The 81,401-nt window shown below is 60.6% G+C and carries 82 protein-coding genes and 1 pseudogene; 48 read left to right on the top strand and 35 right to left on the bottom strand.

Annotated elements, in window-relative coordinates; all coding sequences use genetic code 11:
• Positions 1-224 precede the first annotated feature (224 nt).
• Both HK439_RS21465 and HK439_RS21460 read right to left on the bottom strand, forming a co-directional pair.
• Positions 225-716 carry a hypothetical protein gene (locus HK439_RS21465; protein WP_190293527.1) on the bottom strand — a complete coding sequence of 164 codons (492 nt, stop codon included), beginning with the start codon at positions 714-716 and terminating at the stop codon, positions 225-227.
• A gap of 533 nt (positions 717-1,249) precedes the next feature.
• Positions 1,250-1,498, bottom strand: coding sequence for a hypothetical protein (locus HK439_RS21460; RefSeq protein ID WP_190293526.1), 249 nt, complete (start codon positions 1,496-1,498; stop codon positions 1,250-1,252).
• A gap of 411 nt (positions 1,499-1,909) precedes the next feature.
• Here HK439_RS21460 and HK439_RS21455 point away from each other — a divergent pair, with 411 nt between their 5' ends.
• On the top strand, positions 1,910-3,691 hold the full coding sequence (locus tag HK439_RS21455; RefSeq protein ID WP_190293525.1) for a bacterial transcriptional activator domain-containing protein: 1,782 nt from the start codon (positions 1,910-1,912) through the stop codon (positions 3,689-3,691).
• An 18-nt stretch (positions 3,692-3,709) separates the two neighbouring features.
• On the opposite strand, the gene HK439_RS21450 is transcribed toward HK439_RS21455, so the two are convergent.
• Complete coding sequence (locus HK439_RS21450; protein WP_190293524.1) at positions 3,710-4,006, bottom strand: hypothetical protein; 297 nt, start codon at positions 4,004-4,006, stop codon at positions 3,710-3,712.
• Between the two features lie 75 nt (positions 4,007-4,081).
• Complete coding sequence (locus HK439_RS21445; protein ID WP_190293523.1) at positions 4,082-4,372, bottom strand: hypothetical protein; 291 nt, start codon at positions 4,370-4,372, stop codon at positions 4,082-4,084.
• 245 nt (positions 4,373-4,617) lie between these two features.
• Between HK439_RS21445 and HK439_RS21440 the strand changes: the two genes are divergently transcribed.
• Positions 4,618-6,057, top strand: coding sequence for a YcaO-like family protein (locus HK439_RS21440; RefSeq protein WP_190293522.1), 1,440 nt, complete (start codon positions 4,618-4,620; stop codon positions 6,055-6,057).
• A gap of 187 nt (positions 6,058-6,244) precedes the next feature.
• Here the strand turns inward: HK439_RS21440 and HK439_RS21435 are convergent, their stop codons facing one another.
• The gene (locus HK439_RS21435) at positions 6,245-6,796 is read right to left on the bottom strand and encodes a CAP domain-containing protein (protein ID WP_209011977.1); all 552 of its coding nucleotides are present in this window, start codon (positions 6,794-6,796) and stop codon (positions 6,245-6,247) included.
• Positions 6,793-7,632, bottom strand: coding sequence for a phosphodiesterase (locus HK439_RS21430; protein ID WP_190293521.1), 840 nt, complete (start codon positions 7,630-7,632; stop codon positions 6,793-6,795). Before HK439_RS21430 ends, HK439_RS21435 begins: the two co-directional genes overlap by 4 nt.
• A gap of 210 nt (positions 7,633-7,842) precedes the next feature.
• On the opposite strand from HK439_RS21430, the gene HK439_RS21425 reads away from it, so the two are divergent.
• From HK439_RS21425 to HK439_RS21410, 4 genes are read left to right on the top strand one after another with little or no spacing between them, the layout of a single operon-like run.
• Positions 7,843-9,585 (top strand): ArnT family glycosyltransferase, encoded by a 1,743-nt coding sequence (locus HK439_RS21425; protein WP_190293520.1) that lies wholly within the window; start codon positions 7,843-7,845, stop codon positions 9,583-9,585.
• A 3-nt stretch (positions 9,586-9,588) separates the two neighbouring features.
• Positions 9,589-10,512, top strand: a complete 924-nt coding sequence (locus HK439_RS21420; RefSeq protein ID WP_190293519.1) for a phosphatase PAP2 family protein — start codon at positions 9,589-9,591, stop codon at positions 10,510-10,512.
• A complete protein-coding gene (locus tag HK439_RS21415; RefSeq protein ID WP_190293518.1) occupies positions 10,509-11,285 on the top strand; it encodes a glycosyltransferase family 2 protein in 777 nt (258 codons plus the stop codon). The genes HK439_RS21420 and HK439_RS21415 overlap by 4 nt, the downstream gene beginning before the upstream one ends.
• Before the next feature lie 18 nt (positions 11,286-11,303).
• Positions 11,304-11,618: a lipid-A-disaccharide synthase N-terminal domain-containing protein gene (locus HK439_RS21410; RefSeq protein ID WP_190293517.1), complete on the top strand. Its 315-nt coding sequence runs from the start codon at positions 11,304-11,306 to the stop codon at positions 11,616-11,618.
• 19 nt (positions 11,619-11,637) lie between these two features.
• On the opposite strand, the gene metC is transcribed toward HK439_RS21410, so the two are convergent.
• Positions 11,638-12,816 (bottom strand): cystathionine beta-lyase, encoded by a 1,179-nt coding sequence (gene metC / locus HK439_RS21405; protein WP_190293516.1) that lies wholly within the window; start codon positions 12,814-12,816, stop codon positions 11,638-11,640.
• A 253-nt stretch (positions 12,817-13,069) separates the two neighbouring features.
• On the opposite strand from metC, the gene HK439_RS21400 reads away from it, so the two are divergent.
• The 6 genes from HK439_RS21400 to HK439_RS21375 all read left to right on the top strand — a co-directional run bounded on the left by HK439_RS21400 (position 13,070) and on the right by HK439_RS21375 (position 18,860).
• On the top strand, positions 13,070-14,086 hold the full coding sequence (locus HK439_RS21400; RefSeq protein ID WP_190293515.1) for an amino acid ABC transporter substrate-binding protein: 1,017 nt from the start codon (positions 13,070-13,072) through the stop codon (positions 14,084-14,086).
• Between the two features lie 230 nt (positions 14,087-14,316).
• Positions 14,317-15,534 (top strand): amino acid ABC transporter permease, encoded by a 1,218-nt coding sequence (locus HK439_RS21395; protein WP_190293514.1) that lies wholly within the window; start codon positions 14,317-14,319, stop codon positions 15,532-15,534.
• Positions 15,535-15,543: 9 nt separating this feature from the next.
• A complete protein-coding gene (locus HK439_RS21390) occupies positions 15,544-16,698 on the top strand; it encodes an amino acid ABC transporter permease (protein WP_190293513.1) in 1,155 nt (384 codons plus the stop codon).
• Positions 16,699-16,768: 70 nt separating this feature from the next.
• Positions 16,769-17,572 carry an amino acid ABC transporter ATP-binding protein gene (locus HK439_RS21385; RefSeq protein ID WP_328804214.1) on the top strand — a complete coding sequence of 268 codons (804 nt, stop codon included), beginning with the start codon at positions 16,769-16,771 and terminating at the stop codon, positions 17,570-17,572.
• Between the two features lie 51 nt (positions 17,573-17,623).
• Positions 17,624-18,307, top strand: coding sequence for a TIGR02117 family protein (locus HK439_RS21380; RefSeq protein ID WP_209011976.1), 684 nt, complete (start codon positions 17,624-17,626; stop codon positions 18,305-18,307).
• A 112-nt stretch (positions 18,308-18,419) separates the two neighbouring features.
• Complete coding sequence (locus tag HK439_RS21375) at positions 18,420-18,860, top strand: META domain-containing protein (RefSeq protein ID WP_190293512.1); 441 nt, start codon at positions 18,420-18,422, stop codon at positions 18,858-18,860.
• Between the two features lie 20 nt (positions 18,861-18,880).
• Here HK439_RS21375 and sseA read toward each other — a convergent pair whose 3' ends face one another.
• The 6 genes from sseA to HK439_RS21345 all read right to left on the bottom strand — a co-directional run bounded on the left by sseA (position 18,881) and on the right by HK439_RS21345 (position 24,524).
• Complete coding sequence (sseA, locus tag HK439_RS21370) at positions 18,881-19,723, bottom strand: 3-mercaptopyruvate sulfurtransferase (RefSeq protein ID WP_190293511.1); 843 nt, start codon at positions 19,721-19,723, stop codon at positions 18,881-18,883.
• Positions 19,724-19,738: 15 nt separating this feature from the next.
• On the bottom strand, positions 19,739-20,215 hold the full coding sequence (locus HK439_RS21365; RefSeq protein WP_190293510.1) for a GFA family protein: 477 nt from the start codon (positions 20,213-20,215) through the stop codon (positions 19,739-19,741).
• A 35-nt stretch (positions 20,216-20,250) separates the two neighbouring features.
• A complete protein-coding gene (locus tag HK439_RS21360) occupies positions 20,251-20,967 on the bottom strand; it encodes an alanyl-tRNA editing protein (RefSeq protein ID WP_190293509.1) in 717 nt (238 codons plus the stop codon).
• 113 nt (positions 20,968-21,080) lie between these two features.
• On the bottom strand, positions 21,081-22,571 hold the full coding sequence (cls, locus tag HK439_RS21355) for a cardiolipin synthase (protein ID WP_190293508.1): 1,491 nt from the start codon (positions 22,569-22,571) through the stop codon (positions 21,081-21,083).
• Between the two features lie 22 nt (positions 22,572-22,593).
• Positions 22,594-23,628: a cysteine synthase A gene (locus HK439_RS21350; protein WP_190293507.1), complete on the bottom strand. Its 1,035-nt coding sequence runs from the start codon at positions 23,626-23,628 to the stop codon at positions 22,594-22,596.
• 302 nt (positions 23,629-23,930) lie between these two features.
• Positions 23,931-24,524, bottom strand: a complete 594-nt coding sequence (locus HK439_RS21345; protein ID WP_209011975.1) for a hypothetical protein — start codon at positions 24,522-24,524, stop codon at positions 23,931-23,933.
• Positions 24,525-25,847: 1,323 nt separating this feature from the next.
• Between HK439_RS21345 and HK439_RS21340 the strand changes: the two genes are divergently transcribed.
• From HK439_RS21340 to HK439_RS21330, 3 genes are read left to right on the top strand one after another with little or no spacing between them, the layout of a single operon-like run.
• Complete coding sequence (locus HK439_RS21340; RefSeq protein ID WP_190293506.1) at positions 25,848-27,584, top strand: FAD-dependent oxidoreductase; 1,737 nt, start codon at positions 25,848-25,850, stop codon at positions 27,582-27,584.
• Positions 27,585-27,594: 10 nt separating this feature from the next.
• The gene (locus tag HK439_RS21335; protein WP_190293505.1) at positions 27,595-29,385 is read left to right on the top strand and encodes a thiamine pyrophosphate-binding protein; all 1,791 of its coding nucleotides are present in this window, start codon (positions 27,595-27,597) and stop codon (positions 29,383-29,385) included.
• A 21-nt stretch (positions 29,386-29,406) separates the two neighbouring features.
• On the top strand, positions 29,407-29,775 hold the full coding sequence (locus HK439_RS21330; protein ID WP_190293504.1) for a cupin domain-containing protein: 369 nt from the start codon (positions 29,407-29,409) through the stop codon (positions 29,773-29,775).
• A gap of 71 nt (positions 29,776-29,846) precedes the next feature.
• On the opposite strand, the gene HK439_RS21325 is transcribed toward HK439_RS21330, so the two are convergent.
• Entirely contained in the window at positions 29,847-30,824 is a 978-nt protein-coding gene (locus tag HK439_RS21325) for a LysR substrate-binding domain-containing protein (RefSeq protein WP_190293503.1), read from the bottom strand.
• 187 nt (positions 30,825-31,011) lie between these two features.
• On the opposite strand from HK439_RS21325, the gene HK439_RS21320 reads away from it, so the two are divergent.
• The 5 genes from HK439_RS21320 (at position 31,012) to HK439_RS21300 (ending at position 38,149) form a co-directional block, all read left to right on the top strand.
• On the top strand, positions 31,012-32,277 hold the full coding sequence (locus tag HK439_RS21320) for an ABC transporter substrate-binding protein (RefSeq protein WP_190293502.1): 1,266 nt from the start codon (positions 31,012-31,014) through the stop codon (positions 32,275-32,277).
• Positions 32,278-32,476: 199 nt separating this feature from the next.
• Positions 32,477-33,352 carry a branched-chain amino acid ABC transporter permease gene (locus HK439_RS21315; RefSeq protein WP_190293501.1) on the top strand — a complete coding sequence of 292 codons (876 nt, stop codon included), beginning with the start codon at positions 32,477-32,479 and terminating at the stop codon, positions 33,350-33,352.
• A complete protein-coding gene (locus tag HK439_RS21310; RefSeq protein ID WP_190293500.1) occupies positions 33,352-35,886 on the top strand; it encodes a branched-chain amino acid ABC transporter ATP-binding protein/permease in 2,535 nt (844 codons plus the stop codon). Before HK439_RS21315 ends, HK439_RS21310 begins: the two co-directional genes overlap by 1 nt.
• Before the next feature lie 21 nt (positions 35,887-35,907).
• Positions 35,908-37,365 carry an aldehyde dehydrogenase family protein gene (locus tag HK439_RS21305; RefSeq protein ID WP_190293499.1) on the top strand — a complete coding sequence of 486 codons (1,458 nt, stop codon included), beginning with the start codon at positions 35,908-35,910 and terminating at the stop codon, positions 37,363-37,365.
• 61 nt (positions 37,366-37,426) lie between these two features.
• Positions 37,427-38,149 (top strand): SDR family oxidoreductase, encoded by a 723-nt coding sequence (locus HK439_RS21300; protein WP_190293498.1) that lies wholly within the window; start codon positions 37,427-37,429, stop codon positions 38,147-38,149.
• 71 nt (positions 38,150-38,220) lie between these two features.
• On the opposite strand, the gene HK439_RS21295 is transcribed toward HK439_RS21300, so the two are convergent.
• Both HK439_RS21295 and HK439_RS21290 read right to left on the bottom strand, forming a co-directional pair.
• Complete coding sequence (locus HK439_RS21295; RefSeq protein ID WP_190293497.1) at positions 38,221-39,036, bottom strand: sugar phosphate isomerase/epimerase family protein; 816 nt, start codon at positions 39,034-39,036, stop codon at positions 38,221-38,223.
• A gap of 29 nt (positions 39,037-39,065) precedes the next feature.
• Positions 39,066-39,374, bottom strand: a complete 309-nt coding sequence (locus tag HK439_RS21290; RefSeq protein ID WP_190293496.1) for an antibiotic biosynthesis monooxygenase family protein — start codon at positions 39,372-39,374, stop codon at positions 39,066-39,068.
• Positions 39,375-39,621: 247 nt separating this feature from the next.
• Here HK439_RS21290 and HK439_RS21285 point away from each other — a divergent pair, with 247 nt between their 5' ends.
• The 7 genes from HK439_RS21285 (at position 39,622) to HK439_RS21255 (ending at position 48,342) form a co-directional block, all read left to right on the top strand.
• Positions 39,622-40,314: a GntR family transcriptional regulator gene (locus HK439_RS21285; protein ID WP_190293495.1), complete on the top strand. Its 693-nt coding sequence runs from the start codon at positions 39,622-39,624 to the stop codon at positions 40,312-40,314.
• Positions 40,315-40,794: 480 nt separating this feature from the next.
• Positions 40,795-42,855: an alkyl/aryl-sulfatase gene (locus HK439_RS21280; RefSeq protein WP_209011974.1), complete on the top strand. Its 2,061-nt coding sequence runs from the start codon at positions 40,795-40,797 to the stop codon at positions 42,853-42,855.
• Positions 42,856-43,177: 322 nt separating this feature from the next.
• Entirely contained in the window at positions 43,178-44,452 is a 1,275-nt protein-coding gene (locus HK439_RS21275; protein ID WP_190293494.1) for an ABC transporter substrate-binding protein, read from the top strand.
• Positions 44,453-44,528: 76 nt separating this feature from the next.
• Complete coding sequence (locus HK439_RS21270; protein ID WP_190293493.1) at positions 44,529-45,704, top strand: ABC transporter ATP-binding protein; 1,176 nt, start codon at positions 44,529-44,531, stop codon at positions 45,702-45,704.
• Positions 45,701-46,600, top strand: coding sequence for a carbohydrate ABC transporter permease (locus HK439_RS21265; RefSeq protein ID WP_190293492.1), 900 nt, complete (start codon positions 45,701-45,703; stop codon positions 46,598-46,600). Before HK439_RS21270 ends, HK439_RS21265 begins: the two co-directional genes overlap by 4 nt.
• Positions 46,597-47,484 (top strand): carbohydrate ABC transporter permease, encoded by an 888-nt coding sequence (locus tag HK439_RS21260; RefSeq protein ID WP_190293491.1) that lies wholly within the window; start codon positions 46,597-46,599, stop codon positions 47,482-47,484. Before HK439_RS21265 ends, HK439_RS21260 begins: the two co-directional genes overlap by 4 nt.
• A gap of 45 nt (positions 47,485-47,529) precedes the next feature.
• Entirely contained in the window at positions 47,530-48,342 is an 813-nt protein-coding gene (locus HK439_RS21255; RefSeq protein WP_190293490.1) for a phosphodiesterase, read from the top strand.
• Here the strand turns inward: HK439_RS21255 and aliB are convergent.
• From aliB to HK439_RS21240, 3 genes are read right to left on the bottom strand one after another with little or no spacing between them, the layout of a single operon-like run.
• Complete coding sequence (gene aliB / locus HK439_RS21250) at positions 48,325-49,497, bottom strand: cyclohexanecarboxyl-CoA dehydrogenase (protein ID WP_190293489.1); 1,173 nt, start codon at positions 49,495-49,497, stop codon at positions 48,325-48,327. The genes HK439_RS21255 and aliB overlap by 18 nt on opposite strands.
• A 54-nt stretch (positions 49,498-49,551) precedes the next feature.
• A complete protein-coding gene (gene badI, locus HK439_RS21245) occupies positions 49,552-50,334 on the bottom strand; it encodes a 2-ketocyclohexanecarboxyl-CoA hydrolase (protein ID WP_190293488.1) in 783 nt (260 codons plus the stop codon).
• Between the two features lie 15 nt (positions 50,335-50,349).
• On the bottom strand, positions 50,350-51,117 hold the full coding sequence (locus HK439_RS21240) for an SDR family NAD(P)-dependent oxidoreductase (RefSeq protein ID WP_190293487.1): 768 nt from the start codon (positions 51,115-51,117) through the stop codon (positions 50,350-50,352).
• Between the two features lie 196 nt (positions 51,118-51,313).
• On the opposite strand from HK439_RS21240, the gene HK439_RS21235 reads away from it, so the two are divergent.
• From HK439_RS21235 to HK439_RS21185, 11 genes are all read left to right on the top strand, one after another.
• On the top strand, positions 51,314-51,832 hold the full coding sequence (locus tag HK439_RS21235; RefSeq protein ID WP_190293486.1) for a MarR family winged helix-turn-helix transcriptional regulator: 519 nt from the start codon (positions 51,314-51,316) through the stop codon (positions 51,830-51,832).
• A 142-nt stretch (positions 51,833-51,974) separates the two neighbouring features.
• A complete protein-coding gene (locus tag HK439_RS21230; protein WP_190293485.1) occupies positions 51,975-53,027 on the top strand; it encodes a zinc-binding dehydrogenase in 1,053 nt (350 codons plus the stop codon).
• Positions 53,028-53,242: 215 nt separating this feature from the next.
• The gene (locus HK439_RS21225) at positions 53,243-53,644 is read left to right on the top strand and encodes a hypothetical protein (RefSeq protein WP_190293484.1); all 402 of its coding nucleotides are present in this window, start codon (positions 53,243-53,245) and stop codon (positions 53,642-53,644) included.
• A 700-nt stretch (positions 53,645-54,344) separates the two neighbouring features.
• On the top strand, positions 54,345-55,040 hold the full coding sequence (locus HK439_RS21220) for a TVP38/TMEM64 family protein (protein ID WP_209011973.1): 696 nt from the start codon (positions 54,345-54,347) through the stop codon (positions 55,038-55,040).
• Positions 55,041-55,074: 34 nt separating this feature from the next.
• Positions 55,075-56,394 carry an APC family permease gene (locus HK439_RS21215; protein ID WP_190293483.1) on the top strand — a complete coding sequence of 440 codons (1,320 nt, stop codon included), beginning with the start codon at positions 55,075-55,077 and terminating at the stop codon, positions 56,392-56,394.
• Positions 56,395-56,576: 182 nt separating this feature from the next.
• Positions 56,577-56,957, top strand: a complete 381-nt coding sequence (locus HK439_RS21210; protein ID WP_190293482.1) for a hypothetical protein — start codon at positions 56,577-56,579, stop codon at positions 56,955-56,957.
• A 126-nt stretch (positions 56,958-57,083) separates the two neighbouring features.
• The gene (locus tag HK439_RS21205) at positions 57,084-57,593 is read left to right on the top strand and encodes a L,D-transpeptidase (RefSeq protein WP_190293481.1); all 510 of its coding nucleotides are present in this window, start codon (positions 57,084-57,086) and stop codon (positions 57,591-57,593) included.
• Positions 57,590-57,898: a DUF2933 domain-containing protein gene (locus HK439_RS21200; protein WP_190293480.1), complete on the top strand. Its 309-nt coding sequence runs from the start codon at positions 57,590-57,592 to the stop codon at positions 57,896-57,898. The genes HK439_RS21205 and HK439_RS21200 overlap by 4 nt, the downstream gene beginning before the upstream one ends.
• Positions 57,891-58,355, top strand: coding sequence for a DUF411 domain-containing protein (locus HK439_RS21195; RefSeq protein WP_190293479.1), 465 nt, complete (start codon positions 57,891-57,893; stop codon positions 58,353-58,355). Before HK439_RS21200 ends, HK439_RS21195 begins: the two co-directional genes overlap by 8 nt.
• A gap of 10 nt (positions 58,356-58,365) precedes the next feature.
• Positions 58,366-59,034: a L,D-transpeptidase gene (locus tag HK439_RS21190; RefSeq protein WP_190293478.1), complete on the top strand. Its 669-nt coding sequence runs from the start codon at positions 58,366-58,368 to the stop codon at positions 59,032-59,034.
• Entirely contained in the window at positions 59,031-59,519 is a 489-nt protein-coding gene (locus tag HK439_RS21185; RefSeq protein ID WP_190293477.1) for a c-type cytochrome, read from the top strand. Before HK439_RS21190 ends, HK439_RS21185 begins: the two co-directional genes overlap by 4 nt.
• Here HK439_RS21185 and HK439_RS21180 read toward each other — a convergent pair.
• The gene (locus tag HK439_RS21180; RefSeq protein WP_190293476.1) at positions 59,514-60,095 is read right to left on the bottom strand and encodes a hypothetical protein; all 582 of its coding nucleotides are present in this window, start codon (positions 60,093-60,095) and stop codon (positions 59,514-59,516) included. The two genes, HK439_RS21185 and HK439_RS21180, sit on opposite strands and share 6 nt — an antisense overlap.
• A gap of 232 nt (positions 60,096-60,327) precedes the next feature.
• Between HK439_RS21180 and HK439_RS21175 the strand changes: the two genes are divergently transcribed.
• From HK439_RS21175 to HK439_RS21165, 3 genes are read left to right on the top strand one after another with little or no spacing between them, the layout of a single operon-like run.
• Complete coding sequence (locus tag HK439_RS21175; protein WP_190293475.1) at positions 60,328-61,836, top strand: TolC family protein; 1,509 nt, start codon at positions 60,328-60,330, stop codon at positions 61,834-61,836.
• Positions 61,837-61,862: 26 nt separating this feature from the next.
• Positions 61,863-63,257 (top strand): multicopper oxidase family protein, encoded by a 1,395-nt coding sequence (locus HK439_RS21170; protein ID WP_190293530.1) that lies wholly within the window; start codon positions 61,863-61,865, stop codon positions 63,255-63,257.
• Positions 63,258-63,289: 32 nt separating this feature from the next.
• Positions 63,290-63,577, top strand: coding sequence for a copper-binding protein (locus tag HK439_RS21165; RefSeq protein ID WP_190293474.1), 288 nt, complete (start codon positions 63,290-63,292; stop codon positions 63,575-63,577).
• 196 nt (positions 63,578-63,773) lie between these two features.
• Here HK439_RS21165 and HK439_RS21160 read toward each other — a convergent pair whose 3' ends face one another.
• From HK439_RS21160 to HK439_RS21105, 12 genes are all read right to left on the bottom strand, one after another.
• Positions 63,774-64,421 (bottom strand): isoprenylcysteine carboxylmethyltransferase family protein, encoded by a 648-nt coding sequence (locus HK439_RS21160; protein ID WP_328804212.1) that lies wholly within the window; start codon positions 64,419-64,421, stop codon positions 63,774-63,776.
• A gap of 547 nt (positions 64,422-64,968) precedes the next feature.
• Entirely contained in the window at positions 64,969-65,481 is a 513-nt protein-coding gene (locus HK439_RS21155; RefSeq protein WP_190293473.1) for a c-type cytochrome, read from the bottom strand.
• A 90-nt stretch (positions 65,482-65,571) separates the two neighbouring features.
• Positions 65,572-66,063 (bottom strand): EF-hand domain-containing protein, encoded by a 492-nt coding sequence (locus tag HK439_RS21150; protein WP_190293528.1) that lies wholly within the window; start codon positions 66,061-66,063, stop codon positions 65,572-65,574.
• Between the two features lie 64 nt (positions 66,064-66,127).
• Positions 66,128-67,186, bottom strand: coding sequence for a beta-propeller fold lactonase family protein (locus HK439_RS21145; protein ID WP_190293472.1), 1,059 nt, complete (start codon positions 67,184-67,186; stop codon positions 66,128-66,130).
• A 289-nt stretch (positions 67,187-67,475) separates the two neighbouring features.
• Positions 67,476-67,919 (bottom strand): hypothetical protein, encoded by a 444-nt coding sequence (locus HK439_RS21140; RefSeq protein WP_190293471.1) that lies wholly within the window; start codon positions 67,917-67,919, stop codon positions 67,476-67,478.
• Positions 67,916-68,119, bottom strand: a complete 204-nt coding sequence (locus HK439_RS27395; RefSeq protein ID WP_190293470.1) for a hypothetical protein — start codon at positions 68,117-68,119, stop codon at positions 67,916-67,918. The genes HK439_RS21140 and HK439_RS27395 overlap by 4 nt, the downstream gene beginning before the upstream one ends.
• Before the next feature lie 539 nt (positions 68,120-68,658).
• Positions 68,659-69,219, bottom strand: coding sequence for a c-type cytochrome (locus HK439_RS26715; RefSeq protein WP_209011971.1), 561 nt, complete (start codon positions 69,217-69,219; stop codon positions 68,659-68,661).
• 4 nt (positions 69,220-69,223) lie between these two features.
• Positions 69,224-69,847, bottom strand: coding sequence for a c-type cytochrome (locus HK439_RS21125; protein WP_190293469.1), 624 nt, complete (start codon positions 69,845-69,847; stop codon positions 69,224-69,226).
• Positions 69,848-69,899: 52 nt separating this feature from the next.
• Positions 69,900-70,205: a hypothetical protein gene (locus tag HK439_RS21120; protein WP_190293468.1), complete on the bottom strand. Its 306-nt coding sequence runs from the start codon at positions 70,203-70,205 to the stop codon at positions 69,900-69,902.
• A gap of 401 nt (positions 70,206-70,606) precedes the next feature.
• Positions 70,607-71,299 carry a methyltransferase family protein gene (locus HK439_RS21115; RefSeq protein WP_190293467.1) on the bottom strand — a complete coding sequence of 231 codons (693 nt, stop codon included), beginning with the start codon at positions 71,297-71,299 and terminating at the stop codon, positions 70,607-70,609.
• 61 nt (positions 71,300-71,360) lie between these two features.
• Positions 71,361-73,730 (bottom strand): copper-transporting P-type ATPase, encoded by a 2,370-nt coding sequence (locus HK439_RS21110; protein ID WP_190293466.1) that lies wholly within the window; start codon positions 73,728-73,730, stop codon positions 71,361-71,363.
• A 246-nt stretch (positions 73,731-73,976) separates the two neighbouring features.
• The gene (locus tag HK439_RS21105) at positions 73,977-74,183 is read right to left on the bottom strand and encodes a heavy-metal-associated domain-containing protein (RefSeq protein WP_190293465.1); all 207 of its coding nucleotides are present in this window, start codon (positions 74,181-74,183) and stop codon (positions 73,977-73,979) included.
• A 154-nt stretch (positions 74,184-74,337) separates the two neighbouring features.
• On the opposite strand from HK439_RS21105, the gene HK439_RS21100 reads away from it, so the two are divergent.
• Positions 74,338-76,848 carry a heavy metal translocating P-type ATPase gene (locus tag HK439_RS21100; protein WP_190293464.1) on the top strand — a complete coding sequence of 837 codons (2,511 nt, stop codon included), beginning with the start codon at positions 74,338-74,340 and terminating at the stop codon, positions 76,846-76,848.
• 12 nt (positions 76,849-76,860) lie between these two features.
• On the top strand, positions 76,861-77,019 hold the full coding sequence (locus tag HK439_RS21095) for a MerR family DNA-binding transcriptional regulator (RefSeq protein ID WP_190293463.1): 159 nt from the start codon (positions 76,861-76,863) through the stop codon (positions 77,017-77,019).
• On the opposite strand, the pseudogene HK439_RS21090 reads toward HK439_RS21095, so the two are convergent.
• From HK439_RS21090 to HK439_RS21080, 3 genes and pseudogenes are all read right to left on the bottom strand, one after another.
• Positions 77,010-77,366: pseudogene (locus HK439_RS21090) on the bottom strand (DUF3141 domain-containing protein); the annotation flags it as partial. The gene HK439_RS21095 and the pseudogene HK439_RS21090 overlap by 10 nt on opposite strands.
• 438 nt (positions 77,367-77,804) lie before the next feature.
• Positions 77,805-78,008 carry a hypothetical protein gene (locus HK439_RS21085; RefSeq protein WP_190293462.1) on the bottom strand — a complete coding sequence of 68 codons (204 nt, stop codon included), beginning with the start codon at positions 78,006-78,008 and terminating at the stop codon, positions 77,805-77,807.
• A 98-nt stretch (positions 78,009-78,106) separates the two neighbouring features.
• The gene (locus HK439_RS21080; RefSeq protein ID WP_190293461.1) at positions 78,107-78,436 is read right to left on the bottom strand and encodes a hypothetical protein; all 330 of its coding nucleotides are present in this window, start codon (positions 78,434-78,436) and stop codon (positions 78,107-78,109) included.
• Positions 78,437-78,876: 440 nt separating this feature from the next.
• Between HK439_RS21080 and HK439_RS21075 the strand changes: the two genes are divergently transcribed.
• From HK439_RS21075 to HK439_RS21055, 5 genes are all read left to right on the top strand, one after another.
• Positions 78,877-79,161, top strand: a complete 285-nt coding sequence (locus tag HK439_RS21075; protein WP_190293460.1) for a hypothetical protein — start codon at positions 78,877-78,879, stop codon at positions 79,159-79,161.
• 229 nt (positions 79,162-79,390) lie between these two features.
• The gene (locus HK439_RS21070; RefSeq protein ID WP_190293459.1) at positions 79,391-79,555 is read left to right on the top strand and encodes a DUF1328 family protein; all 165 of its coding nucleotides are present in this window, start codon (positions 79,391-79,393) and stop codon (positions 79,553-79,555) included.
• A 2-nt stretch (positions 79,556-79,557) separates the two neighbouring features.
• Entirely contained in the window at positions 79,558-79,836 is a 279-nt protein-coding gene (locus tag HK439_RS21065; protein ID WP_190293537.1) for a hypothetical protein, read from the top strand.
• Between the two features lie 204 nt (positions 79,837-80,040).
• The gene (locus HK439_RS21060) at positions 80,041-80,271 is read left to right on the top strand and encodes a hypothetical protein (protein ID WP_190293458.1); all 231 of its coding nucleotides are present in this window, start codon (positions 80,041-80,043) and stop codon (positions 80,269-80,271) included.
• Positions 80,272-80,331: 60 nt separating this feature from the next.
• Positions 80,332-80,892, top strand: a complete 561-nt coding sequence (locus tag HK439_RS21055) for a type 1 glutamine amidotransferase domain-containing protein (RefSeq protein ID WP_190293457.1) — start codon at positions 80,332-80,334, stop codon at positions 80,890-80,892.
• The last annotated feature ends 509 nt before the right edge of the window (positions 80,893-81,401 follow it).

Here is an 81,401-nt window from a genome sequence, read left to right as displayed (position 1 = left end):
GGGCGACGAAGCGAAGACGTTCCTCCATAACGGACACCTCTTTCCACGGCATCGACACCTCCCGCAAAAACGAAAAGTGTTACCTATGTGTCCGGAACGTTTTGTCACCTATCTCTCAGGTCGGGCAACCGGGTCCGACCCGGAGACATAGCGAACACTTTTGGTCCGAACAGGTTTGGAAGAGGTTCAAATCTGCATGTCTCATCGCAGCATAGTTTTTTGGTTCAATTTGAATTCTGAACGGCAAATTGCCTCAGTTCTTCATAACTTTCGAAAACTTGCCCGGTGCCCGGCCCTTTGATGATTAGCCACATTCCGTCCGGTCTTTGTCTGCATTCACAACTTCCGATTCTGGTCGGCTCATTTTCTACTGGGTAGGAGCTGTCGCCAACGGTTTGACTTGGTGGATGAACAGGGCTTTCGATGGTCGGTTTTTCATTCCTGGCAATATGTAAGAGTTCTCGTGTCATTTCCGCGGTATCGACAGCCGCGCGACTAGCTTGAACGATAGCAACGGAAATAAGTCCAAATAATACTGCTGCCACTCCAGGCACAACTGTGAGTATTATTTGCAAGTTCGACCAATGTTTTGATGATCCTTGTCCCAAACCGATTATAACAGCGACCGCGCCAGAGATGGCTACCAACATACCGACAGTTTCAAGAACTGTAAACGCAGCGCGAGCCGTCGCATAACTTCTTTCATAGTGCATCATTGGTTTGCCTCCTGGCTAGTAAGTAATCCAAGTTAACCAACTATTAGTTTTAACGTCAAAAGAAACACGCGAGAGTGAGATTTGTTGCGCTGTATGTTCACTTGCATATGTGAAATTGGTTTTGCCCGGGCACGGAAGAGATCCGAAGCCGCGTGGCTGAATAGGCATCTGAAACAGCAAGTAGGTGCGGCCGACTGCCGAATTTCGTGAATGATTTCAAAGTGGCGTGAACGCTGCTTTGGCCTAGGCGCGACCCGAAAAAGACATGATTTCTCAACTCCCCTTACATTTCTGCCGGGGTCGCCAATTTTCAAGAAATCGTGGTGTCGGGGATGCCGGAAAGCCGTATCGCGCGGCTGTAGAGCTATAGCGAACCAGAACCAGAATGTTGCTGATTAACTCCGGAGCATTCCGAAAAAGCACGGGACCCGCAAGCACTCGTTTAGCCTGGGTCCCTACAAAGGTATCTCGGCGGACACCGAACCCCCAAATGAGATGCGGTGTCCTGCCTGAATTCAAGCATGCGCCGGCCGTCAGGCGTTTTCTTTTGCGCCTTTGCCTTCCGAAATCGTCAAAGGCGTGATCTTCGCCTTGAGGAGCATGTTCATTTCTTCGGAATCCTCGTCCAGCGCGTTCAGCGCCATGTCGAGGAAATAGGCGCAGAAGGTTCGCCCGTCTTTTTCCGCTTCACGCTTGGTGAAGTAGATCATGCGCTTCAAGGTTTCTTGGGCGAGTTCGTCGCCCGGGGCCTGGGTCAGGTCGATGTCAACCGCTTTGGACATTTTTGATACCCACCATAATTTGGAAATTCGATGTGCTGCCTCTTGGCATTCTTCTTAGTGCAGGAGGATCGTTTCGCCGCGTGAAATTACCGTGATAGATATATCCTACATAACTGAAAACAGTTTTGCAGCGTATTCGCAAAACTTGGTAACTGCTGCATAATCCAATTCAGTGGCACTCTAAAGATTGATCCTTGGAACATGGGAAGAGTTTTGAAAATTCAAAGCCTTGGCGTTCCTGCACTTACCGATGACGCGGGTGTTCCAGTTGCCGTGAAGACACGCAAGGCCCTGGGCATCCTGATTTTTTTGCTGAGGACGCCCGGGAACACAATTCCGCGAGAAGCGCTCGCAGATTTTTTCTGGAGCGACACATCGCGGGATAAGGCGACCCAGTCCCTGCGTCAAGCCTTGCGGCAGTTGCGTAATATCGAGGAAATGACGGGGATCGATTTCCTGCAGACCGGAAACATGCATGTCTCGCTGGACCTTGGCGAACTCGATTGGGACCTGGTCCGGCTGGAAGCGTTGATCGAACGCGGGGAAGCCGCGGATTTCAAACAGGCCGAATCCCTGTGGAAAGGCGAATTCCTCTATGGCTACGAAGCGCTCGATCCGGAGTTCAACAGCTGGCTGCTGATTGAAAGGGAACGAATCCGGACCGGTCTTCTGGCCGATTGTTTCAAGAAGATCGATGGAATGTCCGCCGGAAAGGACAGCGAAACCATCGAGGCGGCTGCCAAATTCCTGCTCCACATGGACGGCGCCCTGGAGCATGCGCATCAGGTCCTGATCCGGCTTTACCTGGCATTGGGACAAAAGGAGCGGGCCCGGCAGCAGCTCAAGGCTTGCGAACGGGAGCTGTCGATCAGCCTCGACGCCAAACCTGATGCTGCAACCTACCGGCTTTTTGAGGAGATACCCGATCCGGCTCCGTTGGGAACGGGGGCAAAACCCGGTGTGTTCAATCTGTCGGGCATGCTCGGTCCCACAGACAGCGGGGAAATCCGCCTGCCGGAAATTTCCATCCTGTCCCTGTCGCTCGACAGCACCGGACAGATGAATTCCAGGATGCTGCGGGATGAAATCGTGGCCGGGCTCTCGTCCTACCGGTCGTTCGAGCTGGTCCAGGCCGAATACAAGGATGAGGACGGTGGTGGCAGTATCACGCGTGTGGAGAGCGGCGAGCTGGGAAGCTATCTCCTGCGGTTCCGGCATGACCCAGCCGCAAACCGCGTCTATATCCAGTTTGAGAGCCGCGATACCGGCAGGATTCTTTTCAATGAGATCATCGATTTCGACGTTCTCAGCGACCGGAATGCAGCCCTTGTGGCCGCCTTTCACACGGTAAGCCGCATTCATGCCTATGTGGTTGGCCGCTTGCGCAAGGCCGGCATGTCGACGCCGTTTGCGCGCTGGTGTCAGGCAGAATCGCTGATGTGGGATTTCTCTCCTACATCTGACGAAAAGGCGCTACGGATCCTGAACGAGCTAGAAAAGTCGCACAACACGTTTTCGATGACCTACGCCGGCAAGGCATCGATCGATATGAAGCGTCTGCTCTATTATCCGAAGGAAATGGCCGATTCCGAACGGAAGATAGAGGACATCCTGTCCCTGGCGGAACGGGGCGTCCTGCTGGATCCCTGGCAGCCGATCAATCAGCGTGTGTACGGTTGGGCGCTTGTCCAGTCAGGACTTGCCGAAGATGCCAAGCGGGCTTTCAGGCACGCCGAACAGCTCAATCTCGTGGATCCGAACAACCTGATGTCGGTTGCCGAGGGATTGGCTTTCGTCGGAGATATTGAGAATGCGCGCAAGATCGCGGAACGGGCGTTCGGGCTGTTTCCCGCGGTGCCGCGGATCTTTTTCGAATATCTGGCGAATATTCATTTTGCGGCCGAAGACTACATGTCGGCTACCGAATTTATCGAACGGGCCCCGGCGGGAAGCATCTTCGGCCTGACCACGCGCATTGCAGCCCTGGTCTGCACAGGCCGGGAAAGCGACGCGGTCAATGTGCTGCAGACGTTCAGCAGCCGCTTTGGAGAAAGGGTTGATCGCGATCTGCTGGGTTCGCATGATCAGTCCCCATGGCACCAGAGGATCAATTTCTTCCAGGATCCGAATACCCGTGCGAATTATCGTCGCGGTGCCGATCTGGTTCAGCGGTTTTTCCAGGGCGGGTTGTGATGGTTCCGTCCGGAACTCCTAGTTCAAAGCGGGTGTGATGATGGTTCCGGCGACCCGCGCCAGATAATCGGGATCGTGCTGATCCATCCGCTGCTGATTGAGACGGAAAGGCAGGACCGCGAAGGGGTGGCCCGCCTGTTCACTCACGACCTTGAAATTGAACAGCGCCGTTGTCTCCTCGGGCAGGCCGATACGGCGCAGTTCCGACTTCGGATCGGTTTCCAGGCGTTTCCTCAAGTCCGGGTCGATGGAGGCTTCCGCCAACAGGCGGCCAAGCTCGCGGATGTTTTCCCTGTAGTATGGAAATCGGGCCATGCCCGTACCCTCCGATCTGGGGTTGCGGATGCGGGCCGGAGCGCCCGCATCCGGAAAGGTGCCGGATCAAGCGGCTTATTTCGGCAGGTCTTCGTAGAGACAGGCGCCGAGAGCCTGGCGGCCGAGTTCTTCCAGATAGGCATCATCGCCCTTGGCGAGCCGGGACGCGTCGATACCGGCCGGCACGACGAGGTGGACCGTATCTGCGGTATCCGCATAGACGGTCATGTCGGAGGACAGACCGGCTTCGGGGAGCGAAGCTGCCGGATCTGCAACGAATGATTCGCGGGCCAAGCTGTCGGAAAGAATTTGCCCGAGCTTGAGACCTGTTTCGAGCGTTTCGCGGCTATGAATGTCGTGAGTCATTTTCCAAAAACCCTGCGCTTGTTGCCAAATTAGGCTGACGTTTCTTATTTCACCTGAAAAATCTTCGGGAAATATCAGGTGAAAATTCGATAAAATGGCCAAAGTAGGCCAGAGCAAATTACGATTACGCAATAAGCTCTTGCTATTGGCCGTTAAATACTTTTTGAAAGCGTTGAAATGATCAATAGGAATATGTAAATTACTTGGCTGTGCAATTTGAGGTAGATTTGGCGTGTGGATAAGGCGTGACGGCTGACGAGGGAATGATGGTGCGGCTTCTGGAACGGCTTCTGAACGGGAGGGTGAACCAACGTGCCGGGGGAGCGGATCCGGCCGGCGATAGAGCGGCTGCGGCCCGTCTTCTCGAATGGGGGCTTGCCGAGGAAGCTGGCGCGGACATCTGCCTGCCGGCGGGTGTAAGCGCAGAAACTGTCAGCCTGTTTGCAGGCCTGATCGACACGTTTGATCCGATCCTGAAGCGGGTCGCATTGAAGGATTCTCCGATGCATTTTTGCACTGGACTTGTCCGGTTGCCGTCCCCCTGGAATCCGGCGCCAACTGAAGCCCGCTTAACCATTCCTGCAGGAGGTCAGGGGGAAAATCCGGCATTGGCCGCCATTTCCTGCCTGGGGGAAATGGCTGAACGCATAAGTCTTTTTTCCAAGGGTCCCGGGGACCAGCGAACTTTCGATAAAAAGAATGCGTTCGAGGATCTTCCGCTCGGACCGGTTCTGGGTTTCAGCGCGCGTCAGGAAAAGAAGTTTGCCGAACTCTATCCCGCGGTGCAGGCGGTCTTGAGGAACGACCGGATTGACTGGAATGGGTTATCGGGCAGGCGGGTCTGGGTCACCAATTTGCGCGATGGCCGCCGCGGACAAATTCCGGCATTCGGTGTTCTTTTGGGCGAGCGGGAGGGGGCGGCTGGATCCGTTCCACGCGTCGCCTCCAGCTCGGGCGCAGCGGTCTGGTCGAACCGGGAAGACGCTGCACGGCGGGCCCTTCATGAGCTTGTCGAAAGGGACGCTTTCGGGCGCGCCTGGTACAACCGCTTGGGGATAACTCGGGTGTATCGGGATGATTGGGACCGGATTCTGCCTGAAAATTTAGCACAGTATCTGATCGGTCGTGCGCGCAGCACGTGTGTCATGCGCGTCGTCAGTGATCTGGACGTGCATGTTCTGGCGGCTGCGTCGTATCGGGAAAACGGTTTGGGGGGATGCCTGGGAGTTGCAGCGGCACCCACAGCTGCGGGGGCTGCCTTTTCCGCGGTTGCGGAAATGCTGCAGGCGGAAATTTCGCTGGAACTTTCCGCCCGCGCTTATGAAGCGGACCGCAGGCGCGGCGATGTGCAAATGCCACCGGGCCTCGCTGCGGCCGGAACGCTCCGATTATCCGATGAACTGGGGTTGGAAGACCTGCCGCGGACAGATCCGAAGGCTCTGGCGCAGGTGTATGATGAGGGAGATCTGGAGCGCAGTTGCCATGCGCGCAACATTGATCTCTGGCAGTTTGACGCGACCAGGGCGGACCTTGGCATCCCTTGCGTGAAGATCCTGTCGCCGCAGCTGTGTTCGTGGCAGCCGAGGTTCGGAAAGGAGCGGCTCTTCATCGCCAAGGGAGCGATCAGCAAGGCCGAAAGGGACGTTCTCGAACTGGAATTCGAAAAACGACCGTTTCCATTTTGAAAGGCTGGCTCAGGGCGATGGCGTTGACAGCCAGGCCGCGCGACGATATTAAAAATATGAGTTCAATATTCAGCTTTTATGTTGGGCACTCTCCGGCGATTGCCGGATGCCTTCTCAGGGCTCTCTGGAAACTCAGGCGGGCAGTGGCCCGCCTTTCTTTTTGCGCGACGGACCGGGCCGTCAGACGCTATTGAAGGTTCGGGCGGCCATCCTCGGTCGGCCGCGACAGCGTCATGACCCAGAAATGGCGCCACTTGCCGTTGGAGCGGTCCACGCTGGCTATGCCGACACGTGTCACATAGGGATTGAGCAGGTTCTTGTTGTGGTCCTTGGGTCCCTGCCATCCGGCGAAGGCGGCCTGAAGCGAGGCATAGCCGGCCCCGAGGTTCTCCGCGCCGGCATAATTCGGATAGTTTGCCTTCTCCAGTCTCTGTGACAGTCCGAAGGCACTGTGCGCCCAGGTGTCCATGCTGTCGCGTCCGGCAATATGGCGGGCCATGTCCGCCGATACGGCATCCAGGCGCTCGTCGTGGCGCAGGGGGGGGCGGCCGTTTTGGGCGCGGTAGGCGTTCAGCATGTCCAGCATCGCCTGACCGTCGACAGGAACCCGGGTAAAGACCGGCTGGTCCTCCAGTTCCTTGTTGTTCTGAAACGAGCCGCACCCGGCAAGCGGAACAAGGAGTGCGGCCAGAAGACCCCCGGCAATCATTATTCTGGCGATGGTTTTCACAAGGCTCATTCCGGTTCATCCCCGGGCCAGTTTACGCCCTCGTCCGACCAGAAGGGGAAGGGCCCCGGATGGCTTTCGACATAGGCCATATGTGTCACGAGACCCGCGGTTGGCGTGTAACGGTGCAGGAAGAAGGCCGGTGGTTCGAAATTGAACATGGACGGCGCTTCGTCGGCGAAGTCGAGAACGACCTGATGGGCGACACTCGGCGCAAGGGTCATGACCGTTCCGGCGAAGCCGGCGATGATCGGCCGGTGCACGTGGCCGCATAAAAGCCTTTCGACATGGTTGTGAGCGCCGATCACCTCCCCCAGCGCCTGTGTGTCGGCGAGGCCGATGCGATCCATGTGAACGATGCCGGTCTGCGCCGGCGGGTGATGGACTGCAACAAGCGTCGGCCGGTCGTCTTCCGACAGGGTCTTGTCCAGCCAGGAAAGTTGCGCCTCGCCCAGATGCCCGTGCGGTTTGCCCGGAACGCTGGAATCGAGCGCCACAAGACGCAGGCTGCCGATTTCCACGGCATAGCACAGGTCCGGACCTTCGCTTTCCTTGATGCCCGGAAAGTCGGACATGGCGGCGCGCATGCCGGCAGCCGTGTCGTGATTTCCGGGGATCAGGTATACGGGCATCGGCAGCTTGCCGAGCAAATGCCGGGCAAGCGCGTATTCGCGCGGATCGTCCTTGTCTGTGAGATCGCCGGTCAGCACGACCGCATCCGGTCGGCTTTCAAGGGACAAAAGCGCCTTGATCGCCCGTTCGGCCAGCATATTGGTGTCGCTGACCCGGTAGCAGGTCAGGCCGCGCGGGCGCAGGTGCAAATCGGTGATATGGGCAATCAGTGTCATGGGTGATTCCGGAATCGATAGAGCCGCAAAGCGGGGTCGACGATAGTCAAACCTGAGGGGCAAGCAAGGACCTGTTTGCCTTTTTAGAGTGTGTCCGTAACTGATGACAGGCCTTGAAACCTCATGTAGGAGGAGGCAGCTAAAGATGACCGCTCCGAGATGCCGTCGGTGCTTGCCTGTCCGGGCCGGAGCAAGCGGATCTGAGGAAGAATGACAGAGACAGCGGATAATCCGGAAGAAAATCCAGGGGCTGCGCCAAAGGCGCCGGCGCGCCCGCTCTGGGTCCGGCTGTTCGGACACGATGTGTCCGCTCCCCTTTTTCTGCTGCTGGTCTCGCTGTTCCTGTTCGTTCCCGGCCAATGGACCGTTCCGCCTCTCGACCGGGACGAACCGCGTTTCACGCAGGCGACCAAGCAGATGCTGGAGACGGGGAACTATGTCGATATCCGGTTCCAGGATCAGGCCCGCTACAAGAAGCCTGTCGGGATCTACTGGCTGCAGGCGGCGGCGGTGAATGCCTCCGGACTGGGACCGGAGGCGCCGCTTTGGGTCTACAGGCTGCCTTCGGCGATCGGCGCGACACTGTGCGTCCTCCTGACGTTCTGGGTTGCCCGGGCCTTCATGGGACCGGCAGGCGCACTGGTCGCGGGGCTGTTCGTTGCCATGGCGATCATCCTCGGTGTCGAGGCGCGGCTGGCCAAGACGGACGCGGTACTGTTTGCCACGATCCTCCTGGCGCAGGGCGCGCTTGCGCGCATTTGGCTAAAGGAGACGGTCAAGCGCCGGTGGGGGCTCGGCTTTGTTTTCTGGACGGCCCTGGCGGCGGGCGTTCTGGTCAAGGGACCGGTGGCGCCGATGGTGGTCGGTCTGACCGTGATCGGCCTGATGGCGCTGAAGCGGCAGGTCGCCTGGTTCAAGGGCGCGGTTCCCTTGTTCGGCATCCTGTGGTTCATCCTGCTCGTCTCGCCCTGGTTCATCGCCATCTGGCTGGCGACCGACGGGGCCTTTTTTCAGGAAGCGATCGGCAAGGACCTTCTCGGCAAGGTGGGGCAGGGGCAGGAAGGCCACGGAGCGCCTCCTTTGACCCACCTGGCCACCATGCTCGGGGTTTTCTGGCCGCTGCCGGGGTTCCTCTTCCTGTCCCTGGCCACGATCTGGCGGGAACGGGCTAGCCGGCTCGTCATTTTCTGTGTGTCGTGGTTCGTGCCGTCCTGGGTGGTTTTCGAACTCGTGGCCACCAAGCTTCCCCATTACACCATGCCGCTGCTGCCCGCGCTCGCTCTGCCGGTCGCAGCCGCCCTGGTGGATCCGCAACGGATCCCGGCCGGCAAGGCGCTCGGGTGGATCGGTGCCGTTCTTCTGGCTCTGCCTGCTGTCGGGATCGCCGTCGGATCCTTTGCCGGTCCAGCGTTTCTTGGCGACTGGCCGTCGCCGCCGGGTGCGGTCATTTGCGTGTTCGGCGCGGTCCTGGCCGTCATGGCGGCCCGGTGGCTTGTTGCCGACCTGCCGATAAAGGCTGTTCCTCCGGCGCTGGGCGCTGCGCTGTGCATCGCCGTCGGCGTCTGGGGCTTTGTCGGGCCCGGCCTGACGGCGATCTGGGTCAGCCCGCGTCTCGTGCAGGCGATCTCCGACGTGCCCGGATGCAAGCCGGCCCAAGTCGTGACCAGCGGTTTTAACGAGCCGAGCTTCATTTTCCTGGAGGGAACCGCTACACGGATTGTCTCGGCGGAGCAGGCCGCGGATTTCCTGGCCGGCAAGGACGAAAGCACAGGTTCCGGCTGCCGGATCGCGGTTGTCGAAAGCCGTCAGAAGGACGCATTTATGAAAGCTTCCGCGGCAAACGGGCTTGTGCCGCAAATGGTAAGCAGGGTAGACGGCCTGAATATCAATGGTGGCAAGAGGCTCGATATCGGTCTCTACCTGCCGGCCCAGGGCGACAACGAGCGCAAGTAAAGCATGACGCGGACCAGTTTGATCGATGGCTTGAGACCGGTTGCCTCGCGCGTGCGGCGCAATTACCGGGCCATGCGTCAGATTCTGGCCCGGCGCAAGATGCGCGCCGCCCGGTTTCACGATCCCCTGCGTCCCGGACAGAGGCCGCAAGACATACTGGCGGTCCTGATGCTCACCGTCGGCATCGCGGTGGTGGCCTTCGACGTGCCGACCTATCCCTGGATCAGATCCCTGCCGGACGAATACCGGCGCGCCTTTTCCGCTTTCACCGATTTCGGCAAGGCGCACTGGATCCTGTGGTCGACCGGGCTCGTCTGTATCGCCCTGCTGGCGCTGGACGCATCGAAGCTGACGTTCCGGCTCCGCATGGGCGTGGGAGCGGTCTTCACCTATGCGGCCTTCACCTTCTATACGGTCGCGGTCACGGGGATCCTGGCTCTGGTGCTCAAATGGGCCCTGGGGCGCGCCCGCCCGAAACTCTATGAGGACGCCGGGCCCGTCGCCTTCGATATCCTGTCGTTTCACGGGCACGGTTACACCAGCTTTCCGTCCGGCCATTCCACGACGGTGGCCGCACTCGCCACTGCATTGGCGCTCATCATTCCGACCTGGCGCTGGTTGATCGTGGTTGTAGCCTTCTGGGTTGCCTTCAGCCGGATCATGGTCGGGGCCCATTATCCGAGCGACGTCATCGCCGGTACCCTGCTTGGCATGACATTCACATTCTTCACCGCCCGCGCGCTGGCGCGCCGCCGCATCGGCTTCCACCTTTCGAAGGCGGGGCGGATCGAACCCATCATGAGCCGGCGATCGGCAGCCAGTTGCCTGCGCGCTTTCCGGCAAGTCTTGCGCGGACGTCGCAGTCCATGGAAGGCCGACGAGCGCCCGGCAGCGGCGGCAGGCGAAGCGGACGGAACGGTGCAATGACCCTGAGTTTTCGGGAAACGGTCGCCGGAGCGACCGGCGATCTAGAGGTGACCGTGGTTGTCCCGGCCAAGGACGAGGCGGAAAACCTGCCCATTCTCCTTGACGAAATCGGTGCGGCGCTGGCCGGGCGCAGGTTCGAGGTCATCGTCGTGGACGACGGCTCCTCCGATGGCACCGACAAGGTTCTGCAGGCTTATGCTGCGGAAAACCCCTGGCTGCGGCCGTTCCGGCATGAGACGTCCTGCGGCCAGAGCTGCGCGGTGCGGACCGGCGTGCTCAATGCCCGCGGCGATGTGGTGGCCACCATCGATGGCGACGGGGAAAACAATCCCGACTACATTCCGAAGCTCCTGGACGCGCTGAAGGCAGGAGGTCCGGCCGTGGCCCTTGCCGCAGGTCAGCGGCTCGGCCGAAAGGCCAGCCTCGCAAAGCGCCTCGCTTCGAAATTCGCCAACAGGCTCCGTGGCGCAATCCTGAAGGATGACACCCGCGACAGCGGTTGCGGCCTGAAGGCGCTCAAACGCGAGGTTTTCCTGCAATTGCCCTATTTCGACAGCTGGCACCGCTTTTTGCCTGCTCTCGTCATCCGGGAAGGCTACGGGGTTGTGCATATCGACGTGCAGGACCGGCAGCGCCGGCACGGCACATCGAAATACGGAATTTTCGACCGGGCCCTGATCGGGATTCTCGACCTTTTCGGCGTCTGGTGGCTGCGCCGCCGGCGCAAGACCATACCAAGCGCACGCGCCCTTACCGGCGCGCCTGACGCCTGATCTGATACGGACGTACCCATGACCGCGCTCTTCGACTGGCTCAACACCGTCTTCATCGAACAGTTCAATTTCTGGATCGTGTTGGGTTTCGTCGCCCAGGCGATGTTTATGATGCGTTTCGTGATTCAGTGGATCGCATCGGAACGGGTCGGGCGTTCGATCGTTCCTGTCGCCTTCTGGTTCTTTTCGATCGCCGGCGGATCGCTGCTTCTGGTCTATGCGGTCCAGCGCCAGGACCCGGTGTTCATCGCGGGCCAGGGGCTCGGCCTGATCATCTATTTCCGGAACCTGTGGCTCATCTTCAAGGAAAAGCGGCGCGATCCGACGATCTGACCGCGCCGCCTTTTCAGTTTCAGCCGAACGCCCTGTCGAAGGCCTGCGAGAGATCCTTGATCAGGTCTTCCGGGTCCTCCAGGCCGATATGCATGCGAATGGAGCAGTTTTCCGGATCGGGTTTGGTTGCCGTGCGGATGCCTGCCAGCTTCACCGGAATGGCCAGGCTCTCGAACCCGCCCCAGGAAAAGCCGAGGCCGAACAGGCTCAGGGCATCAAGAAACACGGCGCGCTGGGCGTCCGTCGTACCGGCTTTGAAATCGAAGGCAAACAGGCCGCTGGCGCCGGAGAAATCCCGCTTCCAGATGGCGTGGCCCGGATCGCTTTCAAGCGCGGGATAGTGGATTGCGCCGACCTCGGGCCGGGTCTGCAGCCAGGAAATGACCTCCAGCGTGTTCTTCATGTGCCGTTCGAGGCGGACAGACAGCGTCCGCAATCCGCGAAGGCCCAGATAGACATCATCGGGCGCGACGTGAACGCCCATGAATCCGTGAAAATCGTTCAGGGCCGGCCATGCCTTTTCACTTGCGGCGATCGTGCCGAGCATCACGTCCGAATGTCCGACGATATATTTCGTGCCGGCCTGGATCGACAGGTCCACGCCGAGGGAAATCGGCTGGCAGTAGAGCGGGCTTGCCCAGGTATTGTCCATGAGGACGGTTGCGCCGATGTCATGGGCGGCTTCGGCGATGGCTGGAACATCCTGCATTTCGAATGTCAGCGAACCCGGCGCCTCGGTGAAGACGGCCCTGGTGTTGTCCTTGAACAGGCTGCGAATCTCTTTGCCCAGCCCCGGGTCGTAGTAGCTGACCTCGATATTGAATTTCGGCAGCACATTGTCCGAGAACTTCCGGGTCGGCGCATAGGCCGTATCGGGGACGAGCATGTGGTCGCCGGCGTTCAGACAGGAGAGGCAGGCCAGGGAAATCGCATTCAATCCGGAATTGGCGAGTTTCGTGCCGGCGGCGCCTTCCATCTGGGTGATCGCGTCTTCAAGGGCCTCTGTGGTCGGATTGCCCCGGCGTCCGTAGACGTATTTCTGTCCACCCGATGCCATCGTTTCCACATCGGGAAACAAAACGGTGGACGCGTGGACCACAGGGGGATTCACAAAGCCATGGAATTCCCTGGGGGAACGTCCGGCATGTGCCACAACGGTGTCAATGTTATGGGCAGCAGACGACGTCTTTTTGGTCATGTTCACCTTCTGTGCATTGTACGGGTAATCATTTCTGCGGTCCGAAACCGGAAATGTCAGATTCAGCGGACTGTAACCCCTTGACCGGCCCCGTCAAATGCCATCGAATGGGCCTGTCGGAACCACGGCAGTCCGCCTGGAGGAAAGAACCGGGAAATCCGGTTTGACGCAATACCGCTCAGCGGGCGTCGAGGGCAACTGCCGCAGGGGCCGGCAACTTAAAGTATGGGTAAAAAACAAAGGCTGCATTTCCATGTCAAAAAAAATCCTTCCGTTGGTGCTGGGCGCTGCTATGGGCGTTGCGGCGTCGGCCGCACATGCCGGTACGCTCGAAGACGTCAAGGCCAAGGGCTTTGTTCAGTGTGGCGTTAGCCAGGGCCTGCCCGGCTTCTCCAACCCGGACTCCCAGGGCAACTGGACCGGTCTGGACGTCGACCTTTGCCGCGCCGTAGCTGCCGCCGTCTTCGGTGACGCTTCCGCCGTCAAGTTCACCCCGCTGTCCGCCAAGGAGCGTTTCACCGCGCTTCAGTCCGGCGAAGTCGACATCCTGTCGCGCAACACCACCTGGACCATGTCCCGCGACACGGCTCTGGGCCTGAACTTCGCAGGTGTGAACTACTATGACGGTCAGGGCTTCATGGTCCGCAAGGACCTGGGCGTGACCTCTGCTCTTGAACTGTCCGGCGCATCCGTTTGCACCAACACCGGCACCACCACCGAGCTGAACGTTGCCGACTACTTCCGCGCCAACAACATGCCGTATGAAATCGTCGCCTTCGAAAAGGCCGACGAAGTTGTTGCCGCTTATGATGCCGGCCGTTGCGACGTCTACACCACGGACGCTTCCGGTCTCTATGCACAGCGCCTGAAGCTGTCCAACCCGGGCGACCACATGGTTCTGCCGGAAATCATTTCCAAGGAGCCGCTCGGTCCGGTGGTTCGTCAGGGTGACGACCAGTGGTTCAACATCGCCAAGTGGACCCTGAATGCCATGATCAACGCTGAGGAACTCGGCGTGACCTCTGAAAACGTTGACGAAATGAAGGGTTCCGACAACCCGTCCGTCAAGCGTCTTCTGGGTACTGAAGGTGCTTTCGGTGAAGCGATCGGCCTGTCCAACGACTGGGCCTACAACATCATCAAGAACGTCGGCAACTACGGCGAATCCTTCAATGCCAACGTCGGCCCGGATACGCCGCTCGGCATCGCCCGCGGCATCAACGCCCTGTGGTCGAAGGGCGGCATTCTCTACGCTCCGCCGGTCCGCTAAGGCCCGGTTGCGTTTTCAAGCCTCCGAGGCCCGGCGTCATTCGCCGCCGGGCCTCCCATAACCAGCCATGATAATGCGCAATCAATGCGTTTGGCTTTTTCAGAGGGTGTGCCCGTTCCGGTCGACGGGGACCTGATGCAACGTCATCGGGGTTGGACTTCGGAACAGGCAAATGCGGGCGGCGACCTGAAAGAACAAAGGGGCCGTCGCAGCTGACTCGGTGAGGTTTTATGTCAGTTCAGGAGCAGCATACGGCGGGACCGCCGGCGCGTGCTTCGTTGATCAATGATCCGAAAGTACGCGGCCTGTTTTACCAGATCCTTCTGGTTTCGGCTCTCGTCGCACTCGGTTATTTCATTGTCACGAACACGCTCGCCAACCTGGAGCGTCAGAATATTGCGTCCGGTTGGGATTTTCTGAGTACCACGGCAGGCTTCGGCATTATTCAGGCTCTCGCTCCCTATTCGGAGACGTCGAGCTACGGCCAGGCGCTTTTTATCGGTTTTCTCAATACGGTTCTGGTTGCCGTGATCGGCATCATATTCGCGACCATTATCGGCTTCATCGTCGGCGTGGCGCGGTTGTCGAACAACTGGGTGATTTCCCGGCTGGCGTATTGTTACATCGAACTCCTGCGTAACATTCCGCTGCTGCTGCAGATCTTCTTCTGGTATTTCGCGGTCTTGAGAGCCGTGCCGGGCAAACGGGATAAATGGTCGTTTTTCTTCAATTCGTTCCATTTGAACATTACCGGCCTTCGCGGTCCCAAACCGGTTTTCGCGCCGAGCGCGGAATTCGTCGGCTTTGCACTGATCCTCGGGATCGTCCTCACCGTCATCGTGGCGCGCTGGGCGCGTAAACGCCAGGAAGCCACCGGCCAACAGTTTCCGATGTTCCGGACCGGCGTCGGGCTCATTCTCGGCTTGCCGATACTGACCTATTTCGTTGTCGGTATGCCGATTTCGCTCGACTTCCCGGTGTTCGTCGAAACGGGACCGATCCTGCGGCGCGGTTTCCAGCTCGGAACCGGTTTCAATGTGATTCCCGAATTCCTGGCACTGACGGCTGCATTGTCGCTTTATACGGCGACCTTTATCGCGGAAATCGTCCGGGCGGGGATCCAGGCCGTCAGCCATGGGCAGACGGAAGCGGCGCACGCGCTCGGCATCCGTCCCGGTCCGACCTTGAGGCTCGTGGTCATTCCGCAGGCCATGCGGGTGATCATTCCGCCGCTCACCAGTCAGTATCTGAACCTGACGAAAAACTCGTCTCTGGCTGTGGCGATCGCCTTTCCGGACCTGGTGTCCGTCGGCGGTACGGTGCTCAATCAGACGGGCCAGGCGATCGAGATCATCGCGATCTGGATGGTCGTCTATCTGTCGCTCAGCCTGATCACCTCCGCCTTCATGAACTGGTACAACCAGCGCATGGCGCTTGTGGAACGATAGGAGCGACCCATGGCTAACGCTGATATGTTTCACATTCGCACCGAGGAGGCGCCGGTCATGCCGGCGCCGGTCTCGACCACCGGTGTCATCGGCTGGATGCGGCAGAACCTGTTCTCGTCCATTCCCAACACCATCCTGACCATTATCGGCATTCTGATCGCCTATTCGATCATCGAGCCTTTCATCAAGTTCGCATTTGTCGATGCGATCTGGACGGGCACGGACCGGAAGGCCTGCCTTCCGGCGGAGGCCGGCGGATACGTCGGAGCCTGTTGGGCTTACGTCGAGGCGTATTTCCCGCAGTTCATCTATGGCCGGTATCCGGTGGAGGAAATCTACCGGGTCAATATCGTCTATGCGATGTTCGTGGTCCTGCTGGTACCGCTGGCCATGCCGAGTGCGCCGTTCAAGGCGATCAACGCGGTGCTGTTCCTCTTCGTGTTTCCGATCGTGGCCTATTTCCTGCTGACGGGTCTGGTGTTCGGGGACACGGTGATCCTGCCGATCGTGGAAACGCCCGTGTGGGGCGGTCTGCTGGTCACACTCGTCATCGCGGTGACCGGGATCGTGGCCTCGTTGCCGCTCGGCATTCTGCTGGCCCTCGGGCGGCGGTCGAAGATGCCGATCGTCAAGCTGGTTTCGGTGATCTTCATCGAGTTCTGGCGGGGCGTGCCGCTGATCACGGTGCTGTTCATGTCGTCGGTGATGCTGCCGCTGTTCCTGCCGGAAGGGGTGGTTTTCGACAAGCTGCTGCGCGTCCTGATCGGGGTGACGCTGTTCTCCGCCGCCTATATGGCGGAAGTGGTGCGTGGCGGTCTGCAGGCAATCCCGAAGGGACAGTACGAGGGGGCGATGGCGCTTGGCCTCAGGTTCTGGCAGATGATGGGTCTCATCATTCTGCCGCAGGCGCTGAAGCTCGTCATTCCCGGCATCGTCAACACTTTCATCGGTCTGTTCAAGGACACCACACTGGTTCTGATCGTCGGCATGTACGACCTGCTCGGCCAGATCCAGTCGTCCTTCTCGGACCCGACCTGGTCGACGCCGACACAGAGCCATTCCGGCTACCTGTTCGCGGCCATGGTGTTCTGGTGCTTCTGTTTCGGCATGTCGCGCTACTCCATCTTCATGGAGAAGAAGCTGCACACCGGACACAAACGCTAGCTGCGACCGGCAGCTCACGGGACGCGGTTGCCGCGTTCCGTCGATGACGAATTTCATGGAGTAGACACTCATGAGTGAAAACGCTGTAAAAAACGACGATCTGGCCGCCGACCGTTCGAGAATGAAGGTCTCGGATACGGATGTGGCCGTTGAAATCATCAACATGAACAAGTGGTACGGTGACTTCCACGTGCTGCGCGACATCAATCTGAAGGTGATGGGCGGCGAACGGATCGTCATCTGCGGACCTTCCGGCTCCGGCAAGTCGACAATGATCCGCTGCATCAACCGGCTGGAGGAACACCAGAGCGGCCAGATCATCGTTCAGGGCACCGAACTCACCGATGACCTGAAAAAGATCGATGAGATCCGCCGCGAAGTCGGCATGTGCTTCCAGCACTTCAACCTGTTTCCGCATCTGACCATCCTTGAGAACTGCACGCTGGCCCCGATCTGGGTGCGCAAGATGCCGAAGAAGGAAGCCGAAGACATCGCCATGCACTACCTGGAGCGGGTGAAGATCCCGGAACAGGCCAACAAATATCCGGGCCAGCTCTCCGGCGGTCAGCAGCAGCGCGTGGCGATCGCCCGCTCGCTGTGCATGAGCCCGAAGATCATGCTGTTCGATGAGCCGACGTCGGCGCTTGATCCGGAAATGATCAAGGAAGTGCTCGACGTGATGGTGGGGCTCGCCGAGGAAGGCATGACCATGCTCTGCGTGACCCACGAAATGGGGTTCGCCCGCAAGGTCGCCAACCGGGTGATCTTCATGGATGCGGGGCAGATCGTCGAACAGAACGAACCGGAAGAGTTCTTCACCAATCCCCAGCACGAGCGCACGCAGCTCTTCCTCAGCCAGATCCTGCATCACTGAGGACGGGATTTGCCCCAAAACGGCATTGTTACCGCTATCGTTTCATGGATATTGCGAGGCCTCACGGGCCTCGCAATTTTCGTTTTCGGCCTTGTTTTCCTGGGCGTACTCGGGATCGTCGTTCCCCGCGGGCCGTCAGGCGGGGCGCGGGCGGACGCCGCTGACCCTGGCGCCGCACGCACGATCCTGTTGCTGTCGAACCCGATCCATACCGATATCGCATTGCCTGCGATACCGGACGTGCTCAAGGCATTCGGCTTTGTCAGCACAGGCGGGCTGGAACTCGATTACCCCGGCGTTCAATGGGTCATTTTCGGGTGGGGATCGCGCCGCTTTTACGTGGAAACGCCGAACTGGGCGGATCTCAAGCCCGGGCCGGTTGTCGCAGCGCTTACGCTCGACAGGTCCGTGATGCACGTCGCCCGCGCCGGACATATCGACACGCAAGCTCCCGATGTTCGCAGCCTGAGCCTTTCGGCCAACGGTTTCTGGAATATGACCGAGGCGATCCGGCAGGATTTTGCGCTCCGAGAGGATGGCTCCCGCAGGGCGCTCGAAGGTGTGAGCTACACGGCCCATGATGCCTTCTTTCCGGCGAAGGGCACCTTCAACGCCTTGAACGGCTGCAACACCTGGACCGCGCGGATACTGCGGGATGGGGGGCTGACCACCGGCTGGTGGACACCGCTCCCGGCGGGGCTTTTGTGGTCAATTGGGCTGCATAATTCGCCATAGGCGTCCCGTCGGCCATATGTTCCGCCGCCGGCCGCCCGTGTTGCTTATATTTACGTTACGTTATTTTCGAGGCGGTATTGCTGGGTCGCGGTAACAGCCTCGGGAGAAATGCATGCGGATCGTCCGGGAACGATGGAAGGCGGTTTGCGGCGGGATCGCGCTTTGCGCCGCTCTTGTGTCAGGCCAGGCCGACAGAGCGGCGGGGCAGGACGTGCCTGCCGGCCTTGTCGCGGTCTGGCGGGTCGAGGCGATCTCCGGCGAGCCGGTCGATCCCGGGATCGGAGCCAGCCTGGAATTCGAGGGATCGGGAACCGTTGACGGGTCCGGCGGGTGCAATTCCCTGTTCGGTCCCTACAGCAACGAAGACGGGTTCAGGATCGGCCCGCTGGCTGTGACCCGCAAGGCCTGTCCGCCGAATGTTCTCACCCAGGAGCAGGCTCTGCTCAAGGCGATATCCGCCGTCCGCGATTTCCGCCTGGATTCGGATAACCAGTTGCTTGTGCTCATGAACGGTACGGGCGATGAGGTCGTGCGCCTGTCAGCCGGAAAATAATGGACCCTGACCCTGGCGGGTCAGTCCGTCACCACCTCGGTGTCGTCCCGGCCGCCCCATTCGGTCCAGGATCCGTCGTAAAGGGTGTGATCCTTGTGGCCGACGAGCGTGAGAGCGAGGGAAATGACCGCGGCCGTAACGCCGGAGCCGCAACTGGTCGTGACGGGCTTTTCCAGATCGACGCCCGCATCGGAAAAGATCTCTTTCAGCCGGTCCGGTGCAAGGAAGGTGCCGTCCTCGGCTGTGAAACCGGTCGAAGGCGTATTGAAGGCGCCGGGCATGTGGCCGCCGCGCAGGCCGGCCCGCGGCTCGGGCACTTCCGCCTTGAACCGGGCGGCAGGCCGTGCGTCGAGGATCTGGCGGCTCTTGTCCTTGATCATCTGCTTGACGTCGTCGAGATCCGCCACGGCGCCGTGATTGAAGCGGGCGGTGAAATGCCGCTCGGGACGGGTTAAGGTGCCATCCTCGACCGGGCGACCTTCGGCTTTCCACTTTGGCAGTCCGCCGTTCAGTATGAAGACCTGTTCCGCGCCCATGACCTTGAACATCCACCAGGCGCGCGGGGCGGAATAGAATCCCGCGGAATCGTAGACCACCACGGTCTGGCCGTCGCCGATGCCGAGCTTGCGCATCTTCGAGGAAAACACATGGGGCGCGGGCAGGGTGTGGGGCAGGTCCGAGTTCGGATCGCTGATGTCGTCGATGTCGAACCGGATGGCTCCGGGAATATGTTCCGCCCTGTATTCCGCATTGGCGTCACGGCCGGCATTGGGCAGATACATCGAGGCGTCCAGGACGACCAGATCCGGCGCGTCCAGATGCTCTGCAAGCCATTCGGTGCTGACAAGCAGATTTTCGGTCATGGCGTTTCCTGTTCCTCAAGTTTCAAAGAGCCCGTGGGACTTGTGCCAGTCCTCGATGGAGAGCTCCGGGTAGCGCTGGAAATGAATATGCCCCGGTCCTTCGGGAACCTCCACCCAGGAAGGTTTGTACTCCAGCATGATATGCACTGTCTCCGGCGGTCGCGGCAAAGGTGTATCAATGGCGGAGGCCAGGGGATGGATCAGCTCCGGCCAGCGCGGGTCCCACAGCCAGAGAGAGGTTCCGCACCGGCTGCAGAAATGCCGCTCGGCGACGCTCTCCTGGCCGTCGATCACGGCGCGAAAGGAGCGTTTCGCGCCTGTGTCGTCATGAACATCAAGGCTTGCGGCTTCCCCCATCAGATTGATGGCATAGCCTCCGCCGCCGTCGGTTTTCCGGCAGACGGAGCAATAGCAGCGCATGTAGGGGTAGGGCGTCCTGCTCTCCAGAGAAAAGGAGACGGCGCCGCACTGGCAGCTTCCTTGGAGTTTCATGGATCCTGTCCCTCCCGGGTTTGCCGGTCAGATGTTCAGTCCGTGAGGCGGATGCGCACCCGGCGGTTCTGCTTGCCCTTGTTCTCGATCTTGCCGAGTTCGAGGCGACCGATTTCGGACGTGCGCTGGACATGGGTGCCGCCACAGGGCTGAAGATCGACATCGCCGCCGATGCGCACCAGCCGGACCTTGCCGGATCCGCGGGGCGGCTTGACCGACATGGTCTTCACCAGCCCCGGATTGGCGTCCAGTTCCTCGTCCGTGATCCATTCGGACGTGACTTCATGATCGCCGGAGGCAAGGGTATTGAGCGTTTCGACCAGCGCCTCCCGGTCGATCTGTCCGTCTGCCACGTCGAAATCGAGCCGGCCTTCCGGATCGCCGATCTGGCCGCCGGTCACGGGATAGGGCAGGGCGACGGACAGAAGATGAAGGGCGGTGTGCATGCGCATGAGCCTGTACCGCCGGGCCCAGTCCAGGTGAGCGACGACTTTGGTCCCGGGCTCGGGAAGGTTCTGGCCCTCGGCCGGAACGTGGACAATCCCGGTCCGGTCCTCGTCATAGACGGTGGTTGCGATTTCAATCCTGCTGCCGTCGTCCAGTTCCAGGTGCCCGGTATCGCCGGGCTGGCCGCCGCCGGTCGCATAGAAGATCGTCCGGTCGAGCAGAATTCCGCCGCGGTCGTTTACCCGCACCACGTCCGCTTCGCAGGTCCGCAAATAGGCGTCGTCGCGGAACAGGGGCTCGGTCATCGCTCTCTCCTGGAAGTGATAGGGTTCGGGAGGTCAATTGAGCAATGAACGCGCGCGGTTGCAAGCACCTTTCGCCGCGAAAGTGTCATCTCAAGACTGCGGGACGTGGACGGTCACAGCACCGGCGACAGGAGCTGGGCGCCCTTGGCGATCACGCGGAAGGCGTAGCTTCTCTTGTCCAGGTCGTCGGGCCCGGTCTGCCGAGAGCAGGCAAAGTCCTCTTCCAGCATCCGGCTTACCTTCTCGATCATGCGCTCATGGGTAAACCACAAGGTGATTTCGAAATTGATGCGGAAGGACCGGTTGTCGAAGTTGACCGTGCCGATCGATGCCAGGTCGTCGTCGACCAGCGTTACCTTCTGGTGCAGGAAGCCGTCCGTATAGCGATAGACCTTGATGCCCCGGTCGACCATGGTGTCCGCATGGGCGTGGCTGGCAAGCCAGACGGTGGTGTGGTCAGCCTTTTCAGGCAAGAGGATGCGCACGTCGACACCGCGCATGGCCGCGGCATAAAGGGCCGTCTGGATATCCATGGACGGCACGAAGTAGGGCGAGGTGATCCACAGCCGTTTGCGGGCCCGTGCTGCGGCTTCCGCAAAGGCGATGGAGCAATCCTCCATGTCATCGGCCGGACCCGTCGGCATCACCAGAACAGGCTCATCACCCGGCTGGGCGATATGATCGATCTTTTCGAACGAGATTTCCTCGCCGTTGGCCCATTTCCAGTCTTCCAGGAACGACAGGGCACAGGCGAGTGCAGACGGACCCGTCACCTTGACATGGGTGTCGCGCCATCGGCCGAATTTCTCCAACCGTCCCATATATTCGTCGGCGACGTTGTGGCCGCCGACCCAGGCGCTGGAGAAATCGGTAACGACGATCTTGCGGTGGTTGCGGTAATTCAGACGCATGGGGCCGAGCATGCGCAGATAACGATGCTGTTCGTTGAAGCCGCTGACGTGAATTCCGGCCTCGCGCAGCCGTTTCATATAGGCCCCGGGCAGGCCGTTGCATCCGACCTCGTCGTAAAGCAGATAGACGGTCAAACCGTCCTTTGCCCGTTCGATCAGGGCATCGGCGAACTGACGGCCGAGATTGTCGTCCCGAAAGATGAAGAACTGAACCAGGATCGTGTGACGGGCCCTGGCGATCCCCTCCAGGATCGAATTGAACGTCGCCTCGCCGTCAATCAGGAGATCGCAGCTGTTTCCGGCAAGAAACGGGAGGCCGGCGATTTTCGAAAGCACCGGCCACTGGCGGGTTTCCTCCTGATCGGTCAGCGCCATGCGTTCGGCACGCTTGCGCCGTCCAAGCCGGCCCAGATCGGACTGGATCCGAATATAGTCGCCGAACGACTTCCAGCCGAAGACGAGATAGAGGGGAACTGTCGGAAAGGGCAGGAAAAAAAGCGATAGCAGCCAGGCGATTGACCCTTGAGATGTCCGGCTGTTCATGATTTCCCGGACCGCGCAGACAAAGGCGGCGACATAAAAACAAAAGGCGATCGCTGCGACGATGCCGAGATTGTTGGCCACCGTGTCCACGACGGTCGCATCATGGACCGCGTCGGAGATCAGCCTGCCATCCTGGGTCGTCGGGTCCATTGCGCGATCCTTGCCGCCGATTTCAGACGAATGGCGCCTTCAGCGTGCCCGTTCGTTCAAGCCAGCCCGGAACGGGCAGGTTCTTGGAGCGCAGGAACTCCGGATTGTAGAGTTTGGACTGGCTGCGGGTGCCATGATCGCACAGGATGGTGACAATGGTATGCCCTGGGCCCAGATCCCGGGCCAGACGCCGGGCGCCGGCCAGGTTGATGGCTGTCGAACCGCCGAGAAGCAGGCCTTCCTTTTCCGCCAGATCGAAGACCAGGGGCAGGGCTTCCTCGTCCGGAATGGCATAGGGATACTCGACCTTGATGTCGCCGACGATCGGCGTCGACCGGCCGAGACCGATCCCTTCGGCAATGGAGCCGCCATCGGTTGCCTTTGCCTCGCCGTCCTTGAACAGGTGATACATGCCGGCGCCCAGCGGGTCGGCGCAGCCGATGGCAATGTCCGGTTTCTGTTCGCGAAGATAGGTCGAGACACCGGCAAGAGTGCCGCCGGATCCCACGGCACAGATGAAACCGTCGACTTTGCCGTCCGTCTGTTCCAGGATTTCCGGCCCCGTTGTCAGGTAGTGAGCCTTGCGGTTATCCAGGTTGTTCCACTGGTCGGCAAAGAGAACGCCGTTGGGCTCGGTCTTCGCCAGCTCTTCGGCCAGCCTGCGGGCCACGTGCTGATAGTTGTTCGGATCGGAATAGGGCTTCGCCGGGACTTCCAGGAGTTCGGCCCCGCACAGGCGCAGCATGTCCTTTTTTTCCTGGGTCTGCGTTTCGGGAATGACGATGACCGTCCGGTAGCCGCGGGCGCTGGCCACGAGCGCAAGGCCGATCCCGGTGTTGCCGGCGGTTCCTTCGACGATCAGGCCACCGGGTTTCAGATCGCCGCGGGCTTCGGCCTCAAGGATCATCTGCCGGGCCGGCCTGTCCTTGACCGATTGTCCGGGGTTCATGAACTCCGCCTTGCCGAGTATTTCGCAGCCGGTTTCTTCTGAAAGCCGATTCAGCCGGATCAGGGGCGTGTTGCCGATCGCGTCGACAACGGAAGGACACACGGTCATGAGGCGTTCCCAAAGCTTGTTATTCTTCACATGACCTAATCCGCCTGCCGGCTTTGTTCAAGTTTGCTGCGCAACTTCGCGGGAGAAATCGTCTCTTGCGCGGCATTCCGCGATTCCACGATCGGCCGGATCGGCTCACTGGAACGTTTGCGAAATCGCGTGAGCCGGGAATGCAGATCCGGAGAATGAGCACAGGGCGAAAAACTGTGCCTTTTTCCGTCCCAAGCGGTGATTGAAAAAAAAGCGGCCCGACCCGTGGGTCAGGCCGCGGTTCGCGGGGGGGAATGAAATTTTCAGGTGGTCTAGACCTGAGCCGTGCCGAAGAGCCAGTTCCATGCGACCTGGACGCGGGTGGCTGCGGCATGGAAGAAGGCCATGACTTTGTTCCAGATAGTTTCGCCAAGGCTGGCCATCGGTTCGGTCGAGGGCTCATCGTCTGCGGGCTTGGCCTCGATGAACTCGATAGTGGTTGCCTGATCGCCTTCCTGAACGATGCGGCGTGTGAAGACGAGCTGTCCGTCGGTCTGGACACGCGATTCATCCGTCTTGGCGACTGTCGTTGCCGGGTCCATGGAACTGACCACAATCGCCCGGCCGTCCGGAAGAAGATGAGTCTCGTTCGTGCCGACTTCGGAATCGTAGATCACCTCACCGTAGGAATCGATCAATTCGACCCAGACGGCCTTCCGGCCATGGATTTCGATCTCGCCGACCCAGATGGTGAGTTCGCTATCAAGCGGATCTGCTTCCTCCGGCGTGGCGGAGGCGACCGTCACGGCAAGATTGTCTTCCGGCAGGTTGATCGTTTCCTGCGGAAGAGATGCGGCGCTCGCACCTACCGTAAAACCGGCGGCGAGACATACGGCGAGTCCAATGCTCTTTATCAACTGGTACATTTGCGCCTCCCAAGGCAGCTATGACCGTTTCGACGTTTCTGTATCCGGATATCTGTTTATGTATAACCGCTTTGCGGTCTCCGGGTTCCATTTGGCGTCGACACTATTTTGCCATTATTGCACCACAAACCGGACAAAAGGTGTAATATGAATCACAAAACTCCTCGATTTTGATCACGATTTGTTAACCAGTGTGTATTTTGGGAAAATTCCTCTAGGGAAGAAGTGGCATATCGACACTTTTGGATCGTTATTTCTGCCAAGTGTCAGTTTGCGTGAGGAAATTGGTTTTGCGCTCATGGGTTACATTGCGGTGTGGGGCCACCAGAAAACCGTGAGGAAATTCGGAAGCAAAAAAGAAGCAGCCCTGCGGCTGCCTGGGGAACGGGGTCGTTCCAGTGTCCTGAAGGGCAGTCGATGGGGCACGCGCTTCAAGAACAATATGGCCGGCGGGGCATGTTGATCGTTGTTGTTCCGGTTCCGCTGAGCCATCGGGCTGCTCAGACCCTTTGATTTCAAGGATGCCAACTGCTCGCAGGAGTTAGGGTATTACTTGGGCAGATTATATTTCTGCCTATTCTTTTGTCGTTCGTTGGTGAAGAGCCGGATCTCTATACTGTGGTAACGTATCCTCCATGACGGCAACTCTTTCATGGATAGAATTGGAAGTTTGTGATTCCATCAATATTGTCAAAATTACGATTGCGGTGCGATCTGGTTTGCCGGGTCATGTTTGAAACTATCATAAATAATTGAAATACCTTATGATATATCAGCCAAATATGCTCCATCTACGGTAGATGAATTTTGTGCGTTTATCTTTTTGTCTGGCTATTTTTGCCTGAATCGGCCGCCGGAGATTCTGTAAACGAACGATCTTTCGGTTGTATCCCGGACAACCGATGCGGGAAATCGGAGATCTGGCTCTGTAGAACGCGATCGGGTACGTGAATCAACAAGCTTAAGTCCGGTGGTCGCATCTGCGGATAATCAGTCTTGCACGGCGCTTGGTTCCCAGGGACCCGATGCGTTTCTTCTTACCCGGATTCCCGGCGTCTCCCGCTTTTGGTACGACCTATATGCGCGGCTTATACCCCCTTCGATATTTGATATTTTTCGGAGAGCGGGCAGTAGTCTACATTGCCGGTCGAAAAGGGAGGCGTCGGTCAGACTGCTTTCGTCAATAAGAACAATGGCAGGCGTTCGACGATGCTCCAGTGCGGGAGAGACTTTGAAGGCGCATCAGATCGTCGCTTTCCGGCGTGGATGAAGCCGACAGTTTCCCTACGCGTGGTGACCGGGAACGCTTGAGCCGTGCAGCACATGAGCCCCGAAAAACAGTTTCAGTCCATCATGGAGACCGATCTCGTCGTTCTCGGCAGCGGCGCGGGCGGGCTGACGGCGGCCCTGTCTGCGTCGCTCGCCGGGCTCGATGTACTGGTGCTCGAGCACCAGACTGTCATCGGGGGAACAAGCGCACGGTCTTCGGGCACGGTCTGGGTGCCGGACAATCACCTGATGCGGGCGGAAGGGATCGAAGGCGACCGCGAACGGGCCGAAACCTATCTGTCCGGTCTGGTCGGCGAACGCGGCGACCGGCGGATGTGGCAGGCTTTTCTGGATGCGGCGCCGAAGATGCTGGCGGATCTGGAGGCCCGTGCGGACCTGTGTTTCAGGCCCTATATGGCCGCACCGGATTACCGCCAGGACGTTGCGGGTGCGGCCTCCGGCGGGCGGCCTCTGGAGCCCTTGGCCTTCGACGGCCGGGAGCTAGGCGAGGATTTCGAGCGCCTTGCCTGGCCGTTGCCGGAACTCATGCTGTTCGGCGGCCTGATGGTTACCCGCGCCGAGGCGTTCAAGCTGCTGCGCGCGGACCGGGATCCCGCCGCCATGTGGCTCGGGTTGCGGCTGGTTGCGCGGTTCCTTGCGGAAAAGCTCACCTACAAGCGCGGCACCCGGCTGGTGCTCGGCAATGCGCTTGTCGCCCGTTTGCTCAAGGCGCTGCAGGAGCGGCAGGTGAGGGTGCTGACCGAAGCGGAAACCACGAGGCTTATTTCCGAAAACGGCCGGATTGCCGGTGTGGAAATGGTCCGGAACGGGCGCCTTGCGCGCATTGTCGCCCGCCGGGGCGTTGTTCTCGCCGGTGGCGGGTTTCCGGCGAGTGCGGAAAAGCGGGCCGAAAACCTTCCCGAACCGGTGGCGCAGTATACCCCGGCAGCGCCCGGCTGCATCGGCAGGACGCTGGATCTGGGGCTTGCCGCGGGTGCGGTGCTCGGGCCGAAGGGCCTGGACAATGCCCAGTGGTTTCCGAGTTCCATCATGAAGCGGCCGGACGGGTCCACGGCAGTCTATCCGCACATCGTGCTCGACCGCTCGAAGCCCGGCCTGATCGCGGTCGATGGGTCCGGCAATCGGTTCACCAACGAGGCGGTTTCCTATCACGAATTCGTCCGCGCCATGTATGCGCGCGGGGGCAACGGTGCGGCGGTGCCGGCCTGGCTGGTGGTCGACCGGGCCTTTATCCGCAAATACGGTCTCGGTCTCATTCGACCGCGCACCCCGGATTTGCGCAAATACGTGGCGAGCGGCCACCTGAAGACGGGGGCGACCATTGCCGAGCTCGCCCGGGAAATCGGTGTCCCGGCAGACGCCCTGGAAGCCACCGTCAGCCGCTACAACGGGTATGCAAAGAACGGCCGCGATCCGGAGTTTTTCAAAGGCGAGACCATTTACGACCGCAGCAATGGCGACGGGGAGGTCAAGCCGAACCCCTGTATCGGCTCGATCGCGAAAGCCCCGTTTTATGCGGTCGCCGTCTGGCCGACACCGCTCGGCACCAGCCGGGGGCTCGTTGCGAACGAAAATGCGCAGGCCCTGGATGGCGACGGAACGCCGATCCCGGGGCTCTATGTGTGCGGCAACGACATGCAATCCGCATTCGGCGGCGAATATCCCGGTGCCGGCGCCCAGCTGGGCCAGGCCATGACTTTTGGTTGGATCGCGGCGCGCCATGCGGCCGCTGTCGACACCGCCATTTCCATCTCAAGAGAAAACGCTTAGGCGAGGAAACATGACGAAACGCAAGGGCGGCGACCTCATCGCCGAATTTCTGGTCAAGGAGAAGATTCCTTACGTCTTCGGGATCTGCGGCCACGGCAATGTGGGGCTTCTGGACTCCCTTTATGACGTGAAGGACGAGGTCAAGCTGGTCTCGCCCCGTCACGAGCAGACCGCGGCCCATATGGCCGACGGTTTCTTCCGGGTCAGCCACAAGCCGGCCGCGACCCTGACATCGACCGGCCCGGGGTCGGCCAACCTGATCATGGGCCTGGCGGTGGCGCAGACCGATTCCTCGGCGGTGTTTTCGATCACGGCCAACGTGCCGACCTCCCAGTTCAACCGGGGGCCGTTTCAGGAACTGAACCAGCATCATCAGGCGGATTTCAACAACGTCATCAAGCCGGTGGTGAAACGGTCATTCCAACCGACACGGGTGGAAATGCTGCCGCTCGCCATGCGTCAGGCGGCCCAGACCATGACCAGCGGCCGTCCGGGCCCGGTCAATCTCGATGTGCCCTACAACCTTTTCATCGAAGAGGCCGAGGTCAAGGAAGAGCCGGCCTGGGCCGGGTTCAATTCCCGGCGCAGCGGCGCGAGCGAAGCCGATATTGCCCAGGCAACCGACTGGCTTCTGGCCGCGGAGCGCCCGGTGATCTTCATCGGTCACGGCGTGACCCTGTCGGAAGCCGCAGGCGAACTGGTCGCCCTGGCCGAGCGGCTGTCGATTCCGGTGATCAGCTCGCCGAACGGCATGGGCTGTATGGACATGCGCAACGAGCTGTCGCTGGGCTTTATCGGACGCAACGGCGCCTATCAGGCCAACCAGGCCGGCCGTCATGCCGATCTGGTTCTGGCCGTGGGCGCGCGCTTTGACGACCGTTCCGCCTCATCCTGGATGCCGGGTTATTCCTGGAATTTCCCGGAAACCAAGTTGATCCATGTCGATGTCGATCATGCGGAAATCGGCCGCAACTATCCGCCGGACATGGGCATTCTCGCCGACGCCAGGGCTTTCCTGCGCCAGGTGCTCAGCGAACTCGACCGGCGCAATGTCGGAGCCGGCGGGCGTCTGGACGGCTGGCGCTCCCAGATTGCCGGCTGGAAGGCCGAGTGGGACACCTTCGTGCAGCCCGGTTTTGACATGCACAGTTCGCCGATCCGGCCGGAGCGGATCGTTGCCGACTGCCGCAAGATCCTGCCCGACGACGGTATCATCACCCTGGATTCCGGCATTCACCACAACTGGTTCATGCAGTTCTGGGAATCGCGCCGGCCGCAGTCGATGCTGAACACCTGGGGTTATTCCGGCATGGGCTTCGGTCCGAGTTCGGCGCTGGGTGCGAAACTCGCCGCTCCCGACCGGCCGGTGATTTCCGTCTGCGGCGACGGTGGGTTCACCATGGTGCCGCATGTGCTGTGCACGGCGGTGGAATACAACATTCCCGTGGTCTGGATCGTGTGGAACAATTTCGCCTGGGGTGCGATCCGCGACCTGCAATACGCCTACTTCGACGGCCGCGAATATGGCACCGCCTTCTATCAGGGGCCGAACCACGAACCGTACAACCCGGACTTTGCCGCCTGGGCGCGGGCGGCCGGGGTCGACGGCTACACCGTCACCCGGTCGCAGGACTTCGCGGGCGTGCTGGAACAGGCGATCGCCGCCAACCGTCCGGCCCTGATCGACGTTCATGTGGATGCCGATATCAGGCCGCCGGCGACCGGTGCCTGGGAATTGCCGCCGATCGTGCCGAAGCAGCCGGTGTTCGGCGGGCCCTGGCGTCCGGGCGATGCGACCTAAGGATTTTGAGGGAGAAAACGAATGGCCGACAAAGGCAAGGCATGTATCCGCAATATCGCAGAAGAGCCGTGGCAGCAGTTTCCGGGGCATTTCGGCAGTGCGCTGTCCAAGGCTCTGGTGCATCCGGATACCACGGGATCACAGCAGCTCGACTACCGGATCTCCACCTACCAGCCGATGGCCTATGTGGAGCGCCATGTCCACAAGGTGCAGGAGCAGGTCTATCACATTCTCGATGGCGAGGGCCTGATGGAGATCGACGACGAAACGAAGGTGGTGCGCAAGCACGACGTCATCTTCATTCCGCCGGGCTGCTGGCATTCGATCCAGAACTCCGGACTGGGCGATCTGACCTTCATCGTCGTCACCACGCCGCTGAAGGACGAATAGGCCGGAGTTGGCCTTTTAGAAATGAGCTTCGGCGTGGATGGGTTCCGCGCCGAAATCATGTCAGGTGCGTATCAGATCATGACGCTTGAAGACGCCAGTGTGCGCAGCACGGAATTGTCCTCGAAGCCTTCCCATTCCCGGTTTTCAATCAGTTCCTCGGTCGTTTCCTTCAGCTCCTTCGCGACGACCGCTGCGGCCGTCGACAGATGTTCGGGGGCAAGGGAATAGAGGAAGTTGCGGCGCCGAAACCGGGCATCCGAAATCGGCAGGCAGCGCCACTGGCGGCCCCTTGCCCCTTCCTGCATGACGGCGCCCATCGGCTTGATGGTGGCGCCGATGTCGTCATAGACGCAGTTCATCAGCAGGGACAGGGAATCGATTTCCGCGACCACGTTGGTCGACAGACCCCGGTTCTCGAATTCCGCCGCGATCCGCTGCCTGAGCCCGTGCGAGCCGGTCGGCAGAATCAGCGGAATTTGCGAGGCCTCCTCGATGGTGATGGAGGTCCGTCCCGCGGGCACGAGTTTGCTGTGCTTCGGGATCATGACGAAGAGTTCTTCGATCAGGAGCGGCTCGACGGTCAGCTCGGAGGAGATGTCGCTGGAAAACAGCACGGCCAGATCGAGCTGGCCGAGGCGCATCAGATGGCCGATGTGTCCGCTCATGCCTTCCACCACATTGAGCAGAATGCTCGGGTAGCGTTCCCGGATCTTGCGGACGAGATTGAGCCCGATGGTCGCGACGGTCGTGGCGGGCAGGCCTACCGACACCATGCCCTGGACGGCTCCGGTATCGCTGCGGGCGATCGACAGCGCCTGGTCGAGCTGACGCAGCATGAAACGGGCATGGTGATAGAGCGCCAGGCCGTTTTCGGTCGGCGAGACTCCCTTCGACGAGCGGTGCAGGAGCGGCTTGCCGACCTCATCCTCCAGCTTTGCAAGCTGCTGGCTGAGCGCCGGCTGGGCGATCAGCAACTGGCGGGACGCCTTGGACAGGCTGCCGCTTTCAACGATCTGGACAAAATAACGGAGTTGGCGCGTGTCTAACATGTTGACGATCTAACTCCTGTTTTAGCCATAAGTCCACCTTATAACCCGTCTCTCTATTTAATATTTCCGCCAAAAAAAAGGATTTTCTACAATCCGCCCATCATCGACCAAGCTGGTCCGAAGATCAGCGCGAATAACCTGAAAAACAATATTTCTCAGTGGATCGTGCACAATGGGAGGAAATACCATGACTAATCGCAACAGTTCAGGTGGGGCCGGCAGCAGCCTGGTGACCCGCCGCTCGGCATTGAAACTCGGCGCGGCCGGGATCGCGGCCGGTTCCGTTCTCGGGATGCCGGGCATCCTCAGGGCGCAGGACGTCATCAAGGTCGGTCACCTGACCCCGAAAACCGGCTTCCTGGGCGTTCTCGGCGAATATGCCACGCTCGGCATCAAGCTTTCCGTCGACCAGATCAACGCTGCCGGCGGCGTCAACGGCAAGATGCTTGAACTGATCTCCGAAGATTCGATCAATCCGGATGTCGCGACCACCAAGGCGCAGCGCATGATCGAGCAGGATAATGTCGACTTCCTGATCGGTGAAATCAGCTCCGCATCTGCGCGGGCGATTTCCCAGGTCGCAGAGCGCAACAAGAAACTGTTCATCGCCGTCGGACCGCGCTCCGACACCCTGCGTGGCAACAGCTGCTCCAAGTACATGTTCTGCACCGATATTCCGAACACCGTGATGGTGAATGCGGTCGGTGGCGCCCTCAAGCGTGAGGGCATGGTCGATGGCAAGAAATTCGTGACCCTGACGGCCGATTACGTCTTCGGACACGATCTGCTGCGGGCGGCGAAGGCCTTCTTCGATGCCAATGGCGGCATTCTGGTTTCCGATGATCTGGTGGCAACCGACGTGACGGACTTCAGCCCCTACCTCTTGAAGATCCGCCAGGCCCAGCCCGACGTGGTCTGCCTGAACCTCGCCGGCAACCAGGTGACCAATTTCGTCAAGCAGTATGCCGAATACGGTCTGCCGTTCCCGACGGTCGGCTTCAACCTGAACACCGCCGACGCCTGGGCGGCCGGCATCGGCAACCTGAGCGGCACATGGCCGACCCCGTGGTACGATACGCTGCAGACCGAAGGGTCGCAGGCCTATGTGTCCGCGTTCAAGGAAGCCTATGGCAAGCTGCCGGAAAACCATTCCTGGATTTCCTTCGTGGCGATGAGGATCATGGCCAAGGCGATGGGCGATACCCAGTCCGTCGGCACGCCGGACCTGATCGAGTATCTGGAATCCGGTCAGAAGTTCGATCTTCTGAAGAACCGGGACGGCTACTTCCGCGCTGGCGATCACCAGCTGATCCAGGAAGCCTTTGCCTTTACCGTCGACGAGAAAGCGGAAAACGAGCACGACATGATCGTTCTCGGTGATCCGGTTCCGGGGCCCGATGAGCCGCTGGAATCGATCTTCCCGACGGTCGAACAGAACGGATGCAAGCTCTGATCCGCTTCACGATCTGAAGACCTGAATCGGGACGGGCGTCGTTCGACGCCCGTCCTTAGGAAAGTTGCGCGGCGGATCTCACGGGTCCCGCTAGTCGAAACCCCTCCGACATCCGGACTGCGAGGGCAGGGGCCCTCGCAGTGGAACGGTCGGGGCAGTGCGACGCTCAGAACGCCGTGCCCATGTTTCGGAAATTGACATGCAGTTCGTCTTCCTGATGGAGCAGGTGGTGAATGGTCTCGTTCTCGGAGGCTATTACCTGCTTATCGCCCTTGGCCTGTCGCTGATTTTCAGCGTGGGCGGCATCGTGAACCTGTCACATGGCGCCTTCTACGCGATCGGTGCCTATATCTCGATCGAGATCGCCAGGGTTTTCGGCTTCGCCGGCGGGGCGGTCCTGTCGCCCGTGATTGTCGGTTTGCTCGGAATTCTGTTCGAGCGGTTCATCCTGCGCAGGTTCTACCGGGCGGATCCCATTCTCAGTCTGCTCGTCACCTTCGGCCTTGCCATGGTGGGCGAACAGCTGATCCGGATTATCTGGGGGGCTGCCCCGATCCCGGTTTCCCTGCCGCAGGCGCTGAAAGGTCCGGTGTTCATCGGCGACTTCCTGTTTTCCAAGTACCGGCTGTTCCTTCTCGGCGTCGTGATTGTCGTCCTGACCGGCATCTGGCTGCTCTTGAACAAGACCTCCTTCGGCCGTGTGGTGCGCGCCGGCATCCAGCAGCCCGACATGGTCGCGGCACTTGGCATCAGGCTGCAGCCCTACATGACCACGGTCATTGTGCTCGGTGTCGGGATTGCGGCCCTTGGCGGCGCCCTGTTTGCCCCTATCACCATCGTTCATCCCGCCATGGGCGCGGAAATCATCACGGTCGCCTTCGTCGTCGTCATCATCGGCGGGCTCGGCAGCTTCTGGGGCGTGATCCTCGCAGCCCTTCTCGTCGGCGTTGTCCGCGGGGTGACCATCTATTTCTATCCGGCGGCAGGTGCCGCTTCCATCTACGTCCTCATGTTCCTGGTGCTCATGTTCCGTCCGCGCGGGCTTCTGGGTGAGCGGATCGAGAAATTCGAATAATGAAAACGACACTTCTGCAAAAATACCGGCCGCTTTGGATCGCCGTGGCCGTGATGGTGGTCCTGCCGCTGCTGATGCCGCTGATCGGTCTCACGGTGAACACGGCGTCCGTCGTGGTGATCCTCGCGATTGCCGCCATCGGCCTCAATCTGCTGGTCGGCTATACGGGCCTGCATTCCTTCGGCCATTCGATGTGGTTCGGCATGGGTGCCTACGCCGCCGCTCTCGCCCAGCGTAATCTATTCGCCGACCAGATCATTCTGCCGATCCTTCTTTCGATGGCCTTCGTCGCGGCGATGGCGCTGGTGATCGGCATTCTGATCCTGCGGCGTAGGGGCGTTTATTTCGCCCTTCTGACCCTGGCGCTGGTTGCGCTCAGCTACACAATCGCCTTCCGCTGGACTGAAGTGACCGGCGGCGAGGACGGTCTGGGCAATCTGGCGCGGGGGACGATCGGACCGATCGATCTCGATGACAGCATCAGCTACTACGGGTTCGTTGCCGTTGTGGCGGCCCTGGTGCTCTTTGCCATGATCCGCCTGCTGCGTTCGCCGTTCGGCCATGTGCTGGTCGCAATCCGCGAAAATCAGCAACGTGCGGCGTTCCAGGGCTATGACATCCAGCGCTACAAGCTGATTTCGTTCATTCTTTCCGCCGTCATCACCGGTCTTGCCGGGGCGCTGTCGGGCTTCGAGCACTATCTGGTGTCGGCGGAGACCACATCGGTCGCGTTTTCCGGCGAATTGCTGGCTATGGTCGTCATCGGCGGCATGAACAATATCCTCGGTCCGGCGATCGGGGTGATGTTCTACATCCTGTTCCGCGAGATGTTCTCCATCTGGACGGGCAACTGGCTGCTCTGGTTCGGGCTGATCTTCGTCGCCTTCGTGCTCTACTCGCCGGGCGGTATCGCCGGTATCTGGGGCCAGATCCGCAACAAGCTGCGGCCGGCGCCGGAGGAAACGGCGGCGATGAGCCGGCGGAAGATCTATGACGGCCTCCCGCTGCCCGGGTTCCTGCGGCCGAAGCCTCGCTCCGGTCCGGTGCTTCAGGTGGAAAACATCGACAAGAGCTTCGGCGGGTACAAGGCGGTCAATCACGTGTCCCTGGCGGTCGACAGCGGCCAGATCCATGCCCTGATCGGACCGAACGGGGCCGGCAAGACCACCACCTTCAACCTGATCTCCGGCATGTTCCCGCCCGACGGGGGTGCGGTCAGGCTCAATGGCGACCGCATCGAAGGGCTGCCGGCCAACCGGATTGCGGAAAAGGGGCTGGCCCGGTCGTTCCAGATCACCAATCTCTTCGAAGGGGTGTCGATCTACGAGAACCTGCGCCTTTCCGTCCAGGCCAAGCATCCGTGCCGGTACAATTTCTGGCGGGATATCGATAGCTACAACGATGTGCATGAGCATACGGAAGAGCTGACGAAGTTCCTCGGACTGGAAGGGATCGAGGATATCAACGGCGGCGACCTGTCCTACGGCGGTCAGCGTCTGGTCGATCTCGGAATCGCGCTGGCGTCCAAGCCGCAGATCCTGCTGCTGGACGAGCCGCTGGCCGGCCTGGCTGCGGCCGAACGCGAGCGCGTTTCCAGCCTGGTCCGGCGGATGGCGGAAAACATTCCGGTCCTCATTGTCGAGCACGATCTGGACCGGGTGTTGTCTCTCTCCCACGAAGTCACGGTCATGAACCAGGGCGAAGTCCTGATGACCGGCGATCCGGAAGCGGTACGTGCCGACAAGCAGGTGCAGGAAATCTACACCGGCACCGGCACGCCGCCGGTCACCGGCCGAATGGGTGGCCAGGACACGGCGGCAGAACCTCTGCTGAAGATCGACGGCATCAACACCTTCTACGGCAAGAGCCATATTCTCAACGACGCGACCCTGAATATCCGCAAAGGGGAGATCGTGGCGCTGCTCGGCCGGAACGGGGCCGGCAAGTCCACGCTGCTGAAGAGCCTCGCAGGCCTCGTGCCGCCGAAAACCGGCAGCATCCGCTTCGACGGCCAGGAACTGGTCGGCCTGTCCGCGCCGGATATCGCGCGCGCCGGTGTCGGCTATGTTCCGCAAGGCAGGGGCATCTTCTCCGGCATGAGCGTCGGCGACAACCTCGCGCTCGGCCGTCTGGCGCGTGCGACGGATGGAGACGGCGCGGTCGTGTGGAGCGAGGAGAAGATCCTCGACATGTTCCCGCGCCTGAAGGAACGCTATCACACGCCGGCCGACTTCCTGTCCGGCGGCGAACAGCAGATGCTGGCGGTAGCCCGGGCGCTTTCGGGCAATGTGAAGCTCCTGCTCCTGGACGAACCCTTCGAAGGGCTGGCGCCGGCGATCGTGGAGGAACTCTTCACCGTCTTCGACAAGTTGCGGCAGGAGCTGCCGATCCTGATCGTGGAGCACAATCTGGATCTCGTTCTGGCTCTGTCCGACCGGGTCTTCGCGCTCGAACGCGGCGCGGTGTTCCACGAAGGCCCGGCTGAGGCCCTTTTGACCGACATCGACTACAGAAAAGAAATCCTCTGGCTTTGACCCGGCAGGAAAGGATCCATCATGAATGATATGCGAGACAGTTTTGAGTTGGGTCAGTCGGAGACTTTTCCGCTCTATATCGACGGCAACTGGGAACCGGGCGAAGGGGAGCCGTTCACGCTCCTGAACAAATACACGCTTCAACCCATGGCCAGCATTTCGTCGCCGAGCGATGAACAGATCGTCAAGGTGATCGACAGCGCTCACGCGGCTTTCAGGGCTGGCGCTCCGGTCGCTTACGAGCGCGGCGTGATCCTCGACAAGGCTGCGGTGCTGATCGCCGAACGCCGGGACAGCTTCATCCGCATCATGCAGCAGGAAGCGGGCTTTACCGCGGCGGACGCGGGCGGCGAGGTCAATCGCTGCATCCAGACCCTTCGGCTTTCGGCGGAAGAAGCCCGGCGGCTTGCCGGGGACGTCATTCCGCTGGAAGGCGCGCCGAACCAGGCCGGTCGGCTGGCGTTCACGGTCCGGGTGCCGCTGGGGGTGGTTGCCGCGATCACGCCGTTCAATGCACCGCTCAATACCGTGACCCACAAGATCGCGCCGGCCTTCGCCGCAGGCAATTCGGTCATTCTGAAGCCGTCCAGCAACACGCCTCTCACGGCGATGAAACTGGTCGAGGTTCTGGTCGAAGCCGGCATGCCGAAAGGCTTCCTGTCTCTGGTTCAGGGCAGGGGCAGGATCGCCGAAGCGCTGCTTGGGGATGACCGGGTGCGGTTTTTCGCCTTCACCGGCAGCACGGAGGTCGGCCGGAGCATTCAGAAGGCGGCCGGCCTGCGGCGGACGCAGATGGAACTCGGCTCGATTGCCTTCACGCTGGTGTGCGACGACGCGGACCTGGATACGGCCCTCACCAAGGTCGTCAATGCGGGTTACCGCAAGGCGGGGCAGGTGTGCACCTCCGTCCAGATCCTTATGGTCGACCGGAAGGTCATGGCGGATGTCCAGGACCGGTTGACGGCGAAGGTCAAGGCCCTGTCCTACGGCGATCCGGAAAACCCGGATACGTTCGTCGGGCCGTTGATTTCCGAAAAGGAAGCGATCCGGATCGAAAGCTGGATTGCCGAAGCCGTCGCCAAGGGGGCGCGGATACTTGCCGGCGGAACGCGCGAAGGTGCAGTCTTGGCGCCGACGCTTCTGACCGATATCGATGCCTCGATGAATGTCGGCGCCTGCGAAATCTTCGGTCCGGTCGTCTGCCTGGTGCCGTTCGATACGCTGGACGAGGCGATCGACCGGGTCAATTCGACACCGTTCGGTCTGGCGTCGGGCATTTTCACCAACCGGATCAAGGATGCGTTCACTACCGCACTGAAACTCGAGGTCGGTGGCGTCCACATCAACGAGACCTCCAGTTCACGCGTGGACATGATGCCTTACGGCGGCTCCAAGGACAGCGGGTTCGGTCGGGAAGGGCCGTATTATGCGGTTCACGAGATGACGGAAGAGCGCATCATCACGATTTCACTAACTTGAACCTCACACTCAATCGGATTGCCGGCAGGTGCGGCCTGCCGGCCACAACAAGGAAACAGTCATGAGCAAGAAAATCGCCATCGTCTTCGGCGGGTCGCGGGGCATTGGCGCGGCCTGCGTGAAGAAACTGAACGAAGACGGGTTCGACGTCGCCTATACCTATGTGAGCTCTGAGCCGGATGCGGTGACCGCTGCTGCAGGCACCCGGGTCCAGGGCTACAAGGTCGACATCACCAAGCCGGAAGAGGTCGCGAAGGTGTTTGCCGATGTGGCGAAGGACTTCGGCGGCGCGCCGAGCTGCGTGCTGGCCAATGCCGGCATCAATGTGCCCCCCGGGCCCATGGCCCAGTTCGATCCGGACAATTTCCGCAAGCTGGTCGAAGTCAATATCGTTGGCGCCTTCAACATTCTCGCCGAAGCGGCCCGTCAGGTGGCTGACAACGGCACGATCATTGCCACCACCACCTCGCTTGTCCGCAACGCGGTGCCGGGCGTCGGCCCCTACAGCGCCACCAAGGCGGCGGTGGAGTGTCTGATCCGGTCCATGTCGAAGGAACTGGCGGGCCGCGGCGTGCGGGTCAACGGCGTGGCGCCGGGTCCGGTCGATACGGATCTCTTCCGCGCCGGCAAGAACGAAGAAGCGTTGAAGCGGTCGGCCGCCATGAGCCCGCTGAACCGGGTCGGCCAGCCGGAGGAAATCGCCGAGGTCGTGGCGTTCCTTGCCTCCGACAAGGCGTCCTGGGTGCTTGGCCAGATTGTCCAGCCGAACGGCGGGATGATCTGAAGCCTGCATCTTAGTGGGAAAGCAGCTTTTTCCCTCCTTGCCCGGCCGCATTTGCGGCCGGGTTTTTTCTTTCAGAAGCCGTAGTTTTTCAGGGCGGCGACGGATCGGGGGAAGTCCCGTTCGGGGGATCTGGAAATGATTTCCAGAACGGGGCGTTCCTCATGGCCGACGGCGGCAATTGCATCCGGCAGGACCTCGAAATCGAGATCGCCTTCGCCGACCGCATCGTGGCGGAACGTCTGGCGGGTGGTATCCGACAGATGGACGAGGGCAAGGCGGGAGGCGACCGTCTTCAGTCCCTCGACCGGTTCTTCTCCGATGAAATGGCCGTTGGCGACGTCGTAGCAGATCTTCAGATCCGCCTCGCCGTAGCGCGCAAGCGACGCCATCAGGCTCTCCGCATCCGGCAGGAAGGCGAAGGGCATGTTCTCTATCCAGATTTCGATATCAAGACGTGCCGCCAGGGGCAGAAGCGTATCGAGGGCCTGGAAGAAATAGCCTTCCAGAACAGCGCTCGGCAGCGGAAACAGCGGATTGGGCTTGCCCGGGCCGAGGATCATGGCTTTGGCGCCAAGGTCCGAGCCGAGATGCAGAAACGCGCTGTTGAGCTCAAGGCTCGCGCGCCGCATTTCTTCCGCGGCCGCGGCAATGTTCAGGTCGATGTTCGGGGTGTTGATGCTGGTGAGCTTCAAACCACCATCGGCAAGCGCCTTGCGGGCGTCCATGACCGCATCGGGACTGTCGCCCGGCCAGATATGTCCGGGAAACAGCATCAGCTCGATTTCCTCCACGCCTTCGTCCGCCAGATGGCGCAGGCATGCGCCTGCCGTCATGGTCTGCGTGTAGGAATAGGTGTTCACGCCGAAGCGATTGCCAATCGTCGTCATTGTGCTTTTCCGCGCTCGATGGTGGCCGCTTATTCGGCCTCAAAGCCGGCAACACAGGTTTCGCAGTGGTCCACGCTCGGCGGTTCGGCAAAGAAGGGACCGGCAAGAGCGCGCCATTTCTGGAAGTCGTCGGAGCCGCGGAACTTGACCATGTGGTCGTCCAGGGTCGCCCACTGGACGATGAGGCGATAGAGCGACGGCGTCTCGATGACCTTTTCCAGGCGCATTCCGCTGCAGCCTTCCGCGGCCTTGAACAGGGGGACAGCCTTTTCGACCGCCGCCTGAAATTCTGCGTCGGTGCCTTCCTTGATGCGCAGTTCTGCCACTTCACGGATCATGATCGTCGTTCCATCCCTTGTCAGTTGGTTTCGGGCCAGATGCGACGGCCCGGATGATTGCTGCCGGCCCCGCGCTGCATTCTGTCTGCGGGGCGGGCAGGAAAGGATGGTAGCGGAGGAATGGCACGTCCGCCAAGCACTTGCGGGACGTTGCGCACATCAGACATGGTCCTGACATGTCTGAAGTCTAAAGATATTTCTGGCCCAATCGCCTGATGAAACAGCCCATCGGAAAGTGGATTTTAGAATGGACGCGCGACAGCTCGCCCGGGTTTTGACGCAGACGATCGAAGACGGCGCTCTTGCCCCCGGCGCGCAACTCCCCTCCCAGTCAGCCCTGATGAAAGACCACGGCGTCTCGCGCCATGTGGTCCGCAAGGCGCTCGGCCTTCTGGAGGAAAGGCAGCTGATCACGAGCTGGCAGGGCAGCGGATCGGTTGTGCGGGGGCGGGAATGGCCGTACCCGATCACCAGCCGGACGCGTATTCACATCAGCCTGCAGGAATCGGGTGCGCGGATGCGCATCAAGGTGCTCAAGACCCTGGAGAAAAAGCGGCCGTCGCCGGATGTGGCGCAGTTGCTGGGCGTTTCCCTGCGGGAAAAGCTTCCCTTCATCGAGTTCCTGCTGATTGCCGATGGGCTTCCGATCGCGCTCGGCCATCACTTCATTCACCCGTCGGTTCCCGTCGATATCCTGAAACGCGTGGAGGAAATCGGCGAGATCGCCGACGCCTACGCGGCGATCGGGATCGAGGACTATTTCCGCACCCGGACCATGGTGCGTGTCCGGATGCCGAGCGAGCGGGAAACGGATCTTCTGGAAATCCCGCGCCAGCAGCCTCTTTTCGTCCTGCTCGGCCTGAACGTCAGTGTCGACCGGAAACCGCTTGAAGTGACCGAGGCCATCGTGCGCGGCGACCGGATCCGGCTGGATATCTAGGGTCAGGACCGCGACGATCTGCAAGAGTTCGATGCGGCGATCCACGTCATCCGTAGGGTCATGATCCGCATGGACGCCTGGATGCATTGCCGGCTTACGAATTGAGCGAAGTGGCGGCCGTCGTCGCACTGGTCTCCTGAAATGCCGAAGCAAATTGGGTGACGTAGGTGCCTTTCTGGCGATTACAAACTTCACCTAAAGTTTGATACTGATCAATTGGACAGTCGGTACGAAAAACGTAGAATTACAGTCGGATCGGAATTGGCATGACTTTTCCCAAGGAGCCTTAGGGGAGGCGTAAGTCGAGGATCGGTTCCGCGTCTTTATGGGGCGCTGATGTGCTTTTGTTCCGGAGCAATGCAATTGTTTCGGGATTAGTTGACTGTTAGGGAGGAATGCATGCCAAAGGGGATGAATGACAGACGAGGAGCCAGGCACGCAGCGCGTGTCTTTGGTGCGATCGCATCGGCGTTGTCATTGATGACCATGTTGACGAGTTCCACAGCCCTTGGAGCCGGGGGCGTGGGCGTCGTTGCCGACAAATCGGCCGCGGAAGGGAAACATTTCCATCCCAAGGGCAAGATGCCTTCTCAGTTCACCGTCGAATTGCAGAACGCGCAACGCCAGAGCCTGCCGTTTGACGACGAGCGCGACTTCGAGGAACAGAAGCGCGGTTTTATAGCTGCGCCGGACTACACGCAGATCATGGCCGAGGCCGGGCACGTCGCCTGGGATATGGGCAGCTACGAATGGCTGCTGCAGGGCAAGGATTTCGACAGCATTCATCCCTCGCTGCAGCGCCAGGCCATCCTGAACATGAACTACGGTCTGTACGAGGTGCTGCCCGACAGGATCTACCAGGTTCGCGGTTATGATCTCGCCAACATCAGCTTCATCAAGAGCGACACCGGCTGGATCGTCTTCGATCCGCTGACGGCCAAGGAAACGGCCGCGGCCGCCCTCAAGTTCATCAACGAGCAACTCGGCGAACGGCCCGTTGTCGCCGTTGTCTATTCGCACAGCCACGCCGACCACTTCGGTGGCGTCCGCGGTGTCGTCGAAGAGGCCGATGTGCGATCGGGCAAGGTGAAGGTGATTGCACCCGTCGGTTTCATGAACCATGCCGTCGCAGAAAACATCTACGCCGGTAACGCCATGAACCGCCGCTTGTTCTTCCAGTATGGCGTCCTTCTGCCGCGCAGCCCCTACGGCCATGTCGACCAGTCGATCGGCAAGAATACGGCGGCAGGCAATCTTGGGCTGATCGAGCCGAATGTCATCATTAAGGACGATTTCGAGGAACTGACGGTCGACGGCGTGAAAATGGTCTTCCAGAACACCCCTGGCACCGAAGCTCCTGCCGAAATGAATACCTATTTTCCGGACATGAAGGCCTTTTGGGCCGCGGAAAACATCACCGGTACGATTCACCACATCTACACTCTACGCGGTGCGCTGGTGCGTGATGCACTTGAATGGTCGAAGCAGATCAACGAAGCGCTCTACCATTTTGGCCAGGATGCCGAGGTGATGTTCGCGTCTCACAGCTGGCCGCGCTGGGGCAACGACCGCATCCAGGAAGTCATGCGCGCGCAGCGCGACACCTACGCCAATCTCAACAATGGCGTCCTTTTCCTGGCCAACCAGGGCGTGACCATCAACCAGATCCACAACATCTACAAGGTGCCCGAAAGTTTGCAGAAGCAATGGTCGGCGCGCAGTTATCACGGTTCGGTCGAACACAATAGCCGCGCTGTGATCAACCGCTACCTCGGCTACTGGGACGGCAATCCGACGACGCTTATCCCGCTCTCGCCGGAGGACTCGGCTCCGCTTTATGTCGAGATGATGGGCGGGGCTGAAAAGATCCTGGCCAAGGGCAAGGAGTTGCACGACCAGGGCCAATACAAGCTGGCCCAGGAAATCCTGAACAAGCTCGTCTATGCCGAACCGAACAACGAGGCCGCCAAGGATCTTCTCGCAGACGTCTTCGAGCAGATCGGTTACCAGCAGGAAAGCCCGAGCGTGCGTAACAGTTTCCTGGCCGCGGCCTACGAGCTGCGCTCCGGTATTCCGCAGGGTACCTCGCCCAAGTCCTCCGGTCCGGACATGATCCGTGCCATGACGACCGAGCTCTGGCTCGATTTCCTTGGCGTGCGGACGGACAGCCGCAAGGCCGAAGGCATGGCATTCGCAATCAATCTCGTTACGCCCGACAATGGTGAAAAATTCGTCGTCGAAATGAGCAATGGTACGCTGACGAACATCAGGGACCAGCAGGCGGAAAATCCGAATCTGACGGTGACCATAAACCGGGCCGACCTGGAGCCGGTGATGATGGGAGCCGCTACCTTCGACGACCAGATCGCCTCCGGCAAAGCCAAACTCGAGGGAGATCGCAACGTCTATGAACAACTGAAGTCGACGTTGGTGCAGTTCGAACTCGGCTTTGAAATGATGCCGGGTACAGGCGGATATAATGTTCAGAGGCTGGTAAACCCGTTCCAGCAGCCCGAACCGGCCGACACCGCCGGCGGCTGACAGGCGCAATCAGAAAAAAGCGTGACGGGCGGCATGGCGTATTCGGCTGTGCCGCCCGATTTTTTTCGGGCAGTTCGGTTCTTGAGTCCTGAGCCCGAGGTCCGTCCAACTCAGGCGGGATGCAATCCGATCGCACCAAATCCCCCACTTGGTGCAAAGGTTTCGTGACACAGGTTCCTTCGCCCCGACCTTGTCACCCGAGTGTCATTCAAACTTGGTTTTAGCCTCTTCGTGCCTGCGGCAACGCGGCGCCTCTGACGATGACAGAGCGCGGGTCCTCTTTCGCGCCGTCAGTCGACTATCGAAACGAGGTCTTGAAGACATGCTAAAGAAACTCACCCTTGCAATGCTTATGGTCAGCGTCAGTGTCGTTGCTGCCGAAGCAAAAACCGTCATCACCTGCCTGACGAATTCCGGTCACCTGACCCGCCAGCACGAACCGTTGATGAAAGAATTCAACGAGATGCAGGACGAGATCGAGGTGAAGTACGCCGCTCCTGCCAAGGACTATGCGGATTCTCACCTGAAGATGATGCGGGCATCTGCGACCAACACCCTGCCGGATTGTGCATTCGAAGCCTATAACCAGCTGCCGGCCCTGGCTCGTGCCATGGCCAAGCGCGGCCAGATCGTCGACCTAGCGCCGCTGATCAAGGCGGAAGGCGAAGGCTGGAAAGAGCTCAACTACACCGACAACATGCTGAACCTGGGCCGCGTCGACGGCGTGCAGTACGGCATGCCGTTCAACGCCTCCGTCATCCAGTGGTACTACAACGCGGACCTGTTCCGTAAGGCCGGCCTCGACCCGGACAACTTCCCGAAAGACTGGGACGGCCTGTTCGCCGCCACGAAGAAGATCTCGGCGCTTGGCGACGACATCACGCCGATGTTCATGTGGATGATCAACGGCGACGACTGGGGCTTCCAGACGCTCATTGAAATGCAGGGCGGCGCCATGGTTTCCGAAGACGGCCAGAAAGTGGTTTTCGACGAAAACGACCATGCCGTGAAAGCCATGCAGATGGCCCGCCGTCTCGTGACTGACGGCGGCGCACGCACCGACCAGGACCGTGGCACCCAGTTCACCGCCTTCACCGAAGGCAAGATGGGCATCTGGGGTCTTTCTCCGGCGGGTGCGCGTGACATGCAGGAACGCGTCGGCGATGCCTTCGAGCTGCGCTCCACGCCGTTCACCGTGTGGAACGACGAGAAGGGCACGCTGCCGACGGGCGGCAATGCCGCGATCATCACCACCCAGGACCCGGAAAAGATCGCCGCCGTGTGGGAATATCTGAAGTTCGTGACAGGTCCGCGCGGCCAGCAGGTCGCCGCCCAGATCACAGGCTACCTGCCGACCAATCGCCAGACGCTCGACGACGAGTACCTGGGCAAGTTCTACGCGGAAAACCCGTACTACGCGACGCCGATCAAGCAGTATGACCGCGCAGGACCCTGGTACGGCTACCCGGGCACCCAGAACCAGAAGATCTGGAGCGAACAGCGTTCGGTCATCAAGTCCGTCATGGAAGGCTCGACCTCTCCGGAAGACGGCGCCGCCGAGCTCAAGGACATCGCGGTCAAGCTGTCGCAGAAATAAGCGGTCCCAGAAAATCTCCGGTAGGCGGGCTTGAGCCCGCCTGCCTTTTCCTCATTCAAGACGACAGGGGCGTGCGGTGGCAGGTCTGGAACTCAGAGACATCCGAAAGTCATTCGGCAATACGCAAGTGCTGAAGGGACTGTCCTTTCAGATCGCCGACGGCGAATTCCTGTCGCTCGTCGGTGAATCCGGATGCGGAAAATCGACCCTGTTGCGGATCATCTCCGGGCTGGAAACGCCGGACAGTGGCGAGGTCCTGATCGGCGGCGGGGTGATGAACGCGGCCTCTCCGAAGGACCGTAACATCTCCATGGTCTTTCAGGACTACGCCCTTTATCCGCACATGAGTGTGGCGCAGAACATTTCGATGCTGCTGATCATGGCACGCCTGCCGCTGCATGCGCGCCTGCCGCTCCTCAACAGGATCAGCCCGAGCGCGCGCGCACTCCGGCCGGTAATTGCTTCCGAAGTCGAGGCGGTCGCGAAACAGCTGCGCATCGAGCACCTTTTGAACCGCCGCCCTGCGGAGCTGTCGGGCGGACAGCGCCAGCGCGTTGCACTCGGCCGAGCGCTGGTGCGCCATCCCAAACTGTTCCTGATGGACGAGCCGCTGTCCAACCTGGATGCGAAGCTCAGGGTCGAGGTGCGCAAGGAAATCACCGAGCTGCACCAGAGCACGGGCCTGACCTTCGTTTATGTCACTCACGACCAGACCGAAGCCATGACCATGTCGCACCGGGTGGCCCTCTTGGAAAAGGGAGAGCTGCTGCAGTTGGCGACACCGAGCGCGCTTTATGCCGATCCGCATTCCGTCGCGGTCGCCCGGTTCATCGGCTCTCCGGAAATCAACATCCTGCCGGCGGAGGTGTCGTCAGGCATCGCGCGGCTCGGTGCCGAGATGGTTCCGGGACGTGCGGTGAACATGGACGGGTCTACCCTGTTCGCCCTTCGTCCGGAAGCCGCCCGCCTGGTCGACCGGCATGACGTGTCGACCGATTTCAAACTGGGCTTCACCCGTCACCTGACCGAGGACCTGGGGCACGAGGTGCTGCTTCACGGCACCCTCGATGCCCTGCCGGAGACCAGGTTCCGCATGCGGCTTCCCAAGACGTCGGACCTGCTGTCCGGCACCAGCCTCGATACGGCCCTGCACGTCGGCTTCGACGCGAACAACCTGCTCTTCTTCAACGCCGATGGCGCGCGGCTCAGGGATGCGGCGATCGTCGCAGAGGCCAGCGAGGCGGCCCAATGAGCCCGACTGCTCTCCCGAGGCAGGAAGGCGGACGGCGGCGGCTTGCCTACCTGCTGTCCGCACCCGCGTCCGTGCTGATCCTGCTCATCTATGTCCTGCCGATCGTTGCTGTCTTCGTGATCAGCTTCACCGACTATTCGCTGGTCTACGACGGGTTCGATTTCGTCGGTCTGGACAATTACAAGCAGATGTTCACCGATGAGCATTTTGCCGAAGCGCTGAAGAACACGCTGATCTATGCGGCGATCTTCATTCCTGGCGCGTTTTTCCTTCCGCTGGTGCTCGCCATCGCGATCCAGCGGCGCCGGCGGTTCCGATCGATCCTGGAAGTCCTCTATTTCATGCCGGTAACGTCGACGCTGACCGCCATGACCCTGGTCTGGCGGGCGCTGCTCGACGGCAATCAGGGGGCGATCAACAACATGCTGGTCGGTCTCGGCCTGGACAAAGTCAACTGGCTCGGCGACGGGGATATCGTCCTGATCTCCATCGCGATGGTTTCCATCTGGGGCATCATCGGTTTCAACATGGTGCTGTTTCTGGCAGGCCTGACCGTCATTCCCCAGAACCTCTACGAGGCTGCGAGCATCGACGGGGCGGACCATCCGCTGGACCGTTTCTTCCAGGTGACCTGGCCGCTGCTGGCGCCGACCTCGCTGTTCGTATCCGTGAACACCCTGGTCACGGCCTTCAAGCTGTTCGACACGGTCGCGGTGCTCACCCACGGCGGGCCGGACCGGGCGAGCGAAGTCTATCTCTATCTCGCCTATCTGGAAGGCTTCGAGAATTTCAACATGGCTTATGCCTGCGCCCTGTCGCTTGTCTTCCTGGTCGTCCTGTTCCTTGTCGCCTGGCTGCAGACGCGGCTGGGCGATCGCAGGAGAACCCAAGCATGACCGTGACCACTTCGATCCAGAAGCCGCAGTCCTCGTGGCTGCGCTTCCTCGCTTCATTCAAGCCGAAGTCGCTGGGGGATGGCGTCGGAACCGGTTTTCTGTTCCTCGGGGCCTGGCTTATTATCTTTCCCTTCGTCTGGATGCTGTCGGCCAGTCTCAAGCCCGCTGATGAGGTCTATGATTCAAGCTTCCACTTCTGGCCCCAGACCTTCGTGGGGGACGTCAATTATTACGGCGTGCTCTTCGATCAGCCCTACCTGACCTTCCTGGCAAACAGCTTCATCGTCTGCGCCGGCATCCTGGTCGTGCAGCTCGTCACGGCGGTGCCGGCGGCCTATGCGCTGGCGAAACTGAAGTTCAGGGGGTCGACGATCCTGTTCGGCTTCGTCGTTGCCTCGCTGACCATTCCGATCAACGTGACGTCCATTCCGATCTATCTCGGGCTGGTCAAGGTCGGCCTGCTGGACACCTATTTTTCGCTGATGTTCCCGTTCTTCGTATCGGTGTTCGCGATCTTCCTGTTCCGGCAATTTTTCAAAGACTATCCGGACAGCATCATCGACGCGGCCCGCGTGGATGGATTCAGCGAAATCGAGATCATCCTGCGCCTGATCCTGCCGGCGGCCATTCCCGCCGTCGCAGCCTTTTCGGTGTTCTCCGTCGTTGCCCACTGGAACGACCTCTATTGGCCGCTGATCGTCGTGCAGAGCCAGGAGAAAATGACCGCGGCGCTCTCCATGCTGCAGTACCAGTCGGAGTTCGACAATGACTACGGCCGCACCTTTGCCTCCGCGACCGTGGTGACCCTGCCGATGGTGGTCATTTTCCTGTTCGCGCGCCGTCTCTTCATCCGAAGCATCACCATGAGCGGGATCAAAGGGTAATCCCATATCCACACCGCTCGTTCTCCAGAAAGAAGCAAGACCAGAATGCTCAAGCTTATCGTGCTCTCCGACCTTCACATCGTGCCGGAGGGAGACCTGTCGCACGGTCTCGATACCACCGAACGGCTGGAAACCGGCATCGACTTCGTAAACCGGCGCCATGCCGATGCGGACCTGATCGTCATTGCCGGGGATCTCGCCGACCGTGGTGAGAAGGCGGCTTACGAACGGCTGCAGACATCGCTTGCAAAGTTCGCGCAAGCACCCGTCCTGACACTTGGAAACCACGACAGTATCGAGGTCTTCGCCGACCACTTCGGCAAAGATCACGTGAATGAACAGACCGGCAAGATCGATCATGTCATCGACCGGAATGGCCACAGGGTCATCGTGCTGGACACCTCCGTTCCGGGACAGGCCGGCGGGCGCCTGGAAGAGGCGCAGCTTGCATGGCTGGAACAGCAGCTCAATGAGGCCGCCGGCAAGCCGGTGATCATCGTGATGCATCACAACATCACACCGTTCGGCGTTCCGACCGACGGCATCATCCTGGAAAACGGCGACGCCTTCGCCGAACTGGTGAGCGGCAATCGCAACATCCGCTATGTCCTTTCCGGCCACGTCCATATGAGCGTTTCCGGAAACTTCAGGGGCGTGCCTTTCTGCACGATCGCCGGCGGGCACTACAACATCGAACCGACCTTGGGTGCGCCGACGCAGGAACGCTCGGCCGGGTTCGTTCCGCGCCGGGAAGGCCCCGGCCAGCTCGCCGTCGTCCTCAGCGACGACACGGCGACGGTCGTCCACATGGAAAACTACATCGACCGCCACCTGGTGCTGTCACCGGATCTTTTCTGAGGCAGCGTTGGCGGTTCGACCCGCCCGTTCGCGGGCAATGATGTTTTTCATGATGTGCGCGGTTCCGTCGCCGATCTGCAGGCCGAGCACGTCGCGCAGCCGCTGCTGGAAGGGCAGGGCGTCGGAATAACCGGCGTGTCCATGGATCAGGAGACAGGCGTGGATCGCCTCGTAGGCAAGCAGCGGTGGCCACCACTTGGTCATCGCCGCCTCGGCGGTGTGGCGCAGGCCCTGGTCTTTCAGCCACAGCGCGTTCAGGCTCAGAAGCCGTGCCGCCTCGACCCTGGTGTCGAAGTCGGCAAGCTGATGGGTGATGCCCTGGTAGGCGCTCAGCGGTTTGCCGAAGGCCCGGCGCTCGCCGATATAGGTCCAGGTCTCGTCGAGGCTCTGGCGGGCGGTGCCGAGCGCCTGCAGGCCGATCAGCGAACGGGAGAAGTCGAAGCCCTGCATGACCTGCACGAAGCCCTTGCCTTCCTCGCCGAGCAGATGGTTCGCCGGCACCCGCACATTGTCGAACCAGATCGAGCCGTGGCCGATGGAATTCTGGCCCATGTTGGAGAATTTGGAGGTGGTGATGCCCGGCAGGTCGAGCGGCACCAGAATGGCCGAGATGCCGCGGGCGCGGTCCTCGGCCGTTCCGGTTCGGGCGAAGGTGATGACGCCCTTGGCCACCTGGTTGGCGGAGATCGAGGTCTTCTCGCCGTTGAGGATGTAAGCGTCGCTGTCGCGTTCCATCTTGAGCCCAAGGCTCGCGGCGTCGGATCCGCCCTTGGGTTCGGTCAGCGCAATGGCAAGCAGGTGTTCGCCGGCGATCAGGCCGGGCAGCCATTCCTCTGCCACCTCCGGCCTGGCGTTGGCGGAAAGGATCTGGCCGTTCAGCGAGGCGAGCAGGGACACATAGCTGAAGGTGAAGTCGGCCTTGCCGATTTCCTCGATGATGAGGCCGGAGCACAGGTGGCTGGCGCCCAGGCCGCCGTATTGTTCGCCCAGTTCCGGCGCGATCAGGCCCAGGCCGCCCATTTCGCGCACCAGCGCCATGTCGAAGCGGCCCGATTTCTCCCGCTCCATGTAGCCGGGGGCGACCCGTTCCTGCGCGAACCTGCGCGCCAGATCGCGGACCGGTTCCAGTTCCTCGGTGTCGAAAACCGTTTTCATGCTGCAGTCCTTGTCCGGAAAGCCTTACGGGAGACGCGGAAAGCCCGCGCAGCGTCAGCGCTGGTACTTCCGGAAGTCCGGTTTGCGCTTTTCCCTGAACGCCTTGCCACCTTCCCGGGATTCCTCGGTGTCGTAGTAGAGGCTGAGCGCATACATGCCCATGCCGGCGATGCCGCGCTGGTGTTCGGTGTCCATGTTGAAAGAGCGTTTGGCGATCGCCAGCGCGGTCGGGCTCTTCTCCATGATTTCGGCCACCCAGCGCTCAACCTCGGCATCGAGGTCGTCGTTCGGAACCACCGTGTTGACCAGCCCCATGTCCAGGGCCTCCTGCGCAGAATAGCGCCGGCACAGGTACCAGATCTCCCGGGCCTTCTTTTCGCCGACGATCCGCGCCAGATAGGCGGTGCCGAAGCCCGGATCGACCGAACCGACCTTCGGTCCGACCTGGCCGAACACGGCCTTGTCGCCGGCGATGGTGAAGTCGCAGATCGTCGCGAGCACGTTGCCGCCGCCGATGGCGAAGCCCTGGACCCTGGCGATCACCGGTTTCGGCACGTCACGGATGATGGAGTGCAGGTCCTCCATCGGCAGGCCGATGGTGCCGCGCCCGTCGTACTGGCCTTCATGAGCGGACTGATCGCCGCCGGTGCAGAACGCCTTGTCGCCGGCGCCCGCCAGCACGATTACACCGACCGACTTGTCCCAGCCGGCGCGGTTGAACGCCTGGATCAGTTCCTCGCAGGTCTGGCCGCGAAAGGCGTTGTATTTTTCCGGGCGGTTGATGGTGATGTAGGCCGCACCGTCCTTCACCTCGTACAGAATGTCCTGATAGTCCATCGGTTCTCTCCTCCCTCAACCGTGCATCGTCAGGCCGCCGGACACGGAAAGGACCTGTCCGGTGACAAATGCGGCGTCGTCGCTTGCAAAAAACAGGATGGCGCCCGGCAGGTCGTCCGGCTGGCCCAGCCGCCCCATGGGCACCGCGCGGGTAAAGGCGGTGCGCAGCTTTTCCTTGTCGCCGGCCGCTTCCATGAATTTTTCCAGCATCGCCGTCTCGGTGACGCCCGGGCAGACCACATTGGCGGTGATGCCCTGGCGGGCGTGTTCCCGCGCGATGGTCTTGGAAAACGCGATGATGCCGGCCTTGCAGGCGGCATAGACGGATTCGCCCGATGATCCGCCGCGCGCGGCATCCGAGGCAATGGAGACGATCCGGCCCGCGCCCCGTTCGGCCATACGTGCCAGTACCGGATGAGTGATGTTGAGAACGCCGCGCAGGTTGATGTCGATGATCCGGGTCCAGAAGTCCGGTCCGCTCTTCAGGAACGGCGTGAACACGTCCCAGCCGATGCCGTTGACCAGAACGTCGATCGGCCCGGTTTCCTTCTCGATGCGGGCGACCGCGGCAACTGCCGCGTCATAGTCGGTCAGGTCGGCAACGGTTGCCGTAGCCCGGCCGCCGTCGGCCACGATCCCGTCTGCGACGGCGTGTGCGGCCTCGTCATTGACGTCCATGACGACCACATGCGCGCCGTCTTCGGCAAAGCGCCGGCAGGTCGCCGCGCCGATGCCGCCGCCTCCGCCGGTTACGACGACGATTTTCTCCTTCAGGCCTTTCACGGGCTGTCTCCTCCTTCATGTGCGACTTTGCCGGGTGCGGCGAGTGCTGCCGGGACTGCAATGGGCCTCCACCCGTCGCCGCTGGTTGGGAGAATGAGACAAGAGACGCAATAATATGTCAAGATATTGACATTAAAAATTCCGAACACCGCGGTTGACCGTTGACCGGTCCGGCAAAAGAACGCACTGTGCGGCCATGAGCGAACAAGAGATTTCCATCGGCGCGAGTACGGGCGCCGACACTGGTACAAACATCGACGATCTGGCGAACCGGCTGTTCTTCCGGCTCTATCAGTGCGCCAATATCATGCACAAAACCGGCACCCGCGCGCTGGAGGAGACCCGTATCACCACCCAGCAATGGGCGATCATCGGCGCCCTGGCCCGCGATGGCATGGAGGAGGGAATTTCGGTCGGCGACCTGACGCGCTTCCTGCTGGTCAGTCGCCAGAACCTTACCGGTGTCCTGTCGCGTCTGGAGGCCCAGGGACTGATCGAGCGGGTGGTTTCGCCCGTCGACAGCCGCAGCCGCCTGATCCGCCTGTCGGCAAAGGGGCGCGATGTCTGGCGCAGGGACATGAGCGCCAAGATTGCGGCGTTTTATGACGCAGCCCTTGAGGGATTTTCCACGACCGACAAGATCCACGCCATCCACTATTTCGACAAGCTGCTCACCAACATGAAGCGGCTCGATCAAGGCTCCGAGGAGAGCTAGATCGGCGCTCGGGCGGGTGATACCGGCGGTTCAGAGCGCTTCCGGGCGAATGCCGTCTTGGCGGCTCGGCGAAATTGATCCTATTATGCAAATATATTGACCTAAATAATCAACGGCAGAGGCTGCGATGGGGGAGAAAAACATGCTGGCACTTGTGTTGGAACAGCGGGGCCCGGACGGCGCCGTCGTGCGAGAAGTTGCAAGGCCGGAGCCGGGGACGGGCGAGGTGCTCGTGCGCATGCTCGCCGCCTCGGTAAACCGGGTCGACCTTTACATGCGCGATAACGGCGCCGGCATCACCCACGAGTTGCCGCAGGTCATGGGCGTGGACGGCGTCGGCGAGGTGGTCGCGGCCGGCGCCGAAACGCAACTGGCGCCGGGACGCCGGGTCGTGGTCTACCCGTATGAGTTCTGCGGCCGGTGCCGCTATTGTCTGGCGGGCGAGCATCCGCTGTGCGTCAAGGCGAAAATCCCGGGCGAGCACCGGGACGGCACCATGGCGGAATACCTGGTGATGCCGGAGACATCGCTGCTGCCGATTTCCGACAAGGCCGACGTCAATGGAGCGGCGGCTCTCGGGGTTGCCTATCTGACCGCCTGGCGAATGCTGTTCGGCAAGGTGCCGCTGACCCCCGGCGCTGTCGTGCTCGTCCAGGGGGCGGGCGGCGGCGTCTCTTACGCGGCGGCGCAACTGGCGCGCATGGCAGGCGTGCGCGTCATCCTCACCACCACCGGTGCGCAGAAGCTCGACCATTTCCGCAAGGCCGGCTTCGAGATGATCGATTATCGTGAAGGCGACGTGGCAAAGGCGGTCCTTGCAATGACCGGCGGGCAGGGAGCCGATCTCGTGGTCGACAATGTGGGCGAGGCGACCTGGGGTCAGTCGCTGCGCAGCCTGTGCCGGGGCGGCAGCCTCGTTACTTGCGGGGCAACCACCGGATCGCAGCCGGGTGCCGACCTCCAGCGGCTGTTCATCCGCCAGCTTTCGGTGCACGGCTCGACCATGGGCAGTTTCGAGGAATTCCGCCGGCTGATCGCCAGCTTCGAAGCGGGGCACTTCGAGGTGCCCATCGACAGCGTCTATCCGCTACAACAGGCCGCCGAGGCCCTCAACCGGCTGTCCGCGCCGGACCGGCTCGGCAAGGTCATCGTGCGGATCGCGGATCCGTCTGCCTCGCAGGGAGCAGGCGCATGAAAGACGAAGCTCGCATGGACGCCGCGCGGATCATTGACCAGATGGATGTTCGTGCAGAGTTTCACACTCGCCCCTGGAACGGGTTTTGAGACCAGTCCCGGCGCCCTTCCACTGAGGTCCCGGATGCGGGTGAAACGGCCGTGCTTCTATTGAATTCTTACGCAAGTTGCCCAACAAAGGTCGGGGAGATGCTGAAGGGGGTAGGCAATCGCGCGATGGCGGACGATACCGTTCCGGGTTCAGGCCGACCGGGCGAAAAGGCGGCCGGAGCGAAATCGATCCCGAGTTGGTCGAAGGGCAGTCAATCCTGCTCTTACATGCTGCTGGTGCTGACCGCTATTCTGGCCGTCAATCAGCTGGATCGCCATATCCTGAACATCAGCCTCGATGCGATCGGCCGCGAGTTCAGCCTGTTTCTGGAGATGCTTCAGACTGCGATGGGATCGTCAGTGGAATCATCCGAGGGGTCAGCCACCGGGACCGGTATCGGTGCGGCGCTGCTGGCAACTTGTGAAAAATCAGAACCTGAAGCGATAAATGACCGTTCCTACGTGGCGATCGTAGCCGATACCCGTCTTCTGAACTACGCTTCGACCTGGCGCGAATCCGTCCGGTAATCGGTATGGCTTGGTCCGGTTCGCTCGGGATGGCCATGCCGGTTTCTTCCGCATGGTCGCGGCCGTTGAGCCCGATGCAGATGAATTTGCCGACACCGCCTAAGCAGTTCCGTCAGTCGCGTCACGATGCAGGCATTCCTCGAATCTGAGATTGTCGACGCCTTCATTATCTCTCGCTTCTTCCCGGTCTGGAAAACAGTCAGGAGAACCCGGACTCAATCCGGATGGAATGAACGGGGCCCCGATCGCTTGACCTTCCACCTGCCGGAAGGTGTAGCGTTTTGACGGAAGGTTTCGGGACGGGATCGTTTCGGTCGCCGTGTCGAGGGCGGTCGGGTTTGCGGCCTGGATCCTCTCCGGGGCCACTGCGGTGGCTTCCGGATGAATACCGCTCCGGGATGTTTAATTCAAAAATCAAGTCTCCGACGGCCGGGTGAACGGATGACGTGAAGTGTCGGCATGCTGCAGGAAGGAAACGCGCAAATGATGGGATTTGGATTTGGCGGCTTGTGGATGCTGCTCATTATCGTTTTGGTCGTTCTGGCGATCCTCGCCCTCGTGAAGTACCTGGCTAAATAATCGGTCACGACCGCCTGGACCATTCACATGTGATCGAACAGTTTCCGGAAATCGGATTCATGAACTCGAGAAGATGGAAGGCTCATGCCGGGAGGCGTCGACACGGCTTGAGGCGACCCTTATGCCCACGGATCCAACTCACCGTCTTGTTATTGCCGCGACTGTGATAGCCGTCGCGGGGCTGCTTGCATGGTATTCCGGCGTCTGGGGAGACATTCAACGGCATCTGACCTACGACAACCTCGTGTCCTGGGTCGGTCGGGCCGGACTGTGGGGCCCGGTCCTGATCGTCGGATTGATGACCGTCGCCGTTGTCGCAAGCCCTATCCCGAGTGCCCCCATCGCCCTGGCGTCAGGGGCTGCATATGGACATTATTTCGGGACGGGGTATGTGGTCATCGGAGCCGAACTCGGCGCGATGATTGCCTTTGCCCTGTCTCGTTTGCTCGGCAGGGATGTCATCCAGAAATGGTTTGGCGACAGGTTGGATGCCGGGCTGCTGGGGTCGCAGCATGCGCTCATGGCTACCGTGTTTGTCAGCAGGCTGCTGCCTTTCGTCTCCTTCGACATGATCAGTTATGCCGCCGGCCTCAGTTGCCTGCATGCCTGGCGGTTCGCTCTGGCCACATTCGCGGGAATCCTGCCGGCAAGCTTCATTCTGGCCCACCTCGGCTATGAAGCCACATCCGGGGAATTCGGGATGTCCTTGTGGACCGTTGTCGGCCTGGGGTTCATCACACTCGTTCCGGTCATGATCGGAGCAATCCGTAAAGTCGCGCGGCGACGGCCGGGAACAAGACGGATTGATGACCGTTAAACCAAGCAGATCGATCTTTAAGAGGGAGATGGTGGTGAACTCGGAGTACCAGAAAAACAGCATCACGCTGCCCGGCGCGGTTTCCATGGGAACCGGCGTCATGATCGGCGCGGGTATTTTTGCGCTCACAGGGCAGATCGCAGAGCTTGCCGGACCCTGGTTTCCCCTGTCCTTCATCGCCGGTGCGGTTGTGACCGCCTTCAGCGCCTACACCTACATCAAGATGTCGAATGCGTTTCCCTCGGCGGGCGGGATCGGCATGATCCTGCAAAAGGCCTATGGTCCTTCGACGGTCGCCGCGGGCGCGGCCCTGCTGATGGCGCTGTCCATGGTCATCAACGAAAGCCTCGTCGCCCGGACCTTTGCCAGCTATGTCTTGCGCGGGCTTGATATCGGCCAGTCGGAAATCCTGACTGCCCTTCTCGGGGTGGGGCTGATCGTCTTTGCCTACCTGGTCAATGCCGCGGGCAACAAGTCGGTCGATCTGTTCTCGGTGGTCATGGCGGTCATCAAGGTCGCCGGCATCGCGCTGTTCGGCGTCGCCGCCCTGTGGGCCTCCGGCATTTCCTTCGAGGCCACCGGAACGGGCGACGACTTTGGGATTGCCGGGTTTGTGGCGTCCATCGCCCTGTCGATCCTGGCGTTCAAGGGCTTCACAACGATCACCAACAGCGGTGCGGAGATTACCGAACCGCATCGCAATGTCGGCCGGGCCATCGTCATATCGATCTGTATCTGCGTGGTCGTCTATCTCCTGGTCGCGCTGGCGGTCGGTTCGTCCCTGTCCCTCGACAAGATCATCCAGACCAAGAACTATTCGCTGGCCGAGGCGGCTCAACCGGCCCTCGGGTCCGTCGGCTTTTACCTGACCGTTCTCCTGGCCATCGTTGCGACCGCATCCGGACTGATCGCGAGCATTTTTGCGGTTTCGCGCATGCTGGCCATGCTGACCGACATGAAGCTGATCCCGCACAGCCATTTCGGCATGCCGGGCCGGATCCGCGACCATACGCTCGTCTATACCGTGGTGATCGCGTCGCTGCTGACCATCTTCTTCGACCTGAGCCGGATCGCATCCCTGGGTGCCTTTTTCTATCTCGTCATGGACATCCTGATCCACTGGGGCGTGTTTCGGGCATTGCGTCGCGAAATTAATGCGGCGGGCTGGATCATGATTTGCGCGATCGTCTTCGATCTTGTTGTCCTGGCGGCCCTCGCAATTCTTAAATGGCAAGATGATCCGCTCATCGTCTATGCGGCCGTGGCCGGGATAGCCCTGGTTTTCGTGTTCGAATACGGGTTTCTGTCACGAGTCGGCGCACCTCCCGAGCATGGCCACCATGGGGACCATTAGCCGGCCACACGAGAAAGCGCTTGACCTTCCACCTGCTGGAAGCATCATTTACTGACCGGCCTTCTCCAGGAAGAAGGCGGCTTTAGCCGGTGCAAAATCGTCCTTTCCGGAGTTTTGTTCGGCTGGTTTGCAGGAGGCGCTCACTCATTTGTGAGGCGCCGGTTAGGGCATTATTGGTCCGCGTGAGCTATCAGGTGCGAATGCGCAGTTTGTTGACAGCACTCCTGATCCTTGTCGTTGCCGGCATCCATTCCATGGCGGCGCAGGGAGCCGTGTTTGCATCACCGACAGCCATCTCCGCGGAAGCGAACCACGGGGAAGCCACGGACCTGAGAATTGTGTCTGCGACCGACCATGGTCATGGCACCATGAACTGCTGCGAGAAATTGACCGGTTCGAAAGCGCCGGTCGACGGGTCGAATTGCCCCATGGATTGTCTGGGGCTGGTGGCAACCGTTCGAATGCCCGTGCATAAGATATCCGAACCGGCCGAAGACCAATCAGAACTCGGCTATCACCCTACTGTTCTTTACCGTACCGACCAGCCTCCCATAACAGCCTGACATCCTTGTGTTTTGCGCCGGTTCATCGAAGCCGGCTGCGGATTTGTCACTGTTTTCAAAGGTTGGACGATGTTATCCCGACGACTTCTATTGGCTGGGGCCAGTGCTGCGCTGGTTACGGCGACCATGCCGGCTTTTGCGCACTCGACTGCGAAAAAGCCGTTCAAAATCAATCCCGAATTTGAACCTCAAACGGTCTCCTATACCGGTTATGAACCAGGGACGATCGTCATCGAAACCGGGAACCACTTCCTGTATCTCGTGGAAAGCGCCGGAACAGCGCGCCGCTACGGCGTCGGCGTCGGGCGCGCGGGCCTCTCGCTCAAGGGCGAGGCCATGGTCGGTCGCAAGGCGAAGTGGCCCAGTTGGCGGCCGACCGACAACATGATCAGGCGAAGCCCGAAAAAATATGCCCGGTACGCAAACGGCGTGCCGGGCGGGCCGAACAACCCCCTCGGGTCCAGGGCCCTTTATCTGCACCGGGACGGGAGGGACACGATGTACCGGATCCACGGCACCACCCAGCCGTCCTCCATCGGGCGTTCCGTATCGAACGGCTGTATCCGCATGATCAACGCGCATGTCGAAGACCTGTTCGAGCGCGTACCCGTGGGCGCAAAGGTCATCATCCAATGACGATTGAAGACACCAACACGGTAGCGAGTACATCGGCCGCGCAGGAAAGGTCTGTAGAACGAAACGGCTTTTCCATGCGCAGCCTTCTGACCGGGCACAATCTTTTCATGATGGCCTGTTGTGCGGCCATGGTCGCGGGAACCGGAATCCTGATCTGGTCCGCACCCGCCGGACAGACAATCGGACAAACACTGCTTCTCGGCGTGCCGATGCTGGGGTGCATAGGCATGCATCTCGTCATGCACCGCTTCATGGGCAAATCATGTCATTCCACACAAAGCAGCGAGACTAAAGAAAATGACTAGGACTCAACTCTTCGCAGCCGCAATCCTTGCCGGCTCCCTGTTTTCCCTGCCGGTTCACGCAGGGGACGAGAACACCATCACCGTCTTCAAGTCCCCCTGGTGCGGATGCTGCAAGATCTGGACGGATGCCGTCGAGAAAGCCGGCTACAAGGTGATTGTACAGGACATGGAAGATCTGACCGCGATCAAGAAACAGGCCGGCATCCCGGACAACATGGAAGCCTGCCACACCGCCGTGATGGGCAACGGCACGAAATATATCCTTGAGGGCCATGTGCCGCTGGAAGCGATCGACAAGATGATGAGCGAACGGCCGGACATTCGCGGCCTGGCGGTGCCCGGCATGCCCAGCGGATCCCTCGGCATGGGCTATGACAAGGACGCGAAATACACGGTCTATGCTCTCGGTCAAAAGCCGTCCGAAAGCCCGAAGCCGTATTTCCAGGCAGGTCAGTGACGGCGGACGCATGAGCTATCTGACCAGACGATCTTTTCTTGCCGGAACGGCGAGCCTCACAGGGCTCGCCGTCAGCGGCTGTGTTACCGGCAATACCTCGCCAAAACCGGTGCAACTGTCTGACGATCCCGCATACCTGTCCATGTACCGGGCCATGCCGGAAGAACGATTTCCGCTGCCGGCGATCAACCTGAAAAAAGTGCCCGAACATTTCTACCGCCAGCAGGTTGATTACGCGACATCCGAAAAAGTCGGCACCCTGGTCGTCGATACGTCGAAATTTCATCTCTACCTCGTCCAGGAAAACGGCAAGGCCATGCGCTATGGCGTCGGCCTGGGGCGTGCCGGGTTCGAATGGGCGGGCAGGGCCCGTATCGGGCGCAAGACGGAGTGGCCCAAATGGACCCCGCCCGATGAGATGATCGAGCGCCAGCCGGAACTCGAACAATGGAGCTGGCGGAATGGCGGAATGGCGCCCGGATTGGAAAATCCGCTCGGCGCAAGGGCCCTTTATATTTTTGAAGGCAACAAGGATACGCTTTACCGTCTGCATGGAACGGCGGAATACTGGACAATCGGTACCGCGGTATCCAGTGGCTGCGTCAGGCTTATGAACCAGGACATTATCGACCTTTACGGGCGCGTTCCTGTCGGGTCGCCGGTGGTGGTGCTGGCATGAGCGGTTCGAAAAGGGGTCTCTACTTGCTGGCGGGGTTGCCGATCGCGGCTGCATTGGCGGCCGGGGCCTATTGGAACCGCGGCACCAATGCGGACACCGCGATACGTGATCCTGTTGATCCGCAGTTGCTTCGTGAGGGCGCCGAAGTTTATGCGCAGAACTGCGCCTCTTGTCATGGAGCCGACTTGAAGGGAGAGCCTGACTGGCAGTCCGCCAATCCGGACGAAACGCTCAAGGCGCCTCCGCATGACGAAACCGGCCACACCTGGCATCACGCGGACGAACTCCTCTTCGAAATCACGAAATACGGAACCGCGAAAGCCATTGGCCTTGAGAATTTCAACTCGAACATGCCTGCCTTCGAAGGTACGCTGAGCGATGCGGAAATTATCGCCGTGCTTGCCTGGATAAAGGATCAATGGCCCGAAAACATTCGCGCACAGCATGACATGGTCAACCGCAAATCCGCGGATCCGCGGTCATAGGGCATCGTATTCAGGCCTGAATTGGAAGCAGGGCGGAAATGCCGCAATCACGGATAATTCAATTGCTGCCCAATCGGGCCCTCGATAGAAAATTTCTGTTCTCCGGTTAGGTGACCTGTGCGCAACCTGCTTCATGTCCTCATTGCTGGCATCTTCCTTCTCGGAACCCTTCTTCCGGGAGCGAATGCGCATGGCCTGGCTGAAAAGCTCCCCGCAGAGACCTCCGAAGCGGCCCGGGTCATGGGTCACATGCACCATACGCAGGTAGCCGGTGATAAGCAGTCCCTCGGAATCGATTGCCCGGCCGGCAAGGCCGATAGCAACGGCAAATTCTCTTCCGAACCTTGTTGTCAGTCTTCCTGTTTTGTCGATCTGGCGATCCTCCAGGTTCCGGTCTTTTCCCGATGGAAGGTACTGGCGCCATATTCGCCGATGGCCGGTTCGCTGACGGAAGCGTCCAGCTTCCGGGTAGACCACCCACCCAAACACTGATCTCGCACCGGGGTCTGACCCGGGCAAATCGCGCACCGCCTTTGCCGAGGCGGGATTCCGCATATCGAGATCAGTGAGTTTCAATGAGACTAAGCATTTTTGCTGCGCTCTCGCCGCTGTTGGTCGGCGGCTGCGCAGCCACGGCACCGTTGCCGGACCCATCCGCAGGACCGGGGCCGCAGGATCCGGATGCCGCCATCCACGCCCTTTATCCGCCCTCGGTAACCGAGGGCTATACGGCCCGGGGGCCCGTTGAACCCGGCTCATGGCGCCAGCTCAACGACCTGCAAGCACCGGGCCGGGGAGGTGGGTCGTGATGAGAACCCCAACCAAACCCCTTCTGTGGGTGGCATCGGCCGCCCTGCTGGCGGGGTGCGTCTCGGCCGAGCAGGTTGCTACCTATTCCGAAGCGAAACCCGGGTTTCGGGCGGTTTCTGCCGGCACGTCCGCGCGGACCGGCAACAAGGAGACCGTCTGGATCGAGAATGCGGCCCAGTCGAAGGCGGTCTCGGAACGGGTCCGCAAGATGGTGCACAAGAAGACGATCAACGCCGAGACGGCGGTCCAGGTTGCTTTGCTGAACAATCGCGGGCTGCAAGCGTCCTACGCGGCGCTGGGCATGAGCGCGGCCGACGCATGGCAGGACACGATGCTGGAAAATCCGATCGTTTCCGTTGGTCTCTTCGGTTTGGCGCATCCCGAGATCAGCGGATTTCGCACGATCGAAAGCACGGTCGCGGCCAACCTTGTGTCCCTTGCGACGCAAAAGCAGCGGGTCGATGTTTCCGATGCCCGGTTTCGCCAGGCGCAGGCCGTTGCGATCGGCGATACGCTTGCGCTTGCGGCGGAAACTCGGCGCGCCTGGATCGATGCCGTTGCCGCATTCGAAACGGTTGCCAATCTCAACCAGGCCCAGGTTGCCGCGGACGCGGCATCGCAGCTCGCCCAGAAGCTGGGCGAGACGGGGGCCATGCCCAAGGCGGGACAGGCGCGCGAACACGCCTTCTATGCGGAACTGACCGGCCAGAAGGCGGAAGCCCGATTGGCCGCAAGGCTGGCAAAGGAGCGGCTCACCCGGCTGATGGGATTGTGGGGGCAGGACGTCGAGTATTTCGTGCCCGACAGCCTGCCTGCCCTGCCCAGGGCTCCGCGCGGCAATCCGGCGATCGAGGCAGATGCGTTGCGCAACCGCATCGACCTGCAGGTCGCAAGGCTTGAACTGGAGGCCGTCGCCAAAAGCTATCGCCTGACGGAAGCCACCAGATACGTCACCGACCTGGAACTGATCGCCGGCGTGGAGGCGGAGCGGGAAATCGAGACCGAATACGAGCTCAATGGCCCGGATCTGGAGGAAAAGAAGACGAAAAAGACCATCGTGACGCCCCAGATCGAGCTGGAATTCGCCATTCCGATATTCGACAGCGGCAAGGCGCGGATGCGCAAGGCGGAATACGCCTACATGCAGGCGGCGAACGGCCTGGCGGAAAAGGCGGTGAACATCCGCTCCGAAGCCCGCTCGGCCTACACCGCTTACAGGTCCTCCCACGAGATTGCCCGACATTACCGCGACGCCGTGCTGCCGCTTCGAAAGGCGGTCGAGGAGGAGAGCCTGCTGACCTACAACGGCATGATCACCAACACCTTCGACCTTCTCGCCGACACCCGGGCCCGCATCGACACCCAGCTGATGGCCGTCAACGCCCGCAGGAACTTCTGGCTCGCCGAAGCGGATCTGGCGGCCGCCACATACGGTGCGGGGCCGATGGAGGGCGCCCGCACCGGTGCCGCCATCAACGTGGCTGCGGCCGAAGGGGGAGGTCACTGATGGATACCGGTCAAAGGAACAGGATGATGATGAACCGACGTCAGCTTCTGGGCGCGGGCGCAACCGGAGCCGCCCTCGTATCCACCGCCGCATGGGCGAAAACGTCCAACATGGGCCTGCCGGAGGCAGCCATAATGGACGGACCGGCCACCCAGGCTCCCAAAGGCGCCCCCGACACAGGCGTGCCCTACAATCCCGTGGTGACCCTGAACGGCTGGACGCTGCCCTTCCGCATGAACAACGGCGTGAAGGAGTTCCATCTGGTCGCGGAACCGGTGGAACGGGAACTCGCCGAAGGCATGACCGCGTATCTCTGGGGCTACAATGGTCAGTCCATCGGCCCGACCATCGAGGCGGTGGAAGGAGACCGGGTCCGGATCTTCGTGACCAACAGGCTCCCCGAACACACATCGGTGCACTGGCACGGCCTCATTCTGCCGTCCGGCATGGATGGCGTCGGCGGTCTGTCCCATCCCGGCATTCCGCCGGGAAAGACCTTCGTCTACGAGTTCGACCTCGTGAAATCCGGGACCTTCATGTACCACCCCCATGCGGACGAGATGGTCCAGATGGCCATGGGCATGATGGGGTTTTTCATCGTGCATCCGAAGGACCCGGCCTTCATGCCGGTCGACCGCGATTTCCTGATCATGCTCAACGCGTTCGATATCGATCCGGGCTCCTATGTGCCGAAGATCATGACCATGACCGACTTCAACCTGTGGACATGGAACAGCCGGATCTTCCCCAACATCGACCCGCTGGTGGTCGCGAAGAACGACCGGGTCCGGGTGCGTGTCGGCAACCTGACCATGACCAACCATCCGATCCACATGCACGGATACGACTTCGAGGTCACTTGCACGGACGGCGGCTGGGTGCGCCCGGAAGCCCGTTGGCCGGAAGTCACGATCGACATTCCGGTCGGCGCGATGCGGGCCTACGAGTTCGACGCCGTGCATCCAGGGGACTGGGCGATCCATTGCCACAAGTCCCATCATACGATGAACGCCATGGGCCATGACGTGCCGACCTTCATCGGGGCGGACAAGACGGCGCTCGCGCGCAAGATCCGCCTGCTTCAGCCGGAATATATGCCCATGGGCACCAACGGTATGGCGGAAATGGAGGAGATGGCCATGCCGATCCCGGACAACACCGTGCCGATGATGGCGGGCTGGGGGCCTCATGGTCCGCTTGAAATGGGCGGCATGTTCTCCGTCGTGAAGGTGCGCGAAGGCCTCTCCGCCGGCGATTACAGCGATCCCGGCTGGTACGAAAACCCGCCCGGAACCCAGGCCTGGGAGTGGACCGGCGACCTGCCGGAAACCAGCCGGGCGGATATTCCCGCGGCCGCGCCGCAGCCGTCCCGTACGGTCGGATCCGGCTCCTCCCATACCGGCCATGCCGGACACAAGTGAACGCAATCTGTCTTAGCTATCAGGAGAATGAAATGAACAAGCTTACCGGTTTCCTCGTTGCAGCGGTCCTTGGCACCGTTGCCGCAACCGCCGCCTTTGCCACGGACTATACCAGGGGCACCGTGAAGAAGGTCGACTTGAAAGGCAAGAAGGTCACCATCATTCACGAGGAACTCAAGAACCTCGACATGCCCGCAATGACCATGGTGTTCCGCATGGCGGACGACACGATGCTGGAAAAGGTTCAGGAAGGTCAGGAGGTCGAGTTCGTGGCGGACAGGATCAACGGCAACCTGACGGTGATCGAACTGAAGGAATAGATACCTTCCCGTTGACATCTGCATCGGACGTTCCATGACGCATTTCTGCCGGCGGCGTTCCGATCCTGACGATGTACATCTTCCAGGCGCGATCGGTCTTAAGATTCCGATCGCGCTTTGGACCGCCATGATGCCGGACGTCTGCCGCCATGGCCGAAGTCGGGAAGCAAAGGCGCACGGGACTTTCTTCGATGCGTCATACCTCACTCTGCGTCCAGAATTGATAGAGGTTGTCCCGTTTCGGGAAGAATATCGGTACGCGTTGCCGATAGTCGGTGTAACTGTCACCGAACTGTCGAAGCAGTTTCTTCTCTTCCTTCTGCGCGAGATGAACGTAGAGCCAGACAATGACGGGGGTCAGCACAAGCGTCGGAAGCGTAGGCCAATCCAGCAACTGTCCGAAAATCAACAGGAAAATACCGGTGTATTGCGGGTGACGCATGAGACCGTAGACCCCGTCGGTCTGCAGTCGATCGCCGAGAAAGTATATCTTGACCCATCCCTTTACGATCAGGAGCAGCCCGGCCAGAATAAAAACAGCGCTGACGATTGTTATGATCGTTGCACCTGTTCTGCCATATCCCAAGAGCGTCACCCAGAGATGGCCGCTTGAGTGGGTCAGAGTCGTTTCCGCAGGCAGAATGCCAGCCAAAAAATACAGGGTGAGCGGGAACCCGTACATTTCCGCGTAGAGCGCAATGATAAAGCTCTGAACAAGCCCGGTCCCTGCCCATTCGCGCCAGCTTTTCGGCGCCAGGAAGTGGTAGGCGCCCCATGCTCCCAAAACAATAATCAGAACCGCATAGGACCACAGCCCCGTCCATTCCTCAAAGCCCTCTATCACTACGGATCCTCCATGTTGCCGCTTGTCTGCAAGGCGCCGGAAACTCACCCGAAATATTGGGGCGAGACCTGGGTCTATGGTTTGACGTGTATACGAAGCGGACGACGTACTTCCGCCTCTGTACGCGCAAAGACTTTCACGGGTCCTGCGAAGTCATCACCGCAACAACACCGGCGTGCCTTATTTTGCTTGAGCCTGGGCTATCCAGTGAGAGGAACGTCAAATCACGATTGTTTCATCGAATTCAAGCAATACGAACCTGCCAGATCGAATTGCGTTTAGCGGATACTTGCCGCTCCGAAGGCGATGAATCGCGCGATACCACTCCTGGGAGCGGGGGCAAAACCACTGATTCAAATCGAACCTGCGCCGCATTGGCGTTCGCCGCTCTCTTTGTCGATGCCTGTCTGAGGCAAATCGTCGGTCGAAGGAGCCGCCGGCTTATCGGCCAGGCGCGCACGTCTGGCCGAAATAGTGTCTGCGCGGTTGTTCTTTCCGAAGTCCCGCCTGGGTTTACCGGGCGGGTCCGATCCGGCCGGCCAAAGCCTCAGTTTTTTCCGGCCTCGCCTTCATGACTTTCATCACCGCCTTCTTCATCGTGTTCCATTAGATCCTTGATCGAGTCCGGGATGTCGGAAACCGAGAAGGTCTTCTGCTCGGGCGCGTCGTGGACGAAGGCAATGATGTCGGCAAGTTCCTGACCGGAGAGTTCGATCGGGGCACCAAGCTCCTCGCGTTGCATGGCGACCATCGCTTCGGCGCCGAGCCACATCTTCGCAGAAAACTCGAACGGGTTCATCGGCAGCGGCATGGTATCGGCATCGAGTGCCGGGGCATCCTCGCCGCCGACCCCGTTGATGGAGTGGCAGACGACACAGCCCTTGCTCGCGAACAGCACCCGGCCACGGGCCGGATCCATTTGCGGCATCATCAGGCCGGGACTGACCATGCGACGGGGTGACATTGCCGTTTCGTCCCCATGCATTGTCGCATAGGCCGTCGGCACCGCAGCCAGGAGTGTGAGCACACTTGCCAGTGCGGTAATCGTGACAGGTTTCATGGGTTTATTCCTTCCGTTTGACGGTTCGGGACAGGCGCCGGAGACAAGCTTCCGGTGCCCGTATCGACGTGGAGAGGTGAGTTCGAGGACTTATTGGGCGTCGCCGCTTTCATCCCCGTCGTCGTCCTGCCAATGGTTGTGGATCTCATCGGGTGTGAGCTGACCGTCGCCGTTCTTGTCGAGATACTTGAACATCCGGCCCTGGATCGCCTGGAATTCGTCCAGGGAGAGTTTGCCGTCGCCGTTGGTGTCCATCATCAGGATCATCATCCGGGGACCCATCATGCCGGGTCCCATGCCGCCGTAGCCCCATCCGCGGCCACCCATCATGCCGGGACCCATGCCGTAGCCCCCGCCACGGCCGTACATCATGCCCGGTCCCATGTGGCCGTAGCCCCAGGGCATCGTGCCGCGCCGGTCGTATCCGTAGCCGGGCATCGGCCGGGTCTGGTCATTGTCCTGATCCGTCATCATACCCGAACCGGATTTTCCCATCATCGGGCTGCCTTGCTGTGCCTGTGCGGCGCCGGCCATAGAGGCAATTCCGATGACGCATGCTGAAGATAGAAGGAACTTTTTCATCTGTAGTCTCCGTTGGTTACGGATCCGATTGTGTTTTGGCGATCCGGAGTGAGAGGAAATTCACTTAATGAAGGACGACCATCTGGTGTCCTTCTCCTTCGATGGGAATGGTCCCCAGCATCGTCAGGTTTCGACGATCAACGACCCAGACGAGGGGCTCGTCCCGGCTCGACACATAGAGCTTGTCGGTACCGTCGATGACCGTGAGGTGATAGGGAGCAGGACCGATAGGAACGCTTCGGATATTGCCCGAGGGCAGATCCACCGCCGAGAGCTTGTCCTCGCCATTGCCGCTGACGAAAAGGGTCTGACCGTCTTCGGTGATGTCCAGCCCGTGCAACAGACCGCCAATCTCGAATGAGCGGCGGATGTTTCCGCTTTCGACAGCGAGTTCCGATACGGTGCCGGCGTCGACGTTCGCAACATAGAGCGCCGTACCGTCCTCGTTCATCACGATGTGCTCCGGACTGTCGCCGGCGGGCAGGGTGCGGCGTACCATCTGGTGCTCGACCATGATCTCGCTGATCGTTCCGTCCCCGCTGTTGGTGACATAGGCCCGGCTGCTGTCGGGGCTGAACACTGCATAATTGGGCAGGGATCCGGTTGGGACGAAGCCAACCACCGTCAGGGTCTTGAGGTCGATGATGCTGACCCCGTCGCCGTTGGGATGGGTCGCAACGGCATACCGGCCATCGGGCGATACCGAGACATGATGGACCGCGCCGGGCACTTCGAGACGCCGAACCGAATTGCCTGTCGACGCATCGAGGATTGTGAGAATGCTGATCGCGCCATCTGGCGATTTCTGACGGGCGCCGGCACCATGGTGTTTCGCATGTTCGCTTTCCGAAACATTGGCCGGACGGGCGACTTCAGGCATCTCATCTGCCGGATGCTCGGAGAAGCTGCCCGCGACGAGGTAACGGTTTCCGTCCGATCCGCCCAGGCCGTGAACATCCGGCAGTTCGGAAAGCCGGTTCACTATCTTGTCGGTCTGGGCGTCGACGACGACGACCGCACCGGCGCTTCCTTCCGGAATAAAAACGGTCGCGGCTCTTGCGGTGCCGAATGCGAACGACGTAACCGCCAGGGTTTGGACGATGATCCGTGTGTATCTGTTCATGTGATTTCTCCCGGCCTTCCATTTAAAGGACGGCTTTTCGATGCTGTTTGACTTCGAGGGGAGGTGCAAAGCGCTACCGGGAACTCGCATTCCGCTCTTGGGCCCGTGCCGGTTTCAGTGCTCAGCCATCTGAATGCGGGATTTGCGGAGCAATCCCCCCGAACATTCACATGGAGCCGTCCTCATCGACCAGACCAGTTGATGGTTGTTCGAAAAGGGGAGCGAGAACGAGCACGGTTCAGCACAAGAAAAGTATCGCGCGCACCAGTGCCGCCGCTTGGCGCGGCGCTCAGACGAGGAAAGATTTGGGAGGCTGTTTGGGCGGAGAGATCACGCGCGGCGTGCCAAACCAGTCATTGGCCAGAGTGTTGGGCAATGCGGATTCGAACTCATACGCGGCGCTTTGGGGAATGACACCGTTGAAAGTGCAGTTTCCGTGATGTGCGCAATGCACGGCCGCGCCTGCCGCATGTAATGGCAAATGACCGGTCGCCGGATTTGCAAGGGAAATGGAATAGCCCGATTGCGCCGTAGATTCTGAAGCCGGTTCAATATGACCAAACAGCAATATCACTGCGGCGAGCAGACACACAAGAACACCTGCCGAGCGGCTTTTTGCGGTCGCCAAACCGAGATACTTGCCTTTTTGGGAGCTCGGCATCGGGATGTTCCAGTTTCCTCCAATATCGACAACAGTAACATCTGGCGATCTGAATGTATTGATATCGATCAACAGGCCGGGCACATGGGGGGATCAGCGAGCCCGTAGGGAACTGAGTCACCTTGAGCCAGGTCTTCATACCTGCGGCGGCATGTTCGAGCATGTGGCAACACGGAGTTGGCGGTGTCGATCCGAATGCCATGGCCGTGTATGGAACTTGGCTCCTCCAGATTGTTGACAAAACGCGCCCTGACGCGATTTCCGCAATGCACCCGGATTTCGGGTCAGGGCGCATTGCCATTATACGTTCACAGATCCGATGAAGGACTGTCCTCCCGGAAAAGCTTCGGTCCTGATGGACCAGCCGTAATTTCAAGAAAGCCGTCCCCGGCGATAACCGGCCTGACAAAAGCCGGCAGAGCCGATGACAACGCCAGTGCCGAAGCCGACTTGATGAAACGACGACTGGTCCGGAGCATGGAGATCAGTCCTTGTTCATCAGATAGGTTGCGATTGCCTCAAGGTCGTCCTGTTGCAGGAACCTGGTCCCGTCCCGAACGACCTCACCCATCGATCCTCCGAAAGCATCGCCATCCGGGAGGATGCCCGTGCGAAGTGCGTAGGCGAGATTTTTGACGGTCCATCCCCTTTTTTCCAAGGCGGTTGCCGTGATCGGTGGGGATTTACCGCCATTCGGCAGTCCGTCCGCGCCGTGCAGGGCCAGTTCCGCCTGCCGAGCACCTGCAAAATTGCGGGGCGTATGGCAGGCGCCGCAATGGGCAGGGCCCTCGACGATGAACTTGCCGCGGTTCTATTTCTCGGTCTTTTCCGGATCAGGGACAAAAGACGTGTCGTCGAGATAGGCGGCTCGCCAGAGTTTAAGACCGTCCCGCATACCGAACGGGAAGCCGAGGTCATGCGGTTTCGACGGTTGGGCAACCGGCGGAACAGTCTGGAACGCGGCCCAGAGATCGGCGATATCCTGATCGGAAAACGTCCCGTAGAAAGGATAGGGGAACGCCGGATAATAGGGCTTGCCCTCCGGCGATACACCATGGCGGACGGCCCTGGCGAAGTCCTCTATCGACCAGTCCCCGATCCCGTTTTCGCGGTCCGTGGTCAGGTTCGGAGAATAGAACGTCCCGAAATCGGTCTTGAGAGCAAGGCCGCCCGCAAGAGGCGCGCCGCCTTGTTCTGCGTTCGTGTGACAGGCGATGCAGCCTGACATACGGGCCAGATAGGCCCCGCGGTTCGCGTCACCGGTCAGTGGAGGCACCTTGGCCTCGATATCTATCGGTTGTTTGAACACGGCCGCGCCGCTCGCCACTACAACGACAGTGGCGAGAGAGAGAAACAGCAACACTCTCTTCATGTTGTCAGTTCTCTTCGGTCCGGAACCTGGTGTGACATTCCGAACAGGTTTGCGTGACCATGTTGAACACGCCGTCGGCCGGCATTTGCGCAAGCTGATCGGCATTCATCATGCCTGATGCGCCACCCATCATACCGGAACCGCCCATCATCCCCGAGCCACCCATCATGCCGGAGCCGCCCATCATGCCGGACCCGCCCATCATGCCGGATTGGCCGTTCTGCATCATGTGGCCACCGCCGTTCGCCATCAGGCCGTTGCCGGCCGCAGCCTCAAGACCTTCGGCAAACACTTCAAGCTGGCCTGCCAGGTCTGAGAACGCCTGCCAGTTCGACCAGATTTCGGGCTTTGCCTCGGACCCGTGTTCCCGGCTTCCTTCCGGAAAGAGCCTCGTCAAATCCCGTCCGGCGTGAGAACGGATAACGGCCGCGCCCTTGCGGACGGTATCGGCGTCATAGGTCGTATCTCCGCGCATCATGGCGGACAGCGTTTTGACCACATCGCTCATGGCCTTCATGCCGTCCATACGTTCCTTGACGATTCCCGTCGCGCCCGAATGGGCCAGCGCAAGCGTGGACAGACCGGAAATGGCGATTGCGCATCCGGCAAATACAACTGATTTCTTCATGTAAATTTCCTCTTGAATTCGATGTGATGCGGCGTTGCCGCTCGTAAGAGAATCAAGAGGCTGTGCGTGGCGGGGGAGGCTCGAAGGAATGGCTGGCGGGTCTGATCGCGGCGTCCCCGTGCGCGGCAAGGTCCAGCGCATTGCTGCACATGGGCAGCCGGTATTCTTTCGCCAGAGACAGGATTGAAGCGCCGCAGTGGAGTTCCGCACTGGCGGATGTGTCGAGCGAACTCTTGTCCGTATGTGCATGCGGCGTCGTGGCCGCATGTGATGCGGCCGCGAGATGGTCGTGCGCCTCTGCGGCATGGGTGAACGAACCACCCGACATCATCAACATGATGACCGAAAGATATGCCAACAGTCTGCCAAGGCGAATCATAAACCGACCTTCATTGGATTTCCCGACGATCTAACCGGCGTTTGTGTCACATAAATGGCATTCGTGCCGAACTGAAACAGAGGCAGACTGTCCGACAGATTCGGACGATGTCAGAGATGTAGATATCGTAGATGTAAATGACTGAAGTCTTAACCCGAATCCCGGTTGGCCGGTGAGCAAACATATTCGCAATGTTGCTCTTTAAGTCGATATCCTTCTGAAAAAAATGAATAATTTCTCATTGATGCCGGAGGACGTCCGGCTTCATGTCGATCCCAGGGGAATGTTTCTGCGGAGCCGCGGCGGTTTTCCGCGGCTACAACGTTCTAGGCGATATGGATTGCTGCAGGCGCAGGCGCGCGAAACTCCCGGAGAGGATGTCATTTCCGCTTGAAATTCTCCGTCGAACGTCGACGCGCATTTTCCTCGTCCCTGTCGGGAGCTGACCGGAACGGGAAAAATGCTGGGACGCGGCCTGAGTAGCTTTCCCAGTCCTCTCCGAAACGCGCCTGACTGTCGGCCTCCTCGCGGCGGGCGAGGCGTACGTACATCCAGACAAGCACCGGAAACATTACGAGCGTCAGGATGGTCGGCCACTGCACCAGAAAGCCGAACATGATCAGCACGAAACCTGCGTACTGCGGATGACGCATTCGGGCATAGGGACCGGTCACGGCCAGTCGATCTTTTCGCTGCGCCTTCCAGAGGTGGCGCCAGGCCACCGCGAGCAGCCAGAAACCGCATCCGATGAATATGAAGCTGGCGATGTGGAACAAGCCGGCATGCGGGTTCGCCTGCCATCCCAAAAACATCTCCGGGAGATGCCCGCTGACATGGGAATACCAGTTGATGTCCGGGTTGAATGTCTGGAGCCAGCCTGAAAGCAGATAGATCGTCAGGGGAAAGCCATACATTTCCGTAAAGAGCGCCAGGACGAAAGCGCTGAAGGCCCCAAAACTGCGCCAGTCCCGCGCGGTCTTCGGCTTGAAGAAACTGAAGGCAAAAACGATGAATATCGCCGAGTTGACGAATACCAGGGACCAGAGCCCATAGGATCCGCTGGACGGGATCATGAGGCTCTCCATTCGCGGGGCACTTCATCGACGAGAGCCTGCCGGTTGTTCGCTTCCCGTGTCAGATTTTTGCTCCTCTCAGGCGCAATGCATTGAGAACCACGGAAATGGACGATGCACTCATGGCGAAAGCGGCGAACATCGGGCTGATCAGGATGCCGAGAACCGGGTAAAGCACGCCTGCCGCGACGGGCAGGCCCGCAGCGTTATAGATCAGCGCGAAGAACAGGTTCTGCCGGATGTTGCGCATGGTGGCGCGAGCGAGCCTGCGGGCGCGCACGATGCCGTCGAGGTTGCCTTTGACCAGGGTGAACCCCGCCGATTCAATGGCCACATCCGCGCCGGTGCCCATGGCGATGCCCACATCGGCCTGCGCCAGGGCCGGGGCGTCATTCACCCCGTCACCGGCCATTGCGACCTTGCGGCCGGCCGTTTGCAGTTCCTTGATGATGCGTGCCTTGTCTTCGGGCAGGACGTCGGCGCGGATTTCATCGATGCCGAGCCGCGCGGCGACCGCTTTCGCGGTCCGTTCGTTGTCGCCGGTGGCCATGATGATGCGGAAGCCGAGTTCATGCAGGGCCTTCAGCGCCGCCGGTGTGCTCTCCTTGACCGGATCGGCGACACCGACGAGACCTGCGATCACGCCTTCGAGCACGACAAACATCACCGTCTCGCCCTCGTCGCGCCGGGCGTTTGCCTTGTCTGCAAGTGCGGTGACCTGGAGACCGAGCTCCTCCACGAGCTTCAGATTGCCGAGAGCGACGCTCTTGCCGTCGACCGTACCCTTGACGCCCTTGCCGGTGACGGCCTCGAAGTCTCCGGCCTCTCCAAGTTTTACACCGCGTTCTTCCGCACCGGCGACGATTGCCTCGGCCAGCGGATGTTCAGACCCTTTTTCCAGGGTCGCGGCCAGGCGCAGCACTTCTTCCTCGTCGTGGCCGTCCTCCGGTAGGACTGCGACCAGCCGGGGCTTGCCCTCGGTCAGCGTCCCGGTCTTGTCGACGATCAGCGTGTCGATCTTTTCAAAGCGTTCCAGTGCTTCGGCGTTCTTGATCAGCACGCCCGACTGCGCGCCGCGTCCCGTTGCGGTCATGATCGACAGGGGCGTGGCAAGCCCGAGCGCGCAGGGACAGGCAATGATGAGCACGGCCACTGCGGCGATAAGGGCATAGGACAGGGCAGGAGCCGGTCCCCAGACCGCCCAGCCTATGAAGGCGAGAACCGCGATGCCGATGACCGTCGGCACGAACCAGCCGGCGACCTTGTCGGCGTATTTCTGGATCGGGGCGCGGCTGCGCTGCGCGTTGGCGACCATTTCGACGATCTGGCTGAGCATGGTGTCGGCGCCGACGCGCGTCGCCTCCATGATCAGGCTGCCCGTACCGTTGATCGTCGCTCCGGTTACCGGATCGCCCGGCGTCTTTTCGACCGGCACCGGCTCGCCGGTGATCATGCTTTCGTCGACCGAGGAACGGCCGTCGGTCACGACGCCGTCGACCGGGACCTTGTCGCCCGGGCGAACGCGCAGCCGGTCGCCGATCTGGACATCCTCCAGCGGGACCTCTTCCTCGCTGCCATCGGAGCGGATTACCCGCGCGGTCTTGGCAGCCATGTCCAGAAGCGCCTTGATGGCCTTGCCGGTACCTTCGCGCGCGCGCAGTTCCATAACCTGACCGAGAAGCACCAGGACCACGATGACGGCAGCCGCCTCGAAATAGACGCCGACGTGACCCTCGGCGTCCCGGAATCCGTCGGGAAAGATCCCGGGAGCCAGAACCGCGACCACGCTGAAGGTCCAGGCGGCCATGACACCCATGCCGATGAGCGAGAACATGTTGAGATTGAGCGAACGGAACGAATTCCAGCCGCGCTTGAGGAAAGGCCAGCCGCACCACAGCACGACGGGCGTTCCCAGCACCAGTTCGATCCAGAGAGTTATCCGTTCGCCGAAGATGTCGCGCACGCCCGACAGGCCCACATAGGGGCCCATGGTGAAGACGAGCAGGGGAACGGTCAGAACGGTGCCGACCCAGAGCCGGTGCGTGAAATCCACGAGTTCGGGGTTCGGCCCCTCGTCGGCCATCGTCGCGCTTTCAAGCTCCAGGCCCATGCCGCAGATCGGACAGGATCCCGGTTCGGTACGGCGAACTTCCGGGTGCATCGGGCAGGTATAGACCGCTCCGGAATATCCCGCCGGGACCGTGTCGTATTGGCCGCCTTTCGCGGACGCGGCGTCACCACTTTCATGTTCATGATGGTGATGGTGATGGCCGGCTTCGCTCTCGGGAACCAGATGCATCCCGCATTTCGGACAGTCGCCGGGCTCCGGTTGCCGTATCTCCGGATGCATCGGGCAGGTGTATACCGTCTCGGCCCCATACCCGGACGTCGCGGCCGGGGTATGTGAGCCATGGGTCTCATGGGACGACATTTCTGGCTCTCTCCGATTCTAGATGCGCCGGCCGTGGCATTCGGGACGAGCAGGGCGTTTCGTTTCAGCTCGATAAAACGGGCTTTGCCACCAAAGCCGCAAGCGCTCCGAATGGTGGCGGGCCAGAGTGACTGCAACAGAAAATAGTGCCCGTACCGTGATGGAGAAGGCCGCACGGTGATACTTTCCGGCCAACGGCGGGCCTGCCGACCGGTATCACCGTCCGATCCTGCGGTGCAGTCGGAATCAAACGGCCGCTTGGGCCGGTGAAGCGTCATACCCGGCCGTTTTCAGAGCGGCCAGGACCTGGTCGGTCGAGAGCTGGCTTTCGACTGAGACGATCCGGTTTTCCATATCGAAATCCAGTTGGGCCGAGCCGTCGGCGCCCTTGACGGAGGTGTCGATAGCCGCCTTGCAGTGGCCGCAGCTCATATCGGGTACATGAAATCTCATGGCAGTGCTCCTTTGCTGGAATGCTTCGAATATGGAGTTTCCAGTTGGTGGAAGGTCAAGATCCGAGAACCGTTCAAAGTTTTATTTCTGCTGGCCTTGACCTTCCAGTGACTGGAAACCCTATTTTCGTGGAAATTCGAAAATCGGAGACGACATGTCCAGCGAAACCCATGCAACACTTTCCATCGAGGGAATGTCTTGTGCATCTTGCGTCGGGCGCGTGGATCGCGCTTTGGCCGCTCTGGAAGGCGTGAGCGACGTATCGGTCAACCTTGCCAGCGAAACCGCCCAGTTGACGGTCGACGGCCCAGAGCGGCTGATGACGGCGGCACAGCGCCTCGATGAACTCGGGTATCCCGCGCGCCGCGCCAGCGTGACACTGAACGTCGGTTCCATGTCCTGCGCGTCCTGTGTCGGCAGGGTGGACCGGGCGCTGTCCGCGGTCCCCGGCGTGACAGAGGTCAACGTCAATCTCGCCTCCGAGACGGCAACGGTCTCCTACCTGGAAGGCATGACCGGTCCAGCCGCATTGGCCGTTGCGGCGACTTCTGCCGGATATCCGGCGGAAATTGCCGAGGCGAGTGCCACCCAGGACCGTGCCGCCCGCAAGGAGGAAGAGGCGCGGGCGCTTGCCCGCCGGGTTGTCCTGGCCGCCGTGCTCGCTCTGCCGGTCTTCGTGATGGAAATGGGCAGTCACGTGATCCCGGGAATGCACGACCTGATCGGGCAGACGATCGGACACCAGACAAGCTGGCTGATCCAGTTCGCCCTGACGACCGCCGTCCTGGCCGGGCCGGGACGTGCTTTCTATCTCAAGGGTATTCCGGCGCTCTTGAAGGGCGCTCCGGATATGAACAGCCTCGTCGCCGTCGGCACGGCAGCGGCTTATGCCTATTCCGTGATTGCAACCTTCTTTCCGGTGCTGCTGCCCGACGCCGTCCGTTCGGTCTATTACGAGGCAGCGGCCGTGATCGTCGTGCTGATCCTGTTCGGCAGATTTCTGGAAGCGCGTGCCAAGGGGCGCACCGGCGCGGCGATCCAGAAGCTGCTCGGCCTTCAGGTTCGCACCGCGCGGGTTCTGCGCGACGGCGAACCGGTCGAGCTCGCGATCGAAGACCTGCATGCCGGCGATATCGTGGTCGTCCGCCCGGGCGAGCGTATCGCCGTCGACGGCGAAGTGACGGAAGGCGAAAGCCACGTCGATGAAAGCATGATCACCGGCGAGCCGGTGCCTGTTTCAAAGACGCCGGGCGCCGGCGTTACCGGCGGGACGGTGAACGGGGCAGGTGCCTTTCAGTTCCGGGCCACCCGGGTCGGAGCCGACACCACGCTTGCCCAGATCATCCGCATGGTCGAAGAAGCGCAGGGGGCAAAGCTGCCGATCCAGGGGCTGGTGGACCGCATCACCCTCTGGTTCGTCCCCGTCGTCATGTCGGTTGCGGCTCTGACGGTGCTGGTGTGGCTGATCTTCGGTCCCAGTCCTGCACTGACGCTGGCGCTGGTCGCAGGCGTTTCCGTACTGATCATCGCCTGTCCCTGCGCCATGGGCCTTGCCACGCCGACCTCGATCATGGTTGGCACAGGCCGCGCCGCCGAGATGGGTGTGTTGTTCAGAAAGGGCGACGCCCTGCAGCAACTGACCTCGGTGGAGGTCGTCGCGCTCGACAAGACCGGCACGGTGACCGAAGGCCGGCCGGAACTGACCGACCTTGTGCTGGCGGAAGGGTTCGACCGCGCCGACGTTCTGGCCCGGGTTGCGGCGGTCGAGGACCGCTCGGAACACCCGATTGCCGCCGCCATCGTATGGGCGGCGCGCAGCGAAGGTGTTGCACAGGTCGACGTGGCCGATTTCGCCTCCATCACCGGTTACGGCGTAAAGGCGACCGCCGGCGGAGCGCAGGTGATCGTCGGCGCGGACCGCCTGATGAGCCGTGAGGGTATCGACCTGGGGTCTTTGGCCGAGGTTGAAACCGGCCTGGCCAGGCGCGGCCGGACCGCGCTCTTTGCCGCTATCGACGGCCGGATTGCCGCGGTGATGGGCGTCGCAGACCCGGTGAAGCCGGCAAGCCGTGCCGCGATTGCAGCCCTTCATGCACAGGGGCTCCAGGTCGCCATGATCACCGGCGACAAGCGCGAAACGGCCGAGGCCATTGCCGCGGAGACGGGCATCGACCATGTCGTTGCCGGTGTGCTTCCCGAAGGCAAGGTTGACGCGCTTCAGAAGCTGCGCGGGGTCGGCCGGAAAATCGCCTTTGTCGGCGACGGTATCAACGATGCGCCCGCGCTCGCCCATGCGGATGTGGGCATCGCCATCGGCACCGGCACGGACGTGGCCATCGAATCCGCCGATGTCGTGCTGATGTCGGGCGACCTGCGCGGCGTGGTCAATGCTTTCGAGGTGTCGAAGCGGACCATGGCCAACATCCGGGAAAACCTGTTCTGGGCGTTTGGCTACAACACGGCGCTGATCCCGGTCGCCGCGGGCGTATTGTACCCGGCCTTCGGGCTCCTGCTGTCACCGGTCCTTGCCGCAGCCGCCATGGCCCTGTCCTCGGTCTTCGTGCTGACGAACGCGCTGCGCCTGCGCCGGATCACGCCCCCGATGGACGAAGCCGAAACCCCGGCACCGCATTTTACAGCCTCATTGGCGGAAGCGGCCGAATAACGGAGAGCGATCATGAATATCGGCGGCGTTTCACAGCTGTCCGGCGTTCCGGCACAGACGATCCGGTATTGCCAGGGTATCGGGCTGATCAAACCCTTAAGAGGAGACAACGGCTATTGGAGTTTCCAGGAGGGGGATCTTCACAAGCTGGCCTTTCTTAGCGCCCAGTAGGATACCGGCGAACCGTTCAGCACGATCGGCCCCGTCAGACCTTGGCAATCGGCTGCCAGCAGTGTCACCGCCCAGCCGGCCTGGCAATTTCCGTAAGGGACCGGCGGGCTGTCCGGATGGCGGCGCGCCACCTCTTCGACGAAGTGCCTCAGGGCATGGACGACATCCATCAGGGTCTGTCCCGGCTCCGGCTCCGGATAGAATATGACGAAGTAGACCGGATGGCCTTCCCGCATCGTCATGCCGACCTCTGAATCGCGTTTGAAGCCGCCTATGCCCAGGCCATGGCCCGCGCGGGGGTCGACAACGATGACCGGCTGTTTGTCCGCATCGATATAGTCCTCAAGCAAGTCCCGTTCGGAATATAAGGTATCCAGGTCAGACCAAATGCACAGCAGCAATGTCCAAGTACCCGCGACCCGATCGGGCGTACTTGGATTGCACGTCGTAATTCTGCGATATTTTTGGAAGGGCGGGTTCAGGCCGGACTCGTATGCAGGTTAGAAATGATCAATTTCGCGGGTTTTAATCAGCGTTTGTGCAGCAATATGTGCAGCGAAAACCACTATTGTTCCGGCATCGGACCACATAGGAGGTTTTTCGGTTTGCAGAATTGTGATGCACCTTGTTCGGGTGGTCTGAACCGCAATTACAATGGTCACACAAAGAACGGCCGCCGAAAAAAAACGCGATGACGGGGCCCTTTTGCACCGTTTTGTTCCGCCCATCAAAGACTTGTGTTTGGATGATTTGAAGGTGCCACGGGTGCCGCCGGCCATGAACATTCAGATAAAGAATGACGCAATAATCAGAAGCACCAGCACCAGACAAATGGCAGCACCGATACGCCACCAGTTTCCGGTTTGCGATACGGGCGGCACAATGGATTCAAGTTCGCTGTCGGTTCCGGCTTCCTGCGCGATGTCTCGATTGAGGCGATTCGTCTCGGCCATGCGTTCCGGGTCATTGTTCCTTGCACTGTCAGACATCGTTGTCTCCATCGGTGATCTGGAAAGAAGAATGCCGCGCCGGAAAGGTTTTTCTTGCTACGGCAGAAGCCCGTGCACCGGTGGCCGGGCACACCGTCCTATCCCCTGGGGATTTTCGTTGTCTTGAGGGGATTGCTGATGGTTCCGGCGAGCAACTCACGCGGTCCGCTTTGCGGAAAAGAACCGTCTGGGATCTCCGTAACGGAATAGAGCTTTTCGTTGCGGAAGGCGCTCGCTTCGCGCGTCGAGTCATCTTCGCCCGGATGGGCATCGGCCTCGAGAAAGTCCGGTTCGGCCTCGCTTGCGACGACGCGTGCATCCGCCGGCGATTCCGCGCGCACCACGACTACTCCCTGTTCCGGTGCAAGATCCCAGTTGGGATCCCATTCGGGGGCGATGGGGCTGAGCTTGTAAATCTTCCTGGTCATACTGCGCTAACGGTTCGGAGCCGGAAAAGTTCCCGGGTCACGACGTTGCCGGAACCGTTCAGCGGGAGAAACGTTGATCGTTATATGGCCGACGAGCCGGGAGTTCCGGCAGGTCGTGAGGCTTGTCCGGTACGAAGGAAAAGAAATCCGCCCATATGTATGCCCTCGCGCGAAAACCCGAAGGCCCGGTCGCCCGGCGGGATTTCTCCAAAAATGCCGAACCGCCTGGCAGGGCCGCGGGCTTAAACGACTAGCCGGATCGACAGTCTTCTAAGATCGTCGGCGACTGAGGATGGTGGATAGCTGTGCGGCTTTCCCCACGCGCAATGGTGGCGCTGACGGGCGGAAAGTCATCGATCTGAAGGCCCGTAGCCGCACAAAGGCGGTTGCCGAACTGCACGCGGAAGATCGGGCGTCAGCCTCAACAAGGAGACATTCCCATGGTCGAGATCCAGGACAAGGAAATCGAAGGCATATTAAGCGCGCACCGCGAGTTGCTGACGCGGCTGCTCAGTGCACGGTTCGAGGAAGACACCGGTTTTCAAAGCCGGCTGGAACAGGAGGCTGAGGTTCACGACGGGGAGGAGGATCCTGGCGCCATCCCGACCTCTGATTTCGCCGTGCAGGAGGCCAGGGCTCGGGAGATCCGGGCGATCCTTGCGATTGCCTCCTCGAAGGTGGCGGCAGGGAAGCGAAGTTCCCGGAGCAAGGGGGCGGACTCATGAAATTCCGCTTTCAGGCGTCAATGCGGCAATGGCTTTGACGTGGCTTTCCGCTGCCGGCCTTCGGATCGATCAGGAAACGTAATTTTGCGGGTTCGCACCCTGGTCAACGCCTCCGCACCCGGGTGCATCTCCTCAAAAAAAGGAACCCGAAGGCAGCTGGCCCGTTTCCTTAAGGAAGGAAAGAGCCGAAGCCGTATATGGCTCGGCGGCAATTGTGAAAGGTCAGGTCATGTTGAAATGGATTCTCATCCTTCTAATCGTTGCTGCGGCGGCAAGTCTCTTCGGATTGCCGAGGCTGGCCGGCGCGGCTGCCTCGGTCGCCCAGATCCTGATCTTCATTGTTCTGGCGATCCTGCTGGTCTCGCTGCTCCTCGGGATTGTCGCGGTCGCCTGATCGTGTCGACGCTGTCCCGGTCGCGCTTGCGCCTGACGTTTCCTCTTTCCGTGTCCCAGGTGGAGGTCCTGCGATTGGCCGGAACAGCTCCGATGGGTGAGAGTCCCGTTTCAGAGGAAATTGTCATGCAGAATACCGGGAAACGAACGAGCCAAGGAGCGGACAATACGCGCCAAGGCGAAATCATACTCGAAAAACGCTGGAACCGGGCAATCTTCGTCAGCGGCCTGGCGGCCATCGGCCTCCTCGCGTTTTTCCTGGTTCTGGCGAGCTACGACTGAGGAGCCCGCCATATCGGGACCGGATCCGTACGCGCTCGGGGAAGCGATTCATGACCTCCATCCGAAGATCTTCGCCGACGAGACCGATGGGATCATGGCAAGGGCAGCGTGAGCGGAGCGTTCCTGTCTCGATGCCCCTCCTGTGCCAAATGCCATGGAACTCATATGGCTTCACTTTGTTCACCGGTCGGAAGGAGAGATGTCATGACCGACAAACGCAAGGTTCAAACAGCAAGGAAATTGCAGCAAACCGACATCGCCCAGGAAGAGATGGGCATGAACCGTCTACAGGCAGACGATCAGGAGAACGTACGCAACCAGCGCAAGGCGGTTCCGGACGTGAAGCGGGAACCGGACAGGGGCGTCATCGAAAGCTTTGAAAAGCTCGACAAGGACAGGCGCGCTCGTGAGGAGCTTGGCAAAGGCAACCGCTAGGGCGCGGCGTAAGTTTTCAGATTGGTTTGAGGGGCAGGGGGCGCAACAGGAGACAATGTGATGCCACAGATTACCGAAGCCAGAATTGTCATCATCGCGACCAACGGTTTCGAACAGTCGGAACTGGAAGTTCCCCTCGAAAACCTCCAGGACCAGGGCGCGACGGTTCATGTCGCCAGCCCCGACGGAAGCCCGATCAAAGGCTGGAAGGACAAGAACTGGGGCCGCGAAGTCGGCGCGGATCTGAAGATCGGCGACGTGAACGTGGATGACTACGATGCGCTGGTCCTTCCCGGCGGACAGATAAACCCCGACCTTTTACGTGTCGACGAAACGGCGGTCGGCAAGATCAGGGAGTTCGTTGACAGGGGGAAGGTCGTTGCAGCGATCTGTCATGCGCCCTGGCTGCTCATCGAAGCCGGCGTGGTCAAAGACCGGGAAATGACGAGCTACCACTCCATCCGGACGGACCTTGTCAACGCAGGAGCCCATGTGGTCGACAAGGAGGTGGCGGTGTCGGAAGGTATTATCACCAGCCGTTCTCCCGGAGACCTTGATGCGTTCGTCGCCAAGATCGTCGAGGAAATCCGTGAAGGCAAGCACCGCCGAAAAGCCGCTTGAGGCAGTCCGGCGGCGCCCCGGTTGAGGGCAGACTGCTCGGCGTCGCGTTCTGCGGCACAAGGAACGGGATCAAGGATCCCTCGCCAGTCCAACAGGGTATCGGCCGCATATCAGGCAGATGCGGCGGCATCTTGCATGACGTTTTCTGGTGCCATGAGCCGCCAGGAAGCCGGTCGATGCCCGGACGGTCGATCATTTTTCCATTCTTGCAGATGAATTCCGGACCTGTCTCCTCAGGAGCCGCACTCGACCGCTGATATCGGTCTATGAGGACCTGAAGGTCTCGAAAGGAACCAATGCATGGCGGACGTTTCGGCCGAGCATGCGTGCGTCGCACGTGAGGTTCATGAGACGAGCACCGAACATCCATGGATTTTCAGAATGCCCGACCTGAGAGATAGGTGACAAAACGTTCCGGACACATAGGTAACACTTTTCGTTTTTGCGGGAGGTGTCGATGCCGTGGAAAGAGGTGTCCGTTATGGAGGAACGTCTTCGCTTCGTCGCCC

Origin of the sequence: Roseibium aggregatum (assembly GCF_014692675.1) — a bacterium.
Lineage (GTDB): Bacteria > Pseudomonadota > Alphaproteobacteria > Rhizobiales > Stappiaceae > Roseibium > Roseibium aggregatum_C.
The sequence above is the reverse complement of the archived record's forward strand: the minus strand, read 5'-3'. Positions and strand labels throughout refer to the sequence as shown.

Coding starts and splice junctions, on each gene's coding strand:
- HK439_RS21465 (WP_190293527.1), bottom strand. CDS start 716: ATGATGCACTATGAAAGAAGTTATGCGACGGCTCGCGCTGCGTTTACA.
- HK439_RS21460 (WP_190293526.1), bottom strand. CDS start 1,498: ATGTCCAAAGCGGTTGACATCGACCTGACCCAGGCCCCGGGCGACGAA.
- HK439_RS21450 (WP_190293524.1), bottom strand. CDS start 4,006: ATGGCCCGATTTCCATACTACAGGGAAAACATCCGCGAGCTTGGCCGC.
- HK439_RS21445 (WP_190293523.1), bottom strand. CDS start 4,372: ATGACTCACGACATTCATAGCCGCGAAACGCTCGAAACAGGTCTCAAG.
- HK439_RS21435 (WP_209011977.1), bottom strand. CDS start 6,796: ATGAGCCTTGTGAAAACCATCGCCAGAATAATGATTGCCGGGGGTCTT.
- HK439_RS21430 (WP_190293521.1), bottom strand. CDS start 7,632: ATGACACTGATTGCCCATATCACCGATTTGCACCTGCGCCCGCGCGGC.
- HK439_RS21425 (WP_190293520.1), top strand. CDS start 7,843: ATGACAGAGACAGCGGATAATCCGGAAGAAAATCCAGGGGCTGCGCCA.
- HK439_RS21420 (WP_190293519.1), top strand. CDS start 9,589: ATGACGCGGACCAGTTTGATCGATGGCTTGAGACCGGTTGCCTCGCGC.
- HK439_RS21415 (WP_190293518.1), top strand. CDS start 10,509: ATGACCCTGAGTTTTCGGGAAACGGTCGCCGGAGCGACCGGCGATCTA.
- HK439_RS21410 (WP_190293517.1), top strand. CDS start 11,304: ATGACCGCGCTCTTCGACTGGCTCAACACCGTCTTCATCGAACAGTTC.
- metC (WP_190293516.1), bottom strand. CDS start 12,816: ATGACCAAAAAGACGTCGTCTGCTGCCCATAACATTGACACCGTTGTG.
- HK439_RS21400 (WP_190293515.1), top strand. CDS start 13,070: ATGTCAAAAAAAATCCTTCCGTTGGTGCTGGGCGCTGCTATGGGCGTT.
- HK439_RS21395 (WP_190293514.1), top strand. CDS start 14,317: ATGTCAGTTCAGGAGCAGCATACGGCGGGACCGCCGGCGCGTGCTTCG.
- HK439_RS21390 (WP_190293513.1), top strand. CDS start 15,544: ATGGCTAACGCTGATATGTTTCACATTCGCACCGAGGAGGCGCCGGTC.
- HK439_RS21385 (WP_328804214.1), top strand. CDS start 16,769: ATGAGTGAAAACGCTGTAAAAAACGACGATCTGGCCGCCGACCGTTCG.
- HK439_RS21375 (WP_190293512.1), top strand. CDS start 18,420: ATGCGGATCGTCCGGGAACGATGGAAGGCGGTTTGCGGCGGGATCGCG.
- sseA (WP_190293511.1), bottom strand. CDS start 19,723: ATGACCGAAAATCTGCTTGTCAGCACCGAATGGCTTGCAGAGCATCTG.
- HK439_RS21365 (WP_190293510.1), bottom strand. CDS start 20,215: ATGAAACTCCAAGGAAGCTGCCAGTGCGGCGCCGTCTCCTTTTCTCTG.
- HK439_RS21360 (WP_190293509.1), bottom strand. CDS start 20,967: ATGACCGAGCCCCTGTTCCGCGACGACGCCTATTTGCGGACCTGCGAA.
- cls (WP_190293508.1), bottom strand. CDS start 22,571: ATGGACCCGACGACCCAGGATGGCAGGCTGATCTCCGACGCGGTCCAT.
- HK439_RS21350 (WP_190293507.1), bottom strand. CDS start 23,628: ATGACCGTGTGTCCTTCCGTTGTCGACGCGATCGGCAACACGCCCCTG.
- HK439_RS21345 (WP_209011975.1), bottom strand. CDS start 24,524: ATGTACCAGTTGATAAAGAGCATTGGACTCGCCGTATGTCTCGCCGCC.
- HK439_RS21340 (WP_190293506.1), top strand. CDS start 25,848: ATGAGCCCCGAAAAACAGTTTCAGTCCATCATGGAGACCGATCTCGTC.
- HK439_RS21335 (WP_190293505.1), top strand. CDS start 27,595: ATGACGAAACGCAAGGGCGGCGACCTCATCGCCGAATTTCTGGTCAAG.
- HK439_RS21330 (WP_190293504.1), top strand. CDS start 29,407: ATGGCCGACAAAGGCAAGGCATGTATCCGCAATATCGCAGAAGAGCCG.
- HK439_RS21325 (WP_190293503.1), bottom strand. CDS start 30,824: ATGTTAGACACGCGCCAACTCCGTTATTTTGTCCAGATCGTTGAAAGC.
- HK439_RS21320 (WP_190293502.1), top strand. CDS start 31,012: ATGACTAATCGCAACAGTTCAGGTGGGGCCGGCAGCAGCCTGGTGACC.
- HK439_RS21315 (WP_190293501.1), top strand. CDS start 32,477: ATGCAGTTCGTCTTCCTGATGGAGCAGGTGGTGAATGGTCTCGTTCTC.
- HK439_RS21310 (WP_190293500.1), top strand. CDS start 33,352: ATGAAAACGACACTTCTGCAAAAATACCGGCCGCTTTGGATCGCCGTG.
- HK439_RS21305 (WP_190293499.1), top strand. CDS start 35,908: ATGAATGATATGCGAGACAGTTTTGAGTTGGGTCAGTCGGAGACTTTT.
- HK439_RS21300 (WP_190293498.1), top strand. CDS start 37,427: ATGAGCAAGAAAATCGCCATCGTCTTCGGCGGGTCGCGGGGCATTGGC.
- HK439_RS21295 (WP_190293497.1), bottom strand. CDS start 39,036: ATGACGACGATTGGCAATCGCTTCGGCGTGAACACCTATTCCTACACG.
- HK439_RS21290 (WP_190293496.1), bottom strand. CDS start 39,374: ATGATCCGTGAAGTGGCAGAACTGCGCATCAAGGAAGGCACCGACGCA.
- HK439_RS21285 (WP_190293495.1), top strand. CDS start 39,622: ATGGACGCGCGACAGCTCGCCCGGGTTTTGACGCAGACGATCGAAGAC.
- HK439_RS21280 (WP_209011974.1), top strand. CDS start 40,795: ATGACCATGTTGACGAGTTCCACAGCCCTTGGAGCCGGGGGCGTGGGC.
- HK439_RS21275 (WP_190293494.1), top strand. CDS start 43,178: ATGCTAAAGAAACTCACCCTTGCAATGCTTATGGTCAGCGTCAGTGTC.
- HK439_RS21265 (WP_190293492.1), top strand. CDS start 45,701: ATGAGCCCGACTGCTCTCCCGAGGCAGGAAGGCGGACGGCGGCGGCTT.
- HK439_RS21260 (WP_190293491.1), top strand. CDS start 46,597: ATGACCGTGACCACTTCGATCCAGAAGCCGCAGTCCTCGTGGCTGCGC.
- HK439_RS21255 (WP_190293490.1), top strand. CDS start 47,530: ATGCTCAAGCTTATCGTGCTCTCCGACCTTCACATCGTGCCGGAGGGA.
- aliB (WP_190293489.1), bottom strand. CDS start 49,497: ATGAAAACGGTTTTCGACACCGAGGAACTGGAACCGGTCCGCGATCTG.
- badI (WP_190293488.1), bottom strand. CDS start 50,334: ATGGACTATCAGGACATTCTGTACGAGGTGAAGGACGGTGCGGCCTAC.
- HK439_RS21235 (WP_190293486.1), top strand. CDS start 51,314: ATGAGCGAACAAGAGATTTCCATCGGCGCGAGTACGGGCGCCGACACT.
- HK439_RS21230 (WP_190293485.1), top strand. CDS start 51,975: ATGCTGGCACTTGTGTTGGAACAGCGGGGCCCGGACGGCGCCGTCGTG.
- HK439_RS21225 (WP_190293484.1), top strand. CDS start 53,243: ATGGCGGACGATACCGTTCCGGGTTCAGGCCGACCGGGCGAAAAGGCG.
- HK439_RS21220 (WP_209011973.1), top strand. CDS start 54,345: ATGCCCACGGATCCAACTCACCGTCTTGTTATTGCCGCGACTGTGATA.
- HK439_RS21205 (WP_190293481.1), top strand. CDS start 57,084: ATGCCGGCTTTTGCGCACTCGACTGCGAAAAAGCCGTTCAAAATCAAT.
- HK439_RS21200 (WP_190293480.1), top strand. CDS start 57,590: ATGACGATTGAAGACACCAACACGGTAGCGAGTACATCGGCCGCGCAG.
- HK439_RS21195 (WP_190293479.1), top strand. CDS start 57,891: ATGACTAGGACTCAACTCTTCGCAGCCGCAATCCTTGCCGGCTCCCTG.
- HK439_RS21190 (WP_190293478.1), top strand. CDS start 58,366: ATGAGCTATCTGACCAGACGATCTTTTCTTGCCGGAACGGCGAGCCTC.
- HK439_RS21185 (WP_190293477.1), top strand. CDS start 59,031: ATGAGCGGTTCGAAAAGGGGTCTCTACTTGCTGGCGGGGTTGCCGATC.
- HK439_RS21175 (WP_190293475.1), top strand. CDS start 60,328: ATGAGAACCCCAACCAAACCCCTTCTGTGGGTGGCATCGGCCGCCCTG.
- HK439_RS21170 (WP_190293530.1), top strand. CDS start 61,863: ATGATGAACCGACGTCAGCTTCTGGGCGCGGGCGCAACCGGAGCCGCC.
- HK439_RS21165 (WP_190293474.1), top strand. CDS start 63,290: ATGAACAAGCTTACCGGTTTCCTCGTTGCAGCGGTCCTTGGCACCGTT.
- HK439_RS21155 (WP_190293473.1), bottom strand. CDS start 65,481: ATGAAACCTGTCACGATTACCGCACTGGCAAGTGTGCTCACACTCCTG.
- HK439_RS21150 (WP_190293528.1), bottom strand. CDS start 66,063: ATGAAAAAGTTCCTTCTATCTTCAGCATGCGTCATCGGAATTGCCTCT.
- HK439_RS21145 (WP_190293472.1), bottom strand. CDS start 67,186: ATGAACAGATACACACGGATCATCGTCCAAACCCTGGCGGTTACGTCG.
- HK439_RS26715 (WP_209011971.1), bottom strand. CDS start 69,219: ATGAAGAGAGTGTTGCTGTTTCTCTCTCTCGCCACTGTCGTTGTAGTG.
- HK439_RS21125 (WP_190293469.1), bottom strand. CDS start 69,847: ATGAAGAAATCAGTTGTATTTGCCGGATGCGCAATCGCCATTTCCGGT.
- HK439_RS21115 (WP_190293467.1), bottom strand. CDS start 71,299: ATGATCCCGTCCAGCGGATCCTATGGGCTCTGGTCCCTGGTATTCGTC.
- HK439_RS21110 (WP_190293466.1), bottom strand. CDS start 73,730: ATGTCGTCCCATGAGACCCATGGCTCACATACCCCGGCCGCGACGTCC.
- HK439_RS21105 (WP_190293465.1), bottom strand. CDS start 74,183: ATGAGATTTCATGTACCCGATATGAGCTGCGGCCACTGCAAGGCGGCT.
- HK439_RS21100 (WP_190293464.1), top strand. CDS start 74,338: ATGTCCAGCGAAACCCATGCAACACTTTCCATCGAGGGAATGTCTTGT.
- HK439_RS21095 (WP_190293463.1), top strand. CDS start 76,861: ATGAATATCGGCGGCGTTTCACAGCTGTCCGGCGTTCCGGCACAGACG.
- HK439_RS21085 (WP_190293462.1), bottom strand. CDS start 78,008: ATGTCTGACAGTGCAAGGAACAATGACCCGGAACGCATGGCCGAGACG.
- HK439_RS21080 (WP_190293461.1), bottom strand. CDS start 78,436: ATGACCAGGAAGATTTACAAGCTCAGCCCCATCGCCCCCGAATGGGAT.
- HK439_RS21075 (WP_190293460.1), top strand. CDS start 78,877: ATGGTCGAGATCCAGGACAAGGAAATCGAAGGCATATTAAGCGCGCAC.
- HK439_RS21070 (WP_190293459.1), top strand. CDS start 79,391: ATGTTGAAATGGATTCTCATCCTTCTAATCGTTGCTGCGGCGGCAAGT.
- HK439_RS21060 (WP_190293458.1), top strand. CDS start 80,041: ATGACCGACAAACGCAAGGTTCAAACAGCAAGGAAATTGCAGCAAACC.
- HK439_RS21055 (WP_190293457.1), top strand. CDS start 80,332: ATGCCACAGATTACCGAAGCCAGAATTGTCATCATCGCGACCAACGGT.